Here is a 115343-nt window from a genome sequence, read left to right as displayed (position 1 = left end):
AATATGAAAACCAAGAATTATTTAGATTGTTTTTTCATTTCTTTTTCAATCATATCATAGAATTGATCGATTTTTGGCATAACTACGATACGAGTTCTTCTGTTACGAGCTTTATCTTCAGCAGTATCATTAGAAACTAAAGGAACATAAGAACTTCTACCTGCAGCGATTAATTTAGCTGGGTTAACACCAAGATCGTTTGTTAATACACGAACGATTGAAGTAGAACGTTTAACACTTAAATCCCAGTTGTCTAAGATAATTCCGTTGCTTTTGTATGGTACATTATCAGTGTGACCTTCAACCATACATTCGAAATCAGGTTTGTCATTTACAACTTTAGCAACTTTAGCTAACACAGTTTTAGCTTTGTCACTAACTTCGTAGCTTCCGCTTTTAAATAATAATTTATCAGCGATAGAGATAAATACAACTCCTTTTTCAACATTTACTTCGATGTCTGGATCGTTGATTCCAACAGCTCCTTTTAAGCTTGTAACTAATGCTAAAGTAACACTGTCTTTTTTAGTTAAAGCATCCTGAAGTCTAGAGATTTTTAAATCTTTTTCTTTTAAGCTTTCAAGAGATTTTTCTAGGTTTTCAGCACCTTTAGTTGTTAAGATTGTTAAATCTTTAGAGCTGTTGATTAAGTCTTGATTATGTTGTTTGTAGCTGTCAGCTGTAGCAGCCAATCCAGCTTTTTCTTCTAAGCACGTGTTTAATTTTACAGTACAAGAGTTTAACAAATCTTGAGTCTCTTTGTTTTTTGCTTCTAACTCAGCATATTTCTTTTTAGAAACACACGAAGTTAGGGCCATTAATACTGATAGTGCGATAACTATTTTTCTCATAAATTTAATTTTAATTAGACTTGATTACAAATTTAGTTTTTAATATTTTGAATACTGTTAAAGATTTCTTTAAATAAGGTCATTTTCCTCATATAATAAAGGAAAACGATGCTTTTTACCATATAGTATTGCTGAATCTGAAATTCTTTTCGTTTTCCGAGATATTTTAAAGATAAGCAATAAAATGAAAAATGTGCCTTTAAAATAGCAAAAGTATGCGCTAATTTACCTTGTGTAAGAAAACGGATACCTGCAATTCCATCTAAAACCATACGGAAGAAGATTACCCAAAATAATCCTCTTTTTGGCAGGTTCTTGACAAGCATTAATAATGAATTTCTAAAATTCAAATAGGTTTTCTTAGGATTTCCTTGTTGTAAAGTCGCTCCGCCAACGTGATAAACAAGAGACTGATAATTATACTTTATAATATGTCCTTCGTTTGAAGCGCGCCAACACAAATCAATTTCTTCCTGATGTGCAAAAAAACTTTCATCAAAACCTCCAAGTTCATGATAAACATTTTTTCTGATGAAGAAACAAGCTCCCGAAGCCCAGAATAATTCACAATTATTATTGTATTGTCCATTGTCTTTTTCTACAGTTTCAAAAATTCTTCCTCTACAAAATGGGAAACCGTATTTATCTATGAAACCACCTGCTGCGCCTGCATATTCAAAATATTCTTTGTTTTTGAAATCCAGAATTTTAGGCTGAATAATGGCAGTTTGCTTTTCATTGTCAAAAGTCTCGATAATTGGTTTTAGCCAATTTTCTGTCACTTCAATATCTGAATTTACTAATGCATAAATTTCAGCATCTATATGTTTTAAGGCATCATTATAGCCTTTTGCAAAACCATAATTACCTGAATTCTTTACAATCTTAACGGTGGGGAAATTTTGTAGAACAAATTCAACAGAAGTATCTGTAGAATCATTATCTGCAACATAAATTGTCGCACCTTCTGAAAACTGAATAACAGATGGTAAAAACTGCTCAAGCAATTTTACTCCGTTCCAATTTAAAATGACAACTGCTATTTTATCCAAAAGTATTGTAATTATTTATTTTTAATGGTTTTCTTTATAGTCAGGCAGGTTTCTTAAAAACTCATATTTTTCGTTTTCAAAATCCATTTGACAATAAAAATGGTTTAGTCCGTTTGTGACATTCAAAAACCGTGCCTGCATTGTCATATTGTAACGCGCAATTTGATCAAAAGTTGCCTGAGAGATCTTAACTTCGGGTGCTTTACACTCTACTAATATATGTATAGAACCATCTGAATTAAAAACGACAACATCGTATCGTTTTCTTAATCCGTTGACTTTTAAAACTTTCTCTACATTAATTAACGATTTCGGATATTTTTTTTCGTAAATTAAAAAATGAACAACGTGCTGACGAACCCATTCTTCAGGAGTAAGAATTATAAATTTTTTTCTTATTTCATCAAAAATAGACACTTTATTTTCGCTATTTTTGAATCGAAAACTATAGATCGGAAAGTTTAATCGCTGCATAAAGCAAAAATATAAAATAGTTTTTTGTTTCAAACTAACTTGAAACTTTAAACTTGAAACAAATTTTAAATGGACGAAGTTGTAAAAATCGTTAATGATATAAAAGCCGGAAATATTAAGCCGATTTATTTTTTAATGGGTGAAGAACCTTATTATATTGATAAGTTATCGGAGTATATCGAACAGAATGTTTTAGCCGAAGAAGAAAAAGGTTTTAATCAGACGGTTTTGTATGGGAGAGATGTATCTGTAGACGATATTGTTTCAACGGCCAAGCGCTATCCTATGATGGCTGATCGTCAGGTTGTTATAGTGAAAGAAGCTCAGGATTTATCTCGTACAATTGATAAAATAGAATCGTATGTCAATAATCCAATGGAAACTACGGTTTTGGTTTTTTGTTATAAATACAAAACACTTGATAAGCGTAAAAAAGTAACTAAATTATTGGCCCAAAACGGTATCGTTTACGAAAGTAAAAAATTATACGAAAATCAGGTTGGAGACTGGATCAAACGTGTTTTGGCAGGGAAGAAATATACTATTGATCCAAAAGCAAATGCGATGCTTGTGGAGTTCTTAGGGACTGATTTGAGTAAAATCAATAATGAACTAGAAAAGTTACAGATTATTTTGCCGCAAGGAACAATGATTACCGCTGAACATATTGAAGAAAATATTGGTTTTAGTAAAGATTATAATGTATTTGAACTTCGAAAAGCCATTGGAGAGCGTAATCAATTAAAGGCTTATAAGATTGCAGAGAATTTTGCGCACAATCCAAAAGAGTATCCGTTGGTGATGACAACTGGATTAGTGTTTGGATTCTTCGTGCAACTTTTAAAATATCACGGTCTAAAAGATAAAAATCCAAAGAATGTTGCTGCGGCAATTGGAGTAAATCCGTATTTCTTAAAAGAGTACGATTTGGCGATTAAAAATTATCCCATGCGAAAAGTAAGTCAGATTGTGGGAGCTTTACGAGATATTGATATCAAAAGTAAAGGAGTGGGGGCTAATGCTTTACCTCAGGGAGATTTACTAAAAGAAATGCTGTATAAAATATTTAATTAAGCCATTAAAATTCACGATATTTGCGTTTCTAAAAATTTTACTACTTAAAATTATTACACAATTATGGGAATGAATAAAAATACCATTTTAGGATGGGCGACTTTTATAATGATACTTATGGGATTGTTGCTTATAGGTCTTGGAGCTTTTAGATATAGTGATGTTTCGGGCTGGGGATTTGGAGCTGTAGGAGTTGGTTTTTTTGCTATCGCTTGGGTATTCAATGCTTTAAAAGGTAGAGTTTAATTTAGATTTCAATAAAAAAATATAACAATTAATATAATAATATAAAAAATGTCAGACGATAAGAAAGTAATTTTCTCAATGCAGAAATTGAGTAAAACCTATCAGGGAGCAGACAAACCAGTACTTAAAAATATTTATTTAAGTTTCTTTTACGGAGCTAAAATTGGTATTTTGGGTCTTAACGGTTCTGGAAAATCTTCTCTTTTAAAAATTATTGCAGGTGTCGATAAAAATTATCAGGGAGATGTTGTTTTTCAACCAGGATATACAGTAGGATATTTAGAGCAAGAGCCAATTCTTGATGATTCTAAAACAGTTATCGAAATTGTTCGTGAAGGTGCAGCTGAGACTATGGCAGTTTTAGAAGAATATAATCAAATTAATGATTTATTTGGTCTTGAAGAAAACTATTCAGATCCAGATAAAATGGATAAATTGATGGATCGTCAGGCCGCTTTACAAGACAAAATTGATGCGCTTGGTGCTTGGGAAATCGATACAAAATTAGAAATTGCAATGGATGCATTGCGTACTCCAGAAGGTGATACGCCGATTAAAAACCTTTCTGGAGGTGAGCGTCGTCGTGTAGCTTTATGTCGTTTGTTGTTGCAACAACCAGATGTATTACTTTTAGATGAGCCTACCAACCACCTTGACGCTGAGTCAGTTCTGTGGTTAGAGCAACACTTAGCACAATACTCAGGAACTGTTATTGCTGTAACGCACGACCGTTATTTCTTGGATAATGTGGCTGGTTGGATTTTAGAGTTGGATAGAGGAGAAGGTATTCCATGGAAAGGGAACTATTCTTCTTGGTTAGATCAAAAATCAAACCGCATGGCTCAGGAAGAAAAAGTAGCTTCTAAAAGAAGAAAAACTTTAGAACGTGAGTTGGAGTGGGTTCGTCAAGGTGCAAAAGGTCGTCAAACAAAACAAAAAGCACGTTTACAGAACTACGACAAATTATTGAATGAAGATCAAAAACAATTGGACGAAAACTTGGAAATCTATATTCCAAATGGTCCACGTTTAGGGACAAATGTTATTGAAGCTAAAAATGTTGCGAAGGCCTTTGGAGAAAAATTATTGTATGATAATTTGAACTTTACTTTACCACAAGCTGGTATTGTTGGAATTATCGGACCAAACGGTGCAGGTAAATCGACTATTTTCAAAATGATCATGGGTGAGCAAAGTACTGATAGCGGAGAATTCTCAGTTGGAGAAACTGTAAAAATTGCTTACGTAGATCAGTCACACTCTAATATTGATCCGAATAAATCTATCTGGGAAAACTTTGCAGATGGTCAGGAGTTGATTATGATGGGTGGAAAGCAAGTGAATTCAAGAGCTTACTTATCACGTTTCAACTTTGGTGGTGGAGAGCAAAACAAAAAAGTTTCTATGCTTTCAGGTGGAGAACGTAACCGTCTTCACTTAGCAATGACTTTAAAAGAAGAAGGAAACGTACTTTTACTAGATGAGCCTACGAATGATCTTGACGTAAATACACTTCGAGCTCTTGAAGAAGGTTTGGAGAATTTCGCAGGTTGTGCTGTAATTATTTCTCACGACAGATGGTTCTTGGATAGAATTTGTACACACATCTTAGCTTTCGAAGGTGATTCTGAAGTTTATTTCTTCGAAGGAAGTTTCTCTGACTATGAAGAAAACAAAAAGAAACGTCTTGGTGGTGACTTAACTCCAAAACGTTTGAAATACAGAAAATTGATTAGATAATTCGTCTAATAAATTCCAAATAAAAAATCCCAAATTCCAATTAATGTGAATTTGGGATTTTTTTTATTCTAAGTTTTTCACTTAGTTTGTCATTTCGACGAAGGAGAAATCTTCACCAGTAGCTCTACAAAGATTGGCATTTTGATTGCGGAGATTCTCGCGAAGATTTCTCCTTCGTCGAAATGACAATATTGAGAAAAATTGGAATTTGTAGATTGTGATTTTATAAAAATTTAGCTTTCAACTCCGGAGTTGGAATCATGCAGCTTTCTTTTTTACCATACCAATTGTATCTGTTTTTTGCAACATAATCATAAATTCTGTCACTAATAAAAATGGGAACAATTCTAAAAACAGGAGTTAATTTCCAAAGACCACCAAAATTTTTGGCAATTTCGATCACAGCTGAAGATTTGTAAAAATAAGCTGTTCCTGGATTATATAAAATGATACTATCCATTTTAGAAAAGCTGATTCCTAAGTGTTTGCAAATTGAAATTCCCAAATCAGATTGTAATGCCACAAATCGAAAAATATCCTTTTTGTCGTGATTGATTATGTATTGAACAGCAGAACTGCATAGATTGCAAACTCCGTCAAAAAGAACAATTTTTTTATTTTTAGGTAAATTTTCCATTAGAAAGTTGGTTTCAGGCCGCGTCTTTTCTAGCGTTTGTTAATGTGAAACAATTATAGCGTAAGTTAAGCTTTTTTATTGTGTATTTTGTTTTTCTATTGAAATTTCGTTTTTAATAAATTTTTCAAATCAAAAATGACTTTCATAAATCGGTTTTAAGGTAATATTTAAAAAAGGAAAGCTGATTTTACGTAAAAAATAAAATCATTTATTAAATCGCTTTATTTTGATTTTGGTGTTTTTTAGGTGAATTTCAAAGAGCGAAAGATTATTTTTTAACTGCTTCAACTAATTCTAACTCGTCTAAACTAACTTTAGAAGTAAAAATTCCGTAATTAACAGTTGCTTTATTTTTTTCAATCAAATCGATACTTCCAACAGATCTTCCGTCCAACATTCTTACTCGGTCACCAACTTTTAAAATTGGTTTTGGTTTTTCAATTACTGGCTTCAGTTTTTTCTCTTTTTTCTCTTTTCGAATTTCTTCAACCTTTACTTGTACTTCTGCAATAATCTCTTTTTGTTTTTCAACTTTTGCTTTAGTTTCTTTCGGAGTGGCTTTTTTACGTTTCGAATTTTCAATCTCAACAATTTTTAAAAATTCACCAATTAGTTCTTTTTTATTTTTGTTGTTGAAATACTTCTCAGCGATATCATCAATTTTTTGTCCGATATAAATTATTTTTTGATTGCTATCGTATAATTCCTGATAGCTTTCTAATTTTTGTTGGATTTTGGTATTGATGTTTTCCATCTTTTTACTTTCTTCACGAGCACGAGTTTCTTCTTCTTTTAAATTTAAAGAAGTTTTTTCTAGTTTCGATCTTTCTTTTTGAAGTGTTGCAATGGTTTTATCAAAACGAACTTTTCCAACTTCGATTTTCTTTTTTGCACGGTTAATCAATCCAAACGGAATTCCATTTTTCTGAGCTACTTCAAAAGTAAAAGAACTTCCTGCTTGACCCAAAGCCAGTTTGTACATTGGTTCAAGAGATTTTTCGTCGAACATCATATTTGCATTTGTAGCGTATGGCAATTCGTTTGCAAGAATTTTTAAATTAGAATAGTGTGTGGTAATAATTCCGAAAGCTTCACGATGATAAAATTCTTCCAAGAAAATTTCAGCCAAAGCTCCTCCTAATTCAGGATCAGAACCTGTACCAAATTCATCAATTAAAAACATGGTTTTATGATTACATTTCTTTAAAAAGTAATTCATATTTTTTAATCTATAACTATAAGTACTTAGGTGATTTTCAATAGATTGATTGTCTCCAATGTCAGTTAAGATTCTATCAAACAAGAAAGTTTCGCTTCTTTCATGAACCGGAATTAAAATTCCAGATTGCAGCATTAATTGTAACAAACCAACCGTTTTTAAGGAAATGGTTTTTCCTCCAGCATTTGGTCCAGAAATTACAATAATTCTATTTTCTTGTTTTAATTCAATCGTCTGCGGATGCGTAATTTCTTGTTTTTGTTTATTGTTCAAATACAAAATCGGATGATAGGCTTCTCTGAAGAACAATCTTCTTTCATCTGTAATGGTTGGCAAGATTCCGTTAATTCGATTGGCGTATTTGGCTTTTCCGGCAACTACATCAATATCACTTAAAAAATCCTGATATTCAATTAATAAAGGAAGATAAGGTCGAATTACATTGGATAGATTTTTTAAAATTCTTGTAATTTCCTCCTTCTCCTCATATTCTAAATTAGCTAATTCTCTAGAATATTTTAAAGTAGCTTCTGGTTCGATATAGGCAATACTTCCGGTTTTGGAACTTCCTAAAATTGAACCTTTTACTTTACGACGATACATGGCTAAAACCGCTAAAACTCTACGGTTTTGGACGAAACTTTCTTTAATATCGTCCAAATAACCTAAACTGTTGTATTGAGTTAAAGCTACTCCAAAACTTTGGTTTACTTTTCCGCGAACCAAGTTCATATTTTGACGAATTCCAGCTAGAGCAGGAGAAGCATTGTCTTTAATTTCTCCGTATTTATCTACTATTGCATCAATTGCAGAGATGATATCTTTTGTTAATTCAACACGAGATGCTCTTGCGTTTATGTTTGGATAATAATCATCGAATTTTTTTAAGAAATTCAATAAAACATTTGTTGTAGCAGAAAGATTGGCAATTTTTCTAAAACTTCCTACTTCAAGAAAGCTGTCTTCGATTGCTAAAAATTTAATTTCGTGAGTGATAGCGTCAAATCCGTGATTTGGAATTGCGTTATTATTTTGAAAAGAAGAAACATACTCTGATGTCTGCATCAGTGATTGCATTAATTCTTCTTTGTCCCTAAATGGTTTTATTTGTAAAGCTTTTTCTTTCCCAATATCTGTGTTGCATCCTTCTGAGATAGTTTCAAGTACGGTTGGAAATTGTAAGTCTTGTAATGTTTTTTCTGTAATACTGATCATTTAATTTCTTTATGAAAGTAAAGGCAAAAGTACGAAAACATTATGATTGAAATCTACAGTTTTGATCTAAATTTCTAATCAGAAAAATATGATTTTTAGCATTAATTTCTGAAATTCGCAAAAAAAAGTTATGGACGTAAAAATGCATTCTTCTTGGAAACCGGTTTTAAATGAAGAATTTGAAAAACCATATTTCAATACCTTAATTGATTTTGTAAAATCAGAATATGCAACGAAGGTTTGTTATCCAAAAGGGAATCAGATTTTTTCTGCTTTTGACCATTGTCATTTTGATGAAGTAAAGGTAGTAATTATTGGACAAGATCCTTATCACGGACCCAATCAAGCGAATGGTTTATGTTTTTCTGTAAATGATGGAATTCCTTTTCCGCCTTCTTTATATAATATTTTTAGAGAGATCGAAACTGATTTGGGAAAACCTCTTCCTAAAACAGGAAATTTAGAACGTTGGGCAGATCAAGGTGTTTTTCTCTTAAATGCGACTTTGACAGTTCGCCAATCTGAAGCTGGAAGTCATCAAGGTAAAGGTTGGGAAAAATTTACAGATGCTGTAATTAAGAAAATTTCTGAGGAAACAGAAAATGTTGTCTTTTTACTTTGGGGCGGTTTTGCTCAAAAGAAAGCAGCTTTGATAGACGCTTCAAAACATCATATTTTAAAATCAGGCCATCCTTCGCCATTAAGCGCTAATAGAGGTTTTTGGTTTGGAAATAAACATTTTAGCCAAACAAATGATTTCTTGAAATCGAAAGGATTAAAAGAAATTGAATGGTAACTTTTTTAAGTTACAAAGTTACAGAGAGACAAAGAGGCAAAGGCTGGGTAGCTTTGTGGCTTTTTCTTAATGTTGTCATTTCGAGGAACGAGAAATCGCACTAGTATTTCCGCAAAGTAAAGTTTAATCTTTGTAGAGCTTCTAGTGCGATTTCTCCATTTAGTCGAAATGACAAAAAAAAATCTTTTGAATCTAAAAGAAATAAAAGATTTATTTTTTATTTTTTTAAGATTTCTTCTAAAACGGCCTTGTTTTCGTAATTGACTACTTTTAGAATAATGTCCTGATTTTTTACTGTTTTTCCTTCAATGATATATAATTTTCCATTTTTCATTGGGATATTACTTTGATCGAAATCTACATCTCCATAAGTTAATGTGTTTTTGATGTCTGCAGTATCAACCCATTTTTCGTTTAAGGTTTGAACTGCTTTTGGAGAGTATTGAAATGGTTTTGTTCTAAGATTATTTAAAACTCGGGCATTTGGGAAATAATTACAACGAGTATCTTTTCCAATAAAAAATCCTGAAACAATAAAACATCCCATAATGAGACCAATCAGGTAATATGCAAAACGGTGTACGAACTTCATGAAATAATTTTTTTGCAAAGGTACATTAAAGTTCCCTTAGAAAACAAGTAAATTGATATCGTTATCTGGTAAATCGAACCAATCGCCAATTGCTTTATTTGTTAGTATTCCGTGGTAAAGATAAATACCGTTTTTAAGTCCTTTGTTGCATCGAATGGCGCTTTCGATTCCACCATCTTCGGCTATCTGATGCAGGTATGGTGTTAAAATGTTACTGATTGATAATGAAGCAGTTTTAGAGTATCTTGATGGGATGTTTGGTACACAATAATGCAAAACATTACTTTTTATAAAAGTTGGTTTTTCATGTGTTGTTACTTCTGAAGTTTCGAAACAACCTCCAGTATCAATACTGACATCAACAATTACGGCGCCTTTCTTCATGTGTTCGACCATTGTTTCGTTAACAACAATTGGGCACCTTTCTTTTCCTCGCATAGCGCCAATTGCGACATCACAGCGTCTTAATGCTTTTAATAAACCTTTTTGCTGTATGGTTGAAGTGAAGATTCTCTGATTTAGATTGTTTTGTAGGCGACGCAATTTAGTGATAGAATTATCAAAAACTTTAACGTTTGCACCTAGTCCGATTGCGGTTTTGGCAGCAAATTCCCCAACAGTTCCAGCTCCTAAAATTACAACTTCAGTAGGAGGGACACCTGTAATGTTTCCGAATAAAAGTCCTTTTCCGAATTCATCAGTAATCATTAATTCAGCAGCAATTAAAATGGAAGCAGTTCCTGCAATTTCGCTTAAAGATTTTACTGCTGGATAAGATCCGTCTTCGTCTTTTATATATTCAAAAGCTAATGCTGTGATTTTTTTTTGAGCTAAAGCTTCGAAGTATTCCTTTTTTTTGGTTTTAAGCTGAATGGCAGAAATGATAACCGTTTCCGGGTTTATCATTTGTATTTCTGTTAAAGTCGGCGGTTCTACTTTTAATAAAAACGGACAGCCAAAAACTCTTTTAGTATCTTTTGTAATTTCTGCACCCGCATCTGCATATTCTTTATCTGTATAACTTGAGCTTTCTCCAGCTCCAGACTCAATCATAACGCGATGTCCTGCGTAAGTAAGTGAATTCACTGCGTCAGGAGTAAGACAGATACGACGTTCCTGGTAACTTGTTTCTTTAGGAATTCCTATAAAAAGTTCTCTTTTAAAACGACCAACCTCAAGTTTTTCTTCTTGTGGAATTAATTGTTGTTTTGTAAATGGAGTTAACGTGATTGACATGTGTATGCAAAAAATTAAAGGTACAAATTACGTAAAAAGATTTAAAATTTATGCAAAAATTCTGCTAATACTCTAAGCTAAAAGTTAAGAAATGTTTTGACCTTTAATAATGTATGTATTTGTCTTTCTACGATTGATTATAGAGAAGTTTAATTTAATTTCAATTCTCTTTTCCCATCTTCCAATAACTCAATATTTATTGTAGAATGCTCTTCGGGAATTAAACTAGCAATTTTCTCAGACCATTCAATAAAACACCAATTTCCAGAATATAAATAATCATCAACGCCCATGTCGAGTGCTTCTGTTTCTTTATTTAATCTATAAAAATCAAAATGATAAACAGATTGGTTGTTAGGAGTTTGGTATTCGTTAACTAAAGAAAAAGTAGGACTGCTGGTTGCGTCTTGAACCCCCAAAGTTTTGCATAATTGCTTGATTAAAGTCGTTTTCCCAACTCCCATTTCTCCATTAAAAAGAATGATTTTTTTTGGATTTGAAGCAATAATCTGCTCAGCAACTTCTTGAATTTGATCTAATGAAAAAATGATGTTCATTTGTTTTTATTTTTTTGCTACGAATTTCACAAATTTCCGTGAATTAAAATATACTTTTTTTGTTTAAAATAAATTAGTGAAAATTTGTGGAATTCGTGGCAACTTTTAATTATTTAGGGTTGAAAACAAGGAACGGAATAATCATTTCTTCTAACGAAATTCCACCGTGCTGATAGGTGTTTTTATAATAACTCACATAATGATTATAGTTGTTTACATAAGCCAAAAAGAAATCGTTTTTGGCAAAAATAAACGAACTACTCATGTTGATTGCAGGTAAACCAATCGTTTTAGGTTCTTTTACTACGTAAACATCTTTTTGTTCGTAAGTTAAACTTCGTCCAGTTTTGTAACGCAAATTTAGACTTGTATTTTTATCTCCCACAACTTTAGACGGATTTTTTACATTAATTGTTCCGTGATCTGTTGTCAAAATCAATTTGAAGCCTAAAAGTTGAGCTTGTTGAATGATTTCTAAAAGAGGCGAATTTTTAAACCAGCTTAGAGTCAATGAACGATAGGCTTTATCATCTGAAGCTAATTCTTTTACCACTTCCATTTCGGTTTTAGCATGTGAAAGCATGTCTACGAAATTGTAAACGACAGTCACCAAGTCATTTCCTTTTAAAGCTTTAAAGTTTTCAGCTAATTTTTTACCACCAGAATAATTGGTGATTTTAAAATAGTCTTCCTTAATATTTAATCCCAATCTTTTTAATTGAGCTGATAGGAACTCAGCTTCATAAAGATTTTTTCCGCCGTCTTCAACGTCATTTTTCCAATATTGAGGAAATTGTTTTTCCATTTCTAATGGCATTAAACCAGAAAAAATAGAATTTCTAGCATACTGGGTAGCGGTTGGAAGGATAGAGTAGTACGGAACTTCTTTTTCTAGTTTATAATAATTAGCTACAACACTTTCAAATGCTTTCCATTGGTCATAACGAAGATTATCAATTACAACAAAAAGAACAGGTTTGTCTTTCTTTTTAAGTTCAGGAACAACAAGTTCTTTAAATAAAGTGTTGGACTGTATAGGTTTATCTGCCTTTGGAGCAAACCAATCTTCATAATTTCTTTCAATGAATTTTCCAAACTGGGAATTAGCTTCAACTTTCTGTGATTCCAGAATTTCAATCATCGCTGTATCGTTGATGTCTTCTAGCTTTAATTCCCAAAAAAGCAACTTTTTATACAACTCAATCCAATCTTCATAAGAATTAACCATAGCTAATTCCATAGCAATTTTTCTGAATTCCTTTTGGTAATCTAGAGTTGTTTTTTCTGTGATTAATCTAGAATCATCCAGATTTTTCTTCAAACTCAATAGAATTTGATTTGGATTTACAGGCTTAATTAGATAGTCGGCGATTTTAGAACCAATGGCTTCTTCCATAATATATTCTTCTTCGCTTTTGGTGATCATAATCATCGGAATAGCTGATTTTTTTTCTTTCATTTCAGAAAGTGTTTCCAAACCGCTCATTCCAGGCATGTTTTCATCGAGAAAAACAATGTCAAAATTATCTTCTTCAAACAAAGCAATAGCATCTAAGCCATTATTGCAAGTGGTAACTTCGTAATTCTTTTTTTCTAGAAATAATATGTGGGGCTTTAAAAGATCGATTTCATCATCGACCCAAAGTATTTTTATCTTATCCATAAAACAAATTAATTTATACTGCAATTTAAAAGTAATAGAACTTAAAAACTATTAAAAATAGTATAAAATTACGAAAGCAGAACGATGAATTTATTTTAAATTTTAACAATTTTTAATCTATTTTATTGATAATCATCATAATTTCGACTTTCATTTTTAAATAAAAAACACTAATCTCTTTATACTTATTTACTTATATTTGTTGACCTAAAAAATATCGCACTAGTGACTCAGATCAATAAACTTAAAATATTCAACGATCCTATATATGGTTTTATAACGATTCCGAATGAGTTGGTTTACGATTTAATTCAGCATCCTTATTTTCAGCGTTTACGTCGAATTTCTCAAATGGGATTGTCGTATTTGGTGTATCCAGGAGCGAATCATACTCGTTTTCACCACGCTTTAGGATGTATGCATTTGATGAAAAAAGCAATTGATACACTTCGTTTTAAAGATGTTATAATTTCCGAAGAAGAAGAAAATGCTCTTTTAATCGCCATTTTATTGCATGACATTGGACATGGTCCTTTTTCTCATGCAATGGAAAGAAGTATTGTTGAAGATGTACATCACGAAGCTATTTCGCTATTGTTTATGAATCAGCTAAATGAAGAATTTGAAGGAAGATTAAGTTTGGCGATTCAAGTTTTTAAAGGAGAATATCACAGGAAATTCATGTTGCAATTGATTTCAAGTCAGTTAGATATGGATCGAATGGATTACTTAAAACGTGATAGTTTTTATACAGGAGTTGCAGAAGGAAATGTAAATTCTGAACGATTGATTCAGATGATGAATGTTGAAAACGATGTTTTAGTCATTGAAGAAAAAGGAATTTATTCTGTAGAAAAATTTCTGCTTTCGAGAAGATTAATGTATTGGCAGGCTTATTTGCATAAAACAAGCTTAGTTGCAGAATTAATTTTAATGAAAGTTCTAAAAAGAGCCAAAGAATTAATATTGAAAGGTATTGATCTTCCGTGCAGTGAACCGCTTTCGTACTTTATGCACAACAAAATAACACTTGATAATTTTGATGCTGAAAAATTAGATTTGTTTTCCCAATTAGATGATTTTGATATCATAAGCGCTTTAAAAGCGTGGCAAAGAAATGATGATTTTGTTTTGAGTACTTTAAGTAAAATGATCATAAATCGAGATTTGCTTAAAATAAAAATGAGTGCTGAGAAAGTTTCTATGGAAGAATCTCAATCTCTTAAAGAAAAGTTTGCCAGCCAGCATCATATTTCGCAATTGGATGCTGGATATTTTATTTTTAGAGGAAAAATTAAAAACCAAGCATACAGTAAAGAAGCGGAACCTATTCGAATTTTGAAAAAAGATAAGACAATTGAAGATGTTGTTGAAGCTTCTGACCAGTTGAATTTGAAATCGTTATCTAAACTGGTAACAAAATATTATATCTGTTTTCCAAAACAACTTATCTAAAATTAACATTTAAAACCTATTTTTTATATTTTTGTCGCGATGAAATTTACAGCAGAACAAATAGCAGGAATTTTAGAAGGAGAAGTTGTTGGGAATCCCAATGCAGAAGTTTCTAAGCTTTCCAAAATCGAAGAAGGCGAAGATGGGTCACTGACTTTTTTGGCTAATCCAAAGTATATCAATTATATATATACAACAAAAGCAACAGTAACAATTGTTAATGATAGCTTTATTCCTGAACAGGATATTACTACTACTTTAATAAAAGTAGAAGATGCTTATGCGGCATTTTCTAAACTTTTACATTTTTATAATCAAGTAAAGTTAAACAAAACTGGCATTGAGGCTCAGTCTTTCATTTCTGAAGGAACTAAATATGGTGAAAATCTATATTTAGGAAGTTTTAGTTATATCGGTCAAAATGTGGTTTTAGGTGATAATGTCAAAATTTACCCAAACAGCTTTATTGGTGACAATGTCGTAATTGGTGATAATGTATTCATTTTTGCTGGTGCTAAAATCTACTCAGAAACGGTTATTGGTAATAATTGCACGATTCATTCGGGAGTAATTATTGGAGCTGATGGTTTTGGATTTGCTCCAAATGAAAATGGAGAATATAGTAAAGTACCTCAAATTGGAAACGTTATTATTGAAGATAATGTAGATGTTGGTGCTAATACTACGATTGACAGAGCAACTCTTGGTTCTACAATTATTAGAAAAGGGGTTAAATTGGACAATCAGATTATGATTGCTCATAACGTAGAAATAGGGAAAAATACCGTTATTGCTGCACAAAGTGGTGTTGCAGGTTCTACAAAAATAGGTGAGAATTGCATGATTGGCGGGCAAGTAGGAATCGCAGGTCACTTGACTATAGGTAATAATGTTAGACTTCAGGCACAATCAGGAGTTGCAAGAAACATTAAAGACGACGAAGTCCTACAAGGAACTCCATCACTTGGATATACAGACTTTAATAAATCGTATGTTCATTTTAAGAATTTGCCGAAAATTGTGGCTCAAGTTGAAGAATTAAAGAAACAAATAATAATAAACCCAAAAAATGGAAATAATGGTTAAACAGAAAACCATCAAAAATGAAATTTCACTAACAGGAGTTGGATTACATACTGGAAAAGAAGTTACAATGACTTTTAAACCTGCTCCCGTTAATAATGGTTTCACTTTTGTAAGAGTAGATTTGCAAGGTCAACCAGTGATTGAAGCTGATGCTAATTATGTTGTTAATACTCAAAGAGGAACTAATCTTGAGAAATTAGGAGTAAAAATTCAAACTCCAGAGCACGTTTTAGCTGCAGTAGTTGGTTGCGATTTGGATAATATTATTATTGAATTGAATGCCTCTGAACTTCCAATTATGGATGGTTCATCAAAATATTTTGTTGAAGCTATTGAAAAGGCTGGCATTGAAGAGCAAGACGCAAGCCGCAATGTTTATGTGGTAAAAGAAGTTATTTCATTTACAGATGAAGCGACAGGAAGCGAAATACTTGTAATGCCAAGTGACGAATATCAGGTTACTACAATGGTAGATTTTGGTACTAAAGTTTTAGGTACTCAAAATGCTACACTTAAAAGTTTATCAGATTTCAAACAAGAAATTGCAAACTCAAGAACTTTTAGTTTCTTACACGAATTAGAGTCATTATTGGAAAATGGCCTAATTAAAGGTGGTGATTTAAATAATGCAATTGTGTATGTAGATAAAGAAATTTCTGAATCTACAATGGAGAATTTAAAGAAAGCATTTGGTAAAGATGAAATTTCAGTAAAACCAAATGGTGTTTTAGATAATCTTACATTACACTATCCGAATGAGGCGGCAAGACATAAATTGCTTGACGTTATTGGAGATTTATCTCTAATCGGAGTTCGTATTCAAGGGAAAATTATTGCAAATAAACCTGGTCACTTTGTAAATACTCAATTTGCTAAAAAACTAGCAAAAATTATCAAAATAGAACAGAGAAATCATGTTCCTACTTATGATTTACATCAAGAACCATTGATGGATATTCATAAAATTATGGCTATGCTTCCTCATAGACCACCATTCTTGTTGATTGACAGAATTATCGAGATGTCTGATCGTCATGTGGTAGGTTTGAAAAATGTTACTATGAATGAAAATTTCTTCGTAGGACACTTTCCAGAAGCACCAGTAATGCCTGGAGTTTTGATTGTAGAAGCGATGGCACAAACAGGAGGGATTTTAGTTTTAAGTACTGTTCCAGATCCTGAAAATTATCTAACTTACTTTATGAAAATTGACAATGTTAAGTTTAAACATAAAGTATTGCCTGGAGATACTCTAATTTTTAAATGTGAGTTGATTTCTCCTATCAGAAGAGGAATTTGTCATATGCAGGCAAACGCTTATGCGAATGGTAAATTGGTAACTGAGGCAGAATTAATGGCACAAATAGCAAGAAAACAATAATAAATTATCAAATTTATTGTTTAGGTTTGTTGCCTGAAATTAGAATATTTTAATTAAAAATATAAAACATACAGATGAATCAACCATTAGCATATGTTCATCCTGGCGCGAAAATCGCTAAAAATGTTGTAATAGAGCCATTTACAACAATTCACAATAATGTTGTTATTGGTGATGGTACTTGGATTGGTTCAAACGTGACCATTATGGAAGGAGCGCGAATTGGAAAAAATTGTAATATTTTTCCAGGTGCTGTAATTTCTGCTGTGCCACAAGATTTAAAGTTTGGAGGAGAGGACTCATTAGCAATTATCGGAGATAACTGTACAATTAGAGAATGCGTTACTATTAATAGAGGAACAATTGCTTCTGGTCAAACTGTTATCGGAAATAATTGTTTAGTAATGGCTTATGCCCACATTGCACACGATTGCGAAATCGGAAATAATGCTATTATTGTAAATGGTGTTGCATTGGCTGGTCACGTAGTGGTTGGTAATCATGCTGTTATTGGAGGTTTAGCTGCAATTCACCAGTTTATCCATATCGGAGATCATGCCATGATTTCTGGTGGATCTTTAGTTAGAAAAGACGTTCCTCCTTTTACAAAAGCAGCGAAAGAGCCTTTGTCTTATGTTGGAATTAACTCTGTTGGTTTAAGAAGAAGAGGATTTACAACTGAAAAAATTAGAGAAATTCAGGAAATTTATAGAATTTTATACCAAAAGAATTACAACACAACACAAGCTTTAAGTATTATTGAAGCTGAAATGGAAGCGACTCCTGAAAGAGATGAAATTCTTGACTTTATCAGAAATTCTTCTCGAGGAATTATGAAAGGTTATTCAGGAAACTATTAATTATTTTAGAGTTTAGATTTCTGATTTTAGATTTCTGGACTTTTGAATAAATTTGAAATAAATATTAAATAAAAAAATGAAGATTGATTCTGTTTGAAGAATCTAAAATCTACATTCTAAAATCTAAAATAAAAAAAACAATGGCATCTACATCAGATATTAGAAACGGATTGTGTATTAAATTTAATCACGATATCTATAAAATTATTGAGTTCCTTCACGTAAAACCTGGAAAAGGTCCAGCTTTTGTAAGAACAAAATTAAAAAGTTTAACTTCTGGAAAAGTATTAGATAATACTTTCTCAGCAGGTCATAAAATTGATGTTATTCGTGTTGAAACACATACCTTTCAATATTTGTATCCAGAAGGTGATGATTTTCACTTTATGAATGCTGAAACTTTTGAGCAGATTTCTTTAAACAAAAACATTTTGGATGCTCCAGATTTGTTAAAAGAAGGAACAAATGTAATGGTTCAAATCAATACAGAAACAGATTTACCATTATCTGTAGATATGCCAGCCTCTGTAATCTTAGAAGTTACTTACGCTGAGCCAGGTGTAAAAGGTAATACTGCTACGAATGCAACCAAAAATGCTACAGTAGAAACTGGAGCAAACATCAATGTTCCGTTGTTCATCAACGAAGGTGATAAAATTAAAATCGATACAGCTTCAGGTTCTTACATGGAACGTGTAAAAGAATAGTTTTTTTAATTAAGATAAATTTGACAATGAGTCAATTAGATAATTTGTGAATCGACAAAATTTTGTATATTCATATTCTAATTGACTCATTTTCTAATTGATAAAATTTTTAATTAAGATAATTTGACAATGTGTCAATTAGATAATTTTTGATCAACACAATTTTTGTTTATTGATTTGCTAATTGACTCATTTTCTAATTGACAAATTTTCTAATTATAATATATGAAATTTCCAAAGAGTCATTCTTTACAAGAAATTGCTAATTTGCTTAATTGCAAATTTATTGGGGACAAAGACTTTCAGGTTTTAGGTATGAACGAAATACATGTCGTTGAGCCTGGAGATATTGTTTTTGTTGACCATCCAAAATACTACGATAAAGCTTTGCAATCAGCTGCTACTATTGTTTTAATAAACAAAGAAGTAGAATGTCCTGAAGGTAAAGCACTCTTAATCTCAGATGATCCATTTAGAGATTTTAATATTCTGACCAGACATTTTAAGCCTTTTCAATTTGCTAATGTAGCTATTGCTCCAACAGCAGAAATAGGGGAGGGTACTGTGATTCAGCCTAATAGTTTTGTGGGTAACCATGTTAAGATTGGGAAAAACTGTCTCATTCATTCTAATGTTTCTATTTATGATCATACTGTAATCGGTGATAATGTTATCATTCACGCTGGAACTATCTTAGGAGCAGACGCTTTTTATTATAAAAAACGTCCAGAAGGTTTCGATCAATTGATTTCTGGTGGTCGAGTAGTGATTGAAGATAATGTTGGAATTGGAGCACTTTGTACAATTGACAAAGGAGTTACAGGAGATACAACTATTGGAGCTGGAACAAAATTAGATAATCAAGTACATGTTGGACATGATACTGTTATCGGAAAAAAATGCTTAATTGCATCACAAACAGGTATTGCTGGTTGTGTAATTATTGAAGATGAAGTTACAATGTGGGGTCAGGTAGGAACTACTAGCGGTATTACAATTGGCTCAAAAGCGGTTGTAATGGGACAAACAGGTGTAACTAAATCTGTTGAAGGAGGAAAATCATATTTTGGAACTCCTATCGAAGAATCTAGAGAAAAATTGAAACAACTTGCCAATATTAAGAAGATTCCTGAAATTTTAAATAAATTGAAGTAATATGTCTATTAAAGAATTTGTTCAGAAATTTTATAAGTCAGATGCCTTAATCGATAGCGAAATTTTAAAAACATATTTGCATCCTGATGTGACACTGGAATGGAACAGTAGTAAAGGTCTTATTCAGATGGATTACGACTCGATTATTGAAATGGCCAATGAACTCAGTCGTGCTTATGTACGATCTAAAGTTAGGATTAGCCATATTATCAGTGAAGACGATTTAGTGTCAGTGCGTTATTCTCACTTTGTGAAAACAATTGAGAATCCAAGAGAAGAAATGCTTTTGGCTCATTTTTCAACAATTTGGCAGATCAAAGATGATAAACTTTACAAAGGTTATCAGATGAGTCAATTTTCTTAATATTTTTTTGACAATAAAAGAGGCAAAATACATTACAAAACCTTATTTTTGCAACACAATTTAAAAACTTACATAAAATATATATCATGAGTGTTTTAGTTAATAAAGATTCCAAAATAATTGTTCAGGGATTTACAGGAAGCGAAGGAACTTTCCATGCTTCTCAAATGATTGAGTACGGTACTAATGTTGTTGGAGGTGTAACTCCAGGAAAAGGTGGTACAAGCCATTTAGACCGTCCGGTTTTTAATACAGTAAAAGATGCTGTAGATCAGGCTGGAGCTGATACATCTATCATTTTCGTTCCGCCAGCTTTTGCTGCTGATGCAATTATGGAAGCTGCTGATGCAGGAATTAAAGTAATTATTGCTATTACAGAAGGTATTCCTGTAGCAGACATGATTAAAGCAAATAATTATGTTAAAGAAAGAAATTCTAGGTTAATTGGTCCAAACTGTCCAGGTGTAATTACTCCAGGTGAAGCTAAAGTTGGTATTATGCCAGGTTTTGTTTTCAAAAAAGGAACAGTTGGTATCGTTTCTAAATCAGGAACTTTAACTTACGAAGCTGCTGACCAAGTTGTAAAACAAGGTTTAGGAATCACTACAGCTATCGGAATTGGTGGAGATCCAATCATTGGAACTACAACTAAAGAAGCTGTTGAATTATTAATGAACGATCCAGAAACTGAAGCAATCATTATGATTGGTGAAATTGGAGGTCAACTAGAAGCTGATGCTGCTAAATGGGTTAAAGCTGATGGTAACCGTAAGCCAGTTATTGGTTTTATCGCTGGAGAAACTGCTCCTGCTGGTAGAACAATGGGGCACGCAGGTGCTATTGTTGGAGGTTCTGATGATACAGCTGCTGCTAAAAAGCAAATTATGAGAGACAACGGAATTCACGTTGTTGATTCACCAGCTGAAATTGGTAAAAAAGTAAAAGAAGTACTTGGATAGTCTTCAAGTCCAGAAATAATAAATTCCAAAAAAGTCTCAATTATTAGTTGAGACTTTTTTACATTTTAAAGACTGAGGTATATAAAGGAAAAAAAAACTTAGCATCTCAGAACCTCAGTATCTTAGGAGCTTAAAAATAAAAAAGAATGAGTAAAGATTTAGAAAAATTTAAAGTAAGCAATAGTTTTACTTTTACAATTGAAGATAGTTTAGAGCAAGTTTGTAACGCTCCAGAAGGAAGTGCTGGAATTTTTGTGGTTTATGCTGTTGAAGGCGCGGAAAAAGAATTAATCATGGTTGGTTCAACAGGAACTGTTCAGAATGATGGAACTTTAAAAAGTAAAAATGGTGGACTTTATGATAAAATCGTAAACGGACATCAATTTGCAAAAACAGGAAGAAAATATTCGTGGCCAGCTCAAATGAAATTAGAAAACATTTCTGAACTTGAAGTCGTTTGGTATGAAACTTTTACCGCTGATGTAAAAGCAATCCCAACCGCTGTTGAAGGACAGGTTTTGCAAAATTTCTTAGATGAAAACGAGAAATTACCAAGATGGAATGTAGCTTTCTAAGCTAATTCAAAATATATAAAAAAAAAGAGCCTTGCTGGAATAATCAGCAAGGCTTTCTTTTTTTTAAGCGTTTAGAGATTTATGTTTTCTTTAATCTATTTATCTATGCTTTTTTTATTTCATTTTTATAAAAGCGTTTTCCAAGTTTAAAAAAGTTAGCGAATTAGAAACGGAGAAACCTGATTTAGTTAATTAAAATTTAACATATGGTAAATTTAAGATTAAGTAAAAAAAATACCGCAAATATTGATGAATTTAGAAAAAGTCTTATTTTTTTTGTAATTATTGGGTTTTTATTATTTCCTTTTCTATATTTATCACACAAAAACAAAAAATAATGTTAAAATTTATTTCATTTTGTATGAATTAAATGTCCTAGTTGTGTAAAAATCTTGTTTAATTTTTGTTAAATTAGAATGAATTGAAAACTTATTTTTTTGTTAAAGTTAATTTTTAATCAATGCAAAGAATTCATATTGTTTCTAGAAAAGTATTTCTTTTTAATGATTTGATTTTTACGCCTCAATGCTTTTAGGTTATGAGCCAGATTTTAAAAAACAAAGTATTAGATGATTTTATTCTGTGGAATAATCTTAAAAATGGTGATGAAAGATCATTCTCTTTACTTTTTGAGAAATATTATCGTGATTTAATTAATTATGGAAATTCGCTTTCTCCTTTTGCGGAAAAAGTGCAAGACTGTATTCAGGATGTTTTCGCTGATATTTGGTTGTATCGTAATTCGTTGCAAGATAATGTGATTGTAAAAGCTTATCTCCTTTCTAGTGTTAGAAAAAGAATTTCGCGTTTACATGAAAGAGATCATGTTTTTAAAAAAACAACAACTACAGATGTTTTAGAGTTTTTATTTGACTTTTCTATAGAAAATGATCTGGTAGAAGATGAAGTAACGGCAGAACGCGTCTTATACTTGAATAAATTACTTAATGATTTGCCAGGTCGTCAAAAAGAGGCTTTATATCTTCGCTACCATCAAGGATTAAGTGTAGATCAAATTGCAGATCTTTTAGATGTGAATTATCAATCAGCAAATAACTTATTACATCGCGGATTGTTAAGTCTTCGTAAAGAATGGAAGGGAAGTATTCCTCTGTTAATCCTTATATCTTCAGGGCTTTTGTAATTTTTTAAGAAAAAATCAAAAAAAAATCTTAAATAAGTGAGTATATAATATAAAAACTGTCCTCTTTGTTTTTGTAACCTTAATAATAAGATGCAAAAACGTAATCAATATACCGAAATAGAAGACTTCTTAGCTGATGAATCTTTTCAATTATGGATCTTATCCAAAGTTGATGAACAAGGCTGGGAAGAATGGACTTTAGAGAATCTTCAAAGGGCAAAACTTGTCGAAGATGCAAGGCTTTTATTATTAGCCATGAAAGTTCCAGATTCAAAATTATCTTCCAGTCAAGTCCATGAAGCTTTACAAGAGACTTGGCATAAAATTGAACAGAGAGAAGCAATTTCTCAAGAAACTTCAAATTTTAGAAAACTTAAAATACAACGATACTGGATTAGCGGTATTGCAGCAGCAATTTTAGTTGGTGTTTTTTCAACTTGGTTTTTTAAAAATGATATTTTACCAACTGACAATGTAGTTACCTATAAAGAATTGGTTGAAGAAAATAATGAAGGTTTAGTAGAACAGACAAATAATACCGAAAAATCTCAAATTGTTACTTTGTCAGATGGTAGTTCGGTTTTGCTTCAGCCAAATAGTAAATTAAGTTACCCTAAGATCTTTACCGGAAACGAAAGAAAGGTGTATTTATCCGGCGAAGGTTTCTTTGAAATTAGTAAAAATCCTAAAAAGCCTTTTTTTGTTTACGCTAACGAAATTGTAACGAGAGTGGTGGGAACCAGTTTTAGAATAAAAGCTTATCCTGATCAGCAAAACGTTGAAGTTCTTGTTCGCACCGGTAAAGTTAGGGTAAAATCAAATGAGCTTGCTGGTTCTGTTGAGAATGATGAGATTGTTTTGCTTCCTAATCAGGCAGTGCGATTTGCTCGTAAAGAGTTTGTTTTTAATAAAATTACAAATATCACTGCAGATCCAGTTTTAGTAAACAGTATAACCAATATTGAACAATTGAGTTTTGAGTTTACTGATATTCCAGTAGCGCAAATTCTTGAAACAATAGAACAAGCTTATTTAGTAGATATTGATTTTCCTCATGATAAGTTAAAAGACTGCCGATTAACCACTTCATTAAGCGATCAACCATTAGCTGAAAAACTAAAAATTATTTGTAAAAGTATTGGTAACGATACAAATTATGAAATGAATGGAAATCAAATTGTAATTACGACTTCTGGCTGTAACTAGAGAGATGTAAATTCAATAAAATAAAGAATAGAAAAACCAAAATTAAACTGAATGTCTAAAGCTAAAATAAAGAGATAACTGCCTATGTAAAAAGTAAATGCATAAAAAAAGTGCCGAATATGCTGTAACATCCTCGACACTTACAATTTGTAAATCACTCTCTGTAAAGAGTAATTTATGATGTTTCTTAAAATACACTCGAATAGTATTAATCAAAACAAACCAAAATTATGAAAAAACCTGTTGTCAAGCAACGATTACTTCACCAAATCATGAAAATAACGCTGTTTCAATTTGTGTTAGCACTTATATTCTCAAGTGTTACGATGGCAAATAATGTAAATGGGCAGAAAAAACTAGATACTAAAGTTACAATTACAGTCGAAAATCTAACTTTAGACAATGCTTTATCTAAAATTGAAAAATCTGCTCATGTAAAATTTTCTTATAATTCTAGACTTCCTCAACTTACACAGAAAGTTAGTATAGAAGCAAATCAAGAAACTTTATCTAGTATTCTAAGTAGGATATTAGTACCATTTAATATTACTTTTTCAGAAGTAAGCAATCAGATAGTACTTCAAAAGAATGCTAATGGTTCTTTTTCAAGTGTCAACAATCACGATTCATTGTTTGAGCTTTTGACTTTTGGACCAATCATCAAAGGAAAAGTAACAGACCAAACTGGTAGCCCGCTTCCGGGAGCTACAGTAATGGCAAAAGGAACAAAAACGGCTGTTTTGACCGATTTTGATGGAAATTTTGTTATCGAAATGCCTGCTAACGTAAACCGTTTAGTAATTTCTTATGTTGGTATGGAATCTAAAGAAATTGGCATAGATAACATTACACCAACAATCGTATTAACAGAAGCTGGACAGAATCTTAAAGAGGTTGTTATTACAACTGGATACGAAAAAACGTCTAAAAGAACATTTACTGGAGCAATCAGTAAAATTTCTGGAGCTGAATTAAAAGTAGATGGTGTTGTTGACGTAAGTAGAATGATTGAAGGTAAAGCTGCCGGAGTTACTGTACAAAACGTTACAGGATCTTTCGGTTCTACTCCTAAAATTACAGTTCGTGGTTCTTCTTCTATTTTTGGAGATACAAAACCATTATGGGTAATTGATGGAGTTGTTCAAGAAGATATCATCAATGTAACATTTGCAGATTTAGCTTCTGGTAACTCAGCAACATTATTAAGTTCTGCTGTAGCAGGATTAAATGCTAATGATATTCAAAGTATTGAAATTCTTAAAGATGCTTCGGCTACTTCTATTTATGGTTCAAGATCATTAAATGGAGTTGTGGTTGTAACTACTAAACAAGGTCGTAGAGATGCTCCTTTAAAAATTACTTACTCTCTTGAGAATACTGTAAGAGCTGTACCAAGTTACACACAATACGACGTTTTGAATTCTCAGGAGTCAATGAGTGTTTTCCAAGAGATGAGAGAAAAAGGATATTTAAGCCAAAGTTCATCATTAACATCAAGATTTAGTGGCGTTTATGGTATTCTTGCAAAACAAGTTAATCTTTACGAAACTTCAAATGGTTTGTATGGTGTAAAAAACGACCAGCCTTATGTTAATGAGTTCTTGAAAAAATATGAATTAGCTAATACAGACTGGTTTAAAGTTTTATTTAGACCATCAATTACTCAAAATCATTCATTAAGTTTTTCAGGAGGTGGAAAAAACAATACTTTCTATGGCTCTTTAGGATATTACACAGATCCAGGATGGACTATTGCGGATAATGTAAAACAATTATCATCAAACTTAAAAGGAACATTCTACATCAATGACAGATTGAATATTACTTTGTCAACACTTGCCTCTGCTCGTGATCAGGAAGCTCCTGGTACTTACGAAAGTAAAAATGATGTTGTGTTCGGAAAGGTTACAAGAGATTTTGATATCAATCCTTTTAATTATGTTTTGAGTACAAGCAGAACATTGAGACCTTATGATGAAAATGGAAATTTGGAGTACTATCAAAATAACTGGGCTCCAATGAATATTATCAACGAATTGAATAATAATAAACTTGGAATAAAAGTTAAAGACATTCGTTTTCAGGGAGATTTAGAATACAAAATCAGTAAAAGTTTAACTTATAATTTTACAGGTTCAGCTCGTTATGCTACTACATCTAGAGAGCATAAAATTTATGAAGGTTCGAATGTTGTAGGAGCTTATAATGCTGGAGTTGGAGCTAATCCAAACACACAAATTCAGAAAGATAACGTGTTTTTATACCAAGATCCAAATGATTTAACAGCGCCTAAAATTTCAGTGCTGCAAAATGGAGGATTCTTGAGAAAATACACTAATGACATGACTTCTTACAATGTTAGAAATAGTGTTACTTACAGAAATACATTTAATGAAAAACATGAGCTAGAAGGTTTCTTTGGTACAGAATTTAGATCTGTTGATAGAAACAATGACAACTTTACAGCTGCAGGTTTACAATATGAAAAAGGTCTTAGTGCTTTTATCGATCCTAAGTTGATTGAAAAATTGGTTAATGAAGGAAATACTTACTATGATTTTGGAGCTGAAAGAGAACGTACTGTTGGTTTCTTTGGAAAAGTTGGTTATACATACGATCGTCGTTATACTGCTTCGTTAACAGGGCGTTATGATGGATCTAATAGACAAGGAGATACAGGTTCTTCTAGATGGTTGCCAACATACACAGTGAGTGGTAAATGGAATATCAAGGAAGAAAAATTCATGAAAGATGTAGAATCTGTAAACAATTTAGCACTTAGAGCTTCTTATGGTTTAACAGCAACTGCAGGACCTGCAACTAACTCTTTAGCAATTTATAAAAGTTATATCACAGATCGTTTTGCAACAACTGACAGAGAAAACGCAATACGTATTCAGGATTTGCAAAACCAGGATTTGACTTGGGAAAAACAATTCGAAACAAACATTGGTGTTGATTTAGGGATGTTTAGAAACAGAGTTCAGTTTACAACTGATGTTTACAGACGTAAAGCATTTGATTTGATTGACTATGTTATTACATCTGGAGTGGGGGGACAAGCTGTAAAAATGGGTAATAATGCAGACATGGAAACTAAAGGTATTGAGGTTGGTTTTACAACTCAAAATATTGCTTCACCTGATTTCAAATGGTCTACTACATTAAACTTTTCTATTTACGATCAAAAAATTACAAAATTGGCAAACAGACCTTCTGCATTTGATTTGATAGCTGGAAATGGTGGTAATACTGTAGGGCATCCTAGAAACTCATTGTATTCCTATCAATTGACGGGTTTAAACAATGAAGGATTACCAACATTTAAATTGCAAGATGGTGCTGAAAGTAATATTACAGATGCTGATTTTCAGGATACAAATGATGTTATGAAGTATTTGAAATATGAGGGATCAGTTGAGCCTAATAAATCAATTGGTCTTGCCAATACTTTTACTTACAAAAGCTGGTCTCTTTATGTATTTGTAGTAGGATCAGGAGGTAATAAAGTAAGATTAAACCCAGTTTATAGTAACAAATACACTGATTTAACTGTTTTTACAAAAGAGTTTGCTAACAGATGGATCAATCCAGGTGACGAAAACCGTACTAATGTACCTGTTATTGCAGATCAATTAATGAACAGAAATTATGGTGATAACAACATGCAAATTGCCTATAACACTTATAATTTTTCTGATGTTAGAATTGCTAGTGGTGATTTTGTAAGATTAAAAAATATTTCTCTTGGTTGGGAATTTCCAAGTGATTTTAAAAGGAAGTTAGGTTTAGGTACTTTTAATTTAAAAGCATCAGCAGTTAATCCATGGTTGATTTACTCAGACAAAAACTTACATGGTCAAGATCCTGAGTTCCGTAATACAGGAGGGGTAGCTTTCCCAATTACAGCACAATATACTTTTGCTATTAACCTTTCATTTTAACAATTAAATTAATTATGAAAAATATAAAAATTACACTGTCATTATTATTACTGGTTAGTATTAGTAGTTGCGATGAATTTCTTTCAGAAATACCAGATAACAGAACACAGATAGATACTCCTGAGAAAATTTCAGAATTGTTGGTTACAGCTTATCCTATGACCACTTATTTTGAAATTGCAGAGACAATGTCAGATAATATTTTTGATACAGAAGTTAAAACAAACGCTAACATAAGTAATGAACAGAGTTTTAACTGGGAAATGCAAACTCAGATAGATAATGATACTGAAAATGGATTTTGGACAGGATCTTATGAGGCAATTGCTGCTGCAAATCAAGCCTTGCTTTCTATTGAAAAGTTAGGAAACCCTTCTAGTTTAAATCCCCAAAAAGGTGAAGCCTTAATTGCTAGAGCTTATAACCATTTTATGTTGGTTTCGTTGTTTTCAAATCGTTATAATCCTGCAACTGCTGCTACAGATTTAGGAGTACCATATGTTACAGAGCCTGAAACTGCTTTATTAGGACAATATAAAAGAAATAGCGTTAAAGAAGTTTTTGACTTAGCAGAAAAAGATCTTTTGGAAGGATTGAAATATGTTACCAATAATTATAAAGAGCCTAAGTATCACTTTAATGTAAACGCTTCTAAAGCCTTTGCTTGTCGTTTTTATTTGATAAAAGGAGATTGGGATAAAGTACTGGAGTATTCTGAAGGACTTGGTTCTAAAACAGATAAAATTAGAAATTATGCAGCTTTTAGTAGCGCTGTTTTTGCTCAAATGCCAATAGAGTATTCTAAAGTAGAACAAGAAACGAATTTATTGGTAAGTTATCCTAACTCAGCGGCTAGAAGAGCAGCATCTTACCGATTTGCTTTTCCATCACAAAAAGCTGATGAATTGTTAGGTCCTCAAACCAACATGTGGGGTAAGCAAAGTTTAATTAGAGCAGATGGATACTACTATGGAGGCTCAAATGTTTTTATTCATAAACTTTATGAGTATTTTAAAGTAACTAATGCTACAGCGGGTATTGGACAAGCTTACACTTCAACAGTTTTATTTAGTAATGATGAAATGTATCTAAATCGTATCGAAGCACTTGTAATGAAAAATAGATTTGCAGAAGTAAATACCGAGTTAGGATATTTCTTAGGAACCAGAACTTCTGGCTATAATCCTGCAACAGATATTTTAGATCAAACAAGAGTTACTACAAAATATCCAGTTGTAGCAAATGAATTTACTCCTTTTTACGCATTAAGTGAACTTCAGACTTCTTACATTAAAGCAATTTCTGAAGCTAGAAGAAGAGATTTCATGAGAGAAGGACTAAGATGGTTCGATATCAAACGTTTTAATTTAGTTGTAGAGCATAATACTCTTGAATTTGGTAAAGTGGTTCGACACAACGTTTTAGAAAAAGATGATAAACGTAGAGCAGTGCAAATTCCATTAAGAGCATCAAGTAATGGTATTGAGAAAAATCCTAGATAAATTTTAATTAGAAAGTATTATGAAAATAACAAAAATATATAAAGCAGCATTAATGTTAGGAGTATTGCTTCTTGCTTCTTGTGCTCATGAAGATCAGCCAAAAGAAAGCTGGTTAGATTTTTCAGTACCAAACAAAACTGAATTAGATAAATGGATTGATGTAAATTTCTTAGATCCTTATAATATTCATGTATATTATATATGGAATCAGAATTTGGTTGATAATAATAAGTATTTGTTTCCACCAAAAGGAGATAAAGTACAACCAGCTATGGAAGTAGTTAAGAAAATCTGGATTGATAGTTACAGTACTATCGGTGGTGCAGATTTCGTTAAAAAGATTGCGCCTAGAGAGTTTGTGCTTGTTGGAGGGGTAAACTTAAATACGAATGGTACAGTAACATTAGGACTTGCAGAATCAGGTCAGAAGGTTACTCTTTTTCAGGTAGATAAACTGGACAAAAAAAATAGAGCAAACGTAACGCAGTTTATCCATACGATTCAGCATGAGTACGTTCATATTTTGAATCAAACCAAGCCTTTTGATGAGCAAGCATGGGCCAAAATAACACCATCAGGTTACACTACAAGTTGGTATACTGCAGCTATTAGTACTTCAAGAAGTTTAGGTTTTATTACAAGTTATGCAAGATTGAGTATCTATGAAGATTTTGCCGAAACAGCCGCTACAATTCTAACAAGCTCAAAGGCAGAATACGATGCAATATTAGCTAGTGTAACAGATGCCACAGCTAAAGCAAGCTTAAAGGCTAAAGAAGCCCTTGTAGTTAAATATTACAAAGATGCTTACAATATTGATTTTTATGCTTTAAGAGATGAAGCTCAAAAGAATACTGATTTTGTAACAAACAATTAAGGACAATAATCTTCTAAAAATAGATATTATGAAAGTAAAAAAAATATACAAGTACTTAATGATTTCTTTTGGAGCTTTGCTTTTGGGATCATGTACAAGCACAGAGGTTGATGCGAAATTCGACGAAAACGCAACGGAAAGATTAAGTGGACGTAAAAAAGAGTTAAATGATTTACTACTTTCTTCTGCAGAAGGATGGAAAGCGGTTTATTATACTGATAGTACACAATTAGGAGGATGGACGCATTTATTTAAGTTTCTTCCAGAAGGAAAAGTAGATATGGCATCTGATTTTACTATAGGTACGGATACAGATACAAAGATTTACAGAAGCCAGTATGATATGCAGATGGGAAGTACAGTAAGTTTGGTATTTACAACACAAAATAGAATTCATCTTTTATCTGATGCGGGAAACTATCCGACAGGTTCACTTTTAGCAAAAGGATATTTAGGTGATTTTCAGTTCTATTATTATGGACAAAAAAATGGAGACATTATTTTTAGAACTAATAGAAATGGACATTTTCTACGTTTTGTAAAAGCAACTGCTCAGGATTGGACAGATTTGGCAAAAAACAAACCAATGATTAATAGTCTAAATGGTGATATGTTTAGTCCTTTGTATAGATTAATGGAAACAAACGACGGAACTGCGACTCATCAGTTTGAATTTGATTACAATGCTAATGCTCGTTTTGGAACTGCATACTCGCTAGAGCCAGGTAGCCAGGAAGCGTATGATGTAGCGTTTGCATTTACTCCTACAGGAATTGTTTCAAAACTACCAGTTACTGTTAAAGGTCAACAACTTACAAATTTTATTTATGACAGTGCAACTAATAACTTTGTTGCTACAGGAACTAATGGAGTCAGTGCCACTATCAAATTTACAAATGTCCCACCGGTAATTACTGACGATTACAAATTGTTGTTAAGTGGAAAAGGTAATCCTCAGATGGTTTTTGGTTATATTGATGCTAACTTATATTCAGCTCAAACAACTACAGATTACTTTAAATATTTGATTAAGAAAGTAAATGCAACTTTGCCAGCTAATCAGTCTATTGCAAGAGTTCAAATTGTATTTAATAATGTTCCAAATGGAACTTATATTCAGTATTTGTTTAATGGAGGGAAAACCTCAATTGTTCATTGGTTAACTACAAAAGAAGACGCAGTAAATAAAACTATTGTTTTAATGGATGATGGGTGGAATGTAACTGCAACTGCAGCTGCTTTCTTAAAAGATATAGATAATGAATTAGTTAATTCAAAAGGTTTATATGTTAAGAAAGAAAATTTTAAAGTTACTTACAGTAATGTTATTTACACTTTTGCAAGCGCATCAAGTAGCTTTAGGATGACTACTTACCAATTATAAATTTTTAGTTTCATTTTAAATTTTGGAAAAGCAACTCATTTTTTTTGAGTTGCTTTTAAATTAAAATAATTGATTTATGATGAAAAAAGTTTTAACACCATCAACTATTATAGTTTTCTTTTGGGGAATAGGGCTTCTTATTATTAATGAAAAATTTTATGACTATTTAAGACTCTACTTATGTCTCTCAATACTAATTGCCATTGGCTGGATAATTTTAGATCAAGTCAAGAAGAGGAAAGAAGATAGAAGATAGTAGGATTCAATTGAAAATACATTTGATATCAATTGTAATTAGTAAGCCAAACAGAAAACAATTAAATTTTAGTTTTATTTTTTTATTTTGGGGAAGACAGCTCATTTATTGAGCTGTTTTTTTTATTTAAATAAGAATAAATTTACTTTTTTAACTTTAAAAGAAAATATAATCTTATATTTATGATTAAGAATAAGGTTGATACACCTCTTTCTTAGTCTGAAACTCAACAGACTTGAAACGGATTGAGAACACAAACATTAAACAACCTAATTATTATGTTAAAAACATTTTTAAATTTCAAAGGAGTAGAAGTTCTAAGTAGAGAAGTGCAAAAAAGCTTATTTGGTGGAGTGCACATAGATGTCTGTACAAAACCATGCGCAATGATTGTTTCAAGAGAGGATCCATGTTGGATTGACGGTTGTAGTGGTACAACTCTTCCAGATACAGATCCAAATCCAGGACCTATTTTACCAGGTTAATTCTAGAAGTCAATAAAATTAAAAAAGTATAAACTTAAGTAGAAAATTACTCTTAACATTTTTATTTTATAGTAAACAGCAGCTCATTTATTGAGCTGTTTTTTTGTTTTAGAAATAAAGAGAATTCTAGTCCATTTTTTATACTACAAATTTTATTAAACGCCCAAATACTCTATATTTGTATTTCAAAAAATAAAAACGAATACCTTAATATGAAATTACTAGAAGGAAAAGTTGCAATTATTACTGGTGCAAGCCGTGGAATCGGAAAAGGAATTGCTGAAGTTTTTGCTAAGCATGGAGCAAATGTTGCTTTTACATACAGTTCATCTGCAGCTTCTGCAGAAGCTTTAGAAGCAGAATTAAATAGTTTAGGCGTTAAAGCAAAAGGATATCAGTCTAATGCGGCAGATTTTAACGAAGCTCAGACTTTTGTAGACGCTGTTTTAGCAGATTTTGGAACAGTTGATATCTTAATCAATAATGCTGGAATTACAAAAGACAATTTGTTAATGCGTATGTCTGAAGCAGATTTTGACCAAGTAATTGATGTAAACTTGAAATCGGTTTTTAATATGACAAAAGCGATTCAGAAAACATTCTTAAAACAAAGAGCAGGATCTATCATTAATATTAGTTCTGTTGTTGGAGTTTCTGGAAATGCAGGTCAGACAAACTATGCAGCTTCAAAAGCTGGTGCAATTGGTTTTACTAAATCAGTAGCGTTAGAGTTAGGTTCTCGTAATATTCGTTGCAACGCAATCGCTCCAGGTTTTATCGAAACTGAAATGACTGCAAAATTATCTGAAGATGTAGTTAAAGGATGGAGAGAAGGTATTCCGTTGAAACGTGGAGGAACTACAGAAGACGTTGCAAACGCTTGTCTTTTCTTAGCTTCAGACATGAGTGCTTACATTACAGGTCAAGTTCTTAATGTTTGCGGAGGAATGCTTACCTAAGGTACTGAGGTTCTAAGTTGCAAAGGTTCAAAGGTTTTTAGTATTCAGTCTATTCTGATTCTAGATAAAGCTGAACACTTCTATAGTCAAGTTTCTTGACTTCTTTTAAATCTGACGACTGTAAACTGATACTGAATACTAAATAAATATGACTTCAAACACGATTCTTTTATTATTGCTTTCTTTAGTAATTGCTGGTGGTTTGTCGTATTTTCAATATTTTTTCAAAGCCAAAAGTAAATCCAATGTGATTATACTTTTGGCTTTTTTACGTTTTCTTACCATCTTCGGATTATTGGTTTTATTGATAAATCCGATAATTTCTAAGAATTCGTTGGAAATTACCAAAACGCCTTTGGCAGTTGTAGTAGATAACTCAAGTTCGATTACAGCTTTAAAATCGGATAAAAAAGCAGTTGAATTATATCAAAAACTGGTTTCAAATCCCGCTTTAAAAGAAAAATTCGAAATTCAATCGTATCAATTTGACAACGATTTTAAAACTTCTGATCAATTTGATTTTAACGGAAATCAAACTAATTTAGATGAAGTTGCTAAAAACCTAAAAAGCATCAACAAAAATCTGATTTTCCCAACAGTTATAATCACTGACGGAAATCAAACTACAGGAAATGACTATGTATATAGATTTGATCCTGTCAATAAAGTTTATTCTTTGGTTGTGGGAGATACAACTACTTTTTTTGATTTAAAAATCAATCAGTTAAACGTAAACAAATACGCTTTTCATAAAAATAAATTTCCTGTAGAAGTTTTTCTGCAATATGCAGGAGATAAAACGACGAATGCAGAATTTACTATTTCACAAGGAAATACTATTGTTGCAAAAGAAAAATTATCGTTTTCTCCTTCTAAAAAAACGGCTTCTTTAAATTTACTTCTTCCAGCTGATAAAGTTGGATTACAAGTGTATAAAGCAAGTATTCAATCTTCAGCAAAAGAAAAAAACAGCTACAATAACATCAAAAATTTTGCAGTCGAAATCATAGATCAAAAGTCGACTATAGCCATTGTTTCTGCTATAAATCATCCTGATATTGCAGCTCTTAAACGTTCGATTGAAGTTAATGCACAACGTAAAGTGGTATTGGTTAAACCATATCAAATTAATGACTTACAAGATGTTTCTGTTTTGGTTTTGTATCAACCAACAACTGCTTTTAAAGCGATTTTTGATAATAACAAACTAAAAGGAACAAACTCTTTTATTATTACAGGAAACAACACCGATTTCAATTTTTTAAATCAACAACAAAATAATTTGATTTTTAAAATGAGTAATCAGCGTGAAGATTTTTTAAGTGAATTTCAATCCGATTTTAATTTGTTTGCGATTGATAATATCGGTTTTGAAAATTTCCCACCAGTACAAAATCAATTTGGTAATATTTCAACTAACGGAAATGTCTCCGTTTTACTTTCTTCAAAAATTAGAAATGTTTCTACAAATGCTCCATTATTGGCTTTCAGCGAAAATCAAGGAAAAAGAACAGCTTTTCTTTTGGGAGAAAACAGCTGGAAATGGCGTTTGCAAAGTCATGTTGACAATCAGTCTTTTGAAAAATATGATGTTTTTATAGACAAGATCATTCAATATTTGGCGTCAGCATCTTCTAAGAAATCTTTGGTAGTTACGCATGAAAGTTTTTATAATTCTGGAGAAGAAATTATTATCAATGCGCAATATTTCAACAAGAATTATGAGTTTGATGAAAAGGCAAGACTTACAATAACAGTTGTAAATGCAACAACAAAGCAAACAAAGAATTACGATTTATTGAAAGGAAGTAATTCTTTCTCTGCTAATTTAGAAGGACTTCCAGCTGGAAAATATAACTTTACGGTAAAAGAATTAAATTCGAACACTTCATACGCCAGTCATTTTGAAATTTTGGATTTTGATATCGAAAAACAATTTGTAAATCCAGATGTTGTGAAATTAGAGCAATTAGCACAGCAAACAGGAGGAAAGGCTTTCTTTGAAGATCAGGCTGATAATTTGATCAATACACTTTTGGAAAACAAAGAATACAAATCAATCGAAAAAAGCATCTCTAATAAAACACCAATTATAGATTGGGTTTGGCTTTTAGTATTAATTGCAGCTTTACTAACTACAGAGTGGTTTGTAAGGAAATACAATGGTCTTTTATAATAACTAATTTTTAAAATATGTCTGATTTTACAAGTGATAATAATCAAAAAGAAGATGTTGTTTTTAATAAATTTAAAAGTCAACTTCAAAAAAATGGATTAGGTATTGAGTCAGTTGATGAGGATGGATTTATCTATGTAAATATTGGAGAGACAGATCTCAAAGTTAGTCTAGAAAATGTGAGACGAAATTATGAAAGAGATTATGATGAGAGACATATTACTAGTTTAGTAGAGGTAATTGTGCAACATTCATTTAAAATAGAAGATTGGGAACAGGTAAAAGACAAAATATATCTACAATTTGTTCCAAATGATTTTGAATTTGAAAATATACTAAATGAAAAAGTCACTAATGAATTTAGTAAAGTTTTTGCATTAAATCTTAATAATGGTTTTTCATTTATAACTCAAGATGATTTGTCAGATTGGAAAATTGACTTTGTCGAATTAGAAAAACAGGCCGATTTTAATTTAGGAATTCTATTAGATAAAGTAAAAATAGAATTTGAAGATATAGATAATCATAAACTAGGAATGGTTAATGTTGACGAAGTCTCACTTAAGAGTTCTTGTCTTTTTTCTTCGAAAATTAAAGATTTAGTTCAAGATACTATTGGTTTTCCATTTTATGCAGTTATTCCTGTAAGTGACTTTTGTTATATTTTTGCTGAGAAGGATTTTGATTATTTTTCTCAACGTCTTGGTTCAGTTGTTCTTGATGAATATAATAACTCGGGATATCCAATTACTACTGAAATACTTAGGTTTTCAGAAAAAGGTGTTGAAGCTATAGGAAAATATTAAGTAAGATCAGTACAATTATATATTTCTGGCTAAAAGCATTCTACATCTAGCTTTTTGTAATCTTTTGTCTAGTGGTTATAAATTAAAAGTTTAAAATTATGAAAATGAAATTCTTGTGCATTATAGCAATTTTGATGATAATTTTTTGTTTTTTTTCATTTTCAGAGACAAGTAATACGAACAAGGACAATCTTTTGGGAAACACAATTCAGCAACGTTTCCAAGTACCTCAGGGATTTGTAAGAGAAGGGGAATCTAAAACGTCATTTGATTTTTTTTTGCGAAATCTGCCATTAAAACCCTCGGGTTCAAATGTTTTGTATTTTGATGGAACTGTAAAACCAAATCGAAACGTTTATGATGCGGTTGTGGATTTACCCATTGGAAAACAGGATTTGCATCAATGTGCTGATGCTGTGATGCGTTTAAGAGCGGATTATTTTTATAGCCAAAAACAATACGATAAAATACATTTTAATTTTACAAATGGTTTTCGAGTTGATTTTAGTAAATGGGCCGCAGGTTACAGAATTGTAGTTAAAGGTAACAAAACTAGTTGGGTTAAAACTGCAAAACCTTCTGACAGTTACGAAACTTATTGGAAATACTTGGAGACGGTTTTTATGTATGCAGGAACGGCTTCGTTAGAAAAAGAACTGAAACCAATTAATGTTTCAGACATAAAAATAGGCGATGTTTTTATAAAAGGAGGTTTTCCAGGTCACGCTGTTATTGTTGTTGATATGGCTATTAATCCAAAAAACAATCAAAAAATTATGCTTCTAGCGCAAAGTTATATGCCAGCACAGGAAATTCAAATATTGAAAAATCCAAATAATAGTTCTTTGAGTCCTTGGTACGCTGCCGATTTTGGAACTTCTCTTAAAACCCCCGAATGGACTTTTAGTTCCTCACAATTAAAACGTTTTTAAATGAAACGATTCTTTTTTTTACTCCTTATATTTCAAAATGTTTTTTCTCAAGAAATTCCATTGAATGTTCAAAAATTAATTAAGGCATATCCAGATCAAATTGTTGGTTATAAAGGCAATAAAATCATTTTTAGTGATAAATCAACTTTAATTTATGACGATTTTAAAAATAAAACAAATCAAGATTTATTAGATAATCCTGATATTGAGGATCAATTTAAGTTTGTTTATAATAAAGCAGATAAGAATTTAATTCCAAAGGAAGATGCTGGAAGGATTCGAAATGAAGCTTTTTTTAAGAAAATTTACGGAAATTCAAAATCAGAAGTTGAATCAAAAATGACTGAAATTATTTGGTGTCCGAAATTAGTAAATCAGAAGATAAAAGTTACAACTGTAAATGGAATTGATAAAATAGTAAAAAAACTCTCAGCAGAATTAGATAATAATCCAGAATTTAAAAAATACATTAATGCTATTGGGGGGACATTTAGTTGGAGAAAAATTTCTGGAACAAACCGTTTGAGTATGCATAGTTATGGAATGACAATAGATATTAATGTCAAAAATTCTAATTATTGGCAATGGGACTGTAAATGCAAAAATGAAGAAGTTGCTCTTTCTTATAGAAATAAAATTCCACTCAAGCTAGTTTCAATTTTTGAAAAATATGGCTTTATTTGGGGTGGAAATTGGAAACATTATGATACAATGCATTTTGAGTATCGACCTGAACTTTTGTTGTAAATTTTAGAATTATTTTATTACAAAAAAATAGCACGGAGGAAAGTGAATTACGAATTAAAAATTTATGATCATGGATTTTAGGTTAAAAGTATTTTACACTGTTGCGCTCCGTCTTAATTTTACTAAAGCGGCAACGGAATTATACATTACTCAGCCAGCAGTTTCTAAGCATATTCAAGAATTAGAAGAAACTTATAAAACCAAACTTTTTGAGCGAAACGGTTCTAAAATCGCTTTAACTCCAGCGGGAAAAATACTTCTAAAATATACTAAAAGTATTTTCGATATCTATCGCGAAATAGATTTTGAAATGAGTTCTTTCAATAAAGAACGTCAAGGTTTATTACGATTAGGAGCAAGTACAACCATTTCACAATATATTATTTCTCCAGTTTTGGCTAGTTTTCATCAAAAACAAAAAGATATAAAAGTCAATTTGTTGAATGGGAATACAGAACAAATTGAAAATGCTTTAATTAATAAAGAAATTGAAATCGGAATTGTAGAAGGACAGTCTAAAAATCAATCTATAAAATACATTCCGTTTTTGAAAGATGAGTTGGTTTTGGTCTGCAACCATACAAATCCATTAGCAAAAAAGAATGAAATTTCGATAAATGATTTAAAATCAATGAAGTTCATAACTCGTGAACGTGGATCTGGAACACTTGAAGTTATAGAATTTGCTTTGAAAAAAGCAGGATTGAAATTTAGCGATTTACAAATTGAAATGCAGTTAGGAAGTACAGAAAGCATTAAATCTTATTTGTTAAATTCAAATTGTTTTGCTTTTATGTCAATTCATGCTGTAAGTAAGGAATTGAAAAACAAAGAATTGATTGTTTTAGATGTTGAGAAATTATCTGTAGAAAGATTCTTTTATGTTATAACTTTACAAGGTAAATCTGATTCCTTATCAGAACTATTTATTCAAAATTTGGCTTCTCATTATAACTTGAAGTTATAGTCGATTGTAATTTACGATTGGCGTTTTCAAGATAAACGATAGAACTTTGCAGGGTAAATAACAATACCCATTATTTTGAAAACAAAACAAGAAACCACAGTTCAATTATTTGAAATTAATCATTCCTTACAACAAGCTCTTTTTTTAGCAGTCATTGTTCTATGTTTATTTTCTATCATTTCTCCTCCAATCGCACTTTTACTTGGAGTTGTTATTGTGAATGTGTTTGGAAATCCGTTTGTAGAATTCAATCATAAAGCAATCACATTTCTTTTACAATTTTCTGTTGTAGGTTTAGGATTTGGAATGAATGCTTATAGTGCCGTTTCTGTTGGAAAAGAAGGCTTTGTTTTAACGGTGCTTTCAATTTTTAGTACATTGATTTTTGGTTTTCTTTTAGGGAAATGGTTGCAAACCGAAAGAAAAACATCGCATTTAATTTCTTGTGGAACAGCTATTTGTGGAGGTAGTGCAATTGCAGCAATTGCACCCGTTATTAAATCAAATGAAAGTCAGACATCTGTTGCTTTAGGCGTTATTTTTATACTGAATTCGATTGCTTTATTTGTTTTTCCTTTCATCGGGCATCAATTAGATTTATCCCAGAAAGATTTCGGATTGTGGTGTGCCATTGCTATTCATGACACAAGTTCTGTTGTTGGAGCAGCCAATAAATATGGTGCTGAAGCATTGCAGGTAGCCACAACTGTAAAACTAGCAAGAGCTTTATGGATTATTCCAATATCATTGATAACAGCTTTTCTCTTTAAAAACAAGAATTCTAAAATCAAAATTCCTTATTTTATTGGGTTGTTTATCGTTGCTATGCTTTTGAATACGTATGTTCCATCAATAAATATTTTTGCTTCACACATTGTTGGTATTGCAAAAATTGGATTAACCATTACTTTGTTTTTAATTGGTGCAACTTTAAATTTTACGACTTTAAAAACGGTAGGAGTAAAGCCTTTGTTACAAGGTGTTTTTCTTTGGATTTTTATTGCTGTTTTGGCCTTGTTGTCAATTCTTTATTTGAGTTAGAATTTATTTTACGTTCGAAAATTTAACAACAGATTTTCCTATCATATGATATGACTTTCCTTTAAAAGTATAGCGTCTTTCAATAGTAAAATCAAATTTAGTTTTAGTTTTTGCCATTTCTGCTATTTCTTGCGGAATTGGAGCTTCAAATTCATCTTCTGCTTTTGCCTCTTTATTAAAAGTGCCATTAGTGGTAACAATAATATCTCTAAAATGTTTTTTTACGCCATCATCTGCAACTTTATAGGAACCTGACCAATTTAGGCTGGCAACATTTGTTAAATGATAAGAAGAAACTTCCATGATGATTTGATATTTTCCATCAAATCCAGCAACAAGATAAAGATAACCTTCATATGGACCACCAGCACCGCCATTAATATGTGATAACGTAAAAGCAAATTGATCTTCTCCAATTTCTACAATCTTTGGAGTAGGACATTGTGCAAAAGCTCCAAAAGCTGTAACAGCAGGCTGAAAAGATTTCATTTCCCAAATCTTTCCGTTTTTTGCAAATTTAGCCAGTCCTAATAAACCACCAGAAAAACGACCGGTTTGCAATCCATCTTCATCATGTACAGAATGATTAAAAGCAATTATTTTAAATTTATTTTCTTTAGAATCAGAATAATCAATGTTTGCTAAAAGTCTCGTAGCAACACCATTAGTATAAGGAAACATTTGATCGCCTTCTACACCATTTACATCAATAAAAGGAGCAGGTTTACAAGTTTTACAAGTCCAGCTTACAAAAGTGTTTTTATCTGGAAGATGATATAATTTACCAGGAAATAATTTCTGCATTATTCTTTCCTCGTTAAAAGGATCCGAAAATCTAAGTGCTCTTTTGGAATTTAATATAGTGTCACTAACATTTTTAGGTTTTATGTCAACATCCTGAGCAAAGCAAATAGTCGACAAAAACAATAGTACGTTTAAAAAAGTAAAGCGCATGTTTTTTAAGGTTTAGTCCATTAACAAACTTACGAAAGAAAATCTTCTTTACATGAACTTATGTCACTTATATAGTTTAAAAACCATAAAAAATTAAATTTACATAAAGTTAGAAGGTTATACTTTGAATTATCCATAAATAAGGTACATTTGCTCCCTCTAATAAAAAAACAAAAATGAAAAACTTCAAATCGAACCCAAGATTAATAGCAATTGGTGCTTTAATTATTGGTTTTTTTACTTTATCCTGGGGAATTGTTGGCCATGAAAGAATTAATAAAGCCGCTGTAATGGCTTTGCCTTATCCACTTCAGACTTTCTTTTATAACCATATTGATTTTATTACTCAGGAAGCTTCAGTACCAGATATCCGCAAATATGCTTTAAGTTATAAAGAAGAAGGTCCGAGACATTATTTTGATATGGAAAACTTTGGTCCTGCTGATAGTTTTCCACAAAGTTTAGAAGAAGCTAAGAAAAAGTATGATGCCAAATTTTTAAGCGATAATGGAATTTTACCTTGGTATATTGAAGATATGATGGCGAAATTAACGAAAGCTTTTAAAGATAAAAATAGAGCTGAGATCTTATTTTTAGCAGCAGATTTAGGTCATTATATTGGTGATGCACACATGCCATTACATACTTCTGCAAATCATGACGGACAATTGACTGATCAAAAAGGAATTCATTCTCTTTGGGAAAGCAGACTTCCTGAGTTATTTGCTAAAAATTATAAGTTAAATGTACCTTATGCGCATCACTATGACGATGTTCATAAAGCAATTTGGGATATGATTAATGATACACACAGTTTAGCACAGCCTTTGTTGGATATCGATAAGAAACTTAGAACAGCTACTCCTGAAAATCAAGTTTTTAAAATGGATGCTGATGGAAAGGTTTTAAAAAGCAAATACAATACAGCTGTTTTCTCTGATGAATATGCTAAAAAACTGCATGAACAGCTAAACGGTATGGTGGAGAGTCAAATGAGAAAAGCAATTACAGCAACAGCAAGTTTCTGGTATACAGCATGGGTAAATGCAGGAAAACCGGATTTAAGTGATTTAGATTCTCCAGAGGTTACAAAAAGAAACGCTAAAGCTTTAAAAGAAGATTGGGATCTTTTCCAAAAAGGAGATTTATTTGGAATGAGAAATCAGAATGATTAATTTAAAGTTTAAGTTTTCAAGTTGAACCGAAACAAAAAAGCCTCAAATTCCTTAATAGAATCTGAGGCTTTTTTTATGTTCTTATTGAACCTTGGCGTATAGTTTATTATTTTTTGCTGTTAAACTTAAGTTATTGAGCTGATATTCTTTTTTCTTTAAAACATAGGAAGCGGCTTGGTAATATGAAATGGTTTGGTCTGCTAAATTTGTATTCTCAGATTTTAAAGGAATTTGATCGTAGTAGATTTGAAATTCAGGAGCAATGCCATTCTTTTCATTAAGTTTTAATTGAAACTGTTTAATTTGCTGTTTTGGAGATAAAATGGTTAAAGTGTTGTCTTTGATCAAACCTAAATCTTGATATGTTGCAATTAAAGCTCTTGGCTGATAATCTGGTTTAAAAACATCCTGACCGAAAAATTTACTTTCATAATCAAAATTCAGTAAACCAAACACGGTTGGCATCAAATCAATTTGTGACATTAACTTCGTGTATTTTTCAGGTTTTATATCTGAAGAATAAACTAATGCGGGAATTCTGTATTTATCTAATGGAAGTTCTGTTTTTCCAGCACTTGAAGCGCAGTGATCTGCAACGATTACAAAAACAGTATTGTTGAACCAAGGTTGTTTTTTAGCTTGAGTAAAGAATTGTTTTAATGCATAATCAGTATATTTTACACCTCCATCACGTGATTTAATATTTCCGGGAATATCAATTTTGTTATTCGGATAAGTAAATGGTCTGTGGTTACTAACCGTCATGATATGGTTAAAAAACGGTTTGTTTTGCTTAGCCTCTTCGTTCATGATTTTAATCGCTTTATTGTACATATCTTCATCACATACGCCCCACACATTAGAAAAGGTGATTTCTTTTTCAGAAAAGTTTGATTTGTCAACAATCTGATAACCATTTCCAGTATAAAAATCCTGCATGTTATCGAAGAAAGCATCTCCACCGTACATGAATTTTACATTGTAACCTTTTTTACGAAAAACGGATCCTGTAGAAAACTTGTTTTTATTGTCTTCTCTCTTTACAACACTTTCACCGGCAGTTGGTGGCAAGCATAGAGTTACTGCCTCAAGGCCACGAACAGTTCTGTTTCCTGCAGCGTAAAGATTGGTAAACAAAAGACTTTTTTGAGCTAAACTATCTAGAAAAGGTGTTAAGTTTTGTTCGTTTCCGTACATTTTCATGAAGTCTGCACTTAGGCTTTCAACAGTGATTAAGACAACGTTTTTACGTTTCTCGATAGAATCATTTTTAACGTTTTGTATAGTGTTGTTTCCTGAAATTGAAGGTATCTGCTCTTTTAGTAGCGCAAAAGCTTTTTGATCCGGAATAGTTTTGTAAAATTTAAAATAATCTAGTTTGTTATTCTGAAAAGCCAGATAGAATTTATAAATTCCGTTAGACTGTAATTCGTTGACAAAGATATTTTTAGAATTTTCTGTTTTTGCCAAACCTGGAACTGCAAATAATGACGAAACGAATAAGGTACAGTAAATTGCTGAAATTTTTAGTTTCTCAGAAATAGTTGGAATTTCGTCAATATACTTTCGTGAGTTCTTTACAATAAAATAAGTAATAATTGCCGTAACAATAAATAATGCAAAAAATATTGGAACAACAGGATAAGACTGTATAATGTTGCCAATAACTTCATTGGTATAGATAAGGTAGTTTACGGCGATAAAATTATATTTTACTCCAAATTCATTCCAAAAGAAAAATTCACTTATTGCATTTTGAAGAATCAATAAGACATATAAAAAGATCACAAATGTAAAAAGCCAGAATCTTATTTTGTCACGATGTTTTGGAAGAAAAAGAAAAACGGAAAAGAGTACTGTTTTTATTGAAACAAAGATCAAAACAATCTTTGGTAAAGCTCCGCCGTATTCATCAAAAATACTTTTACCAGATGCAGTGTAAATCAGCAAAGCTACAAAGCCTGTTAGAATGAAATATCCGTAAGGTTTATTGTATTTCGAATTGGAAATAAAAATAAGGTACAGCCATAGAAAAGCAGCAGCTAATACAAATACAAAAAAATCTGATCCAATTCCTAATACAAAGATTTTCAGATCTTCAGAAAAAGTAAAAGAACTTTGTGTAATTGGGTGAAATAGTAAGACTATTCTCAGTACGAAACTTACAATAAAGTACAATAGGGCTAGATTGTAAAAAGGCGAAAGTTTTTTATAAAAAGTCATCTAATATTTTTTTTACAAAATTAAATCTGATTCATTAACGCCAGATTAAGTTCAACTTTAACCTTACTTAATGCTAACTTAATGTTTGCTTAAGATGTCAAATATTTCAATACAGATGTAATTTCTTTCATTTTAAAGTGCTGAATTCTCTATCTTTGGAAGATAAAAAATGATTGCAAATCTTAAATTAGACACGATAAATGCATATTTTAATAGTTGAAGATGAATTAGGAATTGTTCAGTTTCTTAAACAAGGTTTACAAGAAGAGGGATATCAGGTAACCACTGCTCATGACGGTTCTAAAGGTTTTGAGCTGGTTCAGAGTCAGAAGTTTGATTTGATTCTTTTAGACTGGATGATTCCAAAAATTAACGGACTTGACCTTTGTAAAGCGATAAGAGTTAAAGATCAACAAACTCCAATAATTTTTTTAACCGCAAAAGATACTGTTCAGGAAACGATTGAAGGTTTAAAAGCAGGAGCAAATGATTATATTAAAAAACCTTTTAGTTTTGAAGAATTAGTGGAACGTATAAAAGTTCACTTTAGAAACAAAAAACAAACAGAAACACTTACATTGGGTACCATTACAATGGATTTGTCTAAGCATATTGTTTTAAAGGATACTGAAGAAATAGCTCTTACACAACGTGAGTTTGAATTGCTTGCATATCTGATTCAGCATAAAGGTAAAGTTTGTACACGAAATCAGATTCTAAGAGATGTTTGGGAAATAAACTTTGAGTATGATACAGGAGTTATAGATGTTTTTATGAATGCTATTCGTAAGAAACTGAATCTCAAAATTGAAGAAGATTATATAAAAACTATTCGCGGCATTGGGTATATCGCCAATGATTAAAAATGACATCATTATCTTTTAAAAATAGAATTGCCTTAAATTATATTGTAGGAACCGGACTTTTGGTTTTAGCCGTATTCTCTGCTATTTATTTCATTGTAAAGCTTACAGTTTATAATCATATTGATGAAAACCTAAACATAGAAGTTCAAGATCATTTAAAGGAATTAAAAATTGAAAATGGTGTTGTTATTTTTATGGATGCTGAAGAATGGGAGGAAAGAGAACATAATTCTGTCGATGTAAATCCTGTTTTTGTTCAGTTCTTGGATTTGAACAAAAAAATAATCGAAAAGTCTCCAAATTTGAAGAATGAAAAGTTGATTTTTCATGAAAGCAAAGACTATTTTCAGCTTTTTGATACCAAATTATTAGGGAATAAAATTCGTCAGATTCAGGTGCCATTAGATGTAAAATCAAAAAGAATTGGCTATTTGATTATTGCAATGTCGCTTTCGGATTCGTCTAAAGTTTTAGACAATCTGATGGATACTTTAATGATAACTTTTCCCATCATTCTTTTAATTTTATTTTTCCTTGCAAGATTTTTTGCTGGAAGAAGTATAAAGCCTATAAATGATATTATTCAGACTTCGAAAGTTATCACAAAAGATAATCTTACAGCACGGATTCCACTGCCAAAAACGAGAGATGAGTTGTTTACACTTTCCAAAACAATCAATAATTTATTGAATAGAATTGAAGATGCAATTGAGCGTGAAAAACAGTTCACTTCAGATGCTTCACATGAGCTAAGAACACCTTTAACCGTTATTAAAGGAACACTTGAAGTGTTAATACGTAAACCTCGAGATAGTAAGGAGTACGAAGAGAAAATAAATTACTGCATTAATGAAGTGGATCATTTAAATTCATTGGTAGATCAATTGTTAATGATGGCTCGTTTTGAGAATCAGAAACAGAATATTCTTAAAGAAACGGTTTATTTAAACGCTGTGATTTTAGATGTTCTGACCTTGAATTCGGAGAAAATAAAGACTGGAAATCTTAATGTGGTTTTAGAAACTCCAGATGATTTTTATACCTTTTCAGATACTTTTTTAGTAGTGACAATTCTCCGTAATATTATCTCAAATGCAGTAAAATATTCAAAAACGGATGGTCAAATTAAAATCTCTTTATCAAGAGAAAAGGATAAAATTAACTGTACTATTTCAGATCAGGGAATTGGAATTGCCAAGAAAGATTTAGAGTCGATTTTGAATCCATTTTTTAGATCAGATTCGTTGAATCATTCTGAAATAAAAGGAACAGGCCTTGGATTATTTATTGTGAAAAGAATGACTGATTTGCTTCAGGTCAAATTTAAAATTGAAAGCGAAATCGGAAAAGGAACTAAAGTGTTATTGGTTTTCGATGATTTGGAAAATACGTTAAAGTAATTTTCAAATTATTAAACATAAGACGATGTAAAAAGTTTTTTAACAATAAACTATCGTTAAGTTAAAATAAAAATTGCTTTTTAAATATTTTATCTAGTATATTTGCAACCGATTCAAAGAATTATAAAACAAACCAAACAATGATTTCAAATCAATTACATCATCATCATTTACATTATTGCTCTCAAGCGATGTGTTAATGGTATGTGTGTAAATCATCATATTTTAAAACCCGTTTGAGTACATCAAACGGGTTTTTTTATACCAATTCTTTGTACTCAAACTATTAATCCAACAAACAACTAAAAAAATGAGTACTTTAAAAATTGCAATTCAAAAATCGGGTCGTTTAAACGAAGACAGTATCCAAATTCTAAAAGACTGTGGTATTTCAATCAACAACGGAATAGATCAGTTAAAAGCAGAAGCGTCTAATTTTCCTCTTGAAGTTTTATACTTGAGAAATTCAGATATTCCTCAATACTTAATTGATGGAGTGGTGGATTTAGCTATTGTTGGAGATAATCTTTTGGTAGAAAAAGGAAAAGGAATTGAAGTAGTTCAAAAACTTGGTTTTTCTAAATGTAAAGTTTCAGTAGCAGTTCCTAAAACATTCGAATACAATTCAATTCAGGATTTAGCAAACCTTAGAATTGCAACTTCTTATCCAAACACAGTTAATGAATATTTTGATAAATTTGGTTTAAAAGTAGACATTCACCAAATCTCAGGTTCAGTAGAAATCGCTCCAAATATTGGTCTTGCAGATGCCATTGTGGATATTGTTTCAAGTGGAAGTACACTTTTTAAAAACAATTTAAAAGAAGTTGAAGTAATCTTAAAAAGTGAAGCAGTTTTAGCGGTTTCTCCAAAAGTTTCTCCAGAAATTCAAAAACACATTGATACTTTAAAATTTAGAATTCAGGCAGTTTTAAGAGCTAGAAATTCAAAATACATCCTGATGAACGTACCAAACGACAAAATTGATGCCGTTGGAAAAATCCTTCCGGTTTTAAGAAGTTTGACCGTTCTTCCTTTGGCACAAGAAGGTTGGAGCAGCGTTCACTCTGTAATCGATAAAGATACTTTCTGGGATGTAATTGATCAATTAAAAGAAGTGGGAGCAGAAGGAATTTTAGTTTGCCCAATTGAGAAAATGGTACTATAAAAGAAATTTCAATTTTTAAATTCCAAATTCCAATTTTAAGATTACAGCTTTGAGAGCTTGGCGTTTTTTTTAGATAAAGAATTGGAATTTGGGATTTAAAGCTTTGGAATTTAATATGAAATATTATGAATAAAATAAACAATCCAAAACCAGAAATCTGGTCAGATATATTAAAAAGACCAACCCAAACTATTGACGATATTGAGGTTACGGTAAAAGAAATCTTTAGAGAAGTACAGAAAAAAGGTGATGAAGCGGTTGCAAAATACACTTCAATATTTGATGGAATTTCTCAAGATAATTATGAGGTTTCAAAAGAAGAAATTGAAGAAGCAATCCAATTGATTCCAAATGAATTAAAAGAAGCAATTCAATTGGCTAAAGATAATGTTTACAAATTTCACAAAGCACAAAAAACGGATCGTATTGAAGTAGAAACAATTGAAGGTGTAAACTGTTGGCAGGAAAAACGACCAATTCAAAAGATTGGTTTATATATTCCTGGAGGAACGGCGCCTTTGTTTTCAACTGTTTTGATGTTGGCTGTTCCTGCTGAAATTGCTGGTTGTAAAGAAATTGTATTATGTTCTCCGCCAGACAAAAAAGGTAAAATTAATCCAGCAATTTTGTATGCAGCAAATTTATGTGGTGTCACTAAAATTCTAAAAGTTGGAGGAATCCAGGCTATTGCGGGAATGACTTTTGGAACTCAATCAATTCCTAAAGTTTATAAAATCTTCGGTCCAGGAAATCAGTTTGTAACGGTTGCAAAACAACTGGCAACCCAATTTGGAGTTGCCATTGATATGCCGGCCGGACCTTCGGAATTATTGATTGTAGCTGATGATACTGCAGTCCCATCATTTGTTGCTTCAGATTTATTGTCTCAAGCAGAACACGGAACAGACAGTCAGGTGATTTTAGTTTCGACGTCAAAAAAACTGATTGAAGAGGTAGAAAAAGAAGTACAAGCTCAATTAGAAGTCCTTCCAAGAAAAGCAATTGCAGAAAAAGCGATTGAAAATTCGAAATTGATTTATGTGGAAAATGATCAGACCGCTTTAGATTTAATCAACGAATATGGTCCTGAGCACTTTATAATTTGTTCACAATACGATGATTTCTATTGCAACGGAATCGTAAATGCTGGTTCTGTTTTCATTGGGAATTATACTCCGGAAAGCGCTGGTGATTATGCTTCTGGAACCAATCATACTTTGCCAACAAACGGTTATGCTAAGAATTACAGTGGTGTAAATCTAGATAGCTTTATGAAATCAATGACTTTTCAGAAAATCTCAGAAAAAGGAATTCAAAACATCGGAAAAGCAATTGAAGCAATGGCTGAAGCCGAAGGTTTACAGGCGCATAAAAATGCTGTGACCTTAAGATTAAAAAGTTTATAGTAAGAAAAGAAAGAGAAAAGAAGCAAGAAGAAAGATGTTAAATAAGTAAGATGAGAAGTCTTTTCTCTTGCCTTTTTCTTCTTAAAGTCAAAAAACAACAACAATGAGTACCTTCGATATAAATACAATAACACGTGAAAATGTAAAATCTTTAAAACCGTATTCATCTGCAAGAGATGAGTTTGAAGATTTTAATACAGCCGAAATGATATTTTTGGATGCGAATGAAAATCCGTATCAAAATGGAGTAAATCGTTATCCAGATCCGCAACAGAATTCGGTTAAAGCGATTTTGGCTAAAAACAATTTAACCAAACAAAGTCAGATTTTGTTAGGAAACGGGAGCGATGAAGTTTTGGATTTACTTTTCAGAGCTTTCTGTGAACCTAATAAAGACAATATCATTTCGTTGCCACCAACTTATGGAATGTATGGAGTTTTAGCTAATATTAATGCTGTTGAAAACAGAGAAGTTTTGTTAACTACAGATTTTCAACCACAAGTAGAAAAAATTCTTGAAGCAGTTGATGAGAATACAAAAATCATCTTTTTATGTTCGCCAAATAATCCAACAGGAAATTCTTTTTCAGATGAAAGCGTGGTCAAATTGCTTCAAAATTTTAAAGGTTTGGTAGTGATTGATGAAGCTTATATTGATTTTTCAGAGAAAGAAAGCTGGCTCACAGAAATCGATGCTTATCCAAATTTAGTGATTACGCAAACACTTTCTAAAGCTTATGGTTTAGCCGGAATTCGTTTAGGAATTTGTTATGCTTCTGAAGTTGTGATTTCAATTTTAAACAAAATCAAACCGCCTTATAACGTAAACGAATTAACACAACAAAGAGCAATCGAACGTTTAAAAGATTCTGAAAAAATAAAACAAGAAATAGCTTCTATTATTGAGCAAAGAGAAGAATTACTTAAAGTTTTGCTTGAAGTTGATTTTGTTGAAAAAGTATATCCAACAGAAGCGAATTTTATTTTAGCAAAAGTGGATGATGCAAACAAAAGATACGATCAATTAATTGAAAAAGGAATTGTAATTCGTAACAGAACTACACAACCTTTATGTGAAAATTGTCTTCGTTTTACAATCGGAACAAAAGAAGAAAATGCGGTTGTGATTAGAGAATTAAAATCATTGAGTTAAAAAAAATAAAGCCACAGATTATACAGATTAAAATGATTTTTTTATTCTGTTTGTGTATATTTTTTGCCACGAATTACACGAATTTGCACGAATTGAATTAGTGAAATTTGTGTAATTCGTGGCAAAAAGAAAAATCCATTAAATCCGTGAAATCTGTGGCAGAACAAAAAAAAATATGAAAAAAGTACTTTTTATCGATCGTGATGGAACGATTGTTTTAGAACCAGAAAATTATCAATTAGACAGCTTAGATAAATTAGAATTTTATCCAAAAGCGTTTCAATATCTAGCTAAAATTGCAAATGAGTTGGATTACGAATTAGCAATGGTAACCAATCAAGACGGATTAGGAACAGATAGTTTTCCAGAAGATACATTTTGGCCAACGCAAAATTTCATTCTAAAAGCGTTTGAAAATGAAGGAATTGTTTTTGATGAAATCTTTGTTGACAGAACTTTTCCAGAAGAAAATGCGCCAACACGTAAACCAAGAACTGGAATGTTGACGAAATATTTGAATAATCCAGAATATGATTTAGAAAATTCTTTTGTTTTAGGTGATCGTTTAACGGATGTTGAATTGGCTAAAAACTTAGGCGCAAAAGCGATTTTCATGAACGATACAGATGGGGCAGGAAGTACTGAGATTTCATCAAAACGTGAAGAATTGAACGAGACAATCGCTTTACAAACTATGGATTGGAAAAAGATCTATGAGTTTTTAAAGTTAGAAGCACGTTCAGCATCGATTACAAGAAAAACAAATGAAACGGATATTTATATCAATTTAAATCTTGACGGAACAGGAAAAAGTAAAATAGATACTGGAATTGCGTTTTTCGATCATATGTTGGATCAAATCTCGCGTCACGGTCAAATGGATTTGGAAATCCTTGTAAAAGGCGATTTAGAAGTAGATGAACACCACACAATTGAAGATACAGCGATTGCGCTTGGAGAAGTTTTCGCAAAAGCATTAGGAAACAAACTTGGAATCGAGCGTTACGGATTTTGCTTGCCAATGGATGATTGTTTAGCACAAGCTGCAATTGACTTTGGTGGAAGAAATTGGTTAATTTGGGAAACGGAATTCAAACGTGAAATGGTAGGTAAAATGCCAACAGAAATGTTCTATCATTTCTTTAAATCATTCACAGACGGAGCAAAAGCGAACTTAAATATCAAAGCTGAAGGAATCAACGAACATCACAAAATAGAAGCAATTTTTAAAGCTTTTGCGAAAGCGATAAAAGTAGCCGTAAAAAGAGATACAGAAAAAATGATTTTACCTTCAACTAAAGGTATGTTGTAAAATTTGTTTCAAGTTTCAAGTTGCTCAACAAAACCTGAAACTTAAAGCCAACAAAAACAAAACTTATGGAAGCGAAAGAATTTGCAAAAACATGGATAGAATCTTGGAATTCTCATGATTTAGAAGATGTTATGAGTCATTATTCTGACGATCTTGAAATTACAACACCAATGATTAAATTGGCAGGAGGAATTGAAAGTGGTTCGCTTCAAGGGAAGATACAGGTTAAAGAGTATTGGAGTAAGGCACTTGCAAAATTTCCAGATTTGCATTTTGAACTAATTGATGTTACGGCAGGTGTAAATTCAGTAGCATTATATTATAAATCTATCATGGACAAAAAGGCGATTGAAGTAATGTTTTTTAATGAAGATGGATTGGTAAACAAAATGATAGCTCATTATACTGATCTGTAAAGTAAAATTTGTTTGAAGTTTCGAGTTTCATGTTCTGAAGAGCAACCTGAAACTTGAAACCTGAAACAAAAAAAAACAAAAATTAAATGAAAATAGTAATTATAAATTACGGAGCAGGAAATATTCAGAGCATTATGTTTGCTATTGAAAGACTAGGTTTCAAAGCAGTTTTGAGCAATAATCCTGAGGAAATTAAATCGGCAGATAAAGTGATTTTTCCAGGAGTTGGGGAGGCGAGTTCGGCAATGACAAAACTTCGCGAAAGCGGTTTGGATAGTTTGATTCCACAATTGAAACAACCTGTATTAGGAATTTGTTTGGGAATGCAGTTAATGTGTAACAAAACCGAAGAAGGAAATACAGAAGGTTTAGGGATTTTTGATGTTGATGTTTTGAAATTTTCAAACAACGTAAAAGTGCCACAAATGGGATGGAATCAGATTTATGATTTAAAAACCGATTTGTTTAAAGATATTTCTGAAAATGAGTACATGTATTTGGTTCACAGTTTTTACGCGCCAGATTGCGAATATGCAGTTGCTAAAACCAACTATGATATTGAATATGCATCGGCTTTACAAAAAGATAATTTTTACGGAACTCAGTTTCACCCAGAAAAAAGTGGAGATGTCGGCGAGAAAATCCTCGGGAACTTCTTAAAAATGTAAAATTCCAATTCAATAACAATTTCAAAATCAATCAAAATTTCAATTTTAGAAAAATCTAAAATCTAAAATCAGAAATCTAAAATAATAAAAATGAGAATAATACCAGCCATAGATATCATTGAAGGAAAATGTGTTCGTTTGTCCAAAGGTGATTATGATACCAAGATAATATACAATGAAAATCCGCTTGAAGTGGCGAAATCATTTGAAGCACACGGAATCGAATATCTGCATTTAGTAGATCTTGACGGAGCTAAATCAAGTAAAATTGTCAACTATAAGATATTAGAACAAATCGCAACACAAACCAACTTAAAAATTGATTTCGGTGGAGGTTTAAAATCGGATGATGATTTGAGAATTGCCTTTGAAAGCGGTGCAAATCAAATTACTGGCGGAAGTATTGCTGTAAAAAACAGAGCCATTTTCCAAAAATGGATTTCTGAATATGGAACAGAAAAAATTATTTTAGGTGCTGATGCCAAAGATGAAAAAATCGCCGTTTCTGGTTGGTTAGAAGAATCAAATGAAGATTTGGTGCCATTTATTCAGGATTACCAATCTAAAGGAATTCAGTATGTTATCTGTACAGATATCGCAAAAGATGGAATGCTACAGGGACCAAGTTTTGATTTATACGACAAAATCTTAGCAGAAGCAAAAGGCATAAAACTAATCGCTTCAGGAGGGATTTCAACTTTCGACGAATTACCAAAATTAGCTGAATTAGGTTGTGAAGGAACCATCATTGGGAAGGCAATTTACGAAGGAAGAATTTCCTTAAAACAACTTGAGGTTTTTATAATTAGAAAATGAGAAAATTTGATAATTAGATAATTTACGCGTGACAAAGAATAATTATCTAATTGACTAATTTTCTAATTAACACATTAAAAAAAATGTTAGCAAAAAGAATTATACCTTGCTTAGATATAAAAAACGGAAGAACCGTAAAAGGCGTAAATTTCGTTGATTTACGTGACGCTGGCGATCCAGTAGAATTGGCTGAAATTTATTCGGCTGAAGGTGCGGATGAATTGGTTTTTCTAGATATTTCGGCAACTGAAGAAAGACGTAAAACACTTGTAAATATGGTGCGTAGCGTGGCAGAAAAAATCAATATTCCGTTTACAGTTGGTGGGGGAATTTCGTCTGTAGAAGATGTTGATATTCTGCTGAACAACGGAGCAGATAAAGTTTCAATCAATTCGTCGGCAGTTAAAAATCCACAATTGATTAATGATTTGGCTCAGAAATTTGGAAGTCAGTGCGTTGTCGTTGCAATCGATGCCAAGCAAATTGACGGACAATGGATTGTGCATTTAGTGGGCGGAAAAGTACCAACAGAATTAAACTTATTTGATTGGGCTGTTGAAGTCGCAGAACGTGGTGCTGGAGAAATCTTATTCACTTCGATGGATAATGATGGAACTAAAAATGGTTTTGCAAACGAAGCTTTGGCTAAACTTTCGGAATTAGTAAATATTCCAATTATTGCTTCTGGAGGTGCTGGAAATATACAACATTTCGTAGATTCGTTTAAAGAAGGAAAAGCAGATGCAGCTTTGGCGGCAAGTGTTTTTCACTTTAAAGAAATCGAGATTAAAGCTTTGAAACAAGAGTTAAGAAATAACGATATTGAAGTAAGGTTGTAAAATTTTCAATATCAATTACAATATCAAAAATCAATATAAGTTCAGTAATCTGAACTCTAAAATCTAAAATAGACATGGAAATCGATATCAAAAGTGCACACGGATTAATTCCAGCTATCATTCAGGATTCTGAAACAAAAAATGTTTTGATGCTGGGTTATATGAACGAAGAATCGCTTCAAAAAACAATTGAAACACAAAAAGTGACTTTCTTTAGCCGTTCCAAACAAAGACTTTGGACAAAAGGTGAGGAGAGTGGAAATTTCTTAAACTTAGTAAGTATTAAAAATGATTGTGATGGTGACACACTTTTGATTCAGGCAAAACCAGTCGGGCCAACTTGTCACACAGGAGCAGATACTTGCTGGCAAGAACCAAATGATGCTAATTATGGTTTTATTTCTCAATTAGAAAATACAATCAAAACCAGAAGAGAAAATGCTGATTCAGAGAAAAGTTATGTAGCTTCTTTATTCGAAAAAGGAATTAATAAAATTGCCCAAAAAGTTGGAGAAGAGGCGGTAGAGGTAGTTATTGAAGCAAAAGATGATAACGACGATTTATTCCTTAGCGAAAGTGCCGATTTGTTATTTCATTACTTAATTTTATTGCAGGCAAAAGGGTATCAACTAAACGATGTTGTTGAAGTTTTAAAGAAACGTCAGAAATAGATCGTCTTACTTTTTCTTTTAAATAAATTAAATCGTATTATGGTTGTCATAATGCGATTTTTTTATGTCTTATATCTAAAAAAAAAACGGTACTTTTAGTTTCTTAATAAGAACTTTATGAGACTACATTTTTGTTTATTGCTACTCCTTTATTCTGTTTTTAATTACGGATTTAAGAAAAATGTAATGCCCTATTCGTTAGTTGTTTCTAGAGCTGTTTTGATTGTTGATGGAACAATTTCTAAAGTTTCTAAAAATGAATATGAGTTCACTATAAGTCAATTTATTAAAGGAAAATCAAGCACGAAAATTAATGTAGCTATCTGGAAAGAATGGCTTTGTGATCCAAGAATGAAGGAATTAAAGGCTGGACAGAGGATGATTTTGTTTTTGGAAAGATCTCCTTATGGTAATTTTTATCCTATAAATGAAAGTACTGGGGAATTGTACGTAGATGATGATGTTTTCTTAGATATTTTTCTCCCAAAAGAATTTTTGAATGCCACAATGTTAAAAAAAGGGATTTCAATGTTTTTAGATATATATACACTTTATGGGAGCTTAGATAATAAATTTTATAGCAATATATATTTTGTACGGAATAAATCTATTTTTGAAGTTTATAGAATGAAAAGAATGAACGCCTCTTTTAGTTACTTATCTGACAATGCTGAGTATTTTAAAGTGACAGAATTGCAGCAGTTTTCAATGAAGTAAAAACTATTCTACAAACTCAAAAACCGCAAATTCTTCAGGCTGGTGAAAACCGAACTTAGAACTTTTATATGGTTGCAAAGCAAGATATTCAATGGTTTTGCCGTAATCAATTCTAAAGGCATTTGCTTTCCATTTTGTATCAATTTTTGGTTTTAGAAACCCTCCGTTTTTTATTCTTTCAAGACTTGAAAATGGGATTTTAATTTCAACCGTATAACCTTCGGGATTTATTTTACTTACTGTTTTCATCCCAATAATATTAAAATCTATTACTGTTTTCCAGCCTCCACATTCTGGTGAAATACATTTCAAAAGTAGATCGTAATTTGTTGAAAAAGCGTTTACACCAATTTCAAGATAATTTTGTCCGTCTCCATCTGGATCAATAAAAATTTCAACCAAATCATCCGTGTAAAAAATTTGTGCATCTTTTTTTTGAGGTTTTCCAATGATAGTAGAATCTGTGCAGTTATAGCCAATGTAGAGATTTTTATCATCCCATAAAAAAGATACAAATGTGTTTTGAGCGGCTTTCTCTCCTGAATCATGAATAACAAATGGGCCTAGAAATGGAATTTCCCAATCGCTTAAATCGCCATCAATTTCGATTGTGTTTTTAGTTTTGTGAATAGTAACTATTTGTGAATTTGCAATTGTAGAAAACATCACAAACAAAAAAGAAACAACAGCATCAAATCTCATATTATGAAGTCTAAAGTTTTGAAACCACTAAAATAGAGAAGAATAATGAATTTAAATATCCTTTGTAATTCTTAAAATCATAAAAATTTAAAAAATTTGATCCGAATGTTTACATTTGTTAAAGATTACTTCGGTTTAATTACCTTATTTATTTCAAACTTATAAATAATGAAAAAATACTTTTGTGGCGCATTTATCGCGTTTTTAGCTGGTTTTACTGCCAATGCCCAAGGACTTTTGAATAAGTCAGAAACTGTTTTTACACATCAGGATACTTTACGTGGAAGTATTACTAAAGAAAGAGCTTGGTGGGATTTGAAATACTATCATTTAGATGTTAAAGTAAATCCGGCAGAAAAATTTATTTCAGGTTCAAATACAGTTCGCTATACTGTTTTGACAGAAAATAACAGAATGCAGATTGATTTGCAGGAACCAATGAAGATCACAAAAGTGACTCAGAATGGAAAGGATTTGAAGTTTGAAAGAGATGGAAATGCTTTTTTTATCACTTTAAATGAAAAGCAAAAAGTTGGTGATACTAAGGAAATTATAGTTTCTTTTGAAGGAAAACCAAAAGAAGCAGTTAAAGCGCCGTGGGATGGAGGGTTTTCGTGGAAAAAAGATAAAAACGGAAAAGATTTTATTGCTACATCATGTCAGGGTTTAGGCGCAAGTGTATGGTGGCCATGTAAAGATCATATGTATGATGAAGTAGAAAACATGTTAATTAGTGTAAATGTTCCAGGAGATTTAACTGAGGTTTCTAACGGAAGATTAAAAAGCGTTAAAAAAGAAAAGGATGGTACCAAAACGTTTAATTGGTATGTTTCTAATCCAATCAATAATTACGGTGTAAACATTAATATTGGAGATTATGTAAATTTTACTGAAGTTTTTAAAGGAGAAAAAGGAAACTTAGATTGCAGTTACTATGTTTTAAGAGATAATTTGGCTTTGGCTAAAGAACATTTTAAAGACGCTCCGAAAATGTTGAAAGCTTTTGAAAGTTGGTTTGGACCATACCCGTTTTATGAAGACAGTTATAAATTAGTTGAAGTTCCTTATTTAGGAATGGAACACCAAAGTTCTGTAACTTACGGGAATCAATATAAAAAAGGTTATTTAGGAAACGATTTGAGTGGTACAGGTTGGGGATTAAAATTTGACTTCATTATTATTCATGAATCTGGTCACGAATGGTTTGCAAATAATATTACGTATAAAGATATTGCTGATATGTGGATTCACGAAAGTTTTACAAACTATTCAGAAAGTCTATTCATTGAATATTATTATGGAAAAGAAGCTGCAGCAGAATATGTAATTGGATGCAGAAAAAACATCGAAAACGACAAACCAATTATCGGTCATTATGACGTAAATAATGAAGGATCTGGTGATATGTATCCAAAAGGAGCGAATATGTTGCATACTATTCGTCAGATTATCAAAGATGATGCAAAATGGAAATCAATTTTAAGAGGTTTGAATAAAACGTTTTATCATCAAACAGTTACTTCTAAACAAATTGAAGATTATATTAATGATCAGTCCGGAATTAATTTCAATAGAGTTTACGCACAGTATTTGACCACAACTAAAATTCCTGTTCTTGAATATATGTTTAAAAATGGCACTTTAGGATATCACTGGACAAATTGTGTTTCTAAATTCGATATGCCAGTTAAAGTTAAAGTTAATGGCGTTGAAACTATGTTGAAACCGACTACAGAATGGCAGTCTATTAAAACAACAAACGAAGAAAGAAATTTAGAAGTAGATAAAAACTTCTATGTGACTACTTCTAATATTGTAGAATAAAGTTTTAATTATTTGAAATAAAGAATGAGCTACAAAGTACTTTTAATTCTATCAAGCATAATGTTGATTTCGGGTTTGTCTAGTGGCAAGAAAAGAAACGACTTTTTGGTAGATGTAAAAGACACAGTAGTTGTTCGTCAGGATTTTAAAAAATATTTTGATTCCTGCGGTGTTACAGGTTCAATTGTTGTTTATGATAATGCTAGACACAGATGGATTCTGTCTGATACATTAGATGTTAATGTACAGACATTGCCAGCTTCTACATTTAAAATTACTAATCTTCTTATTGCTCTTGAAACTAAAACGATTAAAAGTGAAAATGATATCGTGAAATGGATTGGAAAAACAGATACAATAAAGTATGGTTATCGTCCAGAAATCTATCATGATATGACAGTAAAAGAAGCTTTTAGCGTTTCTGCTGGCTGGGTGTTTATAGAATTAGCAAAGCGGATTGGTAAAGAGAAGTATGAAAAATACTTGGGATTGTGCGATTATGGAAATATAAATCTCTCTCAAAAAGACAGTGATTTTTGGAACTTTGGTGAATTTGGAATTTCTCCTCTTAATCAAGTCGAGTTTTTAAAAAAGCTATATGATGAGAAACTTCCATTTTCTAAAAGAAACATACAAATTGTTAAAAAAGTAATGCTTAGCGAAGAAAATCAAAATTATAAGATTCATTCAAAAACTGGATGGACTCGCGAAAATGGTTTTAATATTGGCTGGTGGGTAGGTTATGTAGAGAAGAAAAACGAAACTTATTTTTTTGCTACAAGACTTTTACAAAGGAGAAATAACAATAAAACGAATTTTGGAAACTGTAGAAAAGATATAACTAAAGCAGTATTTAAAGAACTGCAGATTTCTAATTTTTAAAATTTGATTTTATAAGCAATAAACCCGACAGGTTTTTAAAATCTGTCGGGTTTTGTTGTGTAAAGCCTTAATTGAATTAAAACCTATCTATTGTTCAATTTCGCTTTTTCCTTTATAATATCAGCAATTTTTCTGTTTTCAATTTTACTTTCCAACCAAGAAATAATATCCAGATATAAGAAAGCTCTTTTTTCATAAGTATTCTTTTCGAGTTCTATAAAACGAGTACGCATTTTTTTGAACTCATTTTTAATGTCTGCCGGGTAAAAATTATTAAGGTTTCTTAAGAATTTGATGATTTCTTTTTGAACCTCATGCAAATCATTCATTTTCAGTAGAAACTTATACGTGCTTTTTAAATGATTTTCTAAATAATAATCTTTTCCTAATTCATAATGAGCAATTAAAGATAATAATCTAGCAAAACACATAAGATCTTCACGCATTGTTAAGTTCTTGTTGTTGATGATCTTATCTAGGTAATTGATACATTCATTGTATTTCTCGACACCAAAATAAATCGAAGCAATTTTATAGAAAAACAACATTTCGTGATGTTCGTCAAGATGCTCGCTGTGTATTTTTAGTTTATTTAAAATTTCAGGAATCAAATATTCACTTTCTGCAAATGTTCCTGCTAAAATATGTAGATTTAATTTGTTGTTATAAACGTATAGAAACGAAAGGGATGCAATATTATCATTTACAGGGAATTTTGGATCAGCAATTGTTTCTTCTAAAAGATTTAAATATTTCTTGAAATTCGATTTATACTTTAACATATAAAGTGATTCTAAGAAATAATGATTTCCTTTCAGAAAAAATACAGGATTTAGATAAATCATATTTGGATTGTCATAGAATAATTTTACCCATTTATAGGCAAATTTGTAACTGGCCAAAAAGTCCTGAACAAGAAAACTTCTCCAAAGACTAGCGTTGTAAAACCAATATTTTTCTCTAAAACCAAATTTACTTTCATCTAGTTTCGCTACATGTCTATTAAAATAATCATCAATATATTTATATTCCTCATCACTTTTTACGTAACCTGTTTTTAACATGATGCCGTACAATTGAAGTGATAAATTCGATAATTTACTTGAAATCGTATTCCTATAGTTTAATTCTTTCGCCTGAATAACCAATTCATCAGCACGACCTTGAATACTTCGGGTAATATATTGCGATTCGATTAGTTTTTCGAATTCTACAATCTCATACGCCATATATTTTTCATCATTCTCAAGCGCTTGTTGTTTGGTCTTGTCTAAAATCTTTAAACTCTGTTTGTATAATCCTTTATTATAAAGAATAACAGCAAAATCCATTTGCTCACGAAGCTGATAGCGAATATTCTGGCTAGGAATATTCAATCGTATGCTTACTAAGATTTGTTTGTATAAGTATGATTTTAAATTAGATAGCTGTACTTTTTGAATGACACCGCTCTTAAGAATGAGTTTTTCATCATACACTTCAGATTTATCCAGAATATTGAATAATTCGATAAATTTTGTGTTTGAACTCGTCTCTAATCGGCTTGCAAAAATTTTAAACTGTCTTTTTTCTGATTTCGAAAGTGATTTGATTAAAACAAATAAGAAATCTTTTTGATGGTTAGCCATTGTAAAAAATAATAATGTAACTTATTGATAATAAAATAGTTAATTAGGTATAAATCGTTTTATGAACAGTATAATTTCATTAAAATGAATTTCGTACTGCGATAGTACAATATATATTTGTTATCAAGATGTGAAATTACATTAAATAAATGAATATGAATAGAGAGAAAGTTCAAATTTTTGACACCACTTTACGCGACGGTGAACAAGTTCCAGGATGCAAGTTAGATACTAAGCAAAAATTAGTTATCGCAGAACGACTAGACAAAATGGGGGTTGATATCATCGAAGCAGGCTTTCCTGTGTCAAGTCCGGGCGATTTTTTATCGGTCTCTGAGATTTGTAAAATTGTAGAAAATGCAACTGTCTGCGGACTAACAAGAGCCGTAAAAAATGACATAGATGTTGCTGCAGCTGCTTTAAAGCATGCTAAAAGACCTAGAATCCATACTGGAATCGGAACCTCAGAATCTCATATCCTCCACAAATTAAATACTACGCCTGAAGATATTATTGCAAGAGCAAAATACGCTGTAGCACATGCAAAATCGTATGTAGAAGATGTAGAATTCTACGCAGAAGATGCTGGTAGAACAGATAATGCATTCTTAGCAAAAGTTTGTGAAGAAGTTATCAAATCTGGAGCTACTGTATTAAATATTCCAGATACAACTGGATATTGTCTTCCTGAAGAATATGGAGCAAAAATAAAATACTTAAAAGAAAACGTAAAAGGAATTGAAAACGTAATTCTTTCTTGCCACTGTCATAACGATTTAGGTATGGCTACTGCAAACTCAATTGCAGGTGCTATTAATGGTGCTAGACAAATTGAATGTACTATAAATGGTATTGGAGAAAGAGCTGGAAATACAGCGCTTGAAGAAGTGGTTATGATTTTCAAACAACATCCTTATTTAAATTTAGATACAAACATCAATACAAGAGAATTGAACGAAATGAGTCGTTTGGTTTCTGAAAGTATGGGAATGATTGTTCAGCCAAATAAAGCAATTGTAGGAGCAAATGCTTTTGCACACAGTTCTGGAATTCACCAAGATGGTGTGATTAAAAACAGAGCTACTTACGAGATTATGGATCCGTTAGATGTTGGAGTGAATGAATCTTCAATTATTCTAACAGCTAGAAGCGGAAGAGCTGCTTTGGCTTACCGTGCTAAAAAAGTAGGTTACGAATTAACAAAAACACAATTAGATATCGTTTACATAGAGTTCTTGAAATTCGCTGATATTAAAAAAGAAGTTGTAGACGCAGATATCCACCAAATTATTGAAGCTTCTAAAATAGAAGGTGAATTAATCAGAAGTTAATATTTCAAAAATAAACTAGGAACAATAAGGATTTAAAGACATAAATAGCGAGGGATTATGAATTTAAAAATTGCAGTTTTACCAGGAGATGGAATTGGGCCTGAAGTAATTTTACAAGCTAAAAAAGCTTTGTATGCCATTGGCGAAGTGTACAATCACGAATTTGTTTTTGAAGAAGCCCTGATGGGAGCGGTTGCTATCGATAAAACAGGAAATCCTTTACCAGAACAAACTTTGAATCTGTGTTTGAATACAGATGCAGTTTTGCTTGGAGGTATTGGAGATCCTAAGTACGATAATAACCCAAATGCAAAGGTTCGTCCAGAACAAGGATTGCTGAAGCTGCGAAAAGAATTAGGATTATTCGCTAATATTCGTCCTATAAAACCTTATAAAGCCTTAATAGAATCTTCTCCTTTAAAAAGAGAAATTATTGAAGGAGCAGATTTTACCATTTTTAGAGAATTAACTGGTGGAGCTTATTTTGGAACAAAAACACTTAATGAAGAAGGGACGCATGCTTCAGATTTATGTGAATATTCAGAAGAAGAAATTACAAGAATTGCACATTTAGCTTTTAAATCGGCTCAAAAACGTCGTAAAAAGTTAACAATGGTAGACAAAGCAAATGTTTTGGAAACTTCAAGATTGTGGAGAAAGGTTGTTCAGAAAGTGAGCGAAGGTTATCCAGATGTTAAACTTGATTTCTTATTTGTGGATAATGCAGCAATGCAACTGATTTTAAATCCGAAACAATTTGATGTGATTTTGACTGAAAACTTGTTCGGAGATATTTTATCTGATGAAGCTAGTGTGATTACAGGATCTATTGGTTTGCTGCCATCTGTGTCTTTAGGAGAAAAAAATGCTTTGTTTGAACCAATTCACGGATCATATCCGCAAGCTAAAGGAAAAAATATTGCAAATCCGATTGCTTCTATTTTAGCAGCAGCTCTTTTGTTAGAACATTTTGGATTAACTAAAGAAGCCAATGTGATTTTTAAAGCGGTAGAAAAAGCAATTGAATACAAGGTAGTTACAGTTGATTTAAAACCAGATTCAAAATTCGGTACAAACGAAGTAGGTGAGTTTGTTTCTAATTTTATCTTCAGTAAAGATGATTTACTGTATTTTAATAATGACAATGTTAGTATTGGACAATCGACAATTGTTTAATATTTTTTGTTAAAACGTGAATTAAATAACAAGAAGTGTTTGAAATGTTGAGATTTTATTTTTTTAGTTGCTAAAGTTTCTATACTTTTGTAACACTAAAAAAATAAGCGATGCAAATCTCAATTATTATTACTTCTGTCGTTGTTGTCAATGTGATTCACACATCTGCATCGGGAATGTTATAAATATAATTGAAAAACTATATTAGAAACCTTCCAAATACTGGAAGGTTTTTTTTTGAATAAAAAATTAAAAAAAATAAAATAAGCAATAATGGAATTAAATAAGTACAGCAAGACCATCACTCAAGATCAAACACAGCCTGCGGCGCAAGCAATGTTGTACGGAATTGGTTTAACTGAAGAAGATTTAAAGAAAGCACAAGTTGGAATTGTGAGCATGGGTTACGATGGTAACACTTGCAACATGCACTTGAACGATTTAGCAAAAGATGTTAAAAAAGGTGTTTGGGATGCAGATCTTGTCGGACTTATTTTTAATACCATTGGTGTCAGTGACGGTATTTCTAACGGAACTGAAGGAATGCGTTATTCATTAGTTTCTCGTGATGTTATTGCAGATTCTATTGAAACAGTTGCGGGAGCGCAGTGGTACGATAGTATCATCGCAATTCCTGGTTGTGATAAAAATATGCCTGGAGCATTAATCGCAATGGGAAGATTAAACCGTCCATCAATGATGATTTACGGAGGTTCCATTCACTCTGGAAAATGGAAAGGAGAATCTTTAAATATCGTTTCTGCTTTTGAAGCTTTAGGAAAAAAGGTAAAAGGCGAAATCACTCCAGAAGATTTTAAAGGTGTAATTCAAAATGCTTGTCCAGGTGCTGGTGCTTGTGGTGGTATGTATACTGCAAATACAATGTCTTCTGCTATTGAAGCATTAGGAATGAGTTTGCCTTATAGTTCTTCTAATCCAGCATTAAGTCAAGAAAAGAGAGACGAATGTCTAGAAGCTGGAAAAGCAATCAAAATATTATTAGAAAAAGATATCAAGCCAAGAGACATTATGACTCGTAAGGCTTTTGAAAATGCTATTACAATTGTAGCAGTTTTAGGTGGTTCTACAAATGCAGTTATGCACTTAATTGCAATGGCACATTCAGTTGGAATCACAATCACTTTGGATGATTTTCAAGCAATTAATGATAGAACTCCAGTTCTTGCTGATATGAAACCAAGTGGTAAATACATGATGGAAGATATTCACGAAGTAGGAGGTATTCCTGCAGTAATGAAATATTTATTGAAAGTGGGATTAATCCACGGAGATTGTTTAACTGTAACAGGAAAAACAGTTGCTGAAAACTTAGCTTCGACTCCAGATTTACAAGACGGACAAGAAGTGATTCACGAAATTCAAAAAGCATTAAAACCAACAGGAAATATTCAGGTTTTATACGGAAATCTTGCTTCTGAAGGTGCTGTAGCAAAAATCAGTGGAAAAGAAGGAGAATATTTCGAAGGACCAGCTGTTGTATTTGAAGGTGAATTTGAAGTAATTCCAGGTCTTCAAGCCGGAAAAATTAAACCAGGTAATGTAGTCGTCATTAGAGGTTGTGGACCAAAAGGTGGTCCGGGAATGCCTGAAATGCTAAAACCTACATCTGCCATTATCGGTGCTGGATTAGGAAGCAGCTGTGCACTAATTACAGACGGTAGATTCTCGGGCGGTTCGCACGGTTTCGTGGTAGGACACGTTACACCAGAAGCATATGACGGTGGAGGTATTGCGCTAGTAAAAGATGGAGATTTAATCGCTATCGATGCAGTAAAAAATACTATCGACCTGAAGATATCTGACGAAGAATTTGCAGCTAGAAAAGCGGCTTGGATTCAGCCGAAATTAAAAGTTGACAGAGGGGTTTTACTTAAATACGCTAAATCGGTTTCTAGTGCATCAACAGGTTGCGTTACCGATAATTAATTTTAAAATAACAATATCAAAAATCAATAGCAATGACAATAGCAAAAATCAAATAGCAATAAATAAAAATTCAATTTAAAATTTATAATTGAAATTGAAATTTACCATTGCCATTGAATTTTGAAATTGATTTTTGATATTGAAAAAACAATATACTATGAGAATATCAGGGGCAGAAGCCGTTATAAGATGTTTATTAGCAGAAGGAGTAGACTTAATTTATGGTTATCCAGGTGGAGCAATCATGCCAGTTTACGATGAATTATACAAATTTCAAGATCAATTACACCACGTTTTAGTACGTCACGAACAAGGTGCAACACATGCAGCTCAAGGTTATGCGAGAGCTACAGGAAAAGTAGGGGTGGCAATTGCTACTTCTGGACCAGGAGCAACTAATTTAGTTACAGGAATCGCTGATGCTCAGATTGATTCAACTCCAATGGTTTGTATTACAGGACAAGTTGGAAGACATTTATTAGGTTCTGATGCATTTCAAGAAACTGATATTATCGGAATTTCAACTCCAGTTACAAAATGGAATTTTCAGGTAACAGAAGCTTCTCAAATTCCAGAAATTATTGCAAAAGCATTTTATATTGCTCGTTCTGGACGTCCAGGACCTGTATTGATTGATATTACTAAAAATGCTCAGTTTGACGAGTTTGATTTTAGTTATGAAAAATGTACTGGAATTAGAAGTTATGTTCCAGTTCCGAAATTGAATTTAGATAAAGTATCTGAAGCGGCAGCTTTGATTAATTCTGCGAAAAAACCTTTAATCGTTTTTGGACAAGGAATTATTTTAGGTCAAGCAGAAGCAGAATTCAAAGCAGTAATAGAAAAATCTGGAATTCCGTCTGCATGGACCATTTTAGGACTTTCAGCTTTACCGACAGATCACCCATTAAATGTAGGGATGTTAGGAATGCACGGAAATTATGCGCCTAATTTATTGACTAACGAATGTGATGTTTTAATTGCTTTCGGAATGCGTTTTGACGACCGTGTTACAGGAAACTTAAACACTTATGCAAAACAAGCAAAAGTTATTCATTTCGAAATTGATCCTGCAGAAATTGATAAAAACGTTAAGACTGAAATAGCTGTTTTAGGCGATGTTAAAGAATCTTTAGCGGCTTTATTACCGTTATTAGAGGCAAAATCTCACGATTTATGGCTTAACGAATTTAAAGCTCTAAGAGAAATTGAATTCAATTCAGTTATTAAAGAAGAATTAAATCCAACGAATGGTAAAGGAATTTCAATGGGAGAAACTGTTGAAATGATTAATAAACATTCAAAAGGTGATGCAATTATCGTAACAGATGTTGGACAGCACCAAATGTTTGCTTGCCGTTATGCAAAATTCAACTCAACTAAAAGTAATATTACTTCTGGAGGTTTAGGAACAATGGGATTTGCACTTCCAGCGGCAATTGGAGCAAAAATGGGAAAACCAGAACGCGAAGTTGTAGCGATTATTGGTGATGGTGGATTCCAAATGACAATTCAGGAATTGGGAACGATTTTCCAAACTCAGGTTCCTGTTAAGATTGTTATTTTAAATAATGAATTTTTAGGAATGGTACGTCAATGGCAGGAATTGTTCTTTGACAACCGTTATGCATCAACAAAAATGATCAATCCAAATTTTGTTGCCATTGCAGAAGGGTATCATATTAAATCTAAAAAAGTAACACAACGTGAAGATTTAGATGCAGCGGTAGCAGAAATGTTAGCTTCTAAAGATTCTTACTTCTTGGAAGTCATGGTGGAAAAGGAGAATAATGTATTCCCAATGATTCCAACCGGAGCTTGCGTTTCAGAAATTAGATTAAGCTAAAAAGAAGTTTCATGTTTCAGTCTCGATAGCTATCGGGATTGAAACAAATAAAACTAAAAAACAAAATGGAAGATAAAACATTTACCATATCGGTATACTCAGAAAATAATGTGGGATTGTTGAATAGAATATCTGGAATATTCTTAAAGCGTCACATTAACATATTAAGTCTAAATGTTTCTGAATCAGAAATAGAGAATGTTTCAAGATTTATCATTGTAGTAAATACTACAGAGAAATGGGTTCAGAATATTGTAGGACAAATTGAGAAACAAATTGAAGTTATAAAAGCATTTTATCACACAGATGAAGAAACGATTTTCTTAGAAAATGCTTTATTCAAAATCGCTTCAAGTTTGTTATTCGACGAAAAACAAATTCAGAATATCATCAAAGAAAGCCAGTCAACAATTGTAACAGTTTCTCGTGATTTCTTTGTGATTTCAAAATCAGGAAGACGTTCTGAAATTGAAGAATTATACGAAAAATTCAAACCATACGGAATTATGCAGTTTGTACGTTCTGGAAGAATTTCGGTTTCAAAACAAAAAATGGAGATTTCAGCTTTGTTAGAAACCTTTAAATAATAAAATCTTAGTTATATATATCAATTATTAAATTTCATTTCATTAAATATTAAAACAAAAATGGCAAATTATTTCAATACATTACCACTTAGATTACAATTAGAACAATTAGGAGTTTGCGAATTTATGGAGCAATCAGAATTTGCAGACGGAATTGCAGCATTAGCTGGAAAAAAAGTTGTAATTGTTGGTTGTGGAGCACAAGGTTTGAATCAAGGATTAAACATGAGAGATTCTGGTTTAGATATTTCTTATGCATTACGTGCAGATGCAATTGCTGAAAAGAGAGCTTCTTTCAAAAATGCTACTGAAAATGGTTTCAAAGTGGGAACTTACGAAGAATTGATTCCAACTGCAGACTTAGTTTGTAACCTTACACCAGACAAACAACATACAGCTGTGGTAACTGCTATTATGCCATTAATGAAACAAGGTTCTACTTTATCTTATTCTCACGGATTTAATATTGTAGAAGAAGGAATGCAAGTTCGTAAAGACATCACAGTAATTATGTGCGCTCCTAAATGTCCAGGATCTGAGGTTCGTGAAGAATACAAAAGAGGATTTGGAGTTCCAACTCTTATCGCTGTTCACCCAGAAAATGATCCAAACGGTTTTGGTTTAGATCAAGCAAAAGCTTACGCTGTAGCAACTGGAGGTCACAGAGCTGGAGTTTTAAGATCATCTTTCGTAGCTGAAGTAAAATCAGATTTAATGGGTGAGCAAACTATTCTTTGTGGTTTATTGCAGACTGGATCTATTTTATGTTTTGATAAAATGGTTGAAAAAGGAATCGATGCTGCTTATGCTTCAAAATTAATCCAATTTGGATGGGAAACTATTACTGAGGCTTTGAAACACGGTGGTATCACAAATATGATGGATCGTTTGAACAACCCTTCAAAAATCGAAGCTTACGAATTGGCTGAAGAATTGAAAGATATTATGCGTCCATTATTCCAAAAACACCAAGACGATATCATTTCTGGAGAATTCTCTAGCACTATGATGGCTGACTGGGCAAATGACGATGTTAACTTATTGAAATGGAGAGCTGCAACAGGAGAAACTAACTTCGAGAAAACAGCTCCACAAGAAGCTCCAATCTCAGAACAAGAATATTTTGATAATGGAGTATTAATGATTGCAATGGTTAAAGCTGGTGTTGAGTTAGCTTTCGAAACTATGACTGAAGCTGGAATTATCGAAGAATCAGCTTACTATGAGTCATTACACGAATTACCGTTAATTGCAAACACAATCGCTAGAAAGAAATTATTCGAAATGAACCGTGTAATTTCTGATACTGCTGAGTACGGATGTTATTTATTTGATCATGCATGTAAGCCTTTATTGACTGAATTCATGAAAAAAGTAGAAACTAATATCATCGGAAAACCATTTTCAACTTCAAATGCAGTTGATAATGCAGTATTGATCGCTGTAAATAGAGAAATCCGTCAACATCCTATCGAAGAAGTAGGAGCTTGGTTGAGAGAGTCTATGACAGCAATGAAAAAAATTGGATAATTAAGAAATTGGGAATTCCCGCAAAATTGGATTTTGCGGGTTTTGCACTGTATCAATGATTTGTAATATTTTGAATTAGTAAGCACTTATTAAAGATAATAGATATAGATGCATATTGCTCACTTAACTTTTCTGTGAGAACAAGTTAAGTGAAGCTGATCCCTAATAATGGGGTATATTTAATAAAATATACTTGTTGAAATTTCTGTTTTAATTAATAATGATGCTGCTATTTTCAAAATAGAGAAAAGTATTGTAAAGCAGTTTACAAGATTAATTGTTATTGAAATTTGTTAAATTAAAAAGGCATAATATTCTATTTTATTATGCCTTTTTTTCTTTTAATTTGTTTTAGAAAATAAAAAATTGAAACAAATGCAAATAATTATCATATTTTATTAACTAAATGCTTTTTTTTGATAAAATTTATGAATTAAATTGTTTTAAGAATACATTCAGATTTAATACATTTATAAAAAATTCCAGTTAACAGATGAGCTATTACAAAATTGAAAATTTAGAACAATATTTCAAGCATTACAATAAGTCAATAAGAGAGCCAAGAAAATTTTGGGGAAAAATAGCCGAAGAAAATTTCACATGGTACCAACAGTGGGAAAAAGTAGTTGATTTCAATATGGCTGAAGCCGAAGTAAAATGGTTTACAGAAGCTAAAGTCAATATTACCAAAAATTGTATCGATAGACACTTAAGCAAAAGAGGAGATAAAACGGCAATTATTTTTGAACCAAACGATCCTTCTGAAGAAGCTTTACATATAACGTATAACGAATTATACGAAAGAGTTTCAAAAATGGCAAACGTTCTTCGCGATCAAGGTGTTCGCAAAGGAGACAGAGTTTGTATTTATTTACCAATGATTCCAGAATTAGCTGTTGCTGTTTTAGCTTGTGCTAGAATTGGAGCAATTCACTCTGTTGTATTTGCTGGATTTTCTGCTTCTGCTGTAACTGCGAGAATCAACGATTGCGAATGTAAAATGGTAATTACTTCTGATGGTGGTTATAGAGGAAATAAAACAATTGACTTAAAAGGAATTGTTGATGAAGCCTTAGAAACTTGTCCATCTGTATCAAAAGTTTTAGTGGCTAAAAGAACTAATACTGAGGTAAAAATGAAAGAAGGTCGTGATGTTTGGTTACAGCCATTATTAGACGCTGCATTAGACAATAGTGTTGCTGAAATTATGGATGCTGAAGATCCTTTGTTTATTCTATATACTTCTGGATCAACTGGAAAACCAAAAGGTATGGTTCATACTACTGCTGGTTACATGGTTTACACAGCGTATACTTTTAAAAATGTTTTCAGTTATGAAGATAATGACATTTTCTGGTGTACAGCAGATATTGGATGGATTACAGGTCACTCTTATATTTTATATGGACCATTATTGAACGGAGCTACAACTGTAATTTTTGAAGGAGTTCCTTCTTATCCAGATTTTAGCCGTTTTTGGGAAATTATCGAAAAACATAAAATTACACAATTCTATACTGCGCCAACGGCAATCCGTTCGTTAGCAAAAGAAAGTTTAGATTATATTCAAAAATATCCTCTTAAATCACTTAAAGTTATTGGATCTGTTGGAGAACCAATCAACGAAGAAGCTTGGCACTGGTTCAATGACCACGTAGGAGATAAGAGATGTCCAGTTGTTGATACTTGGTGGCAGACAGAAACAGGTGGAATTATGATTTCTCCAATTTCTTTTGTTACGCCAACAAAACCTACCTATGCAACTTTGCCTTTACCAGGAATTCAGCCAGTTTTAATGGATGAAAAAAGAAATGAAATTGAAGGAAACCAAGTAGTTGGAAGTTTGTGTATTAAATTTCCTTGGCCTGGAATCGCTAGAACAATTTGGAACAATCACGATCGTTACAAAGAAACTTATTTCTCTGCTTTCCCTGGAAAATATTTTACAGGCGACGGAGCTTTAAGAGATGAAGTTGGATACTACAGAATTACAGGTAGAGTTGATGATGTTGTGATTGTTTCTGGACACAATTTAGGAACTGCGCCAATTGAAGATGCGATTAACGAACACCCGGCTGTAGCGGAATCTGCAATTGTTGGTTTCCCTCACGATATTAAAGGAAATGCTTTATACGGATTTGTTATTCTAAAAGAAACTGGTGAAGTTAGAGATAGAACTAACTTGACTAAAGAGATTAACCAATATATCGCAGATCACATTGGGCCAATTGCTAAATTAGATAAAATCCAGTTCGTTTCTGGTTTGCCTAAAACACGTTCAGGAAAAATTATGCGTAGAATTTTACGTAAAATAGCTGAAGGAGATTTTTCTAGTTTTGGAGATACTTCAACTTTACTAAATCCAGAAATTGTTGAAGAAATTATAAAAGAAAGAATTTCTTAATTAAGATATAGATAATAAAAAATGCCTCTTAAAATTTAAGAGGCATTTTTTTTTATAGAATATTGGAATTTGGTACTTTGAAATTGGAATTTCTAAAATTTATTTAATTCCTAATCTTGATTTCAATTTTAAAAATAAAAGACCGATTCTGTATGCGTCTTCAGAAGAAGAATTTCTGTCACTTTTTGGAATTTTATAAATTTCGCATAAATCATCTAACGAAAACTGTTTGTCATTTATATCGGTAAGTTTTCTGTACATTACATCAACATCTAAAGCTTCATTTTTAAGACGTCCACAATCCAAACGTTCCAAGGCGGCGTTTAGCATTTCGACATCAAAATTAATGTGATGTCCAACCAGAATAGAATTTCCGATAAAATTCACCAAAGCTTCCAATGCATCAGGTTCCGGCATTTTCATCATTTTGCTTTCGATGATAAATTCATTAGAAAGTCCGTTATCTTGTAGATACTTGTATTGCAATAAAACCGTTTCAAAACTTTCTTTGATCACGATGCTGTTGTCAATGACTGAAAATGCGCCAAGTGACAATATAACATCCTTATCCGGATTCAAACCAGATGTTTCAGTTGATAAAACAACAAATCTATTAGGTTTAGTTTCGAATTTAGTTAAATAGTCTTTCCAGAATTCTGGATAATCTTTATTGATATTTTTAAGCCAGTCTAGCATATTATGAGAATTGTGTCAATTGAAATTTACTCTTAATTAGTTCCTCAAGGTCTTTCATTGGGGCTAAAGCATTTTTTAATTTCTCTTTATCGGTTTTAGACATTTCTCTTAAATTAATATATTGACCAGAGTCGTCGTTTTTTAAACCTTCTACAGTTCTAAATTTAGAAAGTGTCAAGAAAGCTTCTGCACAGCTTAAATAAATTTCTGCATTTTTGGAATCTGTAATTGCTAACTGCTTAAATCTTAAATAAGTATTTTGAACACCTTTGATGTTTGCATTTAGGATTAATAAACGAGCACTGTCAATCAAAGGCATTAAAGCGCGAGTTTTTATATCGAATTTATCTTTATGCGGACCATCTTCTTCGACGATAAATTTCTTAAAGAAGCTTAATGGAGAATTTCTTTTTAAAGCATCATTTCCTAAGAAATCAAAAAATAGAGTATTGTTTACAGCATTCTTGAAAATTACATTTTCTATTGCTTCTTCAATTTTTGGTTCTCCAAAAACAATTTCATAATCAAAGAAAATACTGCTCAAATCGTTACTGTTTTCACCTGGAGTATTCATCCAGCTGTTGTATTGTTTTGTCCAGTCACTCAGTGATTTACACCACAACATATTGCTTCCCATGTGACCATTTGGACAATAGTCGTAGCCTACTTTTTCTAATATAGAAGTAGTTCTTTTTGCAAGTCTCAAGAAATAATCTTTTACTTCTCTGTATTTCTCAGGCGTAACATCTTCAAAAATTAAGATACTGTCCTGATCTGTAAGTAAAAGTTGTTCTTTACGCCCTTGACTTCCAATACTTAACCATGCAAAACGAGCAGGAGGGGAGCCTAAATCTAAAATAGAAAGCTCTACAGCACGTTTAATGATTGCTAAATTAATTTCACTAGCGATATTGCTAACGTGTGAAATCGGAATATTTTTTTGAATCGAATTCTGAATCAAATCTGATAAACGATCACGAATCTGTTTTAAATCTTTTGGAAGCTGTGAACGTTTAATTTCTTTAATTAATACACCAGGGTTACTGGCTTGAGCTACAATAAGATCATGCTCAGAAATAATTCCTTTTACTACAGATTTACTTGTGCCGTCTTTAGTAACGCATAAATGAGTTACATTATGTTTCAGCATAAGTAATTGCGCTTCAGCAAGCGAAACGTTTTCTAAAACTGTAACAACCGGTGACGACATGATTTTGTCAATGGTTTCGGTAATAGGGTAACGTCCTGTTGCAATTTTTGATGACAAATCGGCATTGGTAACAATACCAATCGGATGATTCTTTTCGCAGATTATGATATTGTCTACCATAGAATCTGTCATTAAAATAGCTACATCTTTTATAATGGAAGTTGCCTGTGTAGTTAAAGGCGAATTATTATAGTTAAGAGATTGAATATATTGCATTTCTGATTGCTGATCTAAGAAATCAGTATCAGAAATTAGTTTACCATTAGAACTAACGCTGTCTTTTGTATGACGTGAGTTTACAGCAAAACTTTCCAATAAAAAGTTTAAAACGTCTGAATTATTAGCCACAAAAGGTCTAAATACAGCGATTGGAATAGCATAAATAATACTTTCTTCACGTGCTTTAGCCGTCATCATATAGTTGTTTTTGGCAAAAAACGGGCGTAAACCAAAAATATCGCCTTCGTGACATTTGTTTATAATCGTTTCTTCAGCATCTGCTATAGTAGTCAGATTGATAACACCAGAAGCTACAACATAAAAACTATCATGAAGCGGATCGTTATTTTGAAATAATACCGCATGTTTTTCTAAATTAATGACACGAATATTCGTAGCAATATCTGATAATTCCTGAAAAGTTAAATTATCAAATGGTTTGTATTCTTTTAAAAAATCTGCAATATGTTCAGCAACTGTATTCATACGTGTGATAATTTATTTTTAAAGTATCGAATGTAAAAATAATAAAATAAAGTCTTACAATGAAAGTTCTTTGATAGAATCTAATTATTTTAAATAAATGTTAAAAGATAATGGCTATGGGACTTTAAAAAGTTTTTATATGACTAAAATTTGATAATTTCTGTTTTCAAAAAAATAATTTTTCATTTATGGCAAAATAAACAGTCAATTATCCGCAAGCTAATTTTGCGATATTTGAAAATTTTTTAAATAAAATCCATACAGGAGATTTATGATTGATTTGAAATCTAATATAATTGGATTCGTTTTGAAGTTTCATGCAATATATTAAGATTGAAATTTTGCCATATTTTAAAAAAAATAAAATTTAAAATCATACAGCGGATTTATACGAGGTTTGAATATTTCGTTTTTCAAAAATAAAATTGTCGTTTATTACAAGAATGGAGCTTTAGTAATTGTATAATTGAAAACAATCCGATGCAAAATAAAAAGTTCTATAATGTATGGTAGGCAGTTTTCTTAAATATTCTATTTTACATAATATAAATTATAGTTCATTTGTGGTATAACATATTAACAATTACCACATGGCCTTAAAACGATCTTCTTTAGAGAATTACACACTCTTACTTGTAGAATTAGCTAAAATGCGTCACACAAATTTCAATGCAAAAACATTCTTGAAAAAGATGCGCCCATTTTGCAAAACATCACACTTAAAGTTCCAAACATTATTTCTAAGAATCCGTGGTTCAAATATAGGAATTACAATTAGAGTTTGTACGGATTGCTTTATAGTAACTCAATCTTTTTGTGTTCACGAATTTATTTTTTATTGCAATTCTCAGAAAACGCTGATTTCAAAACTTCTTAAACATAATCTTCTAATACCTTAATATATGTCAACAATTTTACTTTTAATCCAAAAACGAGAAAATTTGCTTTTGGAATTAGCTGGATTAAATCATGATTTAAATGAATATTCAAAAAATCCTGTAGAGACTGTCGATTTACTTGGTTTAAAATATCAGCATGATTTTACGATTAGAGAAATTAAAAATATTGGTCAGCAGATAAATGTTTTTTTTAATTCTCAGATTTCAAATTATAAGCAGAAATTTTTTGAAGTTGAAAAGAAAATAACTGAAGCAATTTCAAAGAAAGAATTTACGATAAATGATTTACCAAAAAATCATTATTCACTTTGGCAGGATTCGGAAAATTAATTTTTTGCTACTCCCCTTTCGATTTTTCAATAGTTGCCGTAGGGTATAACGGCAACTAACTCACTCAAAACCTACTAAAAACAATGATTTCATATAAAGAAAGGCATCAAGCCCAAACTAAATTCAAAAACAATAATTTAAAACCTACTCTTATAAATATAGACTACTTAATTATCAATTTAGAGGGTCAACCGTTTGGAGAATTTCCTGAACATTCAAAGTTTCGCTTAAAACCTTACGAATATGGAACTAAGATTTTTGAGCTAAGAGCAGATTTATATTATGAGGATTTAAAAATCGGTATTTACACAGCAAGACCACGCTCAGCGATTATGAGCGAACAATTTGCTCAGCTTCAATTTGAAAACAATCTATTTTACACATTATCTAACGACGCTTTAAAAGGTGTCATAAATGCTTTTTGCGATGAAACGAACTACTTATTTAAGTCTATTAATAGACTGGATATATGCCTTGACAAGTCTGATATCAACAATTCTTACCGTAATTTATATAGTAATGTGGTTGCAGGTAACTACCTTATTTCGGGGCGTCCAAAAAATTTACAAAGCTATTTTGAAACCTACAAAGGGAAATCAATACTTAATGGCTTCCAAATTGGGAAAAGAACATCTGATAAAATAATACGATGCTATAACAAAACGCTGTCTTTACAGCTGACCGAAAAGCCATACATAAATGAATATTATGCAAATAATGGTTTGAAAAACGACAATGTTTGGCGTTTTGAATATCAGTTAAATTCAGCATTTTTTAGAGGTCTTAACGAACATTCAAAAGGAAATGTAAATATCAGTCAAGCAATGACTTGGGGTGTTTTTGATAAAGCAAATCTTTATGAGTTATTGAAAATCGCTAATAAAGGTTTTTTTGAACTTCGTGAGAATACTGGCAAAAGTCAAATCAATAAAGAAAAGCTTATTACTCTTTTTGATTTTGATTTTTTACAGTCCCAAATTACCAAATTCAATCCTGTAATCAATCGTTTAAAAAAGGTTGTTCTTTCTTCGACAACAATTAAAAAACGTCTTGCAAAATCTTTATTTAGAGAGTATTACGCAAACAATCAGGATATATCTTATATCGTCGCTCTAAATCTTTTACTTCAAGATATGGACATGACTACTGAAAACCAACTTATTGTTTGGTTTCAAAACAAATTACATTTCTATCTGCACGAATTTAGAACAAAGGAAAAAATAGTAAATGAGTTTGATTCTGAATTATTCCACGAACATCAACTTTTATTTTTATAAGCCATGAAAACACAGAATACAAGCCAAAAAGTAACTAAAACCCAGTTAATGCATATTCTTGAATTAAGTTATAAAACTGCTTGCAAAGAGTATCAAGTTATACTCGATTCCTTAGAATTAAAAAGGAGTTATTTAACTGTACAAGACCTAATTAAGTACGGCATATTATAGGGAAAATTAGGGAAAATTGTGGAATTATAGGGAATTTTAGGGAACGTCAAATAATAGTTGCAATAACCTTTGTGAAAGAAATTTAAACAAATAAAATTTATAACAAATGAAAATTGCAACTATTACAGGCGTTACAAAATCGCCAGAACTTCAAGTAACAAAAGCAATCGGTGCTTTAATTCTTTCAAGTGATGTGCCGTTATCAGGTTTAACTACTGAAAAAATTAGTATTTACATTGAACGTGGAAACGGCTCGAATGTCATTTTAGCAAATAAAGTTTTGCTTAAAGATTTCATTTTAGCAAGTACCTATGGAACTGAAAATACACAGTCCGATGAAGATAATGCTTTGATTGCATTATGTGAATTAGCAGACGAAGGTTCAATTTATCTTGCAGATAAAGAGAGTATTAAAATTACTCTTGAAGATTTAATTGCAGGTAAACGCTACGATTTACACGGAATCGAAGAGCCACAGCAAACAAACAATTTATTCTTTTTTGAACAAAAATCTGTTGCTTCTGAGGAGTTCAACAAAAAAATTGATGTTCAGGGATTTGATTTGGCTGTCATGACTGTTGACGATTCAGTAAGTGATTTGTCTTACCAGTATTCAAACGGTCAGGTAGTTAAATACCTTCCTTTTGAATTGCAAACATTAAGCCGTGATATTGACCCTATTCAAGCTGTTCTTGCAGATGGGAAAGTTTTACAAGGCTTAACGGATAGATTAACCTTGCCTTTAGTGGCTGTGGTTGGTATTGAAATCAATAAGTCGCAAGGCTCAATTATTAATTTCGTCGTAAGATGTTTAAAAACTGTGTAAGCTATGGGATTTTTCAAAAAAATTGGAACAGCGATTAAGAAAAACGTTTCGTTCAAAAATTTGGTAAAGGTCGCTACTCCTATTATGGGTGCTATTCCTTTCGTTGGTGGAACTGTTCAAAACATTTCGCAGAATTTGCAAGATGCTCACGAAGCAAAAAAAGCGAATAAGCAGGCTGAGGAAGAATACAATAAACAGATGGCTTTAAATACGGCAAGTCAAGCGGTTGGTGCTGTAGCGAATGCAGGTTCTCAGATTTTTGCAAAAGCCGTAACAACTGGGATTAATGACGGTTTAAGTACTGGTTTTGTTCAGGGTTCTGGTCAGGTTGGTGCTACTGTCGTAAGTTCAACTATTAAGGTTTGGTTTCAAAGAAACTGGAAAATTGTTTTAGGTGCTGTCGCTGGTCTTATTGCATTGATTTGGTTTTTAAGACGTGACCGCAATAATTCAGGAAGAAGAGTTGCTAGAAAAAGATAGCAAGCCGAAAAATTACTATCGAATCTATCTTATTGTATTTCTGATAGATTCGGCAGTAATCATAGTAAAAAAACTGGCTGAAATCATATTATTAATTAAACACATTATAAAGTAATGGCACAAAATAGAAAAAATTCTAATAATCAGAATTACAACAATAATAACAATAACCAACAAAAGGTAAAGCATTCAGGTGCAAAGTACACTACTTACATGCCTGTTACTGGTCCGAATAAAGGTGTTGAACAGCATTTAACAACAGGTTGGAGATTGTCTAAAGGAGAATTGATTGCAATTAAATGTGTAACTACAAATAAATCAAATCTTTCTGAAAAAGGTTGGTTTGGTTCTGTAGCATGCACTTTTACAAACACTAAAACTGGTGTTCAATCATTTCACTGGGGTACAATGCAGAAAAATGGCGGTAAAGTCGTAATTGACAGTATGGCATTTGTAATTAATCCACGTGCGAAAAACGGAGGTTATGCAGGTACATTTATTCGTTCGAACTAATGTTTAGGTTCATATTAAAGTTCCTCCCTCTTATACTTCATGAGGGGGTCGATTTACTCAAAGAGCATTTAGAAAAAAGAAAACAATTAAAACAAAATAAGTCATGAAAAATTTGAAAGGAATTGTTTCGATAATTGGTATTATCGTAAAATATGGTGCGGTTGTAACCGCTATTTTAAAAGGTATTCAGGTTGTATCGGATGAATTAAGCAAGCTAGATTTTGGAAAAGATGAACCGCAAACACCTGCCAAACCTTTAACTATCGAAGAAAATGAGTAGTTATTTAGGTAGAAAAGAATTAACACGAGGTATTCGAAATAATAATCCGGGTAACTTGGTTTTGACAAATATAGCATGGCAGGGAAAAATACCAAATGCTCAAAATACAGACAAACATTTTGAACAGTTTACAGAAGTAAAATACGGTATTCGTGCTATGTTGCGAGATTTGACAAATGATATTGATAAAGGTAAAAATACCGTAAGAAAGCTTATAACTGAATATGCTCCGCCATTCGAAAATGATACCCAAAAGTATATTGAGGTTATCTCAAAAGCTGTCGGTTTAGACCCTGACCAAACAATTAAAATCGTAGATGCAAAATTTTACTTAGTGATTGCACGTGCAATTATTAAACATGAATGCGCACCCGATCACAATTTGATTTACGATTCAGACATTCAAGATGCCATTGACATTATGGGAGATTACAATCTTGCAAGCGTTACCGTAACGGCTAAGAAGAAATTCAAGTTCAATTATTTGATTATTCCCGTGCTACTTTTTTTTTATACTGTTTACAGCGTTACAGTCTAAACAAACGCCCAAAACGATAAAATTATTAATTCAAAAATTTAAACAAGATGTTAGATAAAATCAAACTTTTTTACGCAAACAATAAAACTATTGCAAATGTTGTATTAGTTGCTTTAGCAGGATTCTTAGCTTATAAATTATTTAAGAAGAAATAATTATGGCTCAAAGAGAGATAATTAATAGAACAAAGAGCCAAGCCAATACTGTTTGGCTCTTTGATTTTCTGCAAAAATACTGGCTTTTAGTTGTTGGTATCATTGTGTGTTATCCATTATTGAAAAAATGGTATGCTAAATTCACGCAAGATGCTGAGGAAAAAGCTTTGGAAGATGCGGAAAAGGATTTAAGAATTGCAGTTTCGAACCCAATGACAAAGGAAATTGAATTGAACAAAATTACACCTCGTAAAGAAGTTCATGATATAGCAGAATCTTTGGCGGTTTGGTTAGGAACAAATAAGCAAACGAAAGATTCTCCTTGGTACACTTGGATAACTGAGCCAATGTCTAATTTCGAAAATGAGAGAGAGACTATTAACGAGTTATTGAAAGTGAAGCAAGTTACAACTGTTCCTTTAGTAATCGGCTGTTATTATGTCATTACACGCCGTGATTTAAAGGCTGATTTAAAAAAATATTTATCAACCTCGGACTTAAAAAAAGTTCCTTTATTCAATTAAAACGACATGAATTATATACAATATATTGATGATACATACGCAGTTAAAGTAAAGGAAATTCCGTATTATGATGAACAGGGTTACGCTGTAAAAGATATTCAAACACCATTTTTCATATTGTCGCTTTTCATCGACAATAAACGTGTGAATGGCGTTTATTTTAATAACTATGATAGTTTGGCTATGCTATCAGTTATTAATGATTTAGGTAACGTCGATTTAAATGTTATTCCTGAAAATCATTTTGCTACTGCTTTTACAGAAATATTCCTTGGAGTTCCTTACTCTGCAGGTTCGAGTATTCAAATTTCAAATTTTAGTGATTTTCAAAAGAAGCCATTAAGATATTTAAAAGAGTATAAATTACCTCAATTTCGTTTAGATGGTAGATTTTCTCAGGGGTCAGGTTATGCTTATGATGCTAGAGTTTATTCTTTGCTAAAACTTGGTACAATTCAATCTGATAATAAATTCTATACAGCCTTTTATGATACTTATAGAAATGGTACTCATATTGATAACTTAGAATTTCAGGGAGATAATCCAAATTATATTAGAAATGGCTATGATTTAGTTACGTCTTTTCCAGTTCAGAACAATGGTAGTATTGTTCAGTTTGGAGATTTTTATGTAAAAATGACTACAACTAATCCTTACCCGTATGGTCTTAGCATTTTTATATTTACAGATATAAGAACTAATGAATTTTGGTCTTATGTGAATTATATTGAAGCAGGTACGAGTATTATTAAAAAAGGAGAATTTGATATTTCGACGTTTGTTTGTGTAAACGGAGGTTTTAAGATTAAGAATCTTCTTTATGGAATAGAGTTGCAAATCAGCAATATTTATGGCTAATACTACTCCAACGCCATACAGCTGTACAATCTTTAATAAGGATAAAAGTATAAGACCTATAAAAATTGAGTTTTGTAAATCAATATTTTACTTGCATAATTGGTGTAAAAATGTCGGATTTGATTATCACTACATTAATATTTACAATCGAAAAACGGGTAATTATATCGCTCGACAATACTGTAATGATTATATAATAGATAAGCCTTTGTATTAATTTACAAAGGCTTTTGTTTTTTAATTATTACTCTCCTAAAAGTGCTTTTTTTATTGAATCGAAATTTTGAAGAGTAGTAAAATTTATTCCGCTTTTAAGTGATATAACACAGCTATCTACGTCGTAGCCATCTACAATACTTTTAAAATGATAAAATGCGCTTATTTCATCTTTTTTAATAAAACATGGTAAGCCAGTGTTAAGTAATGTAACTTCAATAGTATTCATTTTTTTATTTTTAAGGTTATCCAACGAATGTAGGAAAAATATTTTTTTTTAAGGTATAATTATTTATTCTTTTATAGCAATTGACAAAGTGAAATTAAAATTATTGGCACTATATTTGAAAATCTTTAGTAATTATAAACTCACAAAACAAAACCACATGAAAAAAATTACTTTATTGCTTTTTATATTACTTTCAATCCCAGTTTTTGCTCAGGATTCAGATATGAAAATTTATTTAGAAAAAAAGGAAACCATTAGCTTAGAACAATATGATTTGATTAAAAAAGTAAATCTGTTTTATCCTGACATTCTTATATCAAAGGAAGCTAAAGCAAGTTATAAGAATAATTTAAAAGTCAATGAATTTCTTTCTGCCGAGTTGATTTATGATAATAGCAATAAGTTTAAGCTGTATAATGTTACAGTAATGGATAAAAGATATTTGACGTATACATTTTTATCAAATGACGATGTATTAACTTACGGGGAAGTTAGAATTTTTGATGGTAAAACAATTAGAACTTTATATCGTTTGTCTGGTGCAAATTCTTTAATGCAATATTTTATAGATGGTAAATTAATTAACGAAGTAAAAGGGTAATAAAATATTTTAGTACCTATCATTAATCTTAAAATTGATAATATGACTTATGAAGAAGCTTTAAAAGCAAAAAAAGATTTAGGAGAAATAACAACTATTGACGGTGTAGAACATTATCTTTATGTTGTTCCACATGATGAGGCGGAATATGAGCGTTGGAAGCATGACTATGTAAATAATGAAACTTTAGTACAATTTACAGATGAACGGGCAAAAGGTTATTACCAAAATCCTGAAACTGCTCAATATAAAGTATACGGCTTCTTCAAAGAAGGATTTCTCTTATCTGAAAAGGAATTAATTCCGTAATAATATAAATAAATAAGCCCCAATAAAACGGGGTTTTTTTATGTCCTTATTTTTTTTATACCTTTACTTTTCTACAAAATAGGGGTTAAAAATGCTGTTAATAAAGTTGTTAACATCTTCTTGGACATACTGCAAATCATACTATAAATTATAGTTCATTTTTATATGCATTGAGAAATGTAGCATATCCGTTAGCAAACGGCTAATTGTCTTTCTACTGTATCTAATGTTGTTCTTCGTATTTCTTCTATTTGATGTAATAAATTTATTTTTTCGAAATAGCCCATTTGTGACGATTTACTATAATTTGAATTTTAAAAAAAACTGATGATCGAACTTCTCAAATTTTTCATATTTGGGAAATAAATTTATATTTTCTCAAATATTGAATTCTTGACCAATTTATATTTGCCACAAAAAACATCAAATTTACACTGCGTCAAATTTCTCATATTTCAGAAATATTTTTTCAGACTTTCAAATATTAGATTTTTAACTGGTGTATTTACAGGAAATATTACTGTTTCAAATTTCGGTTATTTTGAGAATAAATTTATTTTTTTTTCAAATACACGAAATTTAGCAAACTGAAATAATCTATTTTATCTTCATTAAAGTATAATTTAGAAACATCATTTATCAGTTTGTCATAGTTATTATAACTAAAAATCCTATGTTTGACTTTTACGATAGAAATCATTATGACAGAGAAAAAAATACATCAAGGTAGAAATATCAAGCGTTTTCGTGAAATGTTAGGCATCAAACAAGAAGCGCTTGCCTTTGAATTAGGTGAAGATTGGAATCAGAAGAAAATTTCTCTTTTGGAACAAAAGGAATTGATTGAAAATAATATTTTAGATCAAGTCGCTAAAATTCTTAAAGTTCCTGTTGAAGCTATCGAGAATTTTGATGAAGATTCGGCAATTAATATCATATCTAATACTTTCAATAATCACGATCATTCATCACCTCAATTTGCTAACGCTATTTATAATTCACCGAACATCAATCCTCTTGATAAAATGGTTGAGCTTTACGAGCGTATGCTTCAACAGCAAAAGGAAATGATTGAGAAATTAGAGAAGTTGATTAAATAAAGAAATGGTATTAGTACAATTTATTCAAAATGATTTCGCTGGGAACTAAATCTGCTCCGCCACGTTTTGTAAATTGTAAAACTCCTTCATTGGTCATTAATACTGCGCTTGATGACAATCCGTTTTTATCTTTTAGTTTGATTTGCGCTTTATCGCCATGTGGATAAACATGTCCGGAAACATCTAAAACTCCAGAATTTAATTCTTTTTTAGTTTCGCTTGTAATTTCTGCAGTTCCAACAATTGCATAATTAGATTGTGCTATGGTAATCGTAAAAATATATTCCTTTTTGCAATTCTTGCAATTCTCGTTGCTCCAAGTTCCTGAGAAACTATTTTGTGAAAATGATTTTAGAGAGATCAAAAATGCTATAAAAAGAAATTTTTTCATCGTAAACGGTTTTATTAAAATTAGAATCAAATATAAACCAAAAAAGCATCACAATATTGCGATGCTTTTTTTATGCTGAACAAAATTATAGTTTTTTCAAGAAAACAGATTTTCCGTTTAATGAAACGTCAATTTGATTTGTTTTTTCATTAAAAGTCGTTCTTAATGCGTTTCCGTTAAATATGGTAACATCACCATATACATGACCGGCTTCAGTTGATACATAATCAAATACCACTTTTTTATTGCCAGGTTCGATTCCTAATTTATAACTTGAGAATTTTGTTCCTCTCAAATCGAACTCCTGTTGTGAATCGATGACATTTCCGTCAGCATAAAAATTGGTAACAGATTTGCTTAATGTGATGTCTGGATAATATTGGTTTACTTTTTTTAAGAGTTCGTATTGTGCAACACTGGCCTCTTCTTGTTTAGATGTAATAGTTTGAGCGAATGAAATTGATGAGAATAAAACGGCTAATAGTAAAAGGTACTTTTTCATAATTTTTCTAATTTAAAGATTAATAAATAGTTACGCCAAGTAACGCTGGCAAATACTTTAATTTATTGTTATAAACTTCATTAAGTTATACTACAAGGTATGAAATCTTTACCTTTGCAAAAAATTAAAAGCCGTTTTTTAAGAAAATGACAACAAAAAAATATATTAAACTGATCCTTATCTTGGGATCTTTAACCGCCCTTGGTCCTTTTTCAATTGATATGTATCTGCCTGGTTTCTCAGGAATTGCAAAAGATTTAAATACAACTGTAGCAAAAGTTTCTATGAGTTTATCCAGTTATTTCATCGGAATCTCAGCTGGACAGTTACTTTACGGGCCTTTATTAGATCGTTTTGGTCGAAAAAAACCTTTATTTATTGGTTTACTTGTTTATATTTTAGCTTCTTTAGGATGTATTTACGTTGCTGATATTGATAGTTTTATATTACTTCGTTTTGTTCAGGCAATTGGAAGTTGTGCTGCAACTGTAGCTTCTGTAGCTATGGTTCGTGATTTATTTCCTGTGAAAGATATTCCTAAAGTTTTTTCGCTTCTTATGCTTGTTGTTGGGCTTTCGCCAATGCTGGCGCCTACAATTGGTGGTTATGTAACAGAAGATCTTGGTTGGCACGCTGTATTCTTTATCTTAATGTGTATGGGAATCGTAATTTTGGCTGCTTCGCAAATTGGACTTCCAGATACTTATAAACCAGATGCTTCAATTTCATTAAAACCAAAACCGATTATAACGAATTTTATTTCTGTTTTAAAAGAACCTCAATTTTATACTTATGCTTTTACGGGAGCAATCGCGTTTTCTGGATTGTTTTCTTATGTAGCAGCATCTCCTATTGTCTTTATGGATATTTACCACGTTGATGCTAAAACGTACGGTTGGATTTTTGCTTTAATGTCAGTAAGTTTTATTGGTTCTAGTCAGTTGAATTCTATGTTGTTGAAGAGATTTTCTAGTGAACAAATGATTTTTGGAGCTTTGATTTCGCAATCGATTATTAGTATTATCTTTTTGATTTTAGCTTTGAATGATCTTTTAGGATTGTGTCAGACTATCGGAATGTTGTTTTTGTTTTTAGCTTGTTTAGGAATCTCAAATCCAAATACTGCTGGTCTTACTCTTGCTCCATTTGCCAAAAATACTGGAAGTGCATCTGCTTTAATGGGCGCTATTCAGTTAGGATTAGGCGCTTTGGCATCTTTTGCAGTTGGTGTTTTTGTAAAAGATTCAGTAGGTCCGATGGTGGCCATTATGACAACTACAACAATTACTGCATTCGTGATTTTAAATATCGGTAAACGATTTATAAAAAACAAAGTAACAATCTCAGATTCTGATGATATTATGATTGGGCACTAAAATTTAATAGAAATTACAATTTTTTAAAATTCCAAATTCCAATGGATTATGAAATAGAAAAAGCCAAAATCATTTTGATTTTGGCTTTTTATTGGAATTTAAATATTGAAATTTAACCCCACTAGCTTTGTATCTTTTTATCAGGTCTAATGATCATTCTAAGAGACTGATCTTTTGCAAAATAAGCGACCATCCAGTTCCAGAACGTGTTTAATCGGTTTCTGTATGTGATTAATGAAATCAAGTGGATAAACAACCAGATAATCCAAGCAAAGAAACCTTTAAAGTGCCATTTTGGACTTGGTAAATCTACCACTGCTTTTGCTCTTCCGATGATTGCCATCGAACCTTTGTCTTTGTAAGCAAAAGGTTTAAGAGGTTTATTCTCAACCATTGCTTTAAAGTTCTTAGCTAGATTTAATCCTTGTTGAATAGCAACCTGAGCAACTTGTGGATGTCCGTCAGGGAATTTTGCATCACCAGAAGTTATGGCAGTATCTCCAATAGCGTAAATATTATCGACAGCATTTACCTTGTTATAAGCATCTGTTGCCATACGTCTGCCTCGTCCATAACTTTCTTTTGGAATTCCTTCAAATATTTTAGCAGAAACTCCAGCAGCCCAAATTAAGTTTTTGGTTTTGATTGTTTCTCCGTTTTCAAATACGACAGTATCATCAATGTAATCGACAACTTTGGTATTTAATTTTACCACAACACCTAATTTCGTCAGCGCTTCTAATGTGTCTTTTTGAGAGTCTTTACTCATTGGAGCCAATAAGGCATCACCTCCATCGACTAAATAAACGTTACTTGCAGATGTGTCTAGTTCAGGATATTCTTTTAAAAGAATACTTTTTCGCATTTCGGCAAACATTCCAGAAACCTCTACTCCTGTCGGCCCCCCTCCTGCTACAACAATTGTAAGTAATTTACGTCTTTTACGCATATCTTTACAAATAGCAGCTTTCTCAAGGTTTTTAAGCAATGTATTACGCATTACGATGGCATCATTTAAGGTTTTCATCGGAATGGCATTTTTCATTACGTTTTCCATACCAAAATAGCTCGTTTCTGCTCCAGTTGCAAAAACAAGGTGGTCGTACTCTAATTCTCCATTGCTTAAAGTAATTTTCTTTTCAGCAGGAGAAACAGATAATAATTCACCTAAACGAAATTGCAGGTTTTTTTTACCAGCAAAAAACTTTCTAAATGGATAACTAATGCTCGATGGCTCCAAAAAAGCCGTAGCAACTTGATATATAAGTGGTGGGAAAAAGTTATAATTATTTTTGTCTACAAGTGTTACTTGTATTTGAGGCTGATTTACAAGCTCTTTTGCTAGATTTAGTCCCGCAAATCCGCCTCCAATAATGACTATTTTCATATATGTTGTAATTAATAGGATTATAGAATAATTCCTTATAAAAGTACAACTTTAATAAACAATGACAAAAGTCATATTATTTACTTTTTGAATTTTTTAACTGTTTTATCAACTATATCGATTTTGTTCTGTAGGACATAACTCGCCATTAATTTTTCGATTAGTTCTTCTTTTGTCAAATGATGAAAAACAGTTTTTACTTTCGTTTTTAAATCGTTTGAAAGTTCATGATTCGGTTTTGTTTTGAAGATTTGTTTTGCCCATAAAAGCATATTATTTTCTTCTAAACTTGCAGCTGAAGGTTTTTTAAACTCCGAAAATTTGATTCCTAATTCTCTTTCAAAATCGGCTATTTCAAAAACTTCTTCTTGTTGTAGGACGGTTAGAGAAAGCCCTTTTGCTCCTGCCCTTGCCGTTCTTCCACTTCTGTGAACATAATTCTCGTAAGTGTCAGGTAAATGATAATTAATGACATACGAAATTTCTTTAACGTCTATTCCTCTCGCTGCCAAATCAGTAGCTACTAAAATATTGATATGACCTTCACGGAATTGCTCCATAATTCTATCACGAATTCCTTGTGTCAAACTTCCATGAAGTGCTCCAGAAGAAAATTTATTGATGGCTAGATTCTTAGCTAATTTATTGACAGCAGCTTTCGTTTTACAGAAAATAATCCCTCTTTCACCATCTTTGGAATTCAGGAAATGCATTAAAACTTCTAGTTTCTCAATCGGATCGACTACAATATATTCATGATCAATTCCTTCGTTTCCAACTGTTTCCATACTGGCACTGATCTGAACTACATTTTTATGCAAATAATTCTGAATCAGTTGTTTTATAGTTCCTGGAAGAGTTGCCGAAAACAATAAAGTTCGATGCTTTTTAGGTAATTCAGCAATAATCTCATCTAAACTTTCTTTTAGAATAGAAACCATTTCGTCGGCTTCATCTAAGACTAAATATTCGGCTTTTTTAATATCAATTGCTTTTCGCTGAATCAAATCGATTAAACGACCTGGAGTTGCAACTACGATTTGAGCACCTTCTTTAAGTCTTTCTATTTGCGGTTTAATTGGTGTTCCTCCGCAAATTGATGCAATTGAAATGGTTGTAAGATGCTTTGAGAAATCTTCTAAATTTCTAAAAATCTGCTGTCCCAATTCTCTCGTTGGAACTAAAATTACAGCTTGAACTTCAGTTGATTCTGGATTAACCAATTGTAATAATGGTAATCCAAAAGCAGCGGTTTTTCCGGTTCCTGTTTTGGCTAAACCTACAATATCATGAGTTTCGCTCAAAAATAACGGAATTGTTTTTAGCTGAATTTCTGTTGGTTCAACAATATTTAGTTCGCTTAAAGCTTTTAAAATTGGAGCTGAAATTCCTAATGTTGAAAATGGTTTAGACATGAGTATTTTAGTTTTTTTTGTTTCACGTTTCATGTTTCAAGTTACATAGAAACTTAATAAGTTGAAAGGAGAAATTGCATTTCTTCTGAAACGCGATTTCTCCTTTTGTATTATATAGAATGTTTTAGATTCCAACAACTTGAAACATGAAACCTGAAACAAAATAAAATTTATCAATCTGGTTCGTTCATGATTTTCTCACGATATTTTTTACCAATTAATAAAGTTAATCTTTGCTTGTAATCATCTACCAGCCATTCGCGGTAGTTTTTACTACATTGACTTAAGCATTTAGAGTAACGTTTAATACGGTCTTCAATATCATCATCCAGTTCTTTTGCCAGCATTTTAGCTTCCTGAAGTGTTTCGGTATTATCGACACACATTCCAGCATGTTGATCCAGAGATTTATCTAAAACAACTTTCGAACGTAAATTTTGTTTGATAATTAACTTGTGTTCTTCGTCAACATCGAAAGATACATCAGCCGTTTTACTGAATTTTGCTCGTAATTCTGGTGGCATACTGTATTTGAAAAACATCTCAATTTCATGGTCATCACGAAGGTTTTCCAAATAAAATTCAGGTGATTTAAAGATGTGTTGCCAGTTTACAGGATCACTCCATAAACCAAAACGTGCGGCATTATTTCCTAAATCGATAACTGTAAATTCATCTTTTCCAGGAAGTTTACGAGAACCACGACCAATCATTTGGAAATATAATGTCAACGATTTTGTTGCTCTGTTCAAAATTATAGTCTCTACAGTTGGTTCGTCAAAACCAGTTGTTAAAATTCCGACAGAAGTCAAAATTGCATCTGGTGTCTTTTTAAACCATTGTAGAATATCTTTACGTTCTTCAGAACTACTGGTGTTGTCAAGGTGTCTAATATCGTAACCTGCTTCTCTAAAGGTTTCGTATACATATAAAGAAGTATGAATACCATTATTGAAAATCAACGTTTTCTTACCTAAAGAACGCTCTGTATAAGCATGAAGAAGCTTTTCCTGCATCAAAGTGTTGGTATATAAATCATCTGATGATTTGACAGTATAATCACCATTGATTCCCACTTTTAACGAAGTCAAACCAACATCATAGCTGTAAGTTGTAGCTTTTGCCAAAAATCCTTTATCAATCAATGAACCAATAGTATCACCAACAATAAGTTCATTATAACTTTGATGCATTGGTAATTTGATATTAGAACTCAAAGGCGTTGCTGTTACTCCAAGAATAAAAGCATTTTTGAATGAGTTTAACAACTTTCTAAACGAGTTGTAGTGCGCCTCATCAATAATAACCAAACCGATATTATCCAAATGAAGTTTCTCATCATTGATACGGTTTTTCAAAGTTTCAACCATTGCTACAAAACAAGAAAAATCATTCTGGTCTGGCAATTCTTTTACTTTACTATTGATAATCTTGTTTGTAACACCAAATCCTGTCAGCATTTTTGAAGTTTGCTTACATAATTCGATACGGTGTGTTAAAACAACCACTTTTTTATCGTTGTTTGATAAGTAGCGGCGAACGATCTCAGAAAATATCACCGTTTTTCCTCCTCCTGTCGGAAGCTGATACAATAAATGATGTTTCGGAGGAGCATTGTCTAAACGGTCAAAAATAGCGTCAATATCGCCTTTTTGATATGCATAAAGTTCTTTTTTCTCTTCTCTTTGTATTTCTAAAGTGTTTTGAGACATTGTTTATTTTTGGATTTTTGCAAAAATACGTCGAAAAAACAGTTATTCATCTTATTTTAAACTAAAATTAATGTTTTTTTTAAATAAAGATTTTCTATGGGAAGTGGTTTTAGGAGTCGATTTTGTCTAAAATAGTCTCAAAATCGTACTTATTCTTCCATTTTTGCTGCATAGTTTCTTCAAAAATGGCATTAATTCGTAATTTAAAATCGTTAAAAATTCCGTTTGAGATGATAAAATTAACAGCTTGTTCAAACGAATTAAAGATACTTTTGTAAAATAATTCTTGCTTGATGAAGTTTTGAGAAGAAAACGTTTGCGCAATTTCAATATTATAAAGCATAATATCGGCGACAACATAAGAGTCAACTCCAAGCATTATGAAATGTTTGATTAATTTTTGAGCAACCGATCTACGCATTTTAGCTTTTGGACGCCATTTTGCTCCTGGCTTTTTGATTGGAAAATATTCCTGCGAGATTTTAACCTTTGCGTCTTGCAATAATTTGTCTTCTTTAGGATTAAAAACAAAGTCGTAATATACTTTTACTGGAGCAAATTTTTCATACAATTCTATTAATTGTTCTTCTAATTGCTCTTTGGTTAACTCGCCTAAATATTTTTTTAAATCTCTTTTACTCATAGAGTAAAGATAATTTCCAAATTTTTAAATTCCAAATCCCAATTTTAAAGATCTTGAACGGAGTTAATTTTGAATTTTTAAATTCTGAAATCAATCCAGAATCCTTAATTTTGCTGGCATAAAACTTAAAAAAAAATATACATGCTCAAGATTTTCAAAATTACTGCCATTTTAGAAGGAATCTCTTATTTAGTATTGTTTGCTAATATGTTGATTATCAAAAATAATAATCCAGAACTTTATCACACCTTATTACGTCCGTTAGGAATGACGCATGGAGTGTTGTTTATCGGATATATTATTTTAGCTTTTTTATTGAAAAAATCAATGAATTGGGATTTAAAAACTTTCGGAATCATTTTAGTAGCTTCACTTATTCCGTTTGGAACATTTTATGTTGAAAAAAAATATTTAGAAACTAAAGCAAATGCTTAAGCTTTTGGAGAAAATATTTAATTTTTTATATCCCTTATTTAGAGATTGGGGAATGAGTCGCAATGTTGCTTCTTATACAAGCCTGATTTTTAATATTGCTATTTTAATAGCGCTGGCTTACATTATATATTATGTAGCCAAATTTATTTTAGTCACTTTGACTGCCATTTTTGCACAGCGTACCAAAACTAAGTTTGATGATTATTTAATTCAAAACAAAACCACCAGATATACAGCTTATTTAATTCCGTTTTTCTTTATTTATAAAGCAGTTCCTGTTATTTTAGATAAATACGAATATTGGGAATCCATGTTCGGAAAAATAGTTGGTATTTATATCGTTTTACTTGGATTATGGATTGTCAGAACAATTTTTAATTCGTTACGCGATTACTTAAAACAAAAACCAGAATATAGCGATAAACCAATTGACAGTTTCGTTCAGGTTATTATGATCATTCTTTGGATTTTTGGAGTCGCAATGATTATTTCTACACTATTCGGAATCAAAAGAGGCGAATTATTAACCATTTTAGGAACACTTTCAGCAATTATTATCTTGATTTTCAGAGATACTATTCTGGGATTTGTTTCCAGTGTTCAGGTTGCCATAAACGACATGGTTCGTATTGGTGACTGGATTACAATGGATAAATTCGGAGCCGATGGAGATGTAATCGAAATCAATTTGACAACCGTAAAAGTACGAAATTTCGATAATACGATTACCACAATTCCCACTTATGCTCTAAGTTCAGATTCATTTCAGAATTGGCGCGGAATGCAAAAATCTGATGGAAGACGTATTAAAAGACATGTTTTAATAAAAAGTAGTACGATTCGTTTTTTGAATGATGAAGATTTACATCAATTACGAAAAGTTCAATTGATAACGGCCTATATTGACAGTCGTCAGGCGGAAATTGATCGCTATAATGACCTGAGAGGAGTTGATAAAACGCTTTCGCTAAATGGCCGAAATATGACCAATTTAGGATTGTTTCGAAAGTACATCATGCAATATTTAAATGATCATCCAGGATTAAACAAAAATATGCATATTATATGTAGACAATTACAGTCGACTGCACATGGAGTTCCGTTGGAAATTTATGTTTTTTCTAGTGATAAACGTTGGGCCAACTACGAATATATCATGGCTGATATTTTTGACCATGTCATGGCTTCAGTAAGATATTTTGATCTCGAAATTTTTGAACTGCCATCAACTATTGGGTAAGTTTTAACCGCAAAGCACGCAAAGTTCGCAAAGTTTTTTATACAAAGCTTAGCGAACTTTGCGCTTTTTAAGATTTACATAGTCAAAAAAACTTTGCGTGCTTTGCGGTTAAAAGATGTGCAAGTAGCCCTACTCCTTTTCTATTTTTTCAAAAATAAACTCAGAATTTGAATAATCAATTGGTACTTCGGGAACAAAGCAAGGAAGATTAAAATAAGTTCCAATTACTCCTTTTCCTAAATAAAGCTTTTCATTTTTCTGTAAAATCGCAATTGGTACTCTCTTCCAATTCCCTCCAAAAGAAATGTAATGATAATCGCCACGAAGAGTATCTCCTCTAAGATCACCTCTAACGTCTCCGGAATCTTTTCCTGTTCCGTAATGTGAAATTTCGTATCGCCCGTAAAATCTTTTATCATTGATATGAATGTCTAAAACAGCAGTATCTTTATTGTTTACAGCACGATAAAGTTTATGATTGTATTTTTCTTTGTCTTCTTTAGAATTGCAAGATGCTAGTAATAAGCAGATAAACAGAAATATTCGCATAATTTATTTTTATATAAACAAAAATAGGTTTTACTGTGGGATTATTTAGTTAACTTTAAATAAAACTAAAAACAAATACCATGGAAGATAGAGACACTTTTTTAAAAGAATTCAGAGGCGAAACTTTAGGAACCGTAAGTGCTCAATCTTCTCCAGATGAGTTATTTCAAAACCAGACCATCAGACCGATTTTAAAACTTCAAAACGATTTATTTATTGCTGTTTTTATTAATTATATCAATAAAAACAAAAGAGATTTTTACTCTTATTCCGTTGAAAAGAAATTGCAGATAATTGAAAATTCCATTCAAAAAGATATTAAATTCAGAAATTCATTAAAAGGAATCATAATGGGACTTTTTACAATTAATGAATATGATACTTACATACAAAATTCATCTAATTTAAATAAACGAATGATGAATTTACTGATCGAAAGATTGAAAAGTCAAGTACAGCTTTTTGAAGTTGAGGCTAAATAAGAGGTTCTGAGTTTCTAAGCTACTAAGATTCTGAGGTTTTTCTTAGAGCGCGATGCAAAAAAGGATGAGCAAAAAAACTCATCCTTTTTTGTATTTGTAAAGATTGGGAAACTTAGCATCTTAGTGCCTTAGTATCTCAGTGCCTTAGGCTAGTATCTTAGAAGCTCAAGCAAAGCTTCCTCAAACCTATTTCTTGGTAAAAACTGATCTTCCAAAGCTTTAGTGAACGGAATCGGCGAATCTAAACTCGCTACACGTTTTACAGGAGCATCAAGATATTCGAAGCAATTTTCCATAATTAAGGCCGAAATATCACTTGCAATTCCACCAAACATAGTGTCTTCTTGGTAGATTATTGCTTTTCCTGTTTTCTTAACCGAGGCAAAAATAGTTTCAGTATCTAAAGGTTGCAATGTTCTTAAATCGATTAAATCAGCATCAATTTCTGGATTACGGGTTAAAGTTTCTAAAGCCCAATGAACAGGAGCTCCGAATGAGATTATCGTTACTGATTTTCCTTCTTTTACCAAAGCGGCTTTACCTAAAGGAATAGTATAATATTCCTTAGGAACTTCTTGATATATACTTCTGTATAATAATTTGTGTTCGAAAAACAATACAGGATTTGGATCGTTAATTGAAGTGTTTAAAAGACCTTTTGCATCATAAGGAAATGCTGGATAAACAACTTTTAAACCAGGGGTTTTGGTAAACCAAGCTTCATTAGTTTGCGAGTGAAAAGGGCCAGCCTGAGTTCCTCCGCCGCAAGGCATACGAACTACAACATCGGCTTTTTCGCCCCAGCGATAATGCGATTTAGCCAAAAGATTCACAATCGGGTTAAATCCTGTAGAAACGAAATCTGCAAATTGCATTTCTACAATGGCTTTATATCCGTTTATAGATAATCCCATTCCGGTTGAAACAATAGCGCTCTCACAGATTGGTGTATTACGAACACGATCCTTTCCAAAGAATTCTACAAAACCGTCCGTGATTTTAAAAGCGCCCCCATATTCTGCAATATCTTGTCCCATTAAAACCAAATTTCGATGACGTTGCATAGATTCGTTTAAACCATTTCGAATAGCGTCAATAAAACGAATATTTTCAGTTTCAGATTCTGTAGTAAACTCTTCATATTGATATGGTTTGTAAACATCATCTAATTCTCCACTATAAGTTGGTTCGATTTCTGGTTCGGCATTTGCCATTGCCCAGTTTTCATCAATTTCTTGTTTGATTTCAGTACGAAATTGATCGTCTAATTCTTCCGTAAGAATTCCGTTTTCGAGTAAATATCTTTTGTAATTAGCGACAGGATCTCTCAATTCCCATTGATCCATTAAATCCTGCGGAACGTATTTTGTACCACTTGCTTCTTCATGCCCGCGCATTCTAAAAGTTTTAAATTCAAGTAAAATCGGTCTTGGATTTTCTTTCATTTCTTCTTTTAACTGCGAAAGTTTATTATAAACTTCTACAATATTATTTCCGTCAATAATCCAACTTTCAATTCCGTAACCAATTCCTTTGTCTGCAAGATTTTCGCAAGCATATTGTTCGTTAGTTGGTGTTGAAAGTCCGTAACCATTATTTTCTATAATAAATAATACAGGAAGTTTCCAGACCGCTGCAATATTTAATGCTTCGTGAAAATCTCCTTCACTTGTAGCGCCTTCTCCGGTAAAAACAGCTGTAATTTTTTTATTGTCTTGAAGTTTATTTGCAAGGGCGATTCCGTCAGCGATTCCTAATTGAGGTCCCAAATGTGAAATCATTCCAATAATATTATATTCCTGTGTTCCAAAGTGAAAACTTCTGTCACGACCTTTTGTGAATCCATTTGCTTTTCCCTGCCATTGCGAAAACAAACGGTGAAGCGGAATTTCTCTTGTTGTAAAAACACCAAGATTTCGATGCATTGGCAATATATATTCAGACTGATCTAAAACTGCTGTAACGCCAACAGCAATAGCTTCTTGTCCTATTCCAGAAAACCATTTAGAAACTTTACCTTGTCGAATCAAGATGAGCATCTTTTCTTCGATTAATCTTGGTTTTAGTAATTTTTTATATAAGTCTAATAATTGAGCGTCGGTTAGGTTTTGTCGGTAAAAAATCATGTATTTTTCAGTTTTTTGAGTGTTTCAAATATAACAATTTGCGTTAGTTTTATTGAATTCTTAAATATATTTTTAATTAAAAACCTACTTTTAATAGTTGTGCTTAAGTTTATTTCCTAAAATATTCTCTACCTTTGTTAGCGAAAGGTGCTTATGACACCTTTTTTTCTTAAATATAAAATGTAAAGTATGCAAAACATTCCTAGTGTAGACTTACGTGATTTCCTTTCGGACAACCCGGAACGTAAACAAAAATTTGTAAATGAAATCGGCAGTGCATTTGAAAACATTGGCTTCGTAGCCTTAAAAGGTCATTTTCTTGATGATCAATTGGTAGACGAACTTTATGGTGAAATTAGAAACTTTTTCGCCTTGCCATTAGAAACTAAGCATAAATATGAAATTCCTGGAATTGGCGGCCAAAGAGGTTATGTTTCTTTTGGAAAAGAACATGCTAAAGGACGCAAAGAAGGAGATTTAAAAGAATTCTGGCATTTTGGTCAATACGTTGATGCAGATTCTAGATGGGCTTCAGAATATCCAGATAATGTTGAAGTGACTGAATTACCACGTTTTAATGTCGTTGGTAAAGAAGCGTATCAAAAATTAGAGAAAACTGGAGTTTATGTTTTAAGAGCTTTGGCTTTACATTTAGGTTTAGATGAGTTTTATTTTGATGAATATGCAAAAGAAGGAAACTCTATTTTAAGACCAATCCATTACCCTCCTATTACTTCTGAGCCAGAAAACGCAATTCGCGCGGCAGCTCACGGTGATATTAACTTGATTACATTGCTAATGGGAGCTCAAGGTAAAGGATTACAAGTTCAAAATCATAATGGCGATTGGATTGATGCGATTGCTCAAGATGATGAATTGGTAATCAACGTTGGAGATATGTTGTCTAGACATACCAACAACAAATTAAAATCTACGATTCACCAAGTGGTAAATCCGCCGAGAGAATTGTGGGGAACTTCACGTTATTCTATTCCATTTTTCATGCACCCAGTAAGCGATATGCGTTTGGATTGCCTTGAAAATTGTATTGATGAAGAAAACCCTAAGAAATACGAGGATATTTCTGCTGGAGAGTTCTTGCACGAGCGTTTAGTAGAGTTAGGTTTAATTAAAAAATAAACTTTAATAAATTCCAATATTAAAATTCCAAATTCCAAGTTTTTCTTGGGGTTTGGAATTTAATTTTTAGATATCTTTATACTTGGAATTTATTTTTAGAATAAAAAAATATGGACTTTAAAGATCAATTAAAAAACTTATTTCCAGATCACGTGGAATCGAATGAACCAGAGGAAGTTGAAGAACAAGAACACGTTCTTTACGTTCAAAAAGAGCCAATGATCTGCAAATTTGAAAAAAGAAAAGGAAAAGCAACCACAATTATCGAAGGTTACGAAGGTTCTGATGAAGATTTTAAAATCTTAGCCAAAGAAATCAAAACCAAATTGAGTGTTGGCGGTACTTTTAAAGATGATTCAATCATAATTCAAGGCGATTACCGTGACAAAATTATGGCTATCCTAAAAGAAAAAGGATTTAAAACCAAACGTGTAGGTGGATAAAACGGAGTAAATTTCAATTTTAAAATTCCATAAACGCTTAGACTTCGCTCAGCGTGATAAAGAAAAACTTAGATACTTAGAAGCTTAGTAACTTAGAAACTTAAAAGAAAATGATTCAATCATCAGAATTAATATTAAATCCAGACGGAAGTGTTTACCACTTAAACCTTCGTCCTGAACATATTGCACACGACATTATATTTGTTGGTGATCAAAACCGAGTAGAAAAAATCACTCAGTTTTTCGATTCAATCGAATATTCAACTCAAAAAAGAGAATTTAAAACTCAAACCGGAATTTACAAGGGGAAAAGAATTTCTGTAATTTCTACAGGAATTGGTCCAGATAACATCGATATTGTTTTAAACGAATTAGATGCTTTAGTAAATATCGATTTAAAAACAAGAGAGCCAAAAGAAACCGTAACTTCATTAAATATTATCCGAATTGGAACTTCTGGTTCATTGCAGGAAGATATTCCAGTTGACAGCTTTGTAATGTCAAAATTTGGTTTAGGATTAGATAACATGCTTCGCTCCTATTTGATTGATGATGTTTCGATTACTGAAATGGAAGACGCATTTGTAAAACACACGAACTGGGATCCAAAAAAAGGAAAACCTTATGTGACTCAATGTTCTGAAAAATTAGAAAAACTAATTGAATCAGACAGAATATTCAAAGGAATTACAGCAACTGCAGGAGGATTTTACGGTCCGCAGGGAAGAGTTTTGCGTTTGAATATTCAAGACGAAGAATTAAATAATAAAATGGATAATTTTAGTTTTAATGAAACTAAAATTACTAATTTAGAGATGGAAACCGCAGCAATTTATGGACTTTCAGCTCTTTTAGGACACAATGCTCTATCGCTAAATGCGATTATTGCCAATCGTGCTTCTGGAACTTTTAGTGAAGATCCGTATAAAGCTGTAGATGAATTAATTGCTTACACTTTAAATAAATTGGCAGGTAATTGATTTTACTAATTTGAAAATTAAATAATTATAAATGAAATTATTATGTTTTTGAGAGTTGCAAGACATACAAATAATCTAAGAAAGATTGAAGATTTCTACGTCGACATTCTTGGTTTTGAATTGTTGGGCGGTTTTGAAAAACATAATAATTACGATGGAATTTTTATTGGAAAATCAGGTTTAGACTGGCATTTTGAATTTACACAGTCTGATCAAAAAGCCAACCATTCTTTTGATGAAGATGACATAATTGTGCTTTATCCAAAAACGATTTCAAATTATAACGATTTAATTCATAAACTTGAACATAGTAATATTTCAACGATAGAGCCGGTTAATCCATATTGGAAAGAGAATGGAAAAATGATTCAGGATCCGGATGGTTATCGAATAGTAATATCATCATTAAAAGCCATAATAAACGAAATAGAATAATGTCTGAAACTCATAAAAAAATACTATTTAAATATTACAGTGATTATCTTGATGAAGTAGTTTCTGAAACCATGTGGGCAGAAATTATAGATCTGGAAAAAGGTCTTTTTAAACTGGATAATATTCCCTTTTTTGGACCTTTAATTGCAACAGACGATATTTTTTATGCTGAATATGATGAAACAGAGGAGAAATTCATGCATAAAAAAACAATCCAGAATTCAGGGAATTCGATTGTTCAAATAGCAGTATTAGAAAAAGGTTTTGATAAAGAAATCATCCGCGAGAAATTGAAGGCAATTAATTGTTTATCTGAAGGATTAAATGAAACTTTTTTTGCTGTAGAAATTGCAAAAGATGTTGATTATTCTTTGGTAAGAAGCCTATTAAATGAATATGAAACGCAGGAAATTATCGAATATGCAGAACCTTGCCTTTCTGAAAAACATCGAGCAGATTTATTGAAAAACTAAACAAACTTAAGATTACGCATACGCATACCAAACAAGCAACTTAACTTAAACTTAAAATAAAATGAAAACTGTCAAAATTGCGGGTGTCCCGGAACACTTCAATTTGCCGTGGCATCTATGCATAGAAAACGGTGAATTTGAAGAAGAGGGCATCGACCTCAAATGGACCAATGTTCCCGAAGGTACTGGAAAAATGTGTCAAATGCTTCGCGACGGAGAAACAGATTTAGCAGTAATTTTAACCGAAGGAATTCTGAAAGATATTTCGGCAGGCAATCCGAGTAAGATCGTTCAGATTTACGTTCAATCACCTTTAATCTGGGGAATTCATGTAGACGCGAAGTCTGATTTTCAAACCTTGAAAGATCTAAAAAATAAAAAAGTAGCCATCTCAAGAGTAGGTTCTGGATCGCAGCTAATGGCTTATGTTAATGCAAATGAACAAGGCTGGCAGGCTGATGACCTGGAGTTTGAAATCGTTAATACAATTGATGGTGCTGTAGACGCTTTGACCAATCAAAAAGCAGACTATTTTATGTGGGAGCGTTTTATGACCAAACCTCTTGTAGATCAAGGAATATTCAGACGTATAGACGACTGCCCTACTCCTTGGCCTTCTTTTATTATTGCGGTTCGTGATGAGTTCTTAAAAAAGAACCCAAAAGTTGTAGAGAAAATCTTAGAAATCATCAACAAAACAACTGTTGATTTTAAAGAAATTCCAGAAATTGATAAAAAGTTATCAAAGCTTTTTAATCAAAAAGCATCAGATATTAAAGAGTGGCTGAAATTAACACAGTGGTCACAGAAAAATTTAACAGAAAAGTCTTTTAATAAAATTCAAAATCAATTATTTGATCTGGGAATTATTGATAAAAAAAGTATTTTTGTAGAAACCGTAAAAGCACTGTAGTACTGCTTTTTTGATTCGTATGATGAAATTCCCTAAAATCGACTTTCCGAGATTAAAATCCAAGTTACAGGTGAAATCACCTTGGGACAGGATTATCATTTCGATTTTAAGTTTTTTGATTACTATTCCGATTTTCATCATACTGCATCAAAATTTAATCGATTTAGAATGGGCATTCAATCTGGATCGTGTATTCATCTTTATTTTTGTTTTTGCAGCCATATTTTTTCTTCTGATGTATCTCAGAACGATCATTATTTTATGCATTGCAGCTTACTTGCTGGTGTTGTTTTATGGAAGTGTAATTGGGAATTATGGTTTCAGCGAAATCTCAGAAGATTACAATTCGATGATTTATACCATGTCAGACAATCCATATCCTCAGGATATTATTGTCGCTAAACTGCTTCCTTTTCCCAATAAATCAAAAATTATAAATGCAATAGAATATCAGAATCCTAGAGTGCGAAATTTTGCTATTATGGCAACTAGCAAGCATTTTAAAGGAATTAGAGGATATTCAGATTATAGAACTATTATTCAATGTTTTGCTGTTTTTAAAGAAATAAACGGTAGATGGAATTACGTTAACGATCCAAAAGATGGTGATTATATTGCAACCGCCAGTGAATCTTTAGATTATTTCTCTGGCGATTGTGATGATCATTCTATCTTGATGGCAGCAGCTATTCGATCAATTGGTGGGACTCCGAGACTTATTCATACCAAAGGGCATATTTATCCGGAGATTTTAATTGGTTCGATGATAGATTTGGAAAAAGTCAATTATTTGATTAAAAACGTTCTTTTTGTAAAGGAAAGCTACGGTAAAAAACTGCATTACCATATTGACGAACGTGGCCAAGTTTGGATGAATTTAGATTACACTGCAAAATATCCTGGAGGTCCGTTTATGTATGAAGAAATTTTAGGGGCACTTACTCTTAATTAAGATTTCGATTTTTCTATTTTGTAATTAAATAAAAAAACGTCTTTTTTATGTTGTAAAAAAATATTTATAAATATTTGATTACGAATTATTTAATGTCGTTTTTTTTTGTAACTTTTTCCTGTTTAACTTTTAATCACAAAATCATGAAAAACTCTAAATTATTTACCCTCGTAATTGCAATTGCTGTAGTATTAATGGTTTCATGTCATAGTAAAAGAAATAAGCTAGTGAATTCATGGAAAGTTACTGCTGTTGAAGCTAAAACACCGATGTCCGATTCTACAAAAAATGCAATTTTAACCAACGGAACACTTACTTTTACGGAAGATGGTCACGTTACGGGATATTTGTTGCGTGAAATAACAGAAGGTACTTATGCCTTGACAAAGAAAGGGACAAGTCTGGTGATCAAAGATGAAGTTGGAACACCTTACCCTTGTGTAAGTACTATTACAGATGATAAATTAATTTTGGAGGCTAAAGAAGCTAAAATTACTCTTGATAAGATTTAAGATATAAAGCGTAAGAGCTTTAATTCATAGAAAAACCATTCTTTGCAACTTGTTAAGAATGGTTTTTTGATTTTTAGACATAAAAATAATACATTTGCATACTTCAAATAAGTAATGCTATATGTGAAAAATAATTTCTTTCGGAAAATTTAGTGAGTAACCGCAAGTTTGCGGGTACTTGATTATTTATCTATAATAGAAAGGAATTATGCTTATTCTTCAAAATATTTCTCATCAGCATGAGAATAAAAACTTGCTGTTTCAAAACATTAGTTTTACTATAAATAAACACGATAAAGTTGCTTTAGTTGGAAATAATGGTGTTGGAAAATCTACGCTATTAAAAATCATTGCAGCACAATTACAATCTTATTCAGGACAGATTATACAAAATACAACTCCTTATTTTGTGCCTCAATTATTTGGTCAATTTAATGAATTAACGATTTCTGAAGCCTTGTACATAAAGGATAAAATAAAATCACTTAAAGAAATACTTGAAGGTAATGTGACAGAAGAAAACCTACAGCTTTTAAATGACGATTGGACAATTGAAGATCGTTGCAATGAAGCATTGTCTTATTGGAAACTTCAGGATTTGGATTTAGAACAAAAAATGAAAACTCTAAGTGGTGGGCAAAAAACAAAAGTTTTTCTAGCTGGAATTATGATTCATCAGCCGGACTTGGTTTTATTAGATGAACCGAGCAATCATTTGGATTTTGAAGCGAGAACTTTATTGTATGATTTCATAAAAACAACATCAAGTTCACTATTAATTGTAAGTCACGACAGGATGCTTTTAAATCTTCTAAACAAAACTTTTGAAATGACTAAAAACGGAATTTCTGTTTATGGCGGAAATTATGATTTTTACAGTGAACAGAAAAAGATAGAAAATAATGCTTTGGAGCAAGATGTTCAGAGTAAAGAAAAGGCACTCAAAAAGGCTAAAGAAAAAGAACGCGAGACAATCGAACGTCAGAACAAATTAGATTCAAGAGGTAAAAAGAAGCAGGAAAAATCAGGTGTTGCGCGGATTATGATGAATACACTTCGCAATAAAGCTGAAAATAGTAGTTCCAAAATAAAAGATGTTCATGCGGAAAAAATCAGTGGTATATCTGATGATTTAAGACAACTTCGGTCGTCGCTTCCTACGATAGATCAAATGAAATTTGGTTTTAATACAGCTTCATTTATCAAAGGAAAAACAATTTTTAAGGCAGAAGAAATTAATTATAGTTATGGAGATCAATCTCTTTGGAAGGAAAATCTCCATTTAGAAATACTATCCGGAGATCGTGTGAATATTAAAGGATTAAATGGTTCTGGAAAAACGACTTTAATCAAAATTATTCTGGGTGAATTGAATCCAACAATAGGAAATAGCACTTTTTTAGCGAAAAAGTCAATCTATATCGACCAAGATTATTCTCTCTTGCAAAACAACTTAAATATTTATGAGCAGGCGCAAGTTTTTAATGATTGTGGTTTAGAAGAACATGATATCAAAATGAGATTGAATCGTTTTTTATTCTCTCAAAAGGATTGGGATAAATCGTGTAGCGCTTTAAGCGGAGGCGAAAGAATGCGTTTAATGCTTTGTTGTTTGACGATTAGTAATGAATCTCCCGAAATGATTATTTTGGATGAACCTACCAATAATTTAGATATTCAGAATATAGAAATCCTTACTGCTGCTATTAATGAATATCAGGGAACTTTGATTGTAATTTCGCATGATCAATCTTTTCTGGAGCAAATACGAATTGAAAAAAATATTGAACTTTAAATTTTAAAAGACTTAGCGCCAGAATTATTTTGGCGCTAATCTTTTGATTTCATTACAAATGAGCTCTGATTCTTGAAGTGTTACATAATGAGCGCTTTTGTTGGCAAAAACCTGTCTGCTGTTCGTTGATAGATTAAGAAGATCTTTTTGAAGACTCAGATGAACTTCTAAATATTCTTTTTCTAAACTTTTATCTATTGCGCCTTCTACTCCATTCGGGTATTTGGCTGTAATAATTGTTAAAGGAATAGAACCAAAATCGTCAATTTGCGAAGCTTCCTTCATCAGTTTTTTATCATTTTCCAATTCAGTCATCATTCCGTCAAAAATGCGGTAGAAGTAAGTTTTGACGTTTTTATTGAACCAATGTTCTTGCGGAACAGCTGTTGTAAATGGAATACTTGCGTATAAAATCCTAATAGCGCCAATTTCATTTAAAAAACTTAAAAGCAATCTTGGTGGAGGTTGGACAGAATTTTTTAGGGCAGAAGACGATTTTTCTAACTGTTTTGGATGCGAAACATCTATAAATACAATTCCTTCCAAATCTTTAGCATTTTCTTTAATAAACAATCTTGATGTGATTCCTCCAAAAGAATGCCCAACCAAGATATACGGTTTTGGACAATCTGTTTTTTCCAAAAGCTGTTTTAAATCGTTTGCATATCTTCTTAAAGAAATATCTTCAGAAGCATCACTCCACATAATTCCGGCTTTATCATAAGCTATTGTGGTGTAGTTTTTTGAAAGTTTCTTTTGTAATTCCTGCCAATGCAGATAATCACCCCCTAAACCCGATTCAAAAACAACAGTACAGTTTCCGTTTCCTACTTTTTTATAATGAATTTTTCTTCCGTCAACTTCAACAAACTCTGAGTTTACAGGTCTTTTACTGTCAAAATAGAAGCGCGAAATATGTTCAAAGACATAACCAATTGCTATTAAAGTTACAAAGATAAACAGAAGGATTTTTAATGTTTTCAGAGCCTTTTTGATCATTTATAAAATAATATCAGTGTATAAATAAGTTTTTTGAATTTTTCAAAAGTAACTGAATTTATTTCAACTACAAAACTATTTATAATTATTCTAAATAATAATTCTAACTTAGTAGTACTTTCCGTTAAACAGTTTTATTTACGGGTTGCTATTGATTTTATAATCTAAATATTACATTAAAATCCGTAAATTGCAGATAATGTTTTTTCCTAAAAGTATATTTTGCTTTCAAATAATATATTTTCAATCCCCAAATAATCATCATACAAATCAATGTTTAATTAAAATGTAAAGATTATGAAATCACGAAAAAGAGTTTTATCGGTTTTATTAGCTTTTGCCCTAATCACAGAAACTGCACTTCCATGTACAAGAATTGTTTATGAAGGTTTAAATGGTACCATAATTACAGCCCGATCAATGGATTGGAAAGGTGAAATCCCGGCTAATCTATGGATATTCCCTCGTGGTATCGATCGATTTGGTGAAGCAGGAACAAGTTCGCTTAAATGGAAATCTAAATATGGAAGTGTTATTACCAGTTCATGGGATATTGCTTCTTCTGACGGTATGAACGAAAAAGGACTTGTTGGCAATCTTTTATGGCTGGTTGAATCACAGTATCCAAAATTTGAAAAGAACGGAAAAGTAAAAGGTTTAGCAGTTTCATTATGGTTGCAATATGTTCTAGACAACTTTTCTACAGTTTCTGAAGCCGTAACCGCACTAGAAAAAAATGATTTTGTGATTGTTTCTTCGCATATTCCAGGCACGAATATATTTGCTACTGTACATTTATCTATTTCAGATGCTTCTGGCGATAACGCTATTTTTGAATATATCAATGGAAAATTAGTAATTCATCATGATCGAAAATATGTTGCTATGACCAATTCTCCTATTTTTGATGAGCAATTGGCAATAAACACTTATTGGAAAAGCATTCCGGGAACGATAATGCTTCCTGGAACCAACAGAGCTGCAGATCGTTTTGTGAGAGCTTCGTATTACATTGATGCTATTCCGAAAACAGATAATACTAGAACAGCTCTGGCAAGTGTATTTGGCGTTATTAGAAATTGCTCTGTTCCGTTGGGAATTTCTTCAGAAACAGAACCAAACATCTCCTCTACTCGCTGGAGAACAGTTGCTGATCAAAAAAATCTGGTTTATTATTTTGACAATGTGCTAAATCCGAATGTTATTTGGGTTGAATTCAGTAAAATTGACTTTAGTGAAAAAGGAAAAATTAGAAAATTAAGTCTAGCAAATAACGAAAACTATTCTGGAGAATCTTTATTAAATTTTAAAGAAGCAAAACCTTTTCAGTTTGCAGGATTAGATTAATATCTTTAATTAATTACCAATATAAAACCTTTAAATTTAGTAGTTTAAAGGTTTTTCTTTTTAATCTTAAAAATATTTTTAATCAAAAAATGATATAAAAATATTGCGCAGTCAAATGACTTCATTATATTTGCAGTCAAATAACTGCGTAATGGAAATTAGAAGAGATGTTTTTCAGGCAATAGCCGACCCAACCCGAAGAGCTATTTTAAGTTTAGTAGCTATACAAGCGATGACGCCTGGTGCAATTGCAGAGAATTTTAATTCGTCAAGACAGACGATTTCAAAACATATTCAGATTTTAAGTGAATGCGAATTACTGCATCAGACACAAAGCGGACGAGAAATCTATTACCATTTAAATCCACAAAAAATGAAAGAAATAGACAATTTTATTGAACCATTTAGAAAAATGTGGGATGATCGTTTTAATAAGTTAGAAGTAATAATGAAAAACTATAAAGGATAAATCATGGAGAAGAAAACGAAAATTCACGCTGAAGACAACAAACAGGACCTTGTTATTACAAGAGAATTTGATTTGCCAGTAGAATTACTGTTCAAAGCTTATACGGAACCAGAAATTGTAGCCCAATGGATGGGAACAAAAGTTATTCAACTTGAAAATAGAAAAAATGGCGCATGGCAGTTTGAAACCAGTGATCCTAACGGAAATGTAGTTTTTAAAGCGAACGGTGTTATCCATGATTTTGTTCCAAATGAAAAAATTGTACGCACTTTTGAAATGGAAAATGTCAATTTCGCGCCTCAACTTGAGTTTCTAGAGTTTGAGAAACTAAGCGACGAAAGTAGTAAACTGACCATGCAGATAATTTATAAGTCTATTGAACACAGAATGACACAATTAAAAATGCCATTTGCAATGGGCTTAAATATGGCACATGATCGATTAGAAGAAATTGTAACTAAACTAAAATAAGATGAGTAAAAAGAATAGAATTATTTATTGGATTGCCACACTTTGGCTGGCTTTAGGAATGATATCAACTGGAATTGTACAATTAATGCAAATCAAAGAAGAAAAAGAAATGATGAAACATTTGGGGTATCCCCTATATTTTTTAACGATTCTTGGGGTTTGGAAATTGTTAGGCGTAATTGCTATTCTTATTCCTAAATTTGGTTTATTAAAAGAATGGGCTTATGCAGGTTTTTTCTTTGCTATGTCTGGAGCAGTAATTTCTCATTTAGCTGTAGGAGATGAACTATTAGCGCTTTTTGGGCCTGTACTTTTGATTGTTTTAACTATAATTTCTTGGTATTACAGACCAGAAACCAGAAAATGTATTGCTAATTAAAAATCAGAATTATGAATAAACAACTGACTACAAACGAACAAGAAGAAATTTTAAGCATACTTGAGAAACGTTTTGAGAAAAACAGCGATCGTCATAAAAATCTGGATTGGTCAAAAATTGAAGCAAAATTAAAAGCAAATCCTGAAAAAATATGGTCGCTAGAGGAAATGGAAAGAACCGAAGGAGAACCAGATGTTGTGGGTTATGATTCTAAAACAGACGAGTATCTTTTTGTGGATTGCGCTCCTGAAAGTCCAAAAGGAAGAAGAAGTATTTGTTACGATCACGAGGCTCTTGAAAAACGAAAAGAACACAAACCTGCCAACAGTGCTATAAATATGGCACAGCAAATGGGAATTGAAATCTTAAACGAAGAACAATACAAAGAGTTGCAAAAGATTGGAAAATTTGACACCAAAACTTCCAGTTGGATTTTGACTCCGCCTGAAATAAGAAAATTGGGTGGCGCCCTTTTCTCCGATTTCAGATATAATACTGTTTTTGTATATCATAATGGAGCAGAATCGTATTATGCAGCTAGAGGATTTCGTGGTATTTTAAAAGTTTAAAAATCGTAGAACCTCCAAATATTTTTTGGAGGTTTTTATTCTCTTAATATTTTTTCCATCTTTTTTCCTTTTGCAAGTTCATCAACCAATTTGTCGAGATAGCGTAATTTCTGAATCAAAGGATCTTCGATGTCTTCTACTCGATAGCCACAGATAACTCCAGTAATTTTAGATGCATTTGGATTAAGCTCAGGAGCTTCGGCAAAGAAAGTTTCGAAATCTACTTTCTTCTCAATTTGTGCTTTAAGTTGTTCGTTATTATATCCTGTTAACCATTTTATTACCGTATCCAGTTCTTCTTGAGTTCTTCCCTTTTTTTCGACTTTTTGAATGTACAAAGGATATACACTGGAAAATAATAATTTATATATTCGTTCGGTTTTCATCTTAGTTTTTTAAAATTAATAATTAATTATCTTTGGTAATATTGTCTTCATAATCATATTCTTCAAGAGGGTCGAAATTGACGAATCGAATTAGAAAATCGTTTGTACCTGAATATTTTGCTGATCGAAATTTAATTTCTTTATTTTTTTCAATCCAATATATCTGAATATCTTTATCCATAATATCAACTCGGGCAAACTCAATCAAACTATCCTTTTTAAGTTTTAAAAATGTTGTACTCGAACCTCCATAAACACTAAGGGCATCAATACAATTAAGCTTTTTGTTGTACAAAAGATTGGGATAAAGATCCGAATTTTTTATTTCAATAAATTTATTCTCTTTTTTAGAAAATATAAATAGTTTTCGAATATCATTTGCACCTCTGCCGGCTGTAGAATAATGGATGGTAAAATCGTTGAATCCGTCATTATTAAAGTCTTTAATTTCTGGTATTAAAGGAATATCGCTTTCTTTTTTTAAAGAATAATTTTGAATAGTGGTCCATTTGCCGTTTTCCTTTATAAAGAGTTTAAAAGAAACCGTTGTAGAAGTATCAATTGTAATCTGTTTAAGTTCAATTTTATATTTCCCTTTTTGAGCAATTTTGGTACTGTCAATAAAAGTTTCTGTTTCTGTAAAGTATTCTATAGTTTTAACTGTTTTGTGCTTTACTTCATTCTGCACCTTGTTTGAGCCGATAATCTTTTTTGAAGAAGTCTCATTATTGTTTTCAAGCTTTTTGTTGCAGCTGAGCATTAAAATAAAAACCATTAATAATACCGTAATTTTCATCCGTACTTTATTTTAGAAGTAAAATAAATAAAAAAATAAGATGTCAAAAAAAAATCTACCTTAGTTATTGAAACACAATAATATTTAATATGGAAAATTCAGTAAATAAAGATAATCATTTAGGTAATAATACACCAAAAGTAACAGGAATTGGCGGTATTTTCTTTTTTCTTGACAACCCAAAGGAAACTAAGGATTGGTACGCCAAAAACTTAGGATTAGAAATTAATGATTGGGGATCTGCTAGTTTTGAATCTAGAAATTTGGAAAACCCAGAACAGATAGAATCAACTCAATGGTGTCCTTTTAAGAAAGGAGATGAATATTTTTCACCCTCTAAAAAAGATTTTATGATTAACTACCGCGTTCAGAATATTGAAGGTTTGGTAGAAAAATTAAAAGCGAATGGAGTTACGATTCTTGATGATATCGAATCGTACGATTATGGGAAATTTGTTCATATAATGGATACTGAAGGCAATAAAATTGAACTTTGGGAACCTGCTTAATAATAAATGTAAATTGAAATCTAATAAATCAGTTTTGGAATGAATGAAATTTTACAAACAAATCGACTTATATTAAGAGAATTGAGTGTAGAAGATTCGAAGTCATTGTATGAATTGAATTTAAATCCAAATGTTGTTAGATATACCGGAGACAAAGAATTTAATAACATCAAAGAAGCCATGTCCTTTCTTGAAAACTATAACGATTATAAAATTAATGGTTTTGGGCGCTGGGCGGTAATCGATAAGGTAAGTAAAGATTTTCTTGGCTGGTGCGGCTTAAAATATGATAAAGAAAAAGATGAAACGGATATTGGCTTTAGATTTTTTGAACATTATTGGAATAAAGGTTATGCCACGGAAAGTGCAAAAGCATGTCTGGAATATGGTTTCGAAGCCTTAAACTTAGAGGTAATAATTGGAAGAGTAAGAACAGAAAATGCAGCTTCAATAAAAGTTTTAGAAAAGTTGGGACTTACATACAAGAAAGATTTTGATTTTGATGGCCAAAAAGGATTTATTTATCAAATAGAAAAAGAAACAAAAAAGCTCCGTTGATTATTTTCGGAGCTTTTTTGTTTGTGTAATGTCTTAATTCCAGATTTCATTCATTTCTGTTAAAATGATTGGTTTGCCTTCTGTAACGACTATAGTATGTTCGTGTTGTGCCATAAAACCACCTTTATTTCCAACCATTGTCCAGCCATCTTGCAATGTTTCTGCATAAGTTGAAGTGGTAGAAATGAAAGTTTCTATAGCCACAACCGAATTCTTTTTGAATCTTGTAACATTAAAACGATCTCTATAATTGGCAATTTCATGCGGCGCCTCGTGAAGACTTCTTCCTACTCCATGTCCAGTTAGGTTTTTAATGACTTTGTAACCTTTTTTCTTTGCTTCGGTTTCGATCAGAAAACCAATATCAGAAATGCGAACGCCACCTTTTATATTATGAATTGCTTTGTGAAGAATTTGTTTGGAAGCTTCTACCAGTTTTTGATGTTCGTTTACATCGGATCCAATTACAAATGAGCCTCCGTTATCTGACCAAAAGCCGTTTAATTCTGCAGAAACATCAATATTAATTAAATCTCCTTCCTCAAGAATTCTTTTTTCTGATGGAATTCCGTGACAAAATTCGTTACCCACACTGATACATGTCCATCCAGGAAAACCGTAAGTCAAATAGGGTGCAGATTTAGCTCCAAGATCATTTAAGATTTGACCACCATAATCATCTAGTTCTTTGGTTGACATCCCTGCTTTTGCAAATTTTCGCATTTCTTTTAAGGTAAATGCTACTGCTTCACTCGCTTTTTTCATTCCGGCTAATTCTGCTTCTGTTGTAATTGACATGGTATTTTCTTTTAAAATTTCTATTCAGATGAATTGGCGACTAAATTACCACTTTTATTAAAAAGAGAACGTTATTTAAATGCTAAAACCCTCGTTAATCATTAGATCTTGAGGGTTTATCGTTTTTGGAGTTACTTTATTTTACCATGGACTTTCTTCACTTTCGTCTTCAATATCGTTGCTGAAGAATTTTCCGTTTGGACCATTTTCATCTGTCAAAGTATGTTTTATAATAAAACTAGCAGCGCTTTCTACACTTCCAGGTCCGTTAAAATGGTTAAAATCTGTTGCAGTATAACCTGGATCAATTGCATTTACTTTAAAACCTAAATCTTTTAATTCATAAGCCAGAGTAACGGTAAAAGCATTTAAAGCTGTTTTTGAAGAAACATACGAAACTGCTTTGATGGCATAATATTTCCAAGTTGGATCACTGTGTAAAGTCAACGATCCAAGACCTGAAGTAATATTGCTGATTCTTGGATTTTTTGATTTCTTAAGCAATTCTATAAAGGTTTGAGTCACTCTAATGACACCAAAGAAATTGGTATCAAAGACTTGTTGTATGTTTTCTACAGAAGTTGTAGAAGAATCTTGCGGTACATCTCCTAAAACTCCAGCATTATTAATCAAAACATCTAATTTCCCCTGCTCCTTTTCTATAATTTCTTTAGCTTTTAAAACACTTTCAGAATCTGTAACATCGATCTGAATGGCTTTAATGTTTTGAAAACCATTTTGAGTTAGTTCATTTACCACTTCTTCTCCTTTTTGAAGATTTCGAGTTCCTAAATAAACAAATAATCCTTTTTTAGAAAGTTGTTTTGCTGTTTCTAAACCTATGCTTCTATTGGCACCTGTAATTAATACTGAATCCATTTTTTTATCTTTTTAAATTATTGATTACAAAGTTGCATCGATTAAAAACAATAACATTTGCCAAATGACAAAAAGCGATTTTAGCGTATGTTTTTTCTAATTCTGCTCAAAGAAGATTGTGTAATGCCAAGATAAGAAGCCAGATACGAAAGTGGAACACGATTGATTACATTAGGAAACATTTCCATAAAAGACAAATAACGTGTTGTGGCATCCTCAGAAACCAGCGGACTTCTTCTGGAAACTTTTTGAATCAAAGCTTTATTGATGATTTTATGAACGATCTTGTCCCAGCCAATTATAGTGTTTAGAAGATCTTCCCAATCCTTTTTAGAAAAAACAATCATTGTACAATCGGTAACCGCTTGAACATAAGCCGACGAACAAATGCTGTTTTCAAAACTTTCTAAATCGACTACAAGATTGTTCTCATCAATAAAATATTTTGTTATTTCTTCGCCTTTGTTGTTGTAATAGCAAACTCTCATAACTCCGTCGACTATAAAACCGACTTCTACAGAAACTTTTCCGGCTTCAGAAAAGTAATCATCTTTTTTAATTTCTCTTTCTACGGCTTTACTTAAAATTAAATCAATCTGCTGCTGATTTAAACTGCCAAATTGCAATATATATGTTACTAATTCTTTCATGCCCGAAAGTTAGGTATAAGTTTTAAATGGAAATTTGTCATATGGCAAAAAATATTAAAGCTATATTAGCTGTATATTTTTCAATTAATTATAGAATGGAAGAAAACAAAAAAGCATTATACTTTGAAAAGGTTTACAATACTATATCGTCAGTCGGTTATTATGTGACTGCCATTTTAGAAGAAAAAAATATTACTCCTTTTGCATATTCAACTGGAATATTTGAAAATTATAAAATACCAGAATTATTCATTTCTGGTTTGGGACCTAATTTGTCAGGACAGATTATTAAAAATTATGTTGAAAAATATAAGTCGGATAAAATTCAACTAAATGAAAAGATAAATGATTTGACAGATATTTTTCCTGTCTACTTAATTAAAGTAAAGAATGAAGATTTGTCCGAATATGTATTAACTTCAATTAAATTTTATGAAAACAAGAAATATGAGTATATACAACTTATTTTTCCAGATTTAAATGGCAAATTCCCAAACGATTCAGGATATGATTATGATCAAAAAATTATTGGACTGTTTGAAATATAATCACATTCCCGGCCAATACAAAAAATTAAATTTATGACCATCCGGATCGGCAAAACCAAAAGTATAACCTACTTCAAAATTTTCAGGTTCGGAGAAAATAGTACCGCCGATTTCTTTTATTTTTTTGTACCAAAGATCAACTTCTTCTCGACTATTGGCGGACAATGAAAAGATAATTTCATTTTCAGATTTCGCATTTGCTAATTTTCCTTTTAAAGCAGTTTCGAATCTTTTGGGAACAAAAAAGTTGATGATGAAGTTGTTTTCAGCAAATATAAAACTCACCAAATCTTCTGTTTCTTTTCCGTTTTGTTTAAATCCTAAAGCCGTATAAAATTCAATTGTTTTTGCTATATCGTGTGAGACAAGATTGCCCCAAATCATTCTGATTTTCATGTTTTTTGTTTTTAAGTGAATAGATAGTTTCTTAAAGTTAAGCAATTTATTTCACACTTTCGTTTTAAAGATATTTCTTATATTAGCTTTAGATGAGACAGAATTTCGATTAATAATTTTATTCTATTTCAGGTATTTTAAAATCAAAAAAATAATGATTCCTTTCTTAGGAAAATAATATAATTAACTTGTATATGAAAATAATAAGATCGTTTACCTCATTACTTGCTTTAATACTTACGGGATGCGTTGGTAATATGAATCCAACAGGTGGAAACTCAAATCCTAACTATCCGTATTTCATTACTACAGAACCTATGTTGGTTAAAAAAATAATGGTTCCAAAAGGAACAAGACTTACTTATAATGAACATTTTTTTGTATCAGGAGAACAAAAGCATAAAATGAGTGAGCAAAGATTAACGAGCATAAAACTTCCAGAAGGGCAAACCATAATTTGGGGCGGTGTTCCTGTATATTGGATTGAAAAGTTTTTTAATTCAGAAATGCGCGGTTATACTGTTTATGCTGATTTCGATAAGCTAAGTGCGGATAAAAAAACACGATTTACCGAACTTTGGCAAAGCTGCAGTGATGGTCTAAGTATTACAATTAAAAACGAAGAGGATTGGTCTTTTGATAAAAATAACATTGCTGATGTGGAAAGTTGCAGTGTCTTGTATCAACGTTACTTTAAAGAGGATGAAAAACAACAAACTTTTCTAAATGATGTACTTGCAGAACTTAGGAAAGTTGCCTCAAAATAGATATTTTCGTTGATTAAATTAATAAATAAGAATTTATGATCTTAGCTTTTGATACGTATTACTTTGACCAAAAAGCGAAAACGGTTTGTCTTGAATTTTCAGAATGGAATGAAGGCAAAAATTTTAAAGTTTATACTGAAATCATTGATAACGTTGAAGAATATATTCCTGGTGAATTTTACAAAAGAGAATTACCCTGTATTCTAAGTCTTTTAAATCAAATTGATTTATCTGTCGTTAAAGCAATTGTTGTAGATGGTTTTGTTTACTTAAATGATGATCAGAAATACGGTTTAGGTGGCTATTTATATGAAAAACTAAATAAAGAAATTCCGATTATTGGTGTTGCCAAAACGAATTTTGCTTCCATAGAAAAGAATAAAAAAGCACTTTTCAGAGGTGACAGTAAAAAACCGCTTTATATCACTTCGATCGGAATCGATTTGGATGAAGCTTTCTCTTATGTCGAACAAATGGATGGCGAATACAGAATGCCAACTTTATTGAAAGAACTGGATCGACTGACTAAAGAAAATTAAGTAAAAAGCCGTCTCTATTTTTTCTGGAGACGGCTTTTTATTTAAAATCAATTAGTTACAACGCCAATAAAACGATGGTATTCTTTAATTTTACTTTTTAATCTGTCAGCTAAATATTGATTAGCATCTTTCAGTTCGTCAAATATAATTTCAGCTTCTTCGATATATTTTAACTTTTTCTCATCATCCCAATAATAAGGAGGTTCGTAGAGATTACAAATCCTATCAGCCATTTTTACGGCCCAAACTTCAATAGGTTGTTGCTTGATTCGGCTTAAACTATCACGCATTTTTTCTAATGAAACTACAATTTCGTCATTTTTGGTTAAAGCCATCACACCTTTTGCTACTTGCTCTCCAAATAACTGATGTACTTTTTCATAATCAAAAACGGTATCTTCAATCGTATCATGAAGCATAGCGCATTTAACCGCTAAATCAGAATTCATGTTCTCCGTAAATTTTGTGGCGTTTAACACTTCAAAAACAACACTCCCAATATGA

The 115343-nt window shown here is 31.8% G+C and carries 115 protein-coding genes (1 of these 115 cut by a window edge); 83 read left to right on the top strand and 32 right to left on the bottom strand.

The window, feature by feature from the left end; all coding sequences use genetic code 11:
* Window positions 1-17: 17 nt before the first annotated feature.
* Genes NQQ59_RS01130 through NQQ59_RS01120 form a run of 3 tightly spaced genes read right to left on the bottom strand, consistent with a single transcriptional unit; the run spans window position 18 to window position 2377 of the window.
* Window positions 18-851 (bottom strand): OmpA/MotB family protein, encoded by an 834-nt coding sequence (locus tag NQQ59_RS01130; protein ID WP_144212875.1) that lies wholly within the window; start codon window positions 849-851, stop codon window positions 18-20.
* A gap of 32 nt (window positions 852-883) precedes the next feature.
* Window positions 884-1903 carry a glycosyltransferase family 2 protein gene (locus tag NQQ59_RS01125; RefSeq protein WP_144212873.1) on the bottom strand — a complete coding sequence of 340 codons (1020 nt, stop codon included), beginning with the start codon at window positions 1901-1903 and terminating at the stop codon, window positions 884-886.
* A 21-nt stretch (window positions 1904-1924) separates the two neighbouring features.
* A complete protein-coding gene (locus tag NQQ59_RS01120; protein ID WP_144212871.1) occupies window positions 1925-2377 on the bottom strand; it encodes a type I restriction enzyme HsdR N-terminal domain-containing protein in 453 nt (150 codons plus the stop codon).
* Between the two features lie 69 nt (window positions 2378-2446).
* Here NQQ59_RS01120 and holA point away from each other — a divergent pair, with 69 nt between their 5' ends.
* The 3 genes from holA (at window position 2447) to ettA (ending at window position 5437) form a co-directional block, all read left to right on the top strand.
* Window positions 2447-3451 (top strand): DNA polymerase III subunit delta, encoded by a 1005-nt coding sequence (holA, locus tag NQQ59_RS01115; protein ID WP_144212869.1) that lies wholly within the window; start codon window positions 2447-2449, stop codon window positions 3449-3451.
* Window positions 3452-3514: 63 nt separating this feature from the next.
* Window positions 3515-3697: a CAL67264 family membrane protein gene (locus NQQ59_RS01110; RefSeq protein ID WP_144212867.1), complete on the top strand. Its 183-nt coding sequence runs from the start codon at window positions 3515-3517 to the stop codon at window positions 3695-3697.
* A gap of 48 nt (window positions 3698-3745) precedes the next feature.
* On the top strand, window positions 3746-5437 hold the full coding sequence (gene ettA / locus NQQ59_RS01105) for an energy-dependent translational throttle protein EttA (protein WP_144212865.1): 1692 nt from the start codon (window positions 3746-3748) through the stop codon (window positions 5435-5437).
* A gap of 223 nt (window positions 5438-5660) precedes the next feature.
* On the opposite strand, the gene NQQ59_RS01100 is transcribed toward ettA, so the two are convergent.
* Complete coding sequence (locus NQQ59_RS01100; protein ID WP_144212863.1) at window positions 5661-6074, bottom strand: thiol-disulfide oxidoreductase DCC family protein; 414 nt, start codon at window positions 6072-6074, stop codon at window positions 5661-5663.
* 268 nt (window positions 6075-6342) lie between these two features.
* Entirely contained in the window at window positions 6343-8508 is a 2166-nt protein-coding gene (locus NQQ59_RS01095) for an endonuclease MutS2 (RefSeq protein ID WP_144212861.1), read from the bottom strand.
* Between the two features lie 130 nt (window positions 8509-8638).
* On the opposite strand from NQQ59_RS01095, the gene NQQ59_RS01090 reads away from it, so the two are divergent.
* Complete coding sequence (locus NQQ59_RS01090; RefSeq protein ID WP_144212859.1) at window positions 8639-9304, top strand: uracil-DNA glycosylase; 666 nt, start codon at window positions 8639-8641, stop codon at window positions 9302-9304.
* A gap of 217 nt (window positions 9305-9521) precedes the next feature.
* Here the strand turns inward: NQQ59_RS01090 and NQQ59_RS01085 are convergent, their stop codons facing one another.
* From NQQ59_RS01085 to porX, 4 genes are all read right to left on the bottom strand, one after another.
* Complete coding sequence (locus NQQ59_RS01085; RefSeq protein ID WP_144212857.1) at window positions 9522-9896, bottom strand: DUF4258 domain-containing protein; 375 nt, start codon at window positions 9894-9896, stop codon at window positions 9522-9524.
* A gap of 36 nt (window positions 9897-9932) precedes the next feature.
* Window positions 9933-11132, bottom strand: coding sequence for an alanine dehydrogenase (locus NQQ59_RS01080; RefSeq protein ID WP_144212855.1), 1200 nt, complete (start codon window positions 11130-11132; stop codon window positions 9933-9935).
* Window positions 11133-11281: 149 nt separating this feature from the next.
* Window positions 11282-11689 carry a tRNA (adenosine(37)-N6)-threonylcarbamoyltransferase complex ATPase subunit type 1 TsaE gene (tsaE, locus tag NQQ59_RS01075; protein ID WP_144212853.1) on the bottom strand — a complete coding sequence of 136 codons (408 nt, stop codon included), beginning with the start codon at window positions 11687-11689 and terminating at the stop codon, window positions 11282-11284.
* A gap of 109 nt (window positions 11690-11798) precedes the next feature.
* Window positions 11799-13352 carry a T9SS response regulator signal transducer PorX gene (porX, locus tag NQQ59_RS01070; protein WP_144212851.1) on the bottom strand — a complete coding sequence of 518 codons (1554 nt, stop codon included), beginning with the start codon at window positions 13350-13352 and terminating at the stop codon, window positions 11799-11801.
* Window positions 13353-13577: 225 nt separating this feature from the next.
* Here porX and NQQ59_RS01065 point away from each other — a divergent pair, with 225 nt between their 5' ends.
* The 22 genes from NQQ59_RS01065 (at window position 13578) to NQQ59_RS00960 (ending at window position 40320) form a co-directional block, all read left to right on the top strand.
* The gene (locus tag NQQ59_RS01065) at window positions 13578-14807 is read left to right on the top strand and encodes an HD domain-containing protein (RefSeq protein WP_144212849.1); all 1230 of its coding nucleotides are present in this window, start codon (window positions 13578-13580) and stop codon (window positions 14805-14807) included.
* 39 nt (window positions 14808-14846) lie between these two features.
* Window positions 14847-15893, top strand: a complete 1047-nt coding sequence (gene lpxD / locus NQQ59_RS01060; protein WP_144212847.1) for a UDP-3-O-(3-hydroxymyristoyl)glucosamine N-acyltransferase — start codon at window positions 14847-14849, stop codon at window positions 15891-15893.
* Complete coding sequence (locus tag NQQ59_RS01055; protein ID WP_144212845.1) at window positions 15886-17274, top strand: bifunctional UDP-3-O-[3-hydroxymyristoyl] N-acetylglucosamine deacetylase/3-hydroxyacyl-ACP dehydratase; 1389 nt, start codon at window positions 15886-15888, stop codon at window positions 17272-17274. The genes lpxD and NQQ59_RS01055 overlap by 8 nt, the downstream gene beginning before the upstream one ends.
* 74 nt (window positions 17275-17348) lie before the next feature.
* Window positions 17349-18134 (top strand): acyl-ACP--UDP-N-acetylglucosamine O-acyltransferase, encoded by a 786-nt coding sequence (lpxA, locus tag NQQ59_RS01050; protein ID WP_091497682.1) that lies wholly within the window; start codon window positions 17349-17351, stop codon window positions 18132-18134.
* A gap of 140 nt (window positions 18135-18274) precedes the next feature.
* Window positions 18275-18841, top strand: coding sequence for an elongation factor P (gene efp / locus NQQ59_RS01045; RefSeq protein ID WP_144212843.1), 567 nt, complete (start codon window positions 18275-18277; stop codon window positions 18839-18841).
* Window positions 18842-19066: 225 nt separating this feature from the next.
* Entirely contained in the window at window positions 19067-19996 is a 930-nt protein-coding gene (locus NQQ59_RS01040) for a UDP-3-O-(3-hydroxymyristoyl)glucosamine N-acyltransferase (protein WP_144212841.1), read from the top strand.
* 1 nt (window position 19997) lies between these two features.
* Window positions 19998-20360: a nuclear transport factor 2 family protein gene (locus NQQ59_RS01035; protein WP_144212839.1), complete on the top strand. Its 363-nt coding sequence runs from the start codon at window positions 19998-20000 to the stop codon at window positions 20358-20360.
* An 86-nt stretch (window positions 20361-20446) separates the two neighbouring features.
* A complete protein-coding gene (sucD, locus tag NQQ59_RS01030) occupies window positions 20447-21319 on the top strand; it encodes a succinate--CoA ligase subunit alpha (RefSeq protein WP_144212837.1) in 873 nt (290 codons plus the stop codon).
* Between the two features lie 146 nt (window positions 21320-21465).
* Window positions 21466-21894, top strand: coding sequence for a hypothetical protein (locus NQQ59_RS01025; protein ID WP_144212835.1), 429 nt, complete (start codon window positions 21466-21468; stop codon window positions 21892-21894).
* 538 nt (window positions 21895-22432) lie between these two features.
* Window positions 22433-23038 (top strand): RNA polymerase sigma factor, encoded by a 606-nt coding sequence (locus NQQ59_RS01020; protein ID WP_144221456.1) that lies wholly within the window; start codon window positions 22433-22435, stop codon window positions 23036-23038.
* Between the two features lie 90 nt (window positions 23039-23128).
* Window positions 23129-24244 (top strand): FecR family protein, encoded by a 1116-nt coding sequence (locus NQQ59_RS01015; protein ID WP_144212833.1) that lies wholly within the window; start codon window positions 23129-23131, stop codon window positions 24242-24244.
* Window positions 24245-24474: 230 nt separating this feature from the next.
* On the top strand, window positions 24475-28188 hold the full coding sequence (locus NQQ59_RS01010; protein WP_257698047.1) for a SusC/RagA family TonB-linked outer membrane protein: 3714 nt from the start codon (window positions 24475-24477) through the stop codon (window positions 28186-28188).
* 14 nt (window positions 28189-28202) lie between these two features.
* Window positions 28203-29690 carry a RagB/SusD family nutrient uptake outer membrane protein gene (locus NQQ59_RS01005; protein WP_186296540.1) on the top strand — a complete coding sequence of 496 codons (1488 nt, stop codon included), beginning with the start codon at window positions 28203-28205 and terminating at the stop codon, window positions 29688-29690.
* 19 nt (window positions 29691-29709) lie between these two features.
* Window positions 29710-30567, top strand: coding sequence for a zinc-binding metallopeptidase (locus tag NQQ59_RS01000; protein ID WP_144221454.1), 858 nt, complete (start codon window positions 29710-29712; stop codon window positions 30565-30567).
* A 28-nt stretch (window positions 30568-30595) separates the two neighbouring features.
* A complete protein-coding gene (locus NQQ59_RS00995) occupies window positions 30596-31951 on the top strand; it encodes a DUF4302 domain-containing protein (protein WP_144212827.1) in 1356 nt (451 codons plus the stop codon).
* 953 nt (window positions 31952-32904) lie between these two features.
* Entirely contained in the window at window positions 32905-33651 is a 747-nt protein-coding gene (fabG, locus tag NQQ59_RS00990) for a 3-oxoacyl-[acyl-carrier-protein] reductase (RefSeq protein ID WP_071637930.1), read from the top strand.
* Window positions 33652-33799: 148 nt separating this feature from the next.
* Complete coding sequence (locus tag NQQ59_RS00985; RefSeq protein ID WP_144212825.1) at window positions 33800-35827, top strand: hypothetical protein; 2028 nt, start codon at window positions 33800-33802, stop codon at window positions 35825-35827.
* Window positions 35828-35844: 17 nt separating this feature from the next.
* A complete protein-coding gene (locus tag NQQ59_RS00980) occupies window positions 35845-36633 on the top strand; it encodes a hypothetical protein (RefSeq protein WP_144212823.1) in 789 nt (262 codons plus the stop codon).
* 194 nt (window positions 36634-36827) lie between these two features.
* Window positions 36828-37565 (top strand): DUF4846 domain-containing protein, encoded by a 738-nt coding sequence (locus tag NQQ59_RS00975; protein WP_257698042.1) that lies wholly within the window; start codon window positions 36828-36830, stop codon window positions 37563-37565.
* A gap of 60 nt (window positions 37566-37625) precedes the next feature.
* Window positions 37626-38312: a M15 family metallopeptidase gene (locus NQQ59_RS00970; protein WP_257698041.1), complete on the top strand. Its 687-nt coding sequence runs from the start codon at window positions 37626-37628 to the stop codon at window positions 38310-38312.
* A gap of 70 nt (window positions 38313-38382) precedes the next feature.
* Window positions 38383-39279: a LysR family transcriptional regulator gene (locus NQQ59_RS00965; RefSeq protein WP_144212817.1), complete on the top strand. Its 897-nt coding sequence runs from the start codon at window positions 38383-38385 to the stop codon at window positions 39277-39279.
* A gap of 75 nt (window positions 39280-39354) precedes the next feature.
* On the top strand, window positions 39355-40320 hold the full coding sequence (locus NQQ59_RS00960) for a YeiH family protein (protein ID WP_144212815.1): 966 nt from the start codon (window positions 39355-39357) through the stop codon (window positions 40318-40320).
* A gap of 3 nt (window positions 40321-40323) precedes the next feature.
* On the opposite strand, the gene NQQ59_RS00955 is transcribed toward NQQ59_RS00960, so the two are convergent.
* Window positions 40324-41274, bottom strand: coding sequence for a glycoside hydrolase family 68 protein (locus NQQ59_RS00955; protein ID WP_144212813.1), 951 nt, complete (start codon window positions 41272-41274; stop codon window positions 40324-40326).
* A gap of 176 nt (window positions 41275-41450) precedes the next feature.
* Between NQQ59_RS00955 and NQQ59_RS00950 the strand changes: the two genes are divergently transcribed.
* On the top strand, window positions 41451-42449 hold the full coding sequence (locus NQQ59_RS00950; protein ID WP_144212811.1) for a zinc dependent phospholipase C family protein: 999 nt from the start codon (window positions 41451-41453) through the stop codon (window positions 42447-42449).
* Window positions 42450-42530: 81 nt separating this feature from the next.
* Here the strand turns inward: NQQ59_RS00950 and NQQ59_RS00945 are convergent, their stop codons facing one another.
* Entirely contained in the window at window positions 42531-44672 is a 2142-nt protein-coding gene (locus tag NQQ59_RS00945) for an LTA synthase family protein (protein ID WP_144212809.1), read from the bottom strand.
* Window positions 44673-44872: 200 nt separating this feature from the next.
* Between NQQ59_RS00945 and NQQ59_RS00940 the strand changes: the two genes are divergently transcribed.
* The 12 genes from NQQ59_RS00940 (at window position 44873) to NQQ59_RS00885 (ending at window position 56104) form a co-directional block, all read left to right on the top strand.
* Window positions 44873-45535, top strand: coding sequence for a response regulator transcription factor (locus NQQ59_RS00940; RefSeq protein ID WP_144212807.1), 663 nt, complete (start codon window positions 44873-44875; stop codon window positions 45533-45535).
* A 2-nt stretch (window positions 45536-45537) separates the two neighbouring features.
* Window positions 45538-46938 carry a HAMP domain-containing sensor histidine kinase gene (locus NQQ59_RS00935; RefSeq protein ID WP_144212805.1) on the top strand — a complete coding sequence of 467 codons (1401 nt, stop codon included), beginning with the start codon at window positions 45538-45540 and terminating at the stop codon, window positions 46936-46938.
* Window positions 46939-47248: 310 nt separating this feature from the next.
* Window positions 47249-48106, top strand: a complete 858-nt coding sequence (gene hisG / locus NQQ59_RS00930) for an ATP phosphoribosyltransferase (RefSeq protein WP_144212803.1) — start codon at window positions 47249-47251, stop codon at window positions 48104-48106.
* 125 nt (window positions 48107-48231) lie between these two features.
* Window positions 48232-49512: a histidinol dehydrogenase gene (gene hisD / locus NQQ59_RS00925; RefSeq protein WP_144212801.1), complete on the top strand. Its 1281-nt coding sequence runs from the start codon at window positions 48232-48234 to the stop codon at window positions 49510-49512.
* Between the two features lie 103 nt (window positions 49513-49615).
* Complete coding sequence (gene hisC, locus NQQ59_RS00920; protein ID WP_144212799.1) at window positions 49616-50665, top strand: histidinol-phosphate transaminase; 1050 nt, start codon at window positions 49616-49618, stop codon at window positions 50663-50665.
* 175 nt (window positions 50666-50840) lie between these two features.
* A complete protein-coding gene (gene hisB, locus NQQ59_RS00915) occupies window positions 50841-51977 on the top strand; it encodes a bifunctional histidinol-phosphatase/imidazoleglycerol-phosphate dehydratase HisB (RefSeq protein ID WP_144212797.1) in 1137 nt (378 codons plus the stop codon).
* A 65-nt stretch (window positions 51978-52042) separates the two neighbouring features.
* The gene (locus tag NQQ59_RS00910; protein ID WP_144212795.1) at window positions 52043-52393 is read left to right on the top strand and encodes a nuclear transport factor 2 family protein; all 351 of its coding nucleotides are present in this window, start codon (window positions 52043-52045) and stop codon (window positions 52391-52393) included.
* 86 nt (window positions 52394-52479) lie between these two features.
* Complete coding sequence (gene hisH, locus NQQ59_RS00905; protein ID WP_144212793.1) at window positions 52480-53061, top strand: imidazole glycerol phosphate synthase subunit HisH; 582 nt, start codon at window positions 52480-52482, stop codon at window positions 53059-53061.
* 90 nt (window positions 53062-53151) lie between these two features.
* Window positions 53152-53877 carry a 1-(5-phosphoribosyl)-5-[(5-phosphoribosylamino)methylideneamino]imidazole-4-carboxamide isomerase gene (hisA, locus tag NQQ59_RS00900; protein WP_144212791.1) on the top strand — a complete coding sequence of 242 codons (726 nt, stop codon included), beginning with the start codon at window positions 53152-53154 and terminating at the stop codon, window positions 53875-53877.
* 83 nt (window positions 53878-53960) lie between these two features.
* Window positions 53961-54716: an imidazole glycerol phosphate synthase subunit HisF gene (gene hisF, locus NQQ59_RS00895; protein WP_144212789.1), complete on the top strand. Its 756-nt coding sequence runs from the start codon at window positions 53961-53963 to the stop codon at window positions 54714-54716.
* A gap of 68 nt (window positions 54717-54784) precedes the next feature.
* A complete protein-coding gene (hisIE, locus tag NQQ59_RS00890; protein WP_288251383.1) occupies window positions 54785-55387 on the top strand; it encodes a bifunctional phosphoribosyl-AMP cyclohydrolase/phosphoribosyl-ATP diphosphatase HisIE in 603 nt (200 codons plus the stop codon).
* Between the two features lie 117 nt (window positions 55388-55504).
* Window positions 55505-56104 (top strand): hypothetical protein, encoded by a 600-nt coding sequence (locus NQQ59_RS00885; RefSeq protein ID WP_144212787.1) that lies wholly within the window; start codon window positions 55505-55507, stop codon window positions 56102-56104.
* 3 nt (window positions 56105-56107) lie between these two features.
* On the opposite strand, the gene NQQ59_RS00880 is transcribed toward NQQ59_RS00885, so the two are convergent.
* Window positions 56108-56806 carry a carbohydrate-binding family 9-like protein gene (locus tag NQQ59_RS00880; RefSeq protein WP_144212785.1) on the bottom strand — a complete coding sequence of 233 codons (699 nt, stop codon included), beginning with the start codon at window positions 56804-56806 and terminating at the stop codon, window positions 56108-56110.
* A gap of 168 nt (window positions 56807-56974) precedes the next feature.
* Between NQQ59_RS00880 and NQQ59_RS00875 the strand changes: the two genes are divergently transcribed.
* Complete coding sequence (locus NQQ59_RS00875; RefSeq protein WP_144212783.1) at window positions 56975-58630, top strand: M1 family metallopeptidase; 1656 nt, start codon at window positions 56975-56977, stop codon at window positions 58628-58630.
* A 24-nt stretch (window positions 58631-58654) separates the two neighbouring features.
* Window positions 58655-59512 carry a class D beta-lactamase gene (locus NQQ59_RS00870; protein WP_144212781.1) on the top strand — a complete coding sequence of 286 codons (858 nt, stop codon included), beginning with the start codon at window positions 58655-58657 and terminating at the stop codon, window positions 59510-59512.
* A gap of 83 nt (window positions 59513-59595) precedes the next feature.
* On the opposite strand, the gene NQQ59_RS00865 is transcribed toward NQQ59_RS00870, so the two are convergent.
* Window positions 59596-61140: a hypothetical protein gene (locus tag NQQ59_RS00865; RefSeq protein WP_144212779.1), complete on the bottom strand. Its 1545-nt coding sequence runs from the start codon at window positions 61138-61140 to the stop codon at window positions 59596-59598.
* Window positions 61141-61295: 155 nt separating this feature from the next.
* Between NQQ59_RS00865 and NQQ59_RS00860 the strand changes: the two genes are divergently transcribed.
* From NQQ59_RS00860 to acs, 7 genes are all read left to right on the top strand, one after another.
* Window positions 61296-62471: a 2-isopropylmalate synthase gene (locus NQQ59_RS00860; protein ID WP_144212777.1), complete on the top strand. Its 1176-nt coding sequence runs from the start codon at window positions 61296-61298 to the stop codon at window positions 62469-62471.
* 57 nt (window positions 62472-62528) lie between these two features.
* A complete protein-coding gene (leuB, locus tag NQQ59_RS00855) occupies window positions 62529-63647 on the top strand; it encodes a 3-isopropylmalate dehydrogenase (RefSeq protein ID WP_144212775.1) in 1119 nt (372 codons plus the stop codon).
* A gap of 273 nt (window positions 63648-63920) precedes the next feature.
* On the top strand, window positions 63921-65594 hold the full coding sequence (gene ilvD / locus NQQ59_RS00850; protein ID WP_144212773.1) for a dihydroxy-acid dehydratase: 1674 nt from the start codon (window positions 63921-63923) through the stop codon (window positions 65592-65594).
* Window positions 65595-65751: 157 nt separating this feature from the next.
* Window positions 65752-67440: a biosynthetic-type acetolactate synthase large subunit gene (gene ilvB / locus NQQ59_RS00845; RefSeq protein ID WP_144212771.1), complete on the top strand. Its 1689-nt coding sequence runs from the start codon at window positions 65752-65754 to the stop codon at window positions 67438-67440.
* A gap of 65 nt (window positions 67441-67505) precedes the next feature.
* Window positions 67506-68027, top strand: a complete 522-nt coding sequence (ilvN, locus tag NQQ59_RS00840; RefSeq protein WP_144212769.1) for an acetolactate synthase small subunit — start codon at window positions 67506-67508, stop codon at window positions 68025-68027.
* Between the two features lie 60 nt (window positions 68028-68087).
* Window positions 68088-69557, top strand: a complete 1470-nt coding sequence (gene ilvC / locus NQQ59_RS00835) for a ketol-acid reductoisomerase (RefSeq protein WP_144212767.1) — start codon at window positions 68088-68090, stop codon at window positions 69555-69557.
* A 493-nt stretch (window positions 69558-70050) separates the two neighbouring features.
* Complete coding sequence (gene acs, locus NQQ59_RS00830) at window positions 70051-71961, top strand: acetate--CoA ligase (RefSeq protein ID WP_144212765.1); 1911 nt, start codon at window positions 70051-70053, stop codon at window positions 71959-71961.
* Window positions 71962-72060: 99 nt separating this feature from the next.
* Here the strand turns inward: acs and NQQ59_RS00825 are convergent, their stop codons facing one another.
* Both NQQ59_RS00825 and NQQ59_RS00820 read right to left on the bottom strand, forming a co-directional pair.
* Window positions 72061-72657, bottom strand: coding sequence for a 3'-5' exonuclease (locus tag NQQ59_RS00825; RefSeq protein ID WP_144212763.1), 597 nt, complete (start codon window positions 72655-72657; stop codon window positions 72061-72063).
* 1 nt (window position 72658) lies between these two features.
* On the bottom strand, window positions 72659-74572 hold the full coding sequence (locus tag NQQ59_RS00820) for a DUF294 nucleotidyltransferase-like domain-containing protein (RefSeq protein WP_144212761.1): 1914 nt from the start codon (window positions 74570-74572) through the stop codon (window positions 72659-72661).
* Between the two features lie 902 nt (window positions 74573-75474).
* Here NQQ59_RS00820 and NQQ59_RS00815 point away from each other — a divergent pair.
* The 9 genes from NQQ59_RS00815 to NQQ59_RS00775 all read left to right on the top strand — a co-directional run bounded on the left by NQQ59_RS00815 (window position 75475) and on the right by NQQ59_RS00775 (window position 81423).
* Entirely contained in the window at window positions 75475-75801 is a 327-nt protein-coding gene (locus tag NQQ59_RS00815; RefSeq protein ID WP_257698037.1) for a hypothetical protein, read from the top strand.
* A gap of 83 nt (window positions 75802-75884) precedes the next feature.
* Complete coding sequence (locus NQQ59_RS00810; protein WP_257698036.1) at window positions 75885-77078, top strand: hypothetical protein; 1194 nt, start codon at window positions 75885-75887, stop codon at window positions 77076-77078.
* A 277-nt stretch (window positions 77079-77355) separates the two neighbouring features.
* Window positions 77356-78075, top strand: a complete 720-nt coding sequence (locus NQQ59_RS00805) for a hypothetical protein (RefSeq protein ID WP_057117987.1) — start codon at window positions 77356-77358, stop codon at window positions 78073-78075.
* Between the two features lie 3 nt (window positions 78076-78078).
* A complete protein-coding gene (locus tag NQQ59_RS00800; protein ID WP_057117986.1) occupies window positions 78079-78555 on the top strand; it encodes a hypothetical protein in 477 nt (158 codons plus the stop codon).
* A 114-nt stretch (window positions 78556-78669) separates the two neighbouring features.
* Window positions 78670-79068 carry a hypothetical protein gene (locus NQQ59_RS00795; RefSeq protein WP_057117985.1) on the top strand — a complete coding sequence of 133 codons (399 nt, stop codon included), beginning with the start codon at window positions 78670-78672 and terminating at the stop codon, window positions 79066-79068.
* 103 nt (window positions 79069-79171) lie between these two features.
* Entirely contained in the window at window positions 79172-79348 is a 177-nt protein-coding gene (locus NQQ59_RS00790; RefSeq protein WP_257698035.1) for a hypothetical protein, read from the top strand.
* On the top strand, window positions 79341-79886 hold the full coding sequence (locus tag NQQ59_RS00785) for a hypothetical protein (protein ID WP_057117984.1): 546 nt from the start codon (window positions 79341-79343) through the stop codon (window positions 79884-79886). The genes NQQ59_RS00790 and NQQ59_RS00785 overlap by 8 nt, the downstream gene beginning before the upstream one ends.
* 157 nt (window positions 79887-80043) lie before the next feature.
* Entirely contained in the window at window positions 80044-80565 is a 522-nt protein-coding gene (locus tag NQQ59_RS00780; protein WP_057117983.1) for a hypothetical protein, read from the top strand.
* Window positions 80566-80571: 6 nt separating this feature from the next.
* The gene (locus NQQ59_RS00775) at window positions 80572-81423 is read left to right on the top strand and encodes a hypothetical protein (protein ID WP_257698034.1); all 852 of its coding nucleotides are present in this window, start codon (window positions 80572-80574) and stop codon (window positions 81421-81423) included.
* A 244-nt stretch (window positions 81424-81667) separates the two neighbouring features.
* Here the strand turns inward: NQQ59_RS00775 and NQQ59_RS00770 are convergent, their stop codons facing one another.
* Entirely contained in the window at window positions 81668-81868 is a 201-nt protein-coding gene (locus NQQ59_RS00770) for a hypothetical protein (RefSeq protein WP_257698033.1), read from the bottom strand.
* A gap of 157 nt (window positions 81869-82025) precedes the next feature.
* Between NQQ59_RS00770 and NQQ59_RS00765 the strand changes: the two genes are divergently transcribed.
* The 3 genes from NQQ59_RS00765 to NQQ59_RS00755 all read left to right on the top strand — a co-directional run bounded on the left by NQQ59_RS00765 (window position 82026) and on the right by NQQ59_RS00755 (window position 83878).
* Window positions 82026-82469: a hypothetical protein gene (locus NQQ59_RS00765; RefSeq protein ID WP_257698032.1), complete on the top strand. Its 444-nt coding sequence runs from the start codon at window positions 82026-82028 to the stop codon at window positions 82467-82469.
* A 42-nt stretch (window positions 82470-82511) separates the two neighbouring features.
* The gene (locus tag NQQ59_RS00760) at window positions 82512-82778 is read left to right on the top strand and encodes a hypothetical protein (protein ID WP_257698031.1); all 267 of its coding nucleotides are present in this window, start codon (window positions 82512-82514) and stop codon (window positions 82776-82778) included.
* 701 nt (window positions 82779-83479) lie between these two features.
* Entirely contained in the window at window positions 83480-83878 is a 399-nt protein-coding gene (locus tag NQQ59_RS00755) for a helix-turn-helix domain-containing protein (protein ID WP_144219722.1), read from the top strand.
* Between the two features lie 10 nt (window positions 83879-83888).
* On the opposite strand, the gene NQQ59_RS00750 is transcribed toward NQQ59_RS00755, so the two are convergent.
* Both NQQ59_RS00750 and NQQ59_RS00745 read right to left on the bottom strand, forming a co-directional pair.
* Window positions 83889-84269, bottom strand: coding sequence for a hypothetical protein (locus NQQ59_RS00750; RefSeq protein WP_144212738.1), 381 nt, complete (start codon window positions 84267-84269; stop codon window positions 83889-83891).
* Between the two features lie 85 nt (window positions 84270-84354).
* Entirely contained in the window at window positions 84355-84771 is a 417-nt protein-coding gene (locus tag NQQ59_RS00745) for a hypothetical protein (protein WP_144212736.1), read from the bottom strand.
* Between the two features lie 146 nt (window positions 84772-84917).
* Here NQQ59_RS00745 and NQQ59_RS00740 point away from each other — a divergent pair, with 146 nt between their 5' ends.
* Window positions 84918-86147 (top strand): multidrug effflux MFS transporter, encoded by a 1230-nt coding sequence (locus NQQ59_RS00740; protein ID WP_144212734.1) that lies wholly within the window; start codon window positions 84918-84920, stop codon window positions 86145-86147.
* A gap of 121 nt (window positions 86148-86268) precedes the next feature.
* Here the strand turns inward: NQQ59_RS00740 and NQQ59_RS00735 are convergent, their stop codons facing one another.
* From NQQ59_RS00735 to NQQ59_RS00720, 4 genes are all read right to left on the bottom strand, one after another.
* On the bottom strand, window positions 86269-87534 hold the full coding sequence (locus NQQ59_RS00735) for an NAD(P)/FAD-dependent oxidoreductase (RefSeq protein ID WP_144212732.1): 1266 nt from the start codon (window positions 87532-87534) through the stop codon (window positions 86269-86271).
* A gap of 80 nt (window positions 87535-87614) precedes the next feature.
* Window positions 87615-88949 carry a DEAD/DEAH box helicase gene (locus tag NQQ59_RS00730; protein WP_144212730.1) on the bottom strand — a complete coding sequence of 445 codons (1335 nt, stop codon included), beginning with the start codon at window positions 88947-88949 and terminating at the stop codon, window positions 87615-87617.
* Between the two features lie 173 nt (window positions 88950-89122).
* Window positions 89123-90661, bottom strand: coding sequence for a DEAD/DEAH box helicase (locus NQQ59_RS00725; protein WP_144212728.1), 1539 nt, complete (start codon window positions 90659-90661; stop codon window positions 89123-89125).
* Window positions 90662-90770: 109 nt separating this feature from the next.
* Entirely contained in the window at window positions 90771-91304 is a 534-nt protein-coding gene (locus NQQ59_RS00720) for a DUF6155 family protein (RefSeq protein WP_144212726.1), read from the bottom strand.
* 141 nt (window positions 91305-91445) lie between these two features.
* Between NQQ59_RS00720 and NQQ59_RS00715 the strand changes: the two genes are divergently transcribed.
* Both NQQ59_RS00715 and NQQ59_RS00710 read left to right on the top strand, forming a co-directional pair.
* Window positions 91446-91739: a DUF3817 domain-containing protein gene (locus tag NQQ59_RS00715; RefSeq protein ID WP_144212724.1), complete on the top strand. Its 294-nt coding sequence runs from the start codon at window positions 91446-91448 to the stop codon at window positions 91737-91739.
* Window positions 91732-92979 (top strand): mechanosensitive ion channel family protein, encoded by a 1248-nt coding sequence (locus NQQ59_RS00710; protein ID WP_144212722.1) that lies wholly within the window; start codon window positions 91732-91734, stop codon window positions 92977-92979. Before NQQ59_RS00715 ends, NQQ59_RS00710 begins: the two co-directional genes overlap by 8 nt.
* A gap of 129 nt (window positions 92980-93108) precedes the next feature.
* Here the strand turns inward: NQQ59_RS00710 and NQQ59_RS00705 are convergent, their stop codons facing one another.
* Window positions 93109-93528, bottom strand: coding sequence for a hypothetical protein (locus tag NQQ59_RS00705; protein ID WP_144212720.1), 420 nt, complete (start codon window positions 93526-93528; stop codon window positions 93109-93111).
* A gap of 80 nt (window positions 93529-93608) precedes the next feature.
* Between NQQ59_RS00705 and NQQ59_RS00700 the strand changes: the two genes are divergently transcribed.
* Entirely contained in the window at window positions 93609-94010 is a 402-nt protein-coding gene (locus NQQ59_RS00700; RefSeq protein WP_144212718.1) for a glyoxalase, read from the top strand.
* Between the two features lie 149 nt (window positions 94011-94159).
* On the opposite strand, the gene NQQ59_RS00695 is transcribed toward NQQ59_RS00700, so the two are convergent.
* Window positions 94160-96136, bottom strand: coding sequence for an alpha-ketoacid dehydrogenase subunit alpha/beta (locus NQQ59_RS00695; RefSeq protein WP_144212716.1), 1977 nt, complete (start codon window positions 96134-96136; stop codon window positions 94160-94162).
* Between the two features lie 189 nt (window positions 96137-96325).
* On the opposite strand from NQQ59_RS00695, the gene NQQ59_RS00690 reads away from it, so the two are divergent.
* From NQQ59_RS00690 to NQQ59_RS00650, 9 genes are all read left to right on the top strand, one after another.
* Entirely contained in the window at window positions 96326-97276 is a 951-nt protein-coding gene (locus NQQ59_RS00690; RefSeq protein WP_144212714.1) for an isopenicillin N synthase family dioxygenase, read from the top strand.
* Between the two features lie 110 nt (window positions 97277-97386).
* Window positions 97387-97719, top strand: coding sequence for a translation initiation factor (locus NQQ59_RS00685; protein WP_144212712.1), 333 nt, complete (start codon window positions 97387-97389; stop codon window positions 97717-97719).
* 110 nt (window positions 97720-97829) lie between these two features.
* A complete protein-coding gene (locus tag NQQ59_RS00680; protein WP_144212710.1) occupies window positions 97830-98699 on the top strand; it encodes a nucleoside phosphorylase in 870 nt (289 codons plus the stop codon).
* Between the two features lie 42 nt (window positions 98700-98741).
* The gene (locus tag NQQ59_RS00675) at window positions 98742-99134 is read left to right on the top strand and encodes a VOC family protein (protein WP_144212708.1); all 393 of its coding nucleotides are present in this window, start codon (window positions 98742-98744) and stop codon (window positions 99132-99134) included.
* Window positions 99134-99607 (top strand): DUF4265 domain-containing protein, encoded by a 474-nt coding sequence (locus NQQ59_RS00670; protein WP_144212706.1) that lies wholly within the window; start codon window positions 99134-99136, stop codon window positions 99605-99607. Before NQQ59_RS00675 ends, NQQ59_RS00670 begins: the two co-directional genes overlap by 1 nt.
* Window positions 99608-99668: 61 nt before the next feature.
* Entirely contained in the window at window positions 99669-100520 is an 852-nt protein-coding gene (locus NQQ59_RS00665) for a substrate-binding domain-containing protein (protein WP_144212704.1), read from the top strand.
* Between the two features lie 19 nt (window positions 100521-100539).
* Window positions 100540-101472, top strand: a complete 933-nt coding sequence (locus tag NQQ59_RS00660) for a transglutaminase (RefSeq protein WP_144212702.1) — start codon at window positions 100540-100542, stop codon at window positions 101470-101472.
* Window positions 101473-101615: 143 nt separating this feature from the next.
* The gene (locus NQQ59_RS00655) at window positions 101616-101984 is read left to right on the top strand and encodes a hypothetical protein (RefSeq protein ID WP_257698025.1); all 369 of its coding nucleotides are present in this window, start codon (window positions 101616-101618) and stop codon (window positions 101982-101984) included.
* A gap of 208 nt (window positions 101985-102192) precedes the next feature.
* A complete protein-coding gene (locus tag NQQ59_RS00650) occupies window positions 102193-103779 on the top strand; it encodes an ABC-F family ATP-binding cassette domain-containing protein (protein ID WP_144212699.1) in 1587 nt (528 codons plus the stop codon).
* 24 nt (window positions 103780-103803) lie between these two features.
* On the opposite strand, the gene NQQ59_RS00645 is transcribed toward NQQ59_RS00650, so the two are convergent.
* Window positions 103804-104778, bottom strand: a complete 975-nt coding sequence (locus NQQ59_RS00645; protein WP_144212697.1) for an alpha/beta fold hydrolase — start codon at window positions 104776-104778, stop codon at window positions 103804-103806.
* Between the two features lie 297 nt (window positions 104779-105075).
* Between NQQ59_RS00645 and NQQ59_RS00640 the strand changes: the two genes are divergently transcribed.
* The 5 genes from NQQ59_RS00640 (at window position 105076) to NQQ59_RS00620 (ending at window position 108013) form a co-directional block, all read left to right on the top strand.
* Window positions 105076-106125 (top strand): linear amide C-N hydrolase, encoded by a 1050-nt coding sequence (locus NQQ59_RS00640; protein WP_144212695.1) that lies wholly within the window; start codon window positions 105076-105078, stop codon window positions 106123-106125.
* A 151-nt stretch (window positions 106126-106276) separates the two neighbouring features.
* Window positions 106277-106594: an ArsR/SmtB family transcription factor gene (locus tag NQQ59_RS00635; protein WP_144212693.1), complete on the top strand. Its 318-nt coding sequence runs from the start codon at window positions 106277-106279 to the stop codon at window positions 106592-106594.
* Window positions 106595-106597: 3 nt separating this feature from the next.
* A complete protein-coding gene (locus tag NQQ59_RS00630) occupies window positions 106598-107065 on the top strand; it encodes an SRPBCC domain-containing protein (protein WP_144212691.1) in 468 nt (155 codons plus the stop codon).
* A gap of 1 nt (window position 107066) precedes the next feature.
* Complete coding sequence (locus tag NQQ59_RS00625; protein ID WP_144212689.1) at window positions 107067-107444, top strand: DoxX family protein; 378 nt, start codon at window positions 107067-107069, stop codon at window positions 107442-107444.
* An 11-nt stretch (window positions 107445-107455) separates the two neighbouring features.
* Window positions 107456-108013: a DUF4256 domain-containing protein gene (locus tag NQQ59_RS00620; RefSeq protein ID WP_144212687.1), complete on the top strand. Its 558-nt coding sequence runs from the start codon at window positions 107456-107458 to the stop codon at window positions 108011-108013.
* A 35-nt stretch (window positions 108014-108048) separates the two neighbouring features.
* On the opposite strand, the gene NQQ59_RS00615 is transcribed toward NQQ59_RS00620, so the two are convergent.
* Both NQQ59_RS00615 and NQQ59_RS00610 read right to left on the bottom strand, forming a co-directional pair.
* Window positions 108049-108399 (bottom strand): DUF2200 domain-containing protein, encoded by a 351-nt coding sequence (locus NQQ59_RS00615; RefSeq protein WP_144212685.1) that lies wholly within the window; start codon window positions 108397-108399, stop codon window positions 108049-108051.
* A 22-nt stretch (window positions 108400-108421) separates the two neighbouring features.
* Window positions 108422-109195 carry an XAC2610-related protein gene (locus NQQ59_RS00610; protein WP_144212683.1) on the bottom strand — a complete coding sequence of 258 codons (774 nt, stop codon included), beginning with the start codon at window positions 109193-109195 and terminating at the stop codon, window positions 108422-108424.
* A gap of 89 nt (window positions 109196-109284) precedes the next feature.
* Here NQQ59_RS00610 and NQQ59_RS00605 point away from each other — a divergent pair, with 89 nt between their 5' ends.
* Window positions 109285-109704: a VOC family protein gene (locus tag NQQ59_RS00605; RefSeq protein WP_144212681.1), complete on the top strand. Its 420-nt coding sequence runs from the start codon at window positions 109285-109287 to the stop codon at window positions 109702-109704.
* A 39-nt stretch (window positions 109705-109743) separates the two neighbouring features.
* On the top strand, window positions 109744-110262 hold the full coding sequence (locus NQQ59_RS00600; RefSeq protein WP_144212679.1) for a GNAT family N-acetyltransferase: 519 nt from the start codon (window positions 109744-109746) through the stop codon (window positions 110260-110262).
* A 33-nt stretch (window positions 110263-110295) separates the two neighbouring features.
* Here the strand turns inward: NQQ59_RS00600 and map are convergent, their stop codons facing one another.
* The 3 genes from map to NQQ59_RS00585 form a co-directional block, all read right to left on the bottom strand.
* The gene (gene map / locus NQQ59_RS00595; protein WP_144212677.1) at window positions 110296-111060 is read right to left on the bottom strand and encodes a type I methionyl aminopeptidase; all 765 of its coding nucleotides are present in this window, start codon (window positions 111058-111060) and stop codon (window positions 110296-110298) included.
* Between the two features lie 141 nt (window positions 111061-111201).
* Window positions 111202-111939 carry an SDR family oxidoreductase gene (locus tag NQQ59_RS00590; RefSeq protein ID WP_144212675.1) on the bottom strand — a complete coding sequence of 246 codons (738 nt, stop codon included), beginning with the start codon at window positions 111937-111939 and terminating at the stop codon, window positions 111202-111204.
* Between the two features lie 80 nt (window positions 111940-112019).
* A complete protein-coding gene (locus NQQ59_RS00585; RefSeq protein ID WP_144212673.1) occupies window positions 112020-112589 on the bottom strand; it encodes a Crp/Fnr family transcriptional regulator in 570 nt (189 codons plus the stop codon).
* 41 nt (window positions 112590-112630) lie between these two features.
* Between NQQ59_RS00585 and NQQ59_RS00580 the strand changes: the two genes are divergently transcribed.
* Window positions 112631-113137 (top strand): DUF4262 domain-containing protein, encoded by a 507-nt coding sequence (locus NQQ59_RS00580; protein WP_222104867.1) that lies wholly within the window; start codon window positions 112631-112633, stop codon window positions 113135-113137.
* Here the strand turns inward: NQQ59_RS00580 and NQQ59_RS00575 are convergent, their stop codons facing one another.
* Window positions 113138-113533, bottom strand: coding sequence for a VOC family protein (locus tag NQQ59_RS00575; RefSeq protein ID WP_144212671.1), 396 nt, complete (start codon window positions 113531-113533; stop codon window positions 113138-113140).
* Window positions 113534-113727: 194 nt separating this feature from the next.
* On the opposite strand from NQQ59_RS00575, the gene NQQ59_RS00570 reads away from it, so the two are divergent.
* Together NQQ59_RS00570 and NQQ59_RS00565 are read left to right on the top strand one after the other, a co-directional pair.
* Window positions 113728-114300 (top strand): hypothetical protein, encoded by a 573-nt coding sequence (locus NQQ59_RS00570; RefSeq protein ID WP_144212669.1) that lies wholly within the window; start codon window positions 113728-113730, stop codon window positions 114298-114300.
* Window positions 114301-114335: 35 nt separating this feature from the next.
* Window positions 114336-114839: an endonuclease V gene (locus NQQ59_RS00565; RefSeq protein WP_144212667.1), complete on the top strand. Its 504-nt coding sequence runs from the start codon at window positions 114336-114338 to the stop codon at window positions 114837-114839.
* Window positions 114840-114886: 47 nt separating this feature from the next.
* Here the strand turns inward: NQQ59_RS00565 and NQQ59_RS00560 are convergent, their stop codons facing one another.
* Window positions 114887-115343, bottom strand: the 3' portion of a protein-coding gene (locus NQQ59_RS00560; protein WP_144212665.1) for an HD domain-containing protein. It continues 122 nt past the right edge of the window; 457 of the gene's 579 nt are visible here — the last part of the coding sequence; the start codon falls outside the window, past its right edge; it ends in the stop codon at window positions 114887-114889.

The organism is Flavobacterium panacis, from assembly GCF_024649945.1.
GTDB lineage: Bacteria > Bacteroidota > Bacteroidia > Flavobacteriales > Flavobacteriaceae > Flavobacterium > Flavobacterium panacis.
This window is presented reverse-complemented; position numbering and strand designations above follow the sequence as displayed.

What these genes read in the sequence shown, in the direction of transcription:
- NQQ59_RS00610 (WP_144212683.1), bottom strand. Translation starts at nt 109,195, where the DNA reads ATGAAAATTACGGTATTATTAATGGTTTTTATTTTAATGCTCAGCTGC.
- NQQ59_RS00565 (WP_144212667.1), top strand. Translation starts at nt 114,336, where the DNA reads ATGATCTTAGCTTTTGATACGTATTACTTTGACCAAAAAGCGAAAACG.
- NQQ59_RS00820 (WP_144212761.1), bottom strand. Translation starts at nt 74,572, where the DNA reads ATGAATACAGTTGCTGAACATATTGCAGATTTTTTAAAAGAATACAAA.
- NQQ59_RS00980 (WP_144212823.1), top strand. Translation starts at nt 35,845, where the DNA reads ATGTCTGATTTTACAAGTGATAATAATCAAAAAGAAGATGTTGTTTTT.
- lpxA (WP_091497682.1), top strand. Translation starts at nt 17,349, where the DNA reads ATGAATCAACCATTAGCATATGTTCATCCTGGCGCGAAAATCGCTAAA.
- NQQ59_RS01120 (WP_144212871.1), bottom strand. Translation starts at nt 2,377, where the DNA reads ATGCAGCGATTAAACTTTCCGATCTATAGTTTTCGATTCAAAAATAGC.
- NQQ59_RS01095 (WP_144212861.1), bottom strand. Translation starts at nt 8,508, where the DNA reads ATGATCAGTATTACAGAAAAAACATTACAAGACTTACAATTTCCAACC.
- NQQ59_RS01100 (WP_144212863.1), bottom strand. Translation starts at nt 6,074, where the DNA reads ATGGAAAATTTACCTAAAAATAAAAAAATTGTTCTTTTTGACGGAGTT.
- hisA (WP_144212791.1), top strand. Translation starts at nt 53,152, where the DNA reads ATGAGAATAATACCAGCCATAGATATCATTGAAGGAAAATGTGTTCGT.
- NQQ59_RS00950 (WP_144212811.1), top strand. Translation starts at nt 41,451, where the DNA reads ATGAAAAACTTCAAATCGAACCCAAGATTAATAGCAATTGGTGCTTTA.
- hisC (WP_144212799.1), top strand. Translation starts at nt 49,616, where the DNA reads ATGAGTACCTTCGATATAAATACAATAACACGTGAAAATGTAAAATCT.
- NQQ59_RS00985 (WP_144212825.1), top strand. Translation starts at nt 33,800, where the DNA reads ATGACTTCAAACACGATTCTTTTATTATTGCTTTCTTTAGTAATTGCT.
- NQQ59_RS00805 (WP_057117987.1), top strand. Translation starts at nt 77,356, where the DNA reads ATGAAAATTGCAACTATTACAGGCGTTACAAAATCGCCAGAACTTCAA.
- NQQ59_RS00865 (WP_144212779.1), bottom strand. Translation starts at nt 61,140, where the DNA reads ATGGCTAACCATCAAAAAGATTTCTTATTTGTTTTAATCAAATCACTT.
- sucD (WP_144212837.1), top strand. Translation starts at nt 20,447, where the DNA reads ATGAGTGTTTTAGTTAATAAAGATTCCAAAATAATTGTTCAGGGATTT.
- NQQ59_RS00800 (WP_057117986.1), top strand. Translation starts at nt 78,079, where the DNA reads ATGGGATTTTTCAAAAAAATTGGAACAGCGATTAAGAAAAACGTTTCG.
- NQQ59_RS00795 (WP_057117985.1), top strand. Translation starts at nt 78,670, where the DNA reads ATGGCACAAAATAGAAAAAATTCTAATAATCAGAATTACAACAATAAT.
- NQQ59_RS01000 (WP_144221454.1), top strand. Translation starts at nt 29,710, where the DNA reads ATGAAAATAACAAAAATATATAAAGCAGCATTAATGTTAGGAGTATTG.
- hisD (WP_144212801.1), top strand. Translation starts at nt 48,232, where the DNA reads ATGAATAAAATAAACAATCCAAAACCAGAAATCTGGTCAGATATATTA.
- NQQ59_RS00965 (WP_144212817.1), top strand. Translation starts at nt 38,383, where the DNA reads ATGGATTTTAGGTTAAAAGTATTTTACACTGTTGCGCTCCGTCTTAAT.
- NQQ59_RS00745 (WP_144212736.1), bottom strand. Translation starts at nt 84,771, where the DNA reads ATGAAAAAGTACCTTTTACTATTAGCCGTTTTATTCTCATCAATTTCA.
- NQQ59_RS00670 (WP_144212706.1), top strand. Translation starts at nt 99,134, where the DNA reads ATGTCTGAAACTCATAAAAAAATACTATTTAAATATTACAGTGATTAT.
- hisB (WP_144212797.1), top strand. Translation starts at nt 50,841, where the DNA reads ATGAAAAAAGTACTTTTTATCGATCGTGATGGAACGATTGTTTTAGAA.
- NQQ59_RS00860 (WP_144212777.1), top strand. Translation starts at nt 61,296, where the DNA reads ATGAATAGAGAGAAAGTTCAAATTTTTGACACCACTTTACGCGACGGT.
- NQQ59_RS01015 (WP_144212833.1), top strand. Translation starts at nt 23,129, where the DNA reads ATGCAAAAACGTAATCAATATACCGAAATAGAAGACTTCTTAGCTGAT.
- NQQ59_RS00625 (WP_144212689.1), top strand. Translation starts at nt 107,067, where the DNA reads ATGAGTAAAAAGAATAGAATTATTTATTGGATTGCCACACTTTGGCTG.
- efp (WP_144212843.1), top strand. Translation starts at nt 18,275, where the DNA reads ATGGCATCTACATCAGATATTAGAAACGGATTGTGTATTAAATTTAAT.
- NQQ59_RS00755 (WP_144219722.1), top strand. Translation starts at nt 83,480, where the DNA reads ATGACAGAGAAAAAAATACATCAAGGTAGAAATATCAAGCGTTTTCGT.
- NQQ59_RS00705 (WP_144212720.1), bottom strand. Translation starts at nt 93,528, where the DNA reads ATGCGAATATTTCTGTTTATCTGCTTATTACTAGCATCTTGCAATTCT.
- NQQ59_RS00660 (WP_144212702.1), top strand. Translation starts at nt 100,540, where the DNA reads ATGATGAAATTCCCTAAAATCGACTTTCCGAGATTAAAATCCAAGTTA.
- NQQ59_RS00870 (WP_144212781.1), top strand. Translation starts at nt 58,655, where the DNA reads ATGAGCTACAAAGTACTTTTAATTCTATCAAGCATAATGTTGATTTCG.
- NQQ59_RS00700 (WP_144212718.1), top strand. Translation starts at nt 93,609, where the DNA reads ATGGAAGATAGAGACACTTTTTTAAAAGAATTCAGAGGCGAAACTTTA.
- NQQ59_RS00825 (WP_144212763.1), bottom strand. Translation starts at nt 72,657, where the DNA reads ATGCTAGACTGGCTTAAAAATATCAATAAAGATTATCCAGAATTCTGG.
- NQQ59_RS01085 (WP_144212857.1), bottom strand. Translation starts at nt 9,896, where the DNA reads ATGAAGTTCGTACACCGTTTTGCATATTACCTGATTGGTCTCATTATG.
- NQQ59_RS00875 (WP_144212783.1), top strand. Translation starts at nt 56,975, where the DNA reads ATGAAAAAATACTTTTGTGGCGCATTTATCGCGTTTTTAGCTGGTTTT.
- NQQ59_RS00720 (WP_144212726.1), bottom strand. Translation starts at nt 91,304, where the DNA reads ATGAGTAAAAGAGATTTAAAAAAATATTTAGGCGAGTTAACCAAAGAG.
- NQQ59_RS01110 (WP_144212867.1), top strand. Translation starts at nt 3,515, where the DNA reads ATGGGAATGAATAAAAATACCATTTTAGGATGGGCGACTTTTATAATG.
- NQQ59_RS00760 (WP_257698031.1), top strand. Translation starts at nt 82,512, where the DNA reads ATGACTTATGAAGAAGCTTTAAAAGCAAAAAAAGATTTAGGAGAAATA.
- ettA (WP_144212865.1), top strand. Translation starts at nt 3,746, where the DNA reads ATGTCAGACGATAAGAAAGTAATTTTCTCAATGCAGAAATTGAGTAAA.
- NQQ59_RS00910 (WP_144212795.1), top strand. Translation starts at nt 52,043, where the DNA reads ATGGAAGCGAAAGAATTTGCAAAAACATGGATAGAATCTTGGAATTCT.
- fabG (WP_071637930.1), top strand. Translation starts at nt 32,905, where the DNA reads ATGAAATTACTAGAAGGAAAAGTTGCAATTATTACTGGTGCAAGCCGT.
- NQQ59_RS00710 (WP_144212722.1), top strand. Translation starts at nt 91,732, where the DNA reads ATGCTTAAGCTTTTGGAGAAAATATTTAATTTTTTATATCCCTTATTT.
- leuB (WP_144212775.1), top strand. Translation starts at nt 62,529, where the DNA reads ATGAATTTAAAAATTGCAGTTTTACCAGGAGATGGAATTGGGCCTGAA.
- hisH (WP_144212793.1), top strand. Translation starts at nt 52,480, where the DNA reads ATGAAAATAGTAATTATAAATTACGGAGCAGGAAATATTCAGAGCATT.
- NQQ59_RS00635 (WP_144212693.1), top strand. Translation starts at nt 106,277, where the DNA reads ATGGAAATTAGAAGAGATGTTTTTCAGGCAATAGCCGACCCAACCCGA.
- NQQ59_RS00810 (WP_257698036.1), top strand. Translation starts at nt 75,885, where the DNA reads ATGATTTCATATAAAGAAAGGCATCAAGCCCAAACTAAATTCAAAAAC.
- NQQ59_RS00765 (WP_257698032.1), top strand. Translation starts at nt 82,026, where the DNA reads ATGAAAAAAATTACTTTATTGCTTTTTATATTACTTTCAATCCCAGTT.
- NQQ59_RS00940 (WP_144212807.1), top strand. Translation starts at nt 44,873, where the DNA reads ATGCATATTTTAATAGTTGAAGATGAATTAGGAATTGTTCAGTTTCTT.
- NQQ59_RS00725 (WP_144212728.1), bottom strand. Translation starts at nt 90,661, where the DNA reads ATGTCTCAAAACACTTTAGAAATACAAAGAGAAGAGAAAAAAGAACTT.
- NQQ59_RS00675 (WP_144212708.1), top strand. Translation starts at nt 98,742, where the DNA reads ATGTTTTTGAGAGTTGCAAGACATACAAATAATCTAAGAAAGATTGAA.
- NQQ59_RS00650 (WP_144212699.1), top strand. Translation starts at nt 102,193, where the DNA reads ATGCTTATTCTTCAAAATATTTCTCATCAGCATGAGAATAAAAACTTG.
- NQQ59_RS00690 (WP_144212714.1), top strand. Translation starts at nt 96,326, where the DNA reads ATGCAAAACATTCCTAGTGTAGACTTACGTGATTTCCTTTCGGACAAC.
- NQQ59_RS00885 (WP_144212787.1), top strand. Translation starts at nt 55,505, where the DNA reads ATGAGACTACATTTTTGTTTATTGCTACTCCTTTATTCTGTTTTTAAT.
- NQQ59_RS00815 (WP_257698037.1), top strand. Translation starts at nt 75,475, where the DNA reads ATGTCAACAATTTTACTTTTAATCCAAAAACGAGAAAATTTGCTTTTG.
- NQQ59_RS01090 (WP_144212859.1), top strand. Translation starts at nt 8,639, where the DNA reads ATGGACGTAAAAATGCATTCTTCTTGGAAACCGGTTTTAAATGAAGAA.
- NQQ59_RS01025 (WP_144212835.1), top strand. Translation starts at nt 21,466, where the DNA reads ATGAGTAAAGATTTAGAAAAATTTAAAGTAAGCAATAGTTTTACTTTT.
- NQQ59_RS00750 (WP_144212738.1), bottom strand. Translation starts at nt 84,269, where the DNA reads ATGAAAAAATTTCTTTTTATAGCATTTTTGATCTCTCTAAAATCATTT.
- ilvC (WP_144212767.1), top strand. Translation starts at nt 68,088, where the DNA reads ATGGCAAATTATTTCAATACATTACCACTTAGATTACAATTAGAACAA.
- NQQ59_RS00880 (WP_144212785.1), bottom strand. Translation starts at nt 56,806, where the DNA reads ATGAGATTTGATGCTGTTGTTTCTTTTTTGTTTGTGATGTTTTCTACA.
- NQQ59_RS01080 (WP_144212855.1), bottom strand. Translation starts at nt 11,132, where the DNA reads ATGTCAATCACGTTAACTCCATTTACAAAACAACAATTAATTCCACAA.
- acs (WP_144212765.1), top strand. Translation starts at nt 70,051, where the DNA reads ATGAGCTATTACAAAATTGAAAATTTAGAACAATATTTCAAGCATTAC.
- NQQ59_RS00640 (WP_144212695.1), top strand. Translation starts at nt 105,076, where the DNA reads ATGAAATCACGAAAAAGAGTTTTATCGGTTTTATTAGCTTTTGCCCTA.
- NQQ59_RS00735 (WP_144212732.1), bottom strand. Translation starts at nt 87,534, where the DNA reads ATGAAAATAGTCATTATTGGAGGCGGATTTGCGGGACTAAATCTAGCA.
- NQQ59_RS01040 (WP_144212841.1), top strand. Translation starts at nt 19,067, where the DNA reads ATGAAATTTCCAAAGAGTCATTCTTTACAAGAAATTGCTAATTTGCTT.
- tsaE (WP_144212853.1), bottom strand. Translation starts at nt 11,689, where the DNA reads ATGAACATCATTTTTTCATTAGATCAAATTCAAGAAGTTGCTGAGCAG.
- porX (WP_144212851.1), bottom strand. Translation starts at nt 13,352, where the DNA reads ATGGATAAGATAAAAATACTTTGGGTCGATGATGAAATCGATCTTTTA.
- hisG (WP_144212803.1), top strand. Translation starts at nt 47,249, where the DNA reads ATGAGTACTTTAAAAATTGCAATTCAAAAATCGGGTCGTTTAAACGAA.
- NQQ59_RS00645 (WP_144212697.1), bottom strand. Translation starts at nt 104,778, where the DNA reads ATGATCAAAAAGGCTCTGAAAACATTAAAAATCCTTCTGTTTATCTTT.
- ilvN (WP_144212769.1), top strand. Translation starts at nt 67,506, where the DNA reads ATGGAAGATAAAACATTTACCATATCGGTATACTCAGAAAATAATGTG.
- NQQ59_RS01010 (WP_257698047.1), top strand. Translation starts at nt 24,475, where the DNA reads ATGAAAAAACCTGTTGTCAAGCAACGATTACTTCACCAAATCATGAAA.
- NQQ59_RS00785 (WP_057117984.1), top strand. Translation starts at nt 79,341, where the DNA reads ATGAGTAGTTATTTAGGTAGAAAAGAATTAACACGAGGTATTCGAAAT.
- holA (WP_144212869.1), top strand. Translation starts at nt 2,447, where the DNA reads ATGGACGAAGTTGTAAAAATCGTTAATGATATAAAAGCCGGAAATATT.
- NQQ59_RS01005 (WP_186296540.1), top strand. Translation starts at nt 28,203, where the DNA reads ATGAAAAATATAAAAATTACACTGTCATTATTATTACTGGTTAGTATT.
- NQQ59_RS00580 (WP_222104867.1), top strand. Translation starts at nt 112,631, where the DNA reads ATGGCAAAAAATATTAAAGCTATATTAGCTGTATATTTTTCAATTAAT.
- NQQ59_RS00620 (WP_144212687.1), top strand. Translation starts at nt 107,456, where the DNA reads ATGAATAAACAACTGACTACAAACGAACAAGAAGAAATTTTAAGCATA.
- NQQ59_RS01020 (WP_144221456.1), top strand. Translation starts at nt 22,433, where the DNA reads ATGAGCCAGATTTTAAAAAACAAAGTATTAGATGATTTTATTCTGTGG.
- NQQ59_RS00570 (WP_144212669.1), top strand. Translation starts at nt 113,728, where the DNA reads ATGAAAATAATAAGATCGTTTACCTCATTACTTGCTTTAATACTTACG.
- NQQ59_RS00665 (WP_144212704.1), top strand. Translation starts at nt 99,669, where the DNA reads ATGAAAACTGTCAAAATTGCGGGTGTCCCGGAACACTTCAATTTGCCG.
- NQQ59_RS00575 (WP_144212671.1), bottom strand. Translation starts at nt 113,533, where the DNA reads ATGAAAATCAGAATGATTTGGGGCAATCTTGTCTCACACGATATAGCA.
- NQQ59_RS00955 (WP_144212813.1), bottom strand. Translation starts at nt 41,274, where the DNA reads ATGCGCTTTACTTTTTTAAACGTACTATTGTTTTTGTCGACTATTTGC.
- NQQ59_RS00590 (WP_144212675.1), bottom strand. Translation starts at nt 111,939, where the DNA reads ATGGATTCAGTATTAATTACAGGTGCCAATAGAAGCATAGGTTTAGAA.
- NQQ59_RS00740 (WP_144212734.1), top strand. Translation starts at nt 84,918, where the DNA reads ATGACAACAAAAAAATATATTAAACTGATCCTTATCTTGGGATCTTTA.
- NQQ59_RS01130 (WP_144212875.1), bottom strand. Translation starts at nt 851, where the DNA reads ATGAGAAAAATAGTTATCGCACTATCAGTATTAATGGCCCTAACTTCG.
- ilvB (WP_144212771.1), top strand. Translation starts at nt 65,752, where the DNA reads ATGAGAATATCAGGGGCAGAAGCCGTTATAAGATGTTTATTAGCAGAA.
- NQQ59_RS00680 (WP_144212710.1), top strand. Translation starts at nt 97,830, where the DNA reads ATGATTCAATCATCAGAATTAATATTAAATCCAGACGGAAGTGTTTAC.
- NQQ59_RS00615 (WP_144212685.1), bottom strand. Translation starts at nt 108,399, where the DNA reads ATGAAAACCGAACGAATATATAAATTATTATTTTCCAGTGTATATCCT.
- NQQ59_RS00600 (WP_144212679.1), top strand. Translation starts at nt 109,744, where the DNA reads ATGAATGAAATTTTACAAACAAATCGACTTATATTAAGAGAATTGAGT.
- NQQ59_RS00775 (WP_257698034.1), top strand. Translation starts at nt 80,572, where the DNA reads ATGAATTATATACAATATATTGATGATACATACGCAGTTAAAGTAAAG.
- NQQ59_RS00630 (WP_144212691.1), top strand. Translation starts at nt 106,598, where the DNA reads ATGGAGAAGAAAACGAAAATTCACGCTGAAGACAACAAACAGGACCTT.
- NQQ59_RS00730 (WP_144212730.1), bottom strand. Translation starts at nt 88,949, where the DNA reads ATGTCTAAACCATTTTCAACATTAGGAATTTCAGCTCCAATTTTAAAA.
- NQQ59_RS00995 (WP_144212827.1), top strand. Translation starts at nt 30,596, where the DNA reads ATGAAAGTAAAAAAAATATACAAGTACTTAATGATTTCTTTTGGAGCT.
- NQQ59_RS00790 (WP_257698035.1), top strand. Translation starts at nt 79,172, where the DNA reads ATGAAAAATTTGAAAGGAATTGTTTCGATAATTGGTATTATCGTAAAA.
- NQQ59_RS01035 (WP_144212839.1), top strand. Translation starts at nt 19,998, where the DNA reads ATGTCTATTAAAGAATTTGTTCAGAAATTTTATAAGTCAGATGCCTTA.
- NQQ59_RS00655 (WP_257698025.1), top strand. Translation starts at nt 101,616, where the DNA reads ATGAAAAACTCTAAATTATTTACCCTCGTAATTGCAATTGCTGTAGTA.
- NQQ59_RS00935 (WP_144212805.1), top strand. Translation starts at nt 45,538, where the DNA reads ATGACATCATTATCTTTTAAAAATAGAATTGCCTTAAATTATATTGTA.
- NQQ59_RS00715 (WP_144212724.1), top strand. Translation starts at nt 91,446, where the DNA reads ATGCTCAAGATTTTCAAAATTACTGCCATTTTAGAAGGAATCTCTTAT.
- ilvD (WP_144212773.1), top strand. Translation starts at nt 63,921, where the DNA reads ATGGAATTAAATAAGTACAGCAAGACCATCACTCAAGATCAAACACAG.
- NQQ59_RS00585 (WP_144212673.1), bottom strand. Translation starts at nt 112,589, where the DNA reads ATGAAAGAATTAGTAACATATATATTGCAATTTGGCAGTTTAAATCAG.
- NQQ59_RS00780 (WP_057117983.1), top strand. Translation starts at nt 80,044, where the DNA reads ATGGCTCAAAGAGAGATAATTAATAGAACAAAGAGCCAAGCCAATACT.
- map (WP_144212677.1), bottom strand. Translation starts at nt 111,060, where the DNA reads ATGTCAATTACAACAGAAGCAGAATTAGCCGGAATGAAAAAAGCGAGT.
- NQQ59_RS00685 (WP_144212712.1), top strand. Translation starts at nt 97,387, where the DNA reads ATGGACTTTAAAGATCAATTAAAAAACTTATTTCCAGATCACGTGGAA.
- NQQ59_RS00945 (WP_144212809.1), bottom strand. Translation starts at nt 44,672, where the DNA reads ATGACTTTTTATAAAAAACTTTCGCCTTTTTACAATCTAGCCCTATTG.
- lpxD (WP_144212847.1), top strand. Translation starts at nt 14,847, where the DNA reads ATGAAATTTACAGCAGAACAAATAGCAGGAATTTTAGAAGGAGAAGTT.
- NQQ59_RS00605 (WP_144212681.1), top strand. Translation starts at nt 109,285, where the DNA reads ATGGAAAATTCAGTAAATAAAGATAATCATTTAGGTAATAATACACCA.
- NQQ59_RS01055 (WP_144212845.1), top strand. Translation starts at nt 15,886, where the DNA reads ATGGTTAAACAGAAAACCATCAAAAATGAAATTTCACTAACAGGAGTT.
- hisF (WP_144212789.1), top strand. Translation starts at nt 53,961, where the DNA reads ATGTTAGCAAAAAGAATTATACCTTGCTTAGATATAAAAAACGGAAGA.
- NQQ59_RS00695 (WP_144212716.1), bottom strand. Translation starts at nt 96,136, where the DNA reads ATGATTTTTTACCGACAAAACCTAACCGACGCTCAATTATTAGACTTA.
- NQQ59_RS00770 (WP_257698033.1), bottom strand. Translation starts at nt 81,868, where the DNA reads ATGAATACTATTGAAGTTACATTACTTAACACTGGCTTACCATGTTTT.